The following is a 112,448-nucleotide window of genomic DNA, read 5'->3' on the forward strand; positions in this document are numbered from 1 at the left end:
GATGATCAGGCGGTTCTCGTCCACGGCGTTGGTCAGGCCATTGCCGGAACGGAAGGTGACGTTGCGCCAGCGCAGGCTGACGTCCTTGAACGGCCCGCTCTGGATGACGTAGGTGATGTCGGTGTCGCGCTCGCGCTCGCGGCCGTTGCTGACCGTGGCGGTTTCGGCGTGGCGGCCGTCGGTGTAGCGGGTCATGAAACTCAGGCCGGGGATGCCCATGGCGACGAAGTCGTAGTCGTAGCGCAGCTGCCAGGAGTCGAGCCCGGCGCGGGTGAAGGTGTTGTAGGTGACCAGGTTGACGGTGTACGGATCGCCGCCGTTGAGGAACGGAAAGGCACTGTCGCCGGACATCTGCTGCCAGGTGGCGGTGAACTTGTGGGCCTTCACGCCCAGGGTGAACATGGCGTTGAAGTTGCGGTTGTCGATGCGCCCGGCGCGTTCGGCGCCATCGCCACGGCTGTCGAAGTAGCGCAGGTCGCTGCGCAGGCTGACACCCTCGGCCAAGGGCTGGGTATGCAGAAAACCGACATATTGCTGGCGATAGATGTCCTCGAGCTTGGCGTAGTAGTAGCTGACGCTGGCCTGCGGGGTGATGGCGTAGCTGCCGCCGCCGAAGTCGAAGTGGTCGCTGCTGGCGGCGCCGTAGCCGATATCGTCGCGCCCGGAGGAGTCGCGCAGGTTGGCCTTGGTCAGGCGGCCGCCGTTGAAGGTCAGGCCGTCCAGTTCCTGGCTGGTCAGCAGGCCGCCCTGGAAGGTCGACGCGAGCAGGCGGGTGTCGTTGTACACCACCACCGGCAGGATCGGTTGCAGGGTGCCCAGGCGCAGGGTGCTCTTGGATACGCGCAGCTTGGCGGTCAGGCCCAGCTCGCTGTAGTCGTCCACCGGCTCCAGGCTGCGCGGCCCGTAGGGCAGCAGGCCGGTGTTGCGCCGGTCGCGGCTGGAGTCGAGCTTGATCCCCAGCTGGCCCATGGCGTCCACGCCGACCCCGACCGGGCCGTCGGTGAAGCCCGACTCGAAACGCGCGGTGAAGCCCTGGCCCCATTCCTCGGCCTTGTTCTGTGGCGCGTTGTCCTGGCGGAAGTCGCGGTTGATGTAGTGGTTGCGCAGTTCGATGCGCGCGTGGCTGTCAGCGATGAAATCCGCCATGGCCGGCAGGGGCAGGGCGAGGGTGGCCAGCCAGGCGGCTGAGGTGAGGCGCGTGCGGTTCATTATTGTTCTTCCCGACATTGTTGTTGTTCTTGAAGTCAGTGCTTGCTGGCGCCGGCGGCGCCGATACCGGTCATGGAGCGGATGAACTGGGCGAGGTAAAGTCCGCGTTCATCGCGCGCGCGCTCCGAGCTGTCGGTGACCGAGAAGGCCCAGGCGGCGAGGAAGGCCAGCGACATGGAGAACAGCGCCGGGTTGCTGTAGGGGAACAGCGCCCGCTCGTTGTGCAGCACGTTGACCCATACCGCCGGGCCCAGCACCACCAGCACGATGGCCGAGACCAGCCCGGCCAGGCTGCCGCCCACCGCGCCGCGGGTGGTCAGGCCTTTCCAGAACATCGAAAGCAGCAGCACCGGGAAGTTGACCGAGGCGGCCACCGCCAGCACCAGGCCGGAGAGGAAGGCGATGTTCTGCGACTCGAACAACAGCCCCAGCAGCACCGCGAACAGGCCGATCACCAGGGTGGCGATGCGCGACATGCGCATTTCTTCCTGTTCGCTGGCCTGGCCCTTGCGTACCACGCAGGCGTACAGGTCGTGGGACACCGCCGAGGCCCCGGACAGCGCCAGGCCGGCGACCACGGCGAGGATGGTGGCGAAGGCCACCGCCGAGATGAAACCGAGGAACAGGTTGCCACCCACGGCCTGGGCCAGGTGCACCGCGACCATGTTGCCACCGCCGATGATCGCGCCCGTGGCGTCGCGGTAGGACGGTTCGGTGCCGACCATGACGATGGCGCCGAAACCGATGACGATCAGCAGCAGGTAGAAGTAGCCGATGAAACCGGTGGCGTAGAACACGCTCTTGCGCGCTTCCTTGGCGTCGCTGACGGTGAAGAAGCGCATGAGGATGTGCGGCAGGCCCGCCGTGCCGAACATCATGCCCAGGCCCAGGGAGATGGCGTCGACCGGGTTGGACAGCAACGCCCCGGGGGCCATGATCGCCTGGCCCTTGGCGTGCACCGCCACGGCGCTGGCGAACATCGCCTCGGTGCTGAAACCGAAGTGGCGGAGCACCATGAAGGCCATGAAGGTGGTGCCCGACAGCAGCATCACCGCCTTGATGATCTGCACCCAGGTGGTGGCGAGCATGCCGCCGAAGGTGACATACAGCACCATCAGCACACCCACCAGCATCACCGCGTACAGGTAGCTGATGCCGAACAGCAGCTCGATCAGCTTGCCGGCGCCGACCATCTGCGCCACCAGGTACATCAGCGCCACGGCCAGGGTGCCGAAGGCCGAGGTCAGGCGTACCGGAGCCTGGGCCAGGCGGTAGGAGACCACGTCGGCGAAGGTGTACTTGCCCAGGTTGCGCAGGCGCTCGGCGATCAGGAACAGGATGATCGGCCAGCCGGCCAGCACGCCCAGGGCGTAGAGCAGGCCGTCGTAGCCGTTCATGAACATCATCGCCGAGATGCCGAGGAAGGAGGCGGCGCTGATCATGTCACCGGCGATCGCCAGGCCGTTCTGCATGCCGGTCAGCCCGCCGCCGGCGGTATAGAAGTCGCTGGCCGAGCGGGTGCGCAGGGCGGCCCAGCGGGTCACCAGCAGGGTGAGGCAGACGAACACCAGGAACATCGAGATGGCGGTCCAGTTCATTGCGCGCACTCCTGCCTGACCACCTCGTTGAGCGGATCGATGACGCGGTTGGCGCGGTGCATGTAGATCCCGGTGAGGGCGAAGGACAGCAGCACCATGAGCACCCCGACCAGCATGCCGACGCTGGTCACGCCACCGCTGAGGGACTGGCCGAGCACGCCGGGGGCGAAGGCCACCAGCAGGACGAAGCCATAGTAGGCGACGAGCATGGCCAGGGTCAGCGTGCCGTTGAGGCGGCGCTTGCGCCTGATCAGTTGCACGAAGGCGGGATGATTGCTGATGGAATCGATGTGTTCGGGTGTCATGGGAGCGTTCTCTCTGGCTGTTGTAATTGTTTTTCAGGTCACGCGGTATTGCTGCTTGCACCGTCCCTGTAGGAGCGGCCTTGTGTCGCGAAAGGACCGCAGAGCGGTCCCGGGATCTGCACCAATGCAGAGATTTGCCGGGGCTGCTGCGCAGCCCTTTCGCGACACAAGGCCGCTCCTACAGGGATGCCTTCAAAGCTGATCGAAATCGAGCACCACCTTGTCGCTCAGTGGATAGGTCTGGCACGACAGCACATACCCGGCCGCCACTTCGTAGTCCTCCAGGGCATGGTTGCTGTCCATTTCCACTTCGCCCTCGATCACCTTGCATTTGCACGTCGAGCACACCCCGGCCTTGCACGAGTAGGGCAGCTCGGCGCCGATGGCGTTGCCGGCGTCAAGCACGCTGCGGGTGTTGCGCGGCAGATCGAAGGCCAGGGCGCGACCGTCGCTGATCACGGTGACGTGGCTGACCGCCGAGTCCACCTGGCGCGCTGCCTCGCGGGCCTCGCGACGGGCCTCGCCACCGGTGGCGGCGAACAGCTCGAAGTGGATGCGATCCCTGGCCAGGCCGTTGGCCTGCAGGCTCTCGCGCACGGTCTCGGTCATCGCCTGGGGGCCGCAGATGAAGGCGGCGTCCAACGCCTTCACGTCGAGCCAGCGGGAGAACAGCTGCCGGCACTTGTCGGTGTCGATGCGACCGTTGTACAGGTCGACATCCTGCTGCTCGCGGCTGAACACGAAGATCAGGTTGAGGCGGTCCAGGTACTGGTTTTTCAGGTCTTCCAGGCGATCGCGGAACAGCGCGCTGTTGCTGGCCCGGTTGCCGTACAGCAGGGTGAAGCGGCTGTGCGGCTCGCTGGCCAGCGTCGTGGCGATCAGCGACAGGATCGGCGTGATGCCGCTGCCGGCGGCCACGCCGAGGTAATGGCCCTGGCGTGCCGGGTCCAGCGGCACGAAGAAGTTGCCCGACGGTGGCATTACCTCGAGCTGCTGGCCGGCCTTGAGCACTTCGTTGGCGAAGGCCGAGAAGCGTCCGCCCGGCACACGCTTGACGGCGACCCGCAGCTCGCCGTCCTGCACTGCGCTGCAGATCGAGTAGGAGCGGCGTACCTCTTCATCGTTCAGGTGGGTGCGCATCACCAGGTACTGCCCTTGGGTGAAGCGGAAGTCGTCGCGCAGGTGCGCGGGCACGTCGAAGGCGATGGACACCGCGTCGCGGGTCTCCTGGCGCACCTGCTTGACGGTCAGGTGGTGAAACTGGCTCATGGCGTTCTCCACGGCTCAAAGGCATTTGAAATAGTCGAACGGTTCCAGGCAGGCGCGGCAGCGATACAGGGCCTTGCAGGCGGTGGAGCCGAATTGGCTGAGCAGCTCGGTGCGCGCGCTGCCACATTGCGGGCAGCACACGCTGGGTTGCCCGCGCAGGCTGGCGCTGCCCGCAGGTGGAGCGATGCCGTAGGCGCGCAGGCGCTCGCGGCCCCGCTCGCTGATCCAGTCGGTGCTCCAGGCCGGAGCAAGCCGGCGTTCCAGCGCGGGCCGGGCGAACCCGGCCTGTTCCAGGGCCTGGCGGATGTCGCCCTCGATCACCTCGGTGGCCGGGCAACCGGAGTAGGTCGGCGTGACCACCAGGTGCAGGTGACCGGCGCGCCAGTCGAGGTCGCGGACGATACCCAGATCGACCACGCTGACCACCGGCACTTCCGGGTCCATCACCTCGGCCAGCACCGCCCAGGCGTGGGCCAGGTCGCCTTCGCGCAGGGCGCGGGCGCCACGGTCGCCGACGATCAGCTCACCAGGTCGCATCGGGATAGGCTCGCGGCAGGAACTGCATTTCGGCCAGCAGCAGGCCCAGGTGTTCGGTGTGCAGGCCCTTGCGCCCGTCCAGGTAGAAGTGGCGGGCGGCCTGGGGCAGCGGCAGTTCGACCGAGGCGAAGATCGCGCCGACCGAGGCCTGCCAGCGCTGGGCGACCTGCGCCGGGTCGGCGGCGATGCGGGCCTGGGCCAGTTGCACTTCGCTGTCGCTGGCGATCTTCAGCTCGACGGTGAAACGCCACAGCGCCGGGATGGCGTCGAGCATGCGTCGACGGCTTTCCTCGGTGCCGCCGCCCAGGCGCTGTACCCATTCGCCGGAGCGACGCAGGTGGTACGTCACTTCCTTCAGGGCCTTGGCGGCGATACCGGCGATGCGTTCGTCGCGGGAGGCGCAGAGGCCTTCGAGCACGGCGTGGTGCCAGGCATCGTAGAAGAACTGCTTGAGCATGGTCACGGCATAGTCGCCGTTGGGTTGCTCGACCAGCAGCAGGTTGCGGTAGGCCCGCTCGTCACGGCGAAAGGCGAGGGCGTCGGCGTCGCGACCGTCATCCTGCAGCTCGGCGGCATACTCCAGCCAGTTGCGCGCCTGCCCGACCAAGTCGAGGCCGACGTTCATCAGCGCCAGTTCTTCCTCCAGCGCCGGGGCCTTGCCGCACCACTCGCACAGGCGCTGGCCCTGGACCAGGGCAGTGTCGCCGAGCAGCAGCAGGTATTGGATCAGTGCTTGCTTGTGCATGGCGCGCCTCACATGTGTCCGACTTCGGCCGGCAGCTCGTAGAAGCTGGCGTGGCGGTAGACTTTGTCGTCCGCGGGGGCGAACAGCGGATCCTTTTCGTCGGGGGACGAGGCGGTGATCAGGGCCGAGGGCACCACCCACAGGCTCACGCCCTCGCTGCGGCGGGTGTACAGCTCGCGGGCGTTCTCGATGGCCATGGCGGCGTCGGCGGCGTGCACGCTGCCGACGTGCTTGTGGTTCAGGCCGTGCTTGCTGCGCACGAAGACTTCAAACAGGGTCCAGACAGACATCGGGTTCTCTCCGCATCATTCGCCGCTTCAGGCGGCGTTCTTGTTCTGTTGCTTGCGCGCATAGGCGACGGCGGCCTCGCGGACCCAGGCGCCGCTTTCGATGGCGTTGCGCCGGGTGGCCAGGCGTTCCTGGTTGCACGGACCGTTGCCCTTGATCACTTCGTAGAACTCGTCCCACTGGATTTCGCCGAAGTCGTAGTGACCACGGGCCTCGTTCCACTGGAGCGCGGGGTCCGGCGCGGTGCAGCCGAGCAGTTCGAGCTGGGGCACGGTCTGGTCGATGAAGCGCTGGCGCAGTTCGTCGTTGGTCTGGCGCTTGATCTTCCAGGCCATGGACTGGGCGCTGTTGGGTGAGTGCTCGTCGCTGGGGCCGAACATCATCAGCGCTGGCCACCACAGGCGGTCGATGGCGTCCTGGACCATGTCCTTCTGCGCCTGGGTGCCGTGACGCATCATGGTCAGCAGCAATTCGTAGCCCTGGCGCTGGTGGAAGCTCTCTTCCTTGCAGATGCGGATCATCGCGCGAGAGTAAGGGCCGTAGGAGGTGCGCTGCAGCACCACCTGATTGACGATCGCAGCGCCGTCCACCAGCCAGCCCACCGCGCCCATGTCGGCCCAGCTCAGGGTCGGGTAGTTGAAGATGCTCGAATACTTGGCCTTGCCGCTGTGCAGCCTGGCCACTTCCTCGTCGCGGTCGGCGCCGAGGGTCTCCATGGCGCTGTACAGGTACAGGCCATGGCCGGCCTCGTCCTGGATCTTGGCCATCAGCTGCAGCTTGCGCTTGAGCGATGGAGCGCGGGTGACCCAGTTGCCTTCCGGGAGCATGCCGACGATCTCGGAGTGGGCGTGCTGGGAGATCTGGCGGATGAGGGTCTGGCGGTAGGCGTCGGGCATCCAGTTCTTGGCTTCGATCTTGATTTCGGCGTCGATCTTTTCCTGGAAGGCGCGTTCTTCGGGCGACATCTCTTCCAGTGTCTTGAGGCGTTTGACGCCGGTTTCCACTAGCTGTGCGTACATGTTCGGGCTCCCGGTTGTGGGCTGCTTGGGGCGTGGGTCATTTATAAGCGATACAAAACACAACATCAAACAGTATTTGATGTATCAAATAATATTTGTGTATCGCATTGGGCTTGTCGGGGCTGCTGCGCAGCCCTATCGCGACACAAGGCCGCTCCTACAGGGGGAATGCGATCTCCTCTGTAGGAGCGGCCTTGCGTCGCGAAAGGGGCGCAAAGCGCCCCCAGCTTTCTAAAGGCCAAAAAAAGCCCCGGACCATGCCAGGGCTCCCTTCTAAGCGCTTGCTGTCAGCCAGCCAACCGCTTGTCATACACATGACAAGCCTTGCCCTCGGAACGCTTCAGCGTGCCGCACGGCTGTAGATGGATCTGCGTGCTGATGCCGATATAGGTCTTGATCTGCCGCGCCAGTTCACCCACCACCTGCTTGCGCTGGCCATCGTCGAGGTACTGGCTGTCGTTGCGCAATTCGACATGCACTTCCACGCTGTCCAGGTTGCCATTGCGATACAGATGTATCTCATAAAGTTCTGAAAGCTGTTTTATCTTGAGTACCTGTTCCTCGATCTGCGTCGGGAACACGTTGACCCCGCGAATGATCAGCATGTCGTCGCTTCGCCCGGTGATCTTGCCGATGCGCCGCATCGGTCGCGCCGTGCCGGGCAGCAGGCGGGTGAGGTCGCGGGTGCGGTAGCGCACCATGGGCAATGCTTCCTTGCTCAGCGAGGTGAACACCAGCTCGCCGAGCTGGCCGTCCGGCAGCACCTCGCCGCTCACCGGGTCGATGATCTCGGGGTAGAAGTGGTCTTCCCAGATGGTCGGGCCGTCCTTGCTCTCGATGCATTCCATGGCCACGCCGGGCCCCATGATTTCCGAGAGACCATAGATGTCGAGGGCATCGATGCCCAGGCGCTGTTCGATGGATCGGCGCAGCTCGTCGGTCCAGGGTTCGGCGCCGAAGATGCCCAGGCGCAGCCTCAGGTCGTGCGGGTCGATGCCCTGGCGTTCGATCTCGTCGGCCAGGTTGAGCATGTACGACGGCGTGACCATGATGATGTCCGGCTGGAAGTCGCGGATCAGCTGTACCTGCTTCTCGGTCTGGCCGCCGGACATGGGGATCACCGTGCAGCCCAGGCGCTCGGCGCCGTAGTGCGCGCCAAGCCCGCCGGTGAACAGGCCATAGCCGTAGGAGACATGCACTTTGTCGCCCCTGCGCCCGCCGGCGGCACGGATCGAGCGCGCCACCACGTTGGCCCAGGTATCGATGTCGTTCTGGGTATAGCCGACCACCGTCGGCTTGCCGGTGGTGCCGCTGGAGGCGTGCAGGCGCACCACCTGATCCTGGGGCACGGCGAACATGCCGTAGGGGTAGTTGTCGCGCAGATCGCTCTTGCCGGTGAAGGGGAATTTCGCCAGGTCGTCCAGTGACTTCAGATCGTCGGGGTGGACGCCTGTGGCGTCGAAGCGTTGGCGGTACAGCGGCACGTTGGCGTAGGCATGGCGCAGGCTCCAGCGCAGGCGCTCCAGCTGGTGCTGGCGCAGCGCGTCGACGCTGGCGGTCTCCATCGGGTCGAGCAGGGCACGTTCGGCATCGTGGTAGAGGTTCATGGTTTCACTCGATTTGTTCTTGTCGTGGGCTGGGGCCCTGAGTGTCATGGGGCAGCATACTGCCCGCGTCGCGTGGCGTCTCTTGTGGCTGATCAGAGGCGTTCGATCACCAGGGCGATGCCCTGGCCGACGCCGATGCACATGGTGCACAGGGCGTAGCGGCCTCCCGTCGCTTCCAGCTGGTGCAGGGCGGTGGTCACCAGCCGCGCACCGCTCATGCCCAGCGGGTGCCCCAGGGCGATGGCGCCACCATTGGGGTTGACCCGGGGATCGTCGTCGTCCAGCCCCAGCTGGCGCAGCACGGCCAGGGCCTGGGCGGCGAAGGCTTCGTTGAGCTCGATCACATCCATGTCGGCCAGCGCCAGGCCGGTCAGTTCCAGCACTTTGTGGGTCGCCGGGACCGGGCCAATGCCCATCAGGCGCGGTTCGACGCCCGCCACGGCGAGGCCAAGCACCCGGCCACGGGCTTTCAGGTCGTGGCGCCGCGCCGCTTGCGCACTGGCCAGCAGCAGGGCGCAGGCACCGTCATTGACCCCGGAGGCATTGCCGGCGGTGACGCTGCCGCCGTCGCGGAACGGCGTGCCCAGGCGGGCGAGTTGTTCCAGGGAGGTATCGCCTCGTGGGTGTTCGTCCTGTTCCACGCGCCTGGGCGGCCCTTTGCGCTGGGGAATCTCGACCGCCACGATTTCCTGCGCCAGGCGGCCATCGGCTTGGGCGGCAGCGGCCTTGAGCTGGCTGCGCAAGGCGAAGGCGTCCTGGTCCTCGCGGGAGATGCCGAACTGCGCCGCGACGTTCTCGGCGGTCTCGGGCATCGAGTCGATCCCGTATCGCGCCTGCATCAGCGGATTGACGAAACGCCAGCCGATGGTGCTGTCGAACAGCTCTGCGCCACGGCCGAAGGCCTGCTCCGACTTGCCCATGACGAACGGCGCCCGCGACATCGATTCGACGCCGCCGGCCAGCATCAGCCCGGCTTCGCCACAGCGCAAAGCGCGGGCCGCGATGCCGATGGCGTCCAGGCCCGAGCCGCACAGACGGTTGACCGTGGTGCCGGGCACGCTGATCGGCAACCCGGCCAGCAGGCTGGCCATGCGCGCCACGTTGCGGTTGTCTTCGCCGGCCTGGTTGGCGCAGCCGAGGATCACATCGTCGACGGCCGCCCAGTCCAGTTCGGGGTGACGTGCGATCAGGGCCTTGATCGGCGCCGCGGCCAGGTCGTCGGGACGCACGCTCGACAGCGCGCCGCCGTAGCGGCCGATGGGCGTGCGCACGGCATCGATGATCAGGGCGTGGGGCAGGGGGGCGTCAGTCATGGGAGCTCTCCGGGGTCAGCACGCTGCCGCGCACCTTGTAGGACTTGCCGTGGAACAGGGCGATCAGCTCGCCCTGCTGGTTCTCGATCCGCACGTCGTAGTTGCCGGTGCGGCCCTTGCGGCTCTGTTCGCTGGCCGTGGCCAGCAACTGCTCGCCAAGGCGCGCCGGCGCCACGTAGTCGATGCCGCAGCCCAGGGCCACGGCAGCTTCGTCGTAGCTGTTGCAGGCGAAGGCGAAGGCCGAGTCGGCGAGGGCGAACAGGTAACCGCCATGACAGGTGCCGTGGCCCTGGATCATGTCGGCGCGCACCGTCATGCCCAGGCGGGCGCTGCCGGGGCCGGCGTCGAGCAGCTCGATGCCCAGGCCCTGGCTGGCGGCGTCGCGGGCGAACATGGCCTGGGCGCAGGCGCGGGCCAGGTCGGCGGGGGAATGGTCAGGCATGCAGGCGGCCTCCTTCGGCGTGGGTGCGGCGCAGCAGCAGGGACGGGCGGTAGCGCTCCTCGCCGTAGCTGCGTTGCAGGTTGTCGAGCACGCGCAGGGTGTGACCGATGCCCAGGCTGTCGGCCCAGGCCAGCGGGCCGCGCGGGTAGTTCACCCCGGCGCGCATGGCCAGGTCGATGTCAGTGGGCGAGGCGACGCCTTGCAGTACTGCGTCGGCGGCCTCGTTGGCGAGCATGGCCACGGTGCGCAGCACCACCAGCCCGGGCAGGTCGGCCACCACGCAGACCTTCAGGCCAGCCTGGTCGAGCAAGGCGACAGCCTGGTCGAGCGCGGTGGCGCTGCAGTCGGCGCTGTGGCTGATGGCCAGGCGCGTGGCGTTGGCGTAGTCCAGGGCCAGGTCCAGCAGCACCAGGTTGCGCAAGCCATCCTCACGTGCGCGCTGGCTGGCCATGCGCCCGTCGGACAGCGCCAAGGTCGCCTCGCCGACCTGCAGCAGGCCGCTGCCGGCGCGCTCGGTGACATGGATGCCGCTGCCGCGCAAGCGCTCGATCAGCGGCTGCAAGGCGCCGAGATCACCTTGCGCCGCGCAGCGCTCGACGGTCGCCGAGCTGGCCAGCTCTGCCGGGCGTGGTCGTTCAGTGCCGTCGTCGTACCGATAGAACCCCTGGCCGCTCTTGCGTCCAAGGCGTCCGGCATCGACCAGTTCCTTCTGCAGCAGCGACGGCTGGAAGCGCAAATCGCCATAGAAAGCTTCGAACACCGAGCAGGTCACGGCGTAGTTGACGTCGTGGCCGATCAGGTCGGTGAGCTCGAAGGCGCCCATGCGAAAGCCACCGGCGTCGCGCAGCAGGGCGTCGAGGGTGGCGCAGTCGGCGGCGCCTTCCTGCAGCAGACGCAGGCTTTCGGCATAGAAGGGGCGGGCCACCCGGTTGACGATGAAGCCCGGTGTCGAGCGGGTACGCACCGGTTGCTTGCCCCAGGCCCTGGCAGTGTCGTACAGCGTGGTCGCCATGGCTGCGGGGGTGGCCAGCCCGGAGATGATTTCCACCAGCGCCATCAGCGGCGCCGGATTGAAGAAGTGCATGCCGATGACCCGCTCCGGCCGCTGAAGCCCGGCGGCGAGGCGGGTGATCGACAGCGACGAGGTATTGCTGGCCAGGATGCAGTCTGCATCGCACAGGGTTTCGAGCTGGCGCAGCAGTTCCTGCTTGATCGGCAGGCTTTCGACGATGGCTTCGATCACCAGTCGGGCATCGGCCAGGGCGTCCAGGCTGTCGGCCGGCTGCAGGCGCTCGCGGATGGCTTCACGGGCGCCAGGCGCGAGCTTGCCTTTTTCCACGAGCCGGCCGAGTTGGCGGTCGATGCCCTCGATGGCCTGGGCGGCAGCGCCGGGGCGGTTGTCATACAGGCGCACCGGATGACCCGCCTGAGCCGCCACCTGGGCGATGCCGGCGCCCATGGCGCCCGCGCCGATCACCGCCACCAGGGCATCGTTGTCGAGTGCGGCCATGCTCAGCACCCCTTGAACGCAGGCGCGCGCTTGTTCATGAAGGCGCTGACGCCTTCGCGATAGTCCTCGCTGCGCCCGGCCAGGCGCTGCAGGTCGCGCTCAAGCTCCAGCTGCTCGTCGAAACGGTTGTCGTGGCTCTGGTTGAGGGCGCGCTTGATCAGGGCCAGGCCATAGGTGGGCTGGGTCGCGAGGTGGCGGGCGAGCTCGAGCGCTTCGTCACGCAGCGCGGCGTCATCCACCACCCGGTGGATCAGCCCCCACTGTTCGGCCTGCTCGGCGCTCAGGCGCTCGCCCAGCATGGCCAGCGCCTTGGCCCGGGCCAGGCCGACCAGGCGTGGCAGCAGCCAGGTGCCGCCGGAGTCCGGCACCAGGCCGATCTTGCAGAACGCCTGGATGAAGTTTGCCGAACGCGCGGCCAGCACCAGGTCGCAAGCCAGGGGCAGATTGGCCCCGGCGCCGGCGGCCACGCCGTTGACCGCACAGATCACTGGCAACGGCAGGTCGCGCAGGGTGCGCACCAGTGGGTTGTAGAACTGCTCGATGGACTGACCCAGGTCAGGCATGTCGGTGCCGGGCGCGACATTGCGCTCGGCCAGGTCCTGGCCGGCGCAGAAGCCGCGACCTTCGCCGGTCAGCAGCAGCACGCGGGCGTGCTCGCTGTGGCGCACCTGTTGCAAGGCTTCACGCACCTCCAGGTGCATCGCCGCATTGAAGCTGTTGAGCTGCTCGGGCCGGTTCAGCGAGAGAAGGGCGACGCCGTCGTCCTCGATGGAAAACAGGATGTGTTCGAAAGGCATGACTGGCTCGCTCCGTCAGTCGGTGGGAGGCTTACAGCCCTTGGAATCGGGCTGGGCGTTTTTCCTGGAAGGCGCGGATGCCTTCGTCGCGGTCGGCGGTGCCGGCCAGCAGGGTGAAAGCGTGTCGCTCGAAGCGCAGGCCGCCGGCCAGGTCCATGTCCTGGGCCCTGAGCAGCGCCTCCTTGGCCAGGCGCACCGCCAGCGGCGCCTTGGCGGCGATGCTGCTGGCCACCTGCAGGGCGCGCTCGACGGTCAGTTCCGGCTGGGTGACTTCGCTGACCAATCCGGCCTGCAGGGCATGGCGGGCGTCGATGGCTTCGCCACCGAGCACCATCTGCATGGCCAGCGGCTTGCCCACGGCGCGTAGCAGGCGCTGGGTGCCGCCGGCGCCGGGGATGATGCCGAGGTTGATTTCCGGCTGGCCGAAACGGGCATCGCTGCCGGCGATGACGATGTCGGCGCACATCACCAGTTCACAGCCACCCCCGAGGGCGAAGCCGTTGACCGCGGCGATCAGTGGTTTGGGAAAGGCGGCAATGCGCTGCCAGCAGGCCACGCGCGGATCGTTGAGGATGCCGACCAGGTCGCGCGCGGCCATCTCGTTGATATCGGCGCCAGCGGCGAAGGCCTTGCGGTTGCCGGTGATGACCACGGCGCGGGTCTGCGGGTCGTGCTCGGCCGCCTCCAGCTCGCCGGCCAGCTCGGCCAGCAGCGCGGTGTTCAGGGCGTTGAGGGCTTGCGGGCGTTGCAGGGTGATCAGGCGGACACCGTCCGCCGGAGCCTGCACGACAAGGTTGCTTGGCATGGTGGTACCTCAGGCTGCACGTTCGGCGCCGGCTGCGACCGGCTTTTCTTGGGGTTGTTTGCGGTGCTGGAGGCAAGTATATGTGCAATGCGATACATAAAATCAACATATAAATTAGATTTATGTATCTGTAATTTTGAGGGTGGTGTATCGCTGCTCAAGCCAGCTTCCACGCTGCATCGCCTGCCAAGACTTTTGTTGAAGCAAGAAGGCCTCGCGCTGAGGTGTTCGTTGTGCTCGTGCCTGGTGAGAAAAGCGATACAGTGCCGAGGCATTGACTAAGTGATTTGTTCTGATACAGGATCGACCGACTTTCTGAATCGCATCGAGAACCCAGCCCATGCCCTGCTATCGCCTCGACGGCCTGACCCCCGTGGTCCATCCCAGTGCCTACGTACACCCCAGTGCCGTGCTGATCGGCGACGTCCTTGTAGGCCCGAACTGCTATATCGGCCCCCTGGCCTCGCTGCGCGGCGATTTCGGGCGAATCATCCTGGAAGAAGGGGCCAACCTGCAGGACACCTGTGTCATGCATGGCTTCCCCGGCGGCGATACGGTGGTCGAGCGCAACGGCCACATCGGCCATGGCGCAGTACTGCACGGCTGTCGCGTGGGTGAGGACGCGCTGGTCGGCATGAATGCGGTGGTCATGGATGGCGCCCATGTCGCCCCGCGCTCCATCGTCGCGGCCACCGCTTTCGTCAAGGCGGGTTTCCAATGCCCGCAACGGAGCCTGGTGGTCGGTGCGCCGGCCACGGTGAAACGTTCGCTCAGCGATCAGGAGCTGGCCTGGAAACAGCGCGGCACTGCCGAGTATCACAGCCTGGCCCGGCGTTGCATGAGCGCGCTGGTCGAGTGCCCGCCGCTGAGCGCGCCCGAAGCCGAGCGCCCGCGCATGAGCGATTCAGGCGTCCGGCCCAAGGCCGAGGGTGGCGCATGAGCCTTGCGCGGTCGCGGCAGGCAGGTATAGTCGAGGCTTTAGCCGTGCCTCGTTCACTCATGAGCAGCCTTGCCTCCCTGAATCACCTGATCACCCGCTTCCAGGAGCAGACGCCGATCCGCGCCAGCTCACTGATCATCACCCTGTATGGCGATGCCATCGAACCCCATGGCGGCACGGTCTGGCTGGGCAGCCTGATCAACCTGCTGGAGCCGATGGGCATCAACGAGCGGTTGATCCGCACCTCGATCTTCCGCCTGACCAAGGAAGGCTGGCTGACCGCCGAGAAGGTCGGTCGGCGCAGCTACTACAGCCTCACCGGTACCGGGCGGCGGCGTTTCGAGAAAGCCTTCAAGCGCGTCTACAGCGCCAGCCTGCCGGCCTGGGATGGCGCCTGGACGCTGGTCCTGCTGTCGCAGCTCGACGCCGCCAAGCGCAAGGCCGTGCGCGAAGAACTGGAATGGCAGGGTTTCGGCGCCCTGGGCGTGAACCTGCTGGGCTGCCCGCGCAGCGATCGCGCCGACCTCGCCGCCACCCTGCGCGAGCAGGAAGCCGAGGACGACTGCATCGTCTTCGAGACCCACGCCCAGGAAGTGCTGGCGTCCAAGGCCTTGCGTGCCCAGGTGCGGGAAAGCTGGAACATCGAGGAGCTGGGGCGGCACTACAGCGAGTTCATCCGCCTGTTCCGCCCGTTGTGGCAGGCGATGCAGGATCTGGAGTCGGCCAGCCCGCAGGACTGCTTCCTGGCCCGAACGCTGCTGATCCATGAGTACCGCCGCCTGCTGCTGCGCGATCCGCAGTTGCCGGACGAGTTGTTGCCGGGGGATTGGGAGGGGCGTGCGGCGCGCCAGTTGTGCCGCAACCTGTATCGGCTTGTGCAGGGCAGGGCGGAGGTGTATCTGGCCAGCGCGCTGGAGACCGCCGACGGGCCATTGCCGGATGCCAACGAGAGTTTCCATCGGCGTTTTGGCGGGCTTGGCTGATTCGATTTCGGCGAGGTTGCGAAGTGACGACATCGGGCAATGTCTTGCGCAGGGGGCAGGCCGGCATGGCTGACCCCTGCCCAGAGCACGCTACTGCTTGCGCTGCTCGTATTGCCGTATCAGATCTCTCGCCTTGCGGATCTCTGATCTGGCTTCCTGGCGATGCGATTCAAAGCTCGTCTCTCTCATGAGGTTGTCTTTCAGCAGGCGAAAATCAATGACCAGCGCCCTTCCCTCGTGCGCCGCATGCTTGTTGGTGGGGTCTACAAACACATTTTTCCCGCGTACGACGATGCCGTGCTTATCGAAAGCATCTTCGATCGTGGATATGTAACCTTCGATCAGTTTCTCTGCCGCGTCGACTTCTGCGGAAAACTCCTGTACGAGATCGTCCTTCGACAAGTTCGCTGCTTGCTGGATTTTTTTTCCGGTGTGGTACCACCAGGTGACAGGCACGGAAATTGGCGAGGAGGCGCTTCCTAGCGCTTCTAGCCCTTGACCGATCGCATAATTGCCAGCTTTGTCGATTCCCTTGTCGCGAAGGTGCGAACGCTCAAATTGATGCGCCAATGTTTCTTTCACGATCTGCCAATAGCTCTGCTTGTTTTTGTTCAGACTCTTGGAAATGGAAGTGCCAGGCACAGGTCCATAGGCTGGTGAGATCTGCTTTGCCGCCTCTTTTGCGAGGAAACCAAGTATGAAGGCACCTCCTGGTCCCGCCACGGCGCCTGCCGCGGATCCCAGCGCACCAAAAATCGACCCCGTGACTTCCGTGACAGCCATGGAAACAGTGCTGTAGGCAATTGTCGTGGATTTGGAATCGAGAAAATTCCCCACTTCATTGGTGGCTTTCTGCAGTACGCCGGAGGCCGACTTGAGAGCCTTGTAGGTCTGGGAGTACTCCTCACGAACGCTCTTGAGCTGAGCCCTTTCATCAGGACTGTGCTGGCGACCGCCGTTGACTGGGGAGAGCCCAGTCGCATCGGTCAATGTCAGCGGGTTGTTGCGCACCATGCGATAGAGGTTCAACCCATCGATGGTGCCTGCGGGGTCGGCGCTCAACCAGCGCCCGGCCCACGGCTGATAGTAGCGATAGCCGTAGTAGTACAACCCTGTGGCATCACGCTCCTTACCTGCATAACGGGCCGTCTTGTACCGTGCCTCCAGTTGATTGCGCGCGGCCCAGACCGAGGTTCCACCAAACGGGTAGTACTCTTCCTGGCTGATCACCAGGCCATCGTCGTCCAGCTCCAGCCCGGCACTCGCGATCAGGTCGCCATGGCTGTAGCGCAACGCGTCGTTGCTCAGGCCGTCCGGCATGCCGTGTTCCCAGTGCAACCCGCGCACCTGGGCGCCTCCCGCGTCGTCATGAAGGACGACATGCAGCGCTTCGGCCAGGGTCTCGCCGTTGTATCGGGTCTGTAACTCCAGGAGCGGCAGGTAGAGGGTCCGTTGCTGTTGGACGGTATTGCTCGAATGTCGATGGCCGAGTTTCTCCACCCGCTGGCTGGCGGCGTCGTAGCGGTAGGTTTCATCATCGCCGGCGGACGCTGCGCGGGCCACCTGCACCACCTGCGCAAGCTCGTCGCGATGGGTCCAGCGCAGCGGTTGCCCTGGTTGCAGGTAGCGCTGACCACCCGGGGCGAAGAAGAAATTGTCGACCGTGGCGGGGTCGTCGGTCAGCGTGCTTGGCACGGCGCGATTGCTGCGCTCGGAAACCGTCATGTCCAGCGTGTAGCCGGTGTCGGGGGCGGGCGAACGATGGCTGATGCGGGTGAGGTTGCCACCCCGATCGTATTGATAGCCGCGGGTGTAGTGGGTATAGGCGCCATCGCTGGCGGGCAGGGGGATGGTGGCGCAAGGCAGGTGCTGTCCCTGGCGTGCGATACCGGCCAGTTCGCGGCCGCTGGCGTGGACCAGCTGGTAGAGGCTGTCGTACCGGTAGTGGCTTTCGGGCACCACCTTGCGGTTGTGCCAGAAACGTGTGGCTTGCGCGTCGTTGCGCACACTCAGCACGTTGCCCACCGGATCGTAGTCGTAGCGCAGGTCCTGCAGCACTTTCGCCCCGCTGCGGTGACCGGCGGGGCGCGCGGTCCTGATCCCGACGAGCCGCTGCGTACGGGGCTCGTAGGCATAGGTGACCACCACGCCGTTGCCCTGTTCCTCGCGCAGTTTGCGGCCCTCGGCGCAATACGCCGCCGACCTGAGGACACACCGCTCGGTACCACTGCCAAGCGTCAGCCAGCTCTGGCACAGGCGGCCGGCGACGTCATACCGGCTGCGGCGTTTGTGGCCCTTGGCGTCGGTGCGCTGCAACAGTGTTCCGGTGGCGTCCGCGTGGCTCATGGTGGTGAAGGCGGCGGGCGCCAGCAAGGCCTCCCAGGCCGACTCGTCCTGCCCCTGCCAATTTGCCGCGTGGCCGTCGGCGAGCAGCCTGCGCGTCGACGACAGCGACGCTCCGCTCAAGCCAGTGCTGTCCTGCAGCATGCATCCGGCCGTGTCGTAATGGCGCACCGGCATGCCGGCCTGGTTGCGATCCTTGGCCGCCTGATCGTTTCCTTGCCAGATGAACCGTTCGGTGATGCGCGGCGCCTGGCCGCCGACGAGCTCGTCGATACCCAGCAGGCGTCCGGGCAGCGGCGCCGCCTCGTACCAGCTGCGCTGGCTGACGCCGCTGGCGTTGATCCTGATCAGCGCGCGCCCATCGATATCCGAGAGGCCCAAGGTTCGGCCAGCATCGACGCTGTCGGCCCGCAGCACCTCGCCGCCCAGCGCGGCATGCAAGGTGAGATTGGCCGCGCCAGACCCGTGCAGGCGCGGGTCGATGCTGCTGGCAAGGTGCCCCAGGTCGTCGAAGCGCTGGCGGGTGATGCGCAGATCGACCAGCGCTGGGGTGTCCGGGTGACGATGGAAAGCGATTTCGCGTATGCCCAGGCCCCGCGTGTCGCGGACGATCACAGCCGGGGTTCCCTGATGAAGTGAAAGATCTGTGCTGCTCATGCGGCGTTCTCCTCTGGCGGCTGACGTCGTGCCAGCCGCGACCCGGTCAGGCTACGCAGGCGCAGCATGGCGGGGAGCGGGGGAAAACTGCCCATTCTTGTAGCAGCGCCGCGCACATGGTCCGTTTGAGGGATGCCAACCCCCGATCCCCTTGTTGCAATGCCTCGCGCGCCCCGGTAACCGGGGCGATCAGAGGAGAACAACAAGATGAATCAGGACCTCTTGCGTCAACAGCTGCGCGAGCGCGCCCGCGAACTGGTGCCGGTGCTGCGCGAGCGTGCCGAGCAGGCGGCGCGGCTGGGCCGCCTGCCGGAAGACACCCTGGCCGACTTCCACCAGGCTGGCTTCTTTCGCATCCTGCAGCCGGCCCGCTGGCAGGGGCTGGAGCTGGAGCCCAGGGACTTCTTCGACGTCCAGATGATCCTCGCCGAAGGCTGCATGTCGTCGGCCTGGGTGCTCGGCGTGGTGGCGATCCACAACTGGCAGCTGGCGCTGTTCGACGACCGCGCGGCCGAAGATGTCTGGGGGCGGGACAGCAGCGTGCTGATCTCGTCCTCGTACATGCCGGTGGGCAAGGTCGAGCGTGTGGAGGGCGGATTCCGCCTCAGTGGTCGCTGGGGATTCTCGTCCGGCAGCAGGCATTGCCAGTGGGCCTTCCTCGGCGCCCTGGTGCCGCCAGAGGAACCGGGCGGGGCGCCGGACTACCGCACCTTCCTGGTACCGCGCAGTGACTACCAGGTCCTCGACAACTGGGACGTGATGGGCCTGGAAGCCACTGGCTCCCATGACGTGCTGGTGGAGGGCGCCTTGGTGCCCGAATACCGCACCCACCGTGCCGCCGATGGCTTCATGCAGCAAAGTCCGGGCAATGCGGTGAACACCTCGCCCCTGTATCGCCTGCCATTCGGGCAGATCTTCGTGCGCGCGGTGTCGTCCTCGGCGATCGGCGCGCTGCAGGGCGCGGTGGATCAGTTCATCGCCCACAACCGCGCGCGGGTGGCGGTCAACGACGGGCGCAAGATGCTCCAGGACCCGGCCGCCCAGGGCGCGCTGGCCAACGCCATGGTCTGCGTCGACGAATGCCGCACCGTGCTGCTGCGCAACTTCGAACTGATGCTCGACAGCGCACGTGCCGGCGTCCCGCTGGCCATGCAGGCGCGGGTGAAGATGCGCTATGACTCGGCGCTGGTGGCCGATCGCTGCGCCAAGGCGGTGGCCGAGCTGATGTTCAACAGCGGCGCCGCCACCATCTTTCGCGAGCACCCGATCAACCGCGCCTTCCGCGACATCCACACCGGCCGCGCCCATGTCGCCAACAGCCCGGCCAAGTACGCCTGGAACCTGGGCGGCGTGAGCATGGGCCAGGACAGCAGCGACTTCTTCCTCTGACGCGGCGGGCGAGCACCGAAACCGGCTAGTCCATTTGCGGGATTCGAGCGCCCCGGCGATGCCAGAGGATGTGGCCAAGGCCGGCAGTGCCGGCCACCGCCCCCGGAACAACAAGGAACGCACATGAAATTCTCGCTGATATACGAAGCCCAGACGATCGATGCCAGCCGCGAAGGCGACCGCAGGATCTTCGATGACACCGTCGAGCAGGCCGTGCTGGCCGACCAGCTGGGCTTCGACACTTTCTGGTGCGTGGAGCACACCGCGCTGACCAACTACTCGCACATGTCCGCGCCGGAAACCATGCTGGCCTTCGTCGCCGGCAAGACCGAACGCATCGGCATCGGCCACGGCGTGGTGTGCCTGCCGCCGGCCATGAATCACCCGGTCAAGGTGGCCGAGCGCATCGCCACCCTCGACCTGCTGTCCAAGGGCCGTGTGCACTTCGGCGTGGGCAAGGGCGGTACCCAGCAGGAGGCCGGCACGTTCGGCTACGACCTGGCGACCCTGCAGCCACAGATCGACGAGGCGATGTACCTGATCCCGAAGATGTTCGTGCAGGACGAGATCGAGCACCACGGTGACTTCGTCAAGATCCCGAAACGACCGATCCACCCCAAGCCGTACCAGGATCCGCACCCACCGATGTACCTGGCCTGCACCAACACCGAGTCGCTGAAGAACGCCGGTGGCCGCGGCATGGGCGCGCTGGTGCTGGGCTTTGGCGGCCCCGAGGAGATCGCCAAGAAGGTCGCGGTGTACCACGAGGCCTTCGACAACCGTGACGTCCGCAACCAGGTGGGCTTTCGCCCCAATCGCCATATCGCCGCGCTGTGCCCGGCCATCGTCCTGGATGACAACGAGGCCGCGCGAAGCATCGGCATTCGCGGTCAGCGCTACTTCATGGAGTCGCTGGGCTACTGGTACGGCGGCGGCGAGCGTCCGGACCCGGAAAAGTGGAAGGACGACACCTACGTCGATGGCAATGGCCAGGCGGTGATCAAGTCGCGCTTCGCCTCCGAGGAGGTCCGTGTCGACTTCTCCGACCCGACCATGGCGATGATGAACCCCAACCACGCCTACGGCACCGTGGAGGACTGCATCGGCTACGTGCAGCGCCTGATCGACGCCGGCGCCGACGAGATCCTGTTCATCTGCCAGATGGGCACCGTCCCGCAGTGGGCGCAGCTGGAGACCCTGCGCAACATCGGCGAGAAGGTCATCCCGCACTTTCGCAAGGCCAATTGATGCCGTGCCAGGCATGAGCGGATGAGTCGGCAAGGTCCTGTGGGTGCGGGTAAACCCGCTACCACAGGCGCCGCCTGGCTCAGGTTAGTCCCATCGGACGATGCCGGCCACGCCCCCGCTGGCTCAAATGACGGCACATCCACCACAACGACAATGATAAGGAGACAGCCCATGGATATCCGTGGCCTGGGGTACGTCACCGTGCGTTCCACCGACCTGCGGCAATGGCGTCACTACGCCAGCCAGGTGCTGGGCATGATGGTGGTCGAGGCACAGGGCGGCGACCAGTTGCTGCTGAAGATGGACGAACGCCCCTATCGCCTTTTGGTGCAGCACGACGCCCAGGACGGCTTCGGCGCCTGCGGCTGGGAGGTTCCGGGCCAGGCCGCCTTCGACCAGGCCGTGGCCGAGTTGCGCGCCGCCGGGGTGGCGGTGGAGCAGGGCAGTGGCGAGCTCGCCGTGCAGCGCCAGGTGCAGGCGCTGGCCTCGTTCGCCGACCCGGATGGCAATCGGCATGAGCTGTACTGGGGGCCGCGCCAGGACTTCGCCCGCTTCGTCTCGCCGGTGGGCGTGCGCGGTTTCGTCAGCGACGCCCTGGGCATGGGCCACGTGGTGCTGCCCGCGCCAACCTTCGAGCGCTGCCGCGATTTCTACGAACAGGTCATGGGCTTCGGCCTCTCGGACCTGATGAAAGTGCGTTTCACCCCCGACCCGGCCGAGCCGGAAAAACGCATCCACTTCATGCACTGCAACAACGCTCGCCATCACTCCCTGGCGATCTTCGAATGCCCGGTGCCCAGCGGGTGCGTGCACCTGATGGTCGAGGTCGCCGGCCTGGACGAGGTCGGCCGCGCCCTGGACCGGGTGCACGCCCACGGCGTCAAGCTCACCGCCACCTTGGGCCAGCACACCAACGACCAGATGATCTCCTTCTACATGCGCACTCCGTCCGGCTTCGACCTGGAGTACGGCTGCGACGGCCTGGTGGTCGACTGGAGTCGCCACACGCCGTTCGAAAGCACGGTGGTCAGCCAGTGGGGCCACGATTTCAGCGTCGGCCGTCAATGAGGACAACAGCCATGGACAAACAGATGACCACCGCCCAGATGGTCGCCCGGCTGCGCGACGGCATGACCCTCGGCATAGGCGGCTGGGGCCCTCGGCGCAAGCCCATGGCCCTGGTGCGCGAGATCCTGCGCTCGGACCTCAAGGACCTGACCATCGTCGCCTACGGCGGCGCCGATGTCGGCCTGCTGTGCGCCGCCGGCAAGGTGAAGAAGCTGGTGTTCGCCTTCGTCTCGCTCGATTTCATCCCCCTCGAGCCGCACTTTCGCAAGGCGCGCCAGGCCGGTGCCCTGGAGGTGATGGAGATCGACGAAGGCATGCTGCTGCTGGGCCTGCGCGCCGCAGCCATGAACGTGCCGTTCATCCCGACCGCCGTGGGCCTTGGCACCGATGTGCTGCGCCACAACCCGGGGATCAAGCTGGTCGCCTCGCCTTACGCCGACGACCGTGACTGGGTCGCGATGCCGGCGCTCAAGCTCGATGCGGCGCTGGTCCACGTGGACCGTGCCGACGCCCGCGGCGTGTGCCAGATCACCGGCCCCGACCACTACATGGACGACCTGTTCGTGCGCGCCGCGACGGACACCTACGTCACCTGCGACGAGCTGCTCGACAGCGCCTGGCTGCATGCCGACCCGGCTCGTGCCCACCAGGTGTTCTGGGAACGCAACCTGACCACGGCGGTGGCCCTTGTGCCGGGCGGCGCGCACCCTTCGTCCTGCGCGCCGCTGTACGGCTTCGATGTGCCGCACTTCAAGGCCTACGCCGCCTCGGCGCAGAGCGAGCAGGGCTGGCAGGCCTACGTCGCGCAATACGTGAACTGCACCCACACCCAGTACCTGGAGCGCTGCGGTGGCCTCGAGGCCATCCGCCAGCTGCCCCTGCCGGTTTTCTGAGCGAGGACGCCCATGACCATCGCAACCCCGTACAGCCTCGCCGAGTTGATGATCTGCGCCGCCGCCGAGGCCTGGCGCCACGACGGCGAGGTGCTGGCCACTGGCATCGGCGTGATCCCGCGTCTTGCCGCGTCCTTGAGCATGCTCGACAACAACCCGCGATTGATGATGACCGACTCGCAAGCCTACATGGTCGCCGAGCCGGTGCCGGTCGGCCCGCGCAACGGTCATGAGCCCAAGTGCGACAGCTGGATGGGTTTCTCGCGGATCTTCGACAACGTCTGGAGCGGCAAGCGCCACGCGATGATCGGCCCGATCCAGGTCGACCGATTCGGCCAGGCCAACCTTTCCTGCATCGGCGACTACGCCCGGCCCAAGGCGCAGATGCTCGGCGTGCGCGGGCTGCCAGGCAACTCCATCAGCCATGCCAACTCGTTCTACGTGCCCAGCCACAACCGCCGGGTGTTCGTCGAGGGCGAGTGCGACATGGTCGCCTCGGTGGGCTACAACCCGGCGCGCCTGGCCCGTGGCTGGTCGCTGGACGACATCGACATCCGCCTGATCGTCACCGACCTGTGCGTGCTCGATTTCCTCGGGCCACGGCACCAGGTGCGGGTGCGTTCGCTGCACCCTGGGGTGAGCCTGGACGAAGTGCGGGACAACACGGGCTTCGCGTTGCATGTGCCCGACCAGGTGCCGGTCACCGTGGCCCCCAGCGAGGCGCAGCTGCGCCTGATCCAGCGTCTGGACCCGCACGACCTGCGCGCCAGCCAGCTCAAGGACAACCCGCCGGGCCAGCGTTGAACCTGCTGGGCAACCCGCCAACTGGGTTTTTGGTCTGTGCCTGAGCAGACAAGGCCCGACACCTCTATCCGGAGTCACGATCATGAACACGCAACACACTGAAGAAGCCGAAGAGGTGGTGCTGTACGAGGTCCGCGACGCGGTGGCCCTGGTCACCATGAACCGTCCCGCGTACCACAACGCGCAGAACTCGCGGATGACCTATGCCCTGGACGCCGCCTTCGCCCGCGCCTGCGCCGACGACACGGTGAAGGTCATCGTGCTGCGCGGCGCCGGCAAGCACTTCTGCGCCGGCCACGACATCGGTACGCCCGGGCGCGACGTCGAGCAGAGCTTCGAGCGTGTCAGCCTGTGGTACGACCATGTCGGCAAGCCCGGCGGCGAGTTCCTCTATGCCCGCGAGCAGGAGGTGTACCTGGGCATGTGCCGGCGCTGGCGCGAGATGCCCAAGCCGACCATCGCCATGGTCCAGGGCGCCTGCATCGCCGGCGGCCTGATGCTGGCCTGGGTCTGCGACTTGATCGTCGCCAGCGACGATGCCTGGTTCCGTGATCCGGTGGTGCGCATGGGCATTCCGGGGGTGGAGTACTTCGCCCACGCCCACGAGCTGAACCCGCGCATCGCCAAGGAGTTCCTCTTTCTCGGCGGCCCCATGCCCGCGGCGCGTGCCTATCAGATGGGCATGCTCAACCGCGTGGTGCCGCGCGAGCAGCTGGAGCAGGAAACCTTGGCCATGGCCGCGCAGATCGCGCAGATGCCGCGCCTGGGCCTGCAACTGAGCAAGCAGGCGTTGAACAACGCCGAAGACCTGATGGGCAAGCGCGCCACCATGGACATGGTGTTCGGCCTGCATCATTTCGCCCATGCCCATAACGAGCTGGTGTCCGGCGACCGTCTGGGTGGCTACGACGCCAAGGCCATGGCCAACGCCCAGCGCGAACCGGGGAGGGCCTGAGCATGACCGTGTCGCTGGCGACCCGCCTGACCGAACGTCTCGGTTGCCGCTACCCGATCGTGCAGACCGCCATGGGCTGGGTCGCCGACCCGCGCCTGGTGGCTGCGACCTGCAACGCCGGAGGCTTCGGCTTTCTCGCCGGGGCGACCATCGAACCCCGGCACATGGAGGCGGCGATCCTCGAGACCCGGCGCCTGACCGAGCAGCCATTCGGGGTCAACTTCCACATGTACCAGGCCAACGCCGCCGACATCGTCGAGCTGGTGTTGCGCCACCAGGTACGCGCGGTCAGCTACAGCCGCTCGCCGGGCCGGCAGATGATCGCTCGGCTCAAGGACGCCGGGGTGGTCTGCATGCCCACCGTGGGCGCGCTCAAGCATGCGCGCAAGGCCGTGGAGATGGGCGCCGACGTGGTCACCGTGCAGGGCGGCGAGGGCGGCGGCCACACCGGCGCGATACCCACCGCGCTGCTGCTGGGCCAGGTGCTCGACGCGGTCGATGTGCCCGTGGTGGCCGCGGGAGGCTTCAAGGACGGCCGCGGCCTGGCGGGTGCCCTGGCCCAGGGCGCCGACGGCATCGCCATGGGCACGCGCTTTCTGATGAGCGCCGACAGCCCGGTGCCGCCGGCCACCCTGGCGCGCTACCTGGCGGTCGACGACCCGGCGGCGGTGATCGTCAGCCGCGCCCTCGACGGTCTGCCGCAGCGGATGATCCGCAACGAACTGCTCGATGCCCTGGAGTCCGGCGGCGCGCTACGCCGCTGGTTGCTGGCGGTACGCAGCGGCCTGGCCTACCGCCGGTACACGGGGCTCAGCCTGGGCCAGTTGCTGGGCGGCGCACTGAAGATGCGTCGGGCTGGCGAGCTGAGCGCCGCCCAGAGCCTGATGGCCGCCAACGCGCCGATGGTGATCCAGAAGGCCATGGTCGATGGCCTGCCCGCCGAGGGCGTGCTGCCGGCTGGCCAGGTGGCCGCCGGTATCGACAGCCTGCCGGGCTGCGCCGAACTGATAGAGCAGATCGTCCGGGACGCCGAGCGGCACCTGGGCGCGCTGTGTCGCCGACTTTCGTAAGGGGGAATCGCAATGCAAGCGTTCAGTGTCAGCATCGACAACGGTATCGCCGAGATGGTCCTCGACCATCCCCCGGTCAATGCCTTCAACCGCCAGGGCTGGGCCGCCATCGCCAGCAGCCTGCAGGCCCTCGGCCAGGATCCGCGGGTCCGGGTCATCGTCATCCGCGCCGAAGGCCGTGGCTTCTGCGCCGGCGTCGACATCAAGGAACTGGCCGCCGACGACAACCTGATCGTCGCGGTGAACAAGGGCAACTACGACACCTTCAAGGCCGTGCACCGCAACTCGGTGCCGGTGATCGTCGCCGTGCATGGCTTCGTGCTGGGTGGCGGCATCGGCATCTGCGGCGCCGCAGACATCGTCGTCGCCGCCGACTGCGCGCGCTTCGGCGTGCCCGAGGTGGACCGTGGCGCCATGGGCGGCGGCGCCCACCTGCAACGCCTGTTCCCGGTGCAGAAGGTGCGCCACATGTATTTCACCGGCGCGATGATCGATGCCGCCGAGGCCTACCGCCTGGGCGCCGTCGAGCGCGTGGTGCCCCGCGAGCAGCTGCGCGGGGCGGCCATGGGCATCGCCGCGGCCATCGCCGCCAAGAGCACGGCGATGATCCGCCTGGCCAAGGAGGCGCTCAACGGCATCGAGGACGGCGATCTGGAAGGCAAGTACCGCTGGGAGCAGGGCTTCACCCTCGAGGCCTACCGCAGCCAGGATTCCCAGGAAGCCCGCGACTCGTTCGTCGAGAAGCGCGACGCGAACTTCAACGGCTGAGGAGGGCGGACATGGACCTGACCTACACCACCGGCCAGCAGGCCTTTCGCGCCGAGGCACGGGCCTGGCTCTTGGCCAACGTGCCGGCGCAAGCGCTGCCGTCGTTCGACACCGAAGAGGGGTTCGCCGCCCACCGTGCCTGGGAGGCGCGCCTGAACGACGGGCGCTGGGGCATGGTCACCTGGCCCACGCGCCTGGGCGGACGTGGCTGCGACCTGATCGAGTGGCTGATCTTCGAGGAGGAGTACTACCGTGCCGGCGCGCCGGCACGGGTCAACCAGAATGGCATCTTCCTGCTCGGGCCGACCCTGATGGAGTACGGCACGGAGCAACAGAAGGCGCGTTTCCTGCCGCGCATGGCCACCGGCCAGGACATCTGGGCCCAGGGCTGGTCCGAGCCCGGCGCCGGCTCCGACATGGCGGCGATCCGTTCGCGCGCCGAGCGCGACGGCGACCACTACGTGATCAATGGCCAGAAGACCTGGTCGACCCGCGCGGTGTGGGCCGACTGGGTGTTCGGCATCTTCCGCACCGACCCCGGCTCCCAGCGCCACCACGGTCTCACCTTCATCCTCGTGCCATTGGACACGCCCGGCATCACCGTGCGGCCGATCCCGCAGCTCAACGGCCTGCCGGGTTTCGCCGAGATCTTCTTCGACGATGTGCGTGTGCCGGTGGAGAACGCCCTGGGCGGCGAAGGCATGGGTTGGCATGTGGCGATGTCCACCGCCGGTTTCGAGCGCGGGTTGATGTTGCGCTCCCCGGCGCGTTTTCAGGAAACCGCGCGGCGCCTGCTGCAGCTGTACCGGGACAACCGCGAGGCGGCCGATCGCGATCCGGCCATCGGCGAGGCGGTGATGCGCGCCTGGCTGGATGCCGAGGCGTACACCCAGTCCACCTACATGACCGCCTCGAAGCTGGTCAAGGGCGGGCGTATCGGTCCGGAATCGTCGACCAACAAGATCTTCTGGTCCGAGCTGGACCTGCGCATGCACGAGACGGCCATGAGCATCCTCGGCCAGTGCGCCGAACTGCTGCCCGAAGCGCCTCTGGCGCGTGACGTCGGCCAGTGGCTGGATGGCTTCCTGTTCGCCCAGGCCGGGCCGATCTACGCCGGCACCAACGAGATCCAGCGCAACATCATCGCCGAACGCATGCTCGGCATGCCGCGTGCCTGAGGAGAGACCATGGACTTCAGTTTCAACAGCGACCAGTTGCTCTTTCAGGACAACGTGCGCGGCTTTTTGCTCAACGAAGTGACCCCCGAGCGCATCCGCGCACTGTGGCAGACCGACAGTGGACGATGCGACCGCTTGTGGGCGCAGCTGGTGGAACTGGGCCTGACCGCGCTGACCGTGCCGGAGGCTCATGGGGGCCTGGGCATGGGCCCGCTGGATTTCGTCCTGCTGGCCCAGGAGTGCGGCTATGCCGGGCTGCCCGAGCCGTTGGTCGAGACGATGCTGGTGGCCGTGCCGCTGCTGGCCGAGCTGGACACGGCGCATGACGCGCTCAAGCACGACTGGCTGGGGCGAGTGGCCGCGGGGCGGGCACGCCTGGCGGTGGTCGAGCCGGGCAACCCGCTGGTCGCCGACGCGCATGTCGCCGACCTGCTGCTGCTCGGCCATGACGATGCACTGCACGCAGTGCCGCGTGAGGCCGTCGAGCTGGTGCGCAATCCGTCGGTCGACCCCAGTCGGCAATTGTTCCAGGTGCTGTGGACGCCCAGCGCAGCCACCTGCGTGGCACGGGGCGAACGGGCCAGGCAGTTGCTGGCCGGTGCTTTCGAACGTGGCGCCCTGGGTTGTGCCGCTCAGTTGCTGGGCCTGGCCAAGCGTATGGTGGACCTGGCCGTGGACTACAGCTTCGAGCGCAAGCAGTTCGGCAAGCCGATCGGTTCGTTCCAGGCGGTCAAGCACCTGATGGCGGATGTCGCCGTACGCATCGAGTTCGCCAAGGGGCCGCTGTACCGCGCCGCCCATGCCGTGGCCAACGGCGCGGCGGACCAGGCGCTGGCGGTGTCCCATGCGCGCCTGGCCACCTCGGAGGCGGCCCTGCTGGCCGCGCGCAACGCGATCCAGACACACGGCGCCATGGGCTACACCTGGGAGGTCGACCTGCAACTGTTCATGAAGCGCGCCTGGGCCCTGGACAAGGCCTGGGGCGATGCGGCCCTGCACAAGGCACGACTGCGCGAGGCGTTGTTCGACCATGGCCGGGTGATCGGCGCCGGCACCACGTTCTGAACCCATCCCCTGTGGGCGCGGGCTTGCCCGCGAACACGGGCGTGGCCCGGGCCATGCACCGCGCTGTCAATTTCGTGGGTAAACCCGCTGCCACAGGTCCGCTACATCCCAGCATTTTTGTTTCAGGAGCTAGAACATGCCCGAAGCCTATATCGTCGACGCCCTGCGCACGCCCACCGGGCGGCGCAAGGGCGGCCTGGCCCATATCCACGCCGCCGATCTGGGCGCCCATGTGCTGCGCGCCCTGGTCGAGCGCAACCCGATCGCCGACGACGACTACGACGACGTGATCTTCGGCTGCGTCGACACCATCGGCCCGCTGGCCGGCGACATCGCCCGCACCGCCTGGCTGGCCGCCGGGCTCAGCCAGGCGGTGCCCGGCACCACCATCGACCGCCAGTGCGGTTCGTCCCAGCAAGCGGTGCATTTCGCCGCCCAGGCGGTAATGAGCGGCGCCCAGGACGTGGTGATCGCCGGTGGTGTGCAGACCATGACCCAGATCCCCATCTCGTCGGCCATGACGGCCGCCGAGCCGCTGGGCTTCACGGACCCGTTCACCGGCTCCGAGGGCTGGGTGCGCCGCTACGGCGCGACCGCACCGACGCAGTTCCGCGCGGCGCAGATGATCGCCGAGCGCTGGCAGCTCAGTCGTCAGGCTCTGGAAGCCTATGCGCTCGAATCCCACCGACGCGCCCTGCGCGCCATCGAGCGGGGCCACTTCGATCGCGAGATCGTGCCGCTGGCCGGGGTCGTGCACGACGAGACGCCGCGTCATACCAGCCTGGACAAGATGGCCGAACTGGAGCCGCTGTTCGGTTGCGACCGGGTCACCGCCGGGGTGTCGAGCCAGACCTGCGATGCCGCCAGCGCGCTGCTGATCGTCTCCGAGGCGGCGCTCAGACGCTATGGCCTGACGCCCCGGGCACGCATCCACCACATGAGCGTGCGCGGCGACGATCCGCTGTGGATGCTCACCGCGCCGATCCCGGCCACGGCCCATGCCCTCGAACGCGCCGGCATGCGCCTGGAGGACATCGACCGGGTCGAGATCAACGAGGCATTCGCCTCGGTGGCCATGGCCTGGCTCGAGGAGACCGGCTACCCACACGCCCGGACCAACGTCAACGGCGGCGCCATCGCCCTCGGCCACCCCTTGGGCGCCACCGGCACCCGGCTGATGTGCAGCCTGCTCCACGAGCTGGAGCGCACGGGCGGGCGCTATGGCCTGCAGACCATGTGCGAAGGCGGTGGCCAGGCCAACGTGACCATTATCGAGCGCCTGTAGGCGCGGGAGAGCAGCATGCGCAGTTGTGACAACCGAAGCGTGATCATCACCGGTGCCGGGGGCGGCCTGGGCAGGGCCTATGCACTGGCATTCGCCGCCGAAGGCGCCAGGGTGCTGGTCAACGACATCAATCGCGAGGCCGCCGAGGCGGTGGCCGCGCAGATCCGCGCGCAGGGCGGCCAGGCCCTGGCCAACAGCGGCGACATCACCGACTACGCCGACGCCGGGCTGATCCTGCGGGCGGCCCTGGACGCCTTCGGCGGGGTCGACGTGCTGGTGAACAACGCCGGCATCTGCCGCGACCGGATGTTCGCCAGCCTGACCGAAGCGGACTGGGACGCCGTGATGGCGGTGCACCTGAAGGGGCATTTCTGCCTCGCCAGCCATGCCGTGCGCCACTGGCGCGAGCAGGCCAAGCAGGGCATGGCGGTGGACGCGCGGATCATCAACACCAGCTCCGGCGCCGGTCTGCAGGGGTCGATCGGCCAGTCCAACTACGCCGCGGCCAAGGGCGGTATCGCTGCCCTGACCCTGGTGCAGGCGGCGGAGCTGGCGCGTTACGGCATCACCGTCAACGCCCTGGCCCCGGCGGCGCGCACCGGCATGACCGAACAGGTGTTCGCCGAGGTGATGAAGCAGCCGGAGCAGGGCTTCGACCACTTCGCCCCGGAGAACGTCGCGCCGCTGGTGGTGTGGCTGGGGTCGGTGGACTCGGCCGGGGTCACCGGGCAGCTGTTCGAGGTCGAGGGCGGCAAGCTGTCCATCGCCGATGGCTGGCGGCGCGGCCCGCAGGTCGACAACCAGGGCCGCTGGGCGGTGGCCGAGGTGGGCGCGGCGGTGGCCGGCCTGTTGCAGAGCGCGGTGCCGGCGCAGAAGGTCTACGGCACCTGAGTCGAGGTTTTCCCGCCTGATTGGCGAACCGCGCCACATGCCAGGGTGGCGCGGTTTTTTTAGCAACGCGCCGCCCGCGCGGCTATGGGCGCCGGCTTGCCGGCCAGAGGCCGGTGCCGGCATCACAAGGCTGTTGCTCATGCAGCCAGTGGCCGTCCTGCGCACGCCCCTAGTCCGATCGGCCGATTCTACCGCCCCTCCATCCGGCCACACTCAGCGCCACCTGAGGCAGACGAGTAGAAGACGCCGCGATGGACTTTGCATTCACCGACGAACAGGAAATGATCCGTGAATCGGCCGAGGGTTTCCTCGCCGATGTCAGCGGCTGCGCCGCCGTGCGCGCGGCCATGGTCAGCGAAAGCGGGTACGACGCCGGCCTCTGGCGGCGTGTCTGCGGCGAACTGGCCTGGCCGGCCATCCATATCCCCGAGGCCTACGGCGGCCTGGGCCTGGGGTTCGTCGAGCTGGCGATCCTCCTCGAACAGATGGGCCGGCGCCTGTACTGCTCGCCGTTCTTCGCCACGGCGTGCCTGGCGACCCCGGCACTGCTGCTGGCCGGCAGCGAGGCGCAGAAGCAGCGCTGGCTGCCGGCCATTGCCGCAGGCGAGCTGGGCGCCACCTTGGCCTGGGGTGATGGCGGCGGCTGGACGCCCCAGGGCGTCGGCGTGACGGCCACTGCGCAAGGCGATGGCTACGTGCTTGAGGGCGAGCATGCCCAGGTGATCGACGGCCACAGCGCGCAGTTGCTGGTGGTCGCCGCGCGCCTGGCCGACAGCCAAGGCGACGAGGGGGTCTGCCTGTTCCTGGTCGAAGCTGGGCAGCCGGGGCTGGCGCGCCAGTGGCAACCGACGATGGATCAGACCCGCCGGCTGGGCAAGGTCGGCCTGCGCAACCTGTACGTGGGCGCGGACGCCCTGCTTGGCGAGGCCGGCAAGGCCTGGCCCGTGCTGCAGGATGTGCTGCGCCTGGCCTGCGTGGGCCTGGCCGCCGAGCAGGTCGGCGGTGCTCAGCAGGCACTGGACCTGAGCGTGGCCTACCTGCAGGAGCGCCAGCAGTTCGGCCGCCCGCTGGCCAGTTTCCAGGCCCTCAAGCACCGTGCGGCGGACATGATGCTGCAGGTCGAGTGCGCCCGCTCGGCCAGCTACTACGCCGCCTGCGTGGCCCAGGAAACGCTCGATGGCGCGGGCGACCGGCAAGTGGCCGCCGAGCTGCCGCTGGCCGCGGCACTGGCCAAGGCCCAGTGCTCCCAGGCGTATTTCCACTGCGCGGCGGAGTCGATCCAGCTGCATGGCGGTGTCGGCTTCACCTGGGAGTACGACCCGCACCTGTATTTCAAACGCGCCCGGGCCAGCGAGAGCTTGCTCGGCGCACCGGCCTGGCATTTGCGCCAGATCGCCGACCTGATCATCGGGGAGCACGCATGAAGATCCGTTTCACTGACCAGGACGAGGCCTTTCGCCTGGAAGTCGCCGCCTGGCTGGCCGAGCACCTGCAGGGCGAATTCGAGCCTTTGCGCTTTCGCGGCGGGCCCGGCGACGAACACATGTTCCCCGAGGCGCGCAAGGCCTGGGAACGCAAGCTGGCCGAAGGCGGCTGGACCTGCGTGGGCTGGGCAACGGAACACGGCGGCCGTGGGCTGTCGATCAGCCAGCAGGTGATCTTTCACGAGGAATACGCCCGCGCCGGCGGCCCCGGACGCATGGGCCACATCGGTGAGGGCCTGGCCGGGCCGACCATCGCGGCGTTCGGCAGCCAGGCGCAGAAGCGCCGCTTCCTGCCGGGCATCCGCCAGGGCACCGAATTCTGGTGCCAGGGCTACTCGGAACCGGGCGCCGGCTCGGACCTGGCGGCGGTGAAGACCCGCGCCGCCCAGGCCGCCAACGGCGACTGGCTGATCAATGGCCAGAAGGTCTGGACCTCGCTGGCCCACGCCTCGGACTGGTGCTTCGTGCTGGCCCGCACCGAGCCCGGCAGCGTCGGTCACCATGGTTTGTCGTTCCTGCTGGTGCCGATGGACCAGCCGGGCATCAGCGTAAGGCCGATCGAGCAGATGACCGGCACCTCGGAGTTCAACGAGGTGTTCTTCGACGATGCCCGCACCGACGCGGCCAACATCGTCGGCCAGCCCGGCGATGGCTGGAAGATCGCCATGGCCTTGCTGGGTTTCGAACGCGGCGTGTCCACCCTGGGCCAGCAGATGCAGTTCCATAACGAGCTCGATGAGGTGATCGCCATTGCCCGGGGCAACGGCGCCGACCGCGATCCGCACCTGCGCCAGCGCCTGGCCGAGGCGTGGTGCGGCCTGCGCATCCTGCGCTACAACTCGCTGCGCATGCTGTCCGGGCCGCAGGACGGCTCGCTGCGCCGCGAGGCGAGCATCTACAAGCTGTGCTGGTCCACCTGGCACGCCAACCTCGGCAAGCTGGCGATGGACGTGCTCGGCGCCCAGGCCGAGCTGCTCGAGGGCGCGCCGTACCAGCTCAGCCGCCTGCAGTCGCTGTACCTGTTCAGCCGCGCCGACACCCTGTACGGCGGCAGCAACGAGATCCAGCGCAACATCATCGCCGAGCGCGCCCTGGGCATGCCCAGGGAGCCGCGTGCGCGTTCCTGACCGAGGAGTCCTTGCATGTCCGTTCCCCACTATGTTCCAGGCCACGGCCTGCTGCGCGGCAAGTCGGTGCTGATCACCGCCGCCGCCGGTTCCGGCATTGGTTTTTCCGCCGCCCAGCGCGCCGCCGAGGAAGGCTGCCGCGCCCTGATGCTCAGTGATATACACGCCGCTCGCCTGGAGGAGGCGGTGGCGCGGATCCGCGAATCGACGGGACTGGCGGCGGTGCACGGGCAACTGTGCAATGTCACCGACGAGGGCCAGGTGCGCGAGCTGGTGCGGGTTGCCGAGCAGGCGCTGGGCGGGGTCGATGTACTGATCAACAACGCCGGCCTGGGCGGTTCGCGCACGCTGGTGGAGATGCCCGACGAGGAATGGCAGCGGGTGCTCGACGTGACCCTCACCGGCACCATGCGCATGACCCGCGCCATGCTTGCGCACATGATCAACCGGCGCGCCGGGGTGATCGTCAACAACGCCTCGGTGCTGGGCTGGCGGGCACAGAAGCAGCAGGCGCACTATGCCGCGGCCAAGGCCGGGGTCATGGCCCTGACCCGGTGCGCCGCGCTGGAGGCGGCCGAGCACGGCATCCGCATCAACGCGGTGAGCCCGAGCATCGCCCTGCACGACTTCCTCTCGCGCTCGGCGCCCCAGGCCGTGCTCGAGCGGCTGGCGGCCGGCGAGGCGTTCGGCCGCGCCGCCGAAGTCTGGGAGGTGGCCAATGTGATGATGTTCCTGGCCAGTGACTACAGCTCCTACATGACCGGCGAAGTGCTGTCGGTCTCCAGCCAGAGGGCCTGAGCATGGCGCGGATCTTCGACACCCCCGAGGCCTTGCATGAGGCGGTGGGGCAGGCGCTGGGTGCGAGCGACTGGCTGCGCGTGGACCAGTCGCGCATCGATCTGTTCGCCGAGGCCAGCGGCGACCACCAGTGGATTCATGTCGACCCCGGGCGCGCCGCCCAGGGCCCGTTCGGTGCCTGCATCGCCCACGGCTATCTGAGCCTGGCCCTGGTCAACCTGTTCCTGCCGCAGATCATCGAGGTGCGCGGCATCGCCATGGGCGTCAACTATGGCTGCGAGCGAGTGCGGTTCCCGTCGGTGGTGCATGTTGGCGCCCGCGTGCGCGGCAACGCCAGCTTGCTGTCGACCGAAAGGGTGGGCAGCGGTGTGCAGGCGGTGATCCGCGTGACCGTCGAGATCGAAGGCCAGGACCGTCCCGGCTGCGTGGTCGACACCATCAGTCGCTATTACCCGGCGTGATACGCCAAGCAAGGAGTCCCGCATGAACGAAGCAGTCATCGTGTCCACGGCACGCACACCGATCGGCAAGGCCTTCCGTGGCGCCTACAACGACACCGAGGCACCGGCCCTCGGTGGCCATGTGGTGGCCGAGGCCCTGCGCCGCGCCGGTGTCGCGCCGGGCGAGGTCGACGATGTGATCATCGGCGCCGCCGCCCAGCAGGGTACCCAGGCCTACAACCTCGGGCGCCTGTGCGCCACGGCTGCCGGCCTGCCGGCCCAGGTCGCGGGGATGGCGGTGGAGCGCCAGTGCGCCTCGGGGTTGATGAGCATCGCCATCGCCGCCAGGGGTATCGTCTGCAACGAGCTGGACATCGCCGTGGCCGGCGGCCTGGAATCGATCTCCCTGGTGCAGAACAAGCACAAGAACACCTACCGCAACCAGTCCGCGCGGGTGCTGGAACAGGATCCGCGAGCCTATATCCCGATGATCGAGACCGCCGAGATCGTCGCCCAACGCTACGGCATCGGCCGCCAGGAGCAGGACGCTTACGCCCTGCAGAGCCAGTTGCGCACCGCCCATGCCCAGCAGGCCGGGCTGTTCGACCTGGAACTGGCGCCGCTGACCACGCACAAGCTGTTGCTGGACAAGGCCAGCGGCGAAACCCGCCACGAGGCCGTGACCCTGCTCAAGGACGAGTGCAACCGCGCCGATACCAGCGCCATCAGCCTGGCGGCCCTGGAGCCGGTGTGGGGTGGCGGTCAGTGGACCGAGGCCGGGCGCTTCGTCACCGCCGGCAACGCCTCGCAGCTGTCGGACGGCGCCTCGGCCTCGGTGCTGATGAGCGCGCGCCTGGCCGAGCAGCGCGGGCTGCAGCCGCTGGGTATCTACCGGGGACTGGCGGTGGCCGGTTGCGATGCCGACGAGATGGGTATCGGGCCGGTGTACGCGATTCCCAAACTGCTCAAGCGCCACGGCCTGAAGCTCGATGACATCGGCCTGTGGGAACTCAACGAAGCCTTTGCCTGCCAGGTGCTGTACTGCCGCGACACCCTGGGCATCGACAACGACCGGCTCAATGTCAACGGAGGCGCCATCGCCATCGGCCACCCGTTCGGCATGTCCGGGGCGCGGATGGTGGGCCATGCCTTGATCGAGGGTCGGCGCCGGGGCGTGCGCTACGTGGTGGTGAGCCTGTGCATCGGCGGCGGCATGGGCGCCGCGGCCCTGTTCGAGGTGGCCTGAGATGGCCCTGCCAGCGCCGGAGCAGGTGCGATCGGTGATGCAGCGCTATGTCCAGCTGGTGGATGGCGGGGATATCGACGGCATCCTGCGGCTCTACGCCGAGGACGCCACCGTCGAGGACCCGGTGGGGCAGCCACCGCTGCGCGGTATCGAGCAGATCGCCGCGTTCTATCGGCAGGGGCTGGGCCGGGCCAAGGTGTCCGCGACGCTGACCGGGCCGGTTTGCGTGACCCATGCCGGTTGCGGCGCCATGCCGTTGCGGGTCGATATGCAGTGGCAAGGGCGAGACTGCTCGCTGCAGGTGATCGATGTGATGACCTTCGACGAACAGGGGCTGATCGTTGGCATGAAGGCTTACTGGAGCGAGGTGAACGTGGCGCCGCGCTGACCTGGCGCGCGCCATCCTGTGGCAGGGGCCACCCGCGTCGCGGGTGAGCCCGCTCACCCAGGGCTCAATGAATGCCTTCGAAGGCTGGATTCTGCGTCTGCCCGCTCTCGTAGTACGCCTTCAGGTTCTCGGCGATCTCCCGCACCGCCTTGGCGAACGCCCGGCGCATCAGCCATTCGGCCAGGCGCCCGCCGCGCAACCGGTAGTGCAGGCTCATGGTGATGCGACTGCTGGCGTCGTCACCCTCCAGCGCGTAGCGGAACGTGGCATGGCGGAAAGGAAAGGGCGCGCCGTTATCGCCCTTGTGCAGGGCGAGCACGAAGCCGCCGCCCTCGGTCCAGGCCACCACGCTTTCATCCAGCCACTGGCCGCCCTTGCGCCGTACGCGCCGACTGGCACCGATGCCTTCCTCAGGCCCCGGGTGCAGCGTGCAGCCGGTCAGGCCCGGCACGTAGCGAGGCGCCTGGGTCAGGTCGCGCAGTTTGTTCCAGGCGTCGCCGTGGGGCAGGGCGAGCGTCACGCTGTGGCGGGCAACAGGTGTCATGCGAGGGCTCCTTCAGCGGTCGTGTGATTTTGCGGCATCGAGAAAGGCGGGGCGTTCGCCGCCGCCATGAACCGCCAGGTCGGCACCACTGACATAGCGGGCCAGGGGCGAGGCCAGGTACAGGCAGGTATCGCCGATATCCTCGGGATCGGCCAGGCGGCCCAGGGGAATGGTCGCGGCCACCTGGGCCAGTTGCAGCTCGTCACCATAATGCAGGTCGGCCTGTTCGGTCAGGATCAGCCCGGCGGTGACGGCGTTCACGCGCACCTTTGGCGCCCATTCCACCGCCAGCGAGCGGGTGAGGTTGAGCAGGCCGGCCTTGGCCGCGCCGTAGGCGGCGGTGCCGGGCGAGGGGCGGGTGGCGCTGACGCTGCAGATATTGATGATGCTGCCGCCCTCGGCCTGCCCCTGCATGATCCGGTAGGCCAGCTGGCACAGGTTGAGCGGCGCGAGCAGATTGAGGCGCACGATCGACTCGCTCAAGCGCGGCGAGGCGCTGGCGGCTTCGGCGAACGGCGCGCCACCGGCGTTGTTGACCAGCACGTCGAGGCGGCCGAAGTACTTGAGGATGTCGTCCAGCAGGCGCTGCAGCTGCGCCAGGTCGCGCACGTCGCACGGCATGAACAGGGCCTGGCGTCCATCGCTGCTGGGCAGGCGTTCCGGCACCTGGCGGCCGCAGATCACCACCTGCGCGCCACGGGCCAGGAAGCGCCGGGTGATTCCGCGTCCGACGCCCTTGCCGCCGCCGGTGACCAGAACCACTTTGCCGTGAAAATCCAGGGGGTCGTGCATGGGGATACCTTGGCTCTCGGGGAATTGCGCGAGCCTAGGCGGCAATGGCGCGCGGGCCTACGTCCGAAAGGACTAGCCGGGCCCCCTGGGCAAGGGGGACGCGCCCTAGTCTTGACGGACGATGCCGCTGACCGCTGGCGCTGCGGATACTCCCGGCACAACAACGAGCCGGGAGGTTTCCCATGGGCGCAGCAGCGCAAGGGCACAAGGTCAGGTTGGCGAGCGGCCTGCAACTGCATTACCACGACATCGGCAGCGGCGAGCCGGTGGTCTTCATTCATGGCAGCGGCCCGGGAGCCAGCGGGCACAGCAACTTCAAGCGCAACTATCCGGCCTTCGTCAGCGCCGGTCACCGGGTGATCGTGCCCGACCTGCCGGGCTACGGTGCCTCGGACAAGCCCGACAGCGCCTACACCCTGGACTTCTTCGTCGATGCCTTGCTCGGCCTGCTCGATGCCTTGGGCATCCAGCGCTGCGCCCTGGTCGGCAACTCGCTGGGCGGCGCGATCGCCATTGCCATCGCCCTGCGCCAGCCGACGCGGGTCACGCGCCTGGTACTGATGGCCCCTGGCGGGTTGATGGACAAGGCGCAGTACTACCAGCAGATGGAGGGCATCCAGCGCATGGCCGCGGCCTTCGCCAGCGGCGAGCTGCGCGAGGCGGCGGGGATGAAGCGGCTGCTGGCCCTGCAACTGTTCGACCCGGCGCTGATCGATGACGAAACGGTCGCCGAACGCGTCGCGGTGGTGGTCGATCAGCCGGCCTGCGTGCTCTCGACCATGGATGTACCGAACATGGCCGGGCGCCTGGGCGAGCTGGGCTGCCCGATCCTGGTGTTCTGGGGCATGAACGACAAGTTCTGCCCGGTGTCCGGCGCGCACACCCTGATGCAGGCCTGTCGAGGCATCCGTTGCGTGCTGCTCAGCGAATGCGGCCATTGGGTGATGGTCGAGCACCAGGCGCTGTTCGACCGCGAATGCCTGGCGTTCCTTGCGCAGGCACGGTCATGAGCGCGCAATTGCGTCGCCAGCACGGCGATGAACTCTACCAGGCCCTGTGCGAGGGGCGGACCCTGGCGCCGCTCACCGAGCGCTGGCCGCAGATCAGCATCGAGGACGCCTACCATGTCTCGCTGCACAGCATCGAGCGCCGGGTCGCCGCAGGTGACCGCATCGTCGGCAAGAAGATCGGTGTCACCTCGGCGGCGGTGCAGCGCATGCTCGATGTGCACCAGCCGGATTTCGGCTTCATCACCCAGGCCATGGCGTTCGACGACGGCGCCTGCATCTCGCTCGCCGAACAGCGCCTGATCCAGCCCCGCGCCGAGGGCGAGATCGCCTTCGTGCTCAAGCACGATCTGGCGGGCCCCGGGGTGACCGAGGCCGACGTGCTGGCAGCCACCGACTACGTCACGCCGTGCTTCGAGATCGTCGACTCGCGGATCCACGACTGGCGCATCCGCATCCAGGACACCGTGGCCGACAACGCTTCCTGCGGGGTCTTCGTGCTCGGCAAGGACAAGGTCGATCCGCGTCAGCTCGATCTGCCGGCCCTGCGCATGCGTGTGTGGAAGAACGCCCAGCCCCTGAGCGAGGGCCTGGGCGCGGCGGTGCAGGGCAACCCGTTGACCGCGGTCGCCTGGCTGGCCAACACCCTGGGCGCCTTCGGCATTCCGTTCAAGGCTGGCGAGGTGATCCTCTCGGGCTCGCTGGTGCCACTGGAGCCGGTTCGGGCCGGCGACCGTTTTTCCCTGACCATCGACGGACTGGGCAGCGCCCAGGTGTCGTTCCGTGCCTGAACGAGGAGCAAGGCCATGAGCCAGAAATTGAAAGCGGCCATTATCGGCCCGGGAAACATCGGTACCGACCTGCTGATGAAGATGCGGCGCTCGGCGTGGATCGAGCCGGTGTGGATGGTCGGGGTCGACCCCGAGTCCGAAGGCCTCAAGCGCGCCCGGGCGATGGGCGTGAAGACTACCGCCGAGGGCCTGGACGGCCTGTTGCCCCATGTGCTGGACGACGATATCCGTATCGCCTTCGACGCGACGTCGGCCTATGCGCATGCGCACAACAGCCGCCAGCTCAATGCGCTGGGGGTGATCATGATCGACCTGACTCCGGCGGCCATCGGGCCGTTCTGTGTGCCACCGGTCAACCTCGAGGAACACGCCGCCACGCTTGCGCTGAATGTCAACATGGTCACGTGCGGTGGCCAGGCGACCATCCCCATGGTCGCGGCGGTGTCGCGCGTGCAGTCGGTGGCCTATGGCGAGATCGTCGCCACCGTTTCATCCAGCTCGGTGGGCCCTGGCACCCGGCAGAACATCGACGAGTTCACCCGCACCACGGCGGGTGCGGTGCAAAGCGTCGGCCGCGCCCGGCGCGGCAAGGCGATCATCGTCATCAACCCGGCCGAGCCGCCTTTGATGATGCGCGACACCATCCACTGCCTGACCGACGACGCCCCCGACCAGGAGGCCATCCGCGCCTCGGTGCTGGAGATGGTCAGGGAGGTGCAGCGCTATGTGCCGGGCTACACCCTGGTCAACGGCCCGGTGTTCGACGGCAACAAAGTGTCGATCTTCATCGAGGTCCAGGGGCTGGGCGACTTCCTGCCCAGATCCGCCGGCAACCTCGACATCATGACCGCCGCCGGCCTGCGCACTGCCGAGATGTTCGCCGAACAAGCCCACCAGGGCACCCTGCAACTGCCTGCCCGCTGAGGAGCGTGACCATGAACCTGCAAGGTAAGACCGTGCTGCTGCACGACATGAGCCTGCGCGACGGCATGCATGCCAAGCGCCACCAGATCAGCCTCGAGCAGATGGTGGCGGTGGCCACCGGATTGGACGCCGCCGGCGTGCCGCTGATCGAGATCACCCATGGCGACGGTCTCGGTGGCGCGTCGCTCAACTACGGCATGCCCGCCCACAGCGACGAGGCGTATTTCAGTGCGGTGATCCCCCAGCTGCGCCAGGCCAGGGTCTCGGCGCTGCTGCTGCCGGGCATCGGCACCCTCGATCACCTGAAGATGGCCCACGAGCACGGGGTCTCGACCCTTCGCGTGGCGACTCACTGCACCGAGGCCGACGTGTCCGGTCAGCACATCGGCATGGCCCGCAAGATGGGCCTGGACACCGTGGGTTTCCTGATGATGGCGCACATGGTCAGCGCCGAGAAGCTGCTGGAGCAGGCACGGCTGATGCAGAGCTACGGCGCCAACTGCATCTACTGCACCGACTCGGCCGGCTACATGCTGCCTGATGAAGTCCGCGAGAAGATCGGCGCGCTGCGTGACGGCCTGGAGGCGGACACCGAAGTGGGCTTCCATGGCCACCACAACCTCGGCATGGCGATCGCCAACTCCCTGGCCGCCATCGAGGCCGGCGCGGCGCGTATCGACGGCTCGGTGGCCGGGCTCGGCGCCGGTGCCGGCAATACCCCACTGGAGGTGTTCGTCGCGGTGCTCGAACGCATGGGCGTGCACAGTGGGGTGGACCTGTACCGGATCATGGATGTCGCCGAAGACCGGGTGGTGCCGATGATGGATCAACCGATCCGCCTGGATCGCGATGCCCTGACCCTGGGCTATGCCGGGGTGTACAGCTCGTTCCTGCTGTTCGCCAAGCGGGCCGAGCTCAAGTACGGGATTGCGGCGCGCGAGTTGCTGGTGGAACTGGGGCGGCGCGGCACGGTGGGTGGGCAGGAAGACATGATCGAAGACCTGGCGCTGACCCTGTCGCGGGCGCGGGGGGTGTTGCCGACCTGAACGAGTCGAGCCAGAGAGCCGCTGTCTTGCTCACAGCGCTCAAACGGGTGTGATCCCTGTGGGCGCGGCGCCGACCTCGATATCGGCGCTGTTCCTGCAGATCTCACCCCCTGCGCGCCAACACTCCCATGGCCATGAACAGCGCGGCGATCGCGCGCGCCTCGTGCAGCTCGCCGCCGGCCACCAGGGCGGGAATATCTGCCAGGGCCACCGGCAGGCATTCGAGGGGCTCAGGCTCATCCCCCGGCGGTGGCTTGCAGGGCGCGAGCTCTTCGGCCAGCACCACCCGGCAGCGATGACACAGGTGGCCAGGCGCCAGGGTCAGCTCGCCCAGTTCGGTCAGCCGCGCGGCGTGCAGGCCGACCTCTTCGCCCAGCTCGCGCTGCGCGGCCTGCAGGTAGCTTTCGCCCTCGTCGGCGCCGCCCTTGGGCAGGCCGAGGATGGTGCTTTCCACGCCCACCGCATACTCGCGCACCATCAGCACATGCCGTGGATCGGGCATGGCCACCACCAGCACCGAGCGGTAGCCGGTGCCGCGAAGGCGTTCGTAGATTCGTTGCTGGCCGTTGCTGAAGCGCAGGTGCAGGGCTTCGATCTGGAAATGGCTGCTTTCGGCCAGCAGTTCGGTCTTGAGGATGGTGGGGCACTGGCGCATGGCGGGCCTCTGGCAACGGTAAGCGACGGCATCACTGTGCGCCGCCGCCCCCGGCCTGCCATCGTCCGAGCGGACGATGGCGGCGCTACCCGTCAGCCAAGGGTGGCGACGCTGCGCAGGATCAAGCGCACCAGCATGGTCTGGCGGGTGACGCCGGTCTTGGAGAAGGTCGAGCGCAGGTGCGCGCGGGAGGTATTGCGGCTGATGCCCAGTTCCTCGGAGGCCTCGTCGAGGGTCAGGCCGTTGGCCAGGAGCATGGCCAGCTGGGTTTCGGCGGGGGTGAAGTCGAACAGGGCGCGGACGATTTCCTGGGGCGCCGAGGATTGCTGCTCGGGGTCGCTGATGAAGATCACCACCGTGGGGCACTGCTTGCCTTCGCTCCAGGTTGCCAGCGGCACCGAACGCACGATCACGCCCAGGTCGGCGCGTCCAGACGGGCGCTTGACGCGCATGGCCTCGACCACCGAGGCCAGGTTGCCTTTCTGCGACGCCAGCGCCTGGCGCACCAGGCGACGGAACTCCTGGGTATCGCGGGCGCTGCCGACTTGCAGGCCATCGTTGACCTGCTTGATGCCGTCCTTTTCCTGCAGCAGCCGTTCGGCTACCTGGTTGGTCTGCAGCACCTTGCCGGTTTCATCGAGGATGATGGTGCCGACGGCCATCTGGTCGACGGCGCCGGCGTACAGGTTGCGCTCGGTCTCGATGCGGTTGAGCTGCATGTGCAACTTGATCGAGCGCTCCAGGTGCGGGACGAAACCGGCCAGCAGCTGTTTTTCCGTGTAGCCGAACGCCGCGTCGTCACGCCCGCGGCTGATGCGCAGACGGCACTGGGCACCGTCGCAGGTGTTGATGTCCACGCCGAGGATATGGAACACGTCCACCGGCTCGAGGAAGTTGCGGAAGAACTCCGACTGCTCCAGCTCGCTCTCCGGCAGGTAGTCGGCCAGCGCGACCACCTCGCGGTTGGGCAGGTCGACGAAAGGGTCCATGGCGTAGAAGTGCTTGTTGTAGGAGGCAGTGGCTTCGAGGGAGGTGCCGGTGGTATTGACCATCAGGCCATCCACCTGGGTGCTGGGCGGGCGCAGGATGAAGGTCACGTATTTGCTGTGCAGCAGGCCGTTGAGCTGGTTGAGGAAGGTGCCCCAGGGGATGTTTTCGAGCGGGCCCTGGTAGAGCTGGCCGACCAGCTCGCTGAAGTCGTCGAGGCTGAGACTCTGCATGGTTGGGTACCGGAATATTCTTATTAGTATGGGCGTCGGCGAGCATAAACGGCGTCCATGCTGGCGCGCAATCTCGGGGTGCAAACCCCGGCGACGGTCGCTGTCGACCGCGCCGGGGTGCCAGGCACAGGGTGGTCAGGCGCGCTCGCCGCTGCGCACGACGAAGCGCTTGCTGGCGTGGGTATCGGCATCGAGCAGGGCGATATCGGTGTAGAACTGCTCGTACCAGCGACGCAGTTGGTACACCGGGCCATCGCCGTCGCACAGCAGTGGGTTGTCGACGCGGGTCTTGCTGTGCCAGATCGCCACGTCCTCGTAGAACGCCGCCTGGGCCTGGGCCACATAGGCCTTGGCGATGGCCTGGTTCTGCTCCTCGCTGAGTCCGGGGATTTTCTTCACCAGTACGCCGTAGCGCAGGGTGAAGCTGTTCAGGTCGATCGGCACGTGGCTGTTGAGCAGGATCGAGTGGATCGGCTGGCCGTTCATGGCACCGTTCATTTCGGTGATCTGGTAGGCCGGCCCGAAGTAGGTGGCCACCGTGGTCAACTCGCTGTCGCCGGACAGGCGCTCGCTGCGGGCGCGCATGACCTGGGTGGCCATGTGGCCTTCGAAGACGTTGCTGAACTCATCCACCGGCGCTCCGTGCACGCTGCCGAAGTGCGCCATGTCGGCGACGTTGTCGATCAGTTCGCGGCAATTGGTTTCGATCTTCAGCTCGGCGATTTCCCAGCTCGCCCAGCTGTCGTCGTGGCAGGCGTCGATGCGCGGGATGGCCTGTGCGTCGAGCGGCGGGTTGCCTTCCGGGTCGTTCCAGACGAACAGCAGGTGGTTCTGCTCCATGAGCGGCCAGCGTTTGATCTTCGCCCGCGGCGGGATGCGCTTGGCATAGGGGATGTCGTCGCATACACCATCGACGTTCCAGCGCCAGCCATGGAAAGGGCAGCGAATGGCGTTGCCTTCGATGCAGCCGGTGCTCAGGTCGGCGCCCATGTGCGGGCAGTAGCCGTCGAGGATGTTCAGCTCGCCGTCCTCACCCTGGAACGCCACCAGGCGGGTACCGAACACCTCCAGGCGATGGGCCTGGCCGTCGCGGTACTGGTCGGCCAGGCCCAGGCAGTGCCAGCCCCGTGCATAACGGTCCTCCAGCAGCTTGGCTTCGATACGGTGCAGTGTGCTCATCTTGTTGTTCTCCGGTCTTCGATGGGGCCGCTGGCCGTTCTTCGCCACCCCGGTCACAGGCGGCCCGGCAAGCGGAACTGAGGCACTGGGTCGATTCTGCCGGCCGTGACGCTGCGGTCATCGTCTGAACGGACGATGGCCGCGCTTACCGGGCCCGTTCTACTGGACGCCCATCAGCCACGGTCTGGAGAACAAGATGGCGGGTCGAGTAGCAGTGATCACCGGCGCGGCCAGCGGTATCGGTCGCGGGCTGGCCGAGCAGGGCGCGAGCCTGGGCCTGCGCCTGGTGCTGGCGGATGTCGACGAGAACGCCCTCGAGGCGTTGACGCAGCAGTTGCGGGGACAGGGGGCCGACGTGCTGGCCTGCCTGACCGACGTCAGCGATGCCGAACAGGTTGCGCGCCTGCGCGACGCCGCCGTGGCGCGTTTCGGTGGCGTCGACTTGCTGTTCAACAACGCCGGGGTGATGCAGACCGGCTACAGCTGGGAGATCGACGCCGGGCAGTGGCGGCGCATGCTCGACATCAACCTCAACGGCGTGATCAACGGCATCCGTTGCTTCATGCCACTGTTGCTGGCGCAGGGGCGTCCGGCCCAGGTGATCAATACCGCGTCGCTGGCGGGCCTGGTCAGCAGCCCGATGATGGCGCCGTACAACGTGACCAAGCAGGCCGTGGTGGCCTTGTCGGAAACCTTGCACTACGAGCTGGCCCAGCTGGGCGCGCCGGTCTCGGTCTCGGTGCTCTGCCCTGGGCCTGTGGCCAGCGCGATCATGGCTTCCGACGCGGTGGCCGAAGGGCCGGCGGCCGCCTTCAGCGCCGCGCTCGACGGCAGCATCCGCGCTGGCATGGCCCCGCGTGCGCTGGCCGAGCAGGTATTCGAGGCGCTGGCCGAGAAGCGCTTCTGGATCCTGCCGCACAAGTCCTTCAAGCCTGCGCTGGAGCAGCGCCTGCGCAGCATCCTCGATGAATGCAATCCACGTTTCGTCATGGCTGACGTCCAGGGAGAATCCCATGCCGCTCGATAACCAGCTTGCCGCCGTGCTGCAGAACTTCAGCGCGCTGGCCGAGCCCGACTACACCACCCTCGATGCCGGTCAGTTTCGCCTGCAGGCGGATAACCAGATGCCGCCCTTGCCCGGGGCGGACATGGCCCAAGTGCTCGACCTGCAGGTCGGCGGCGCGGCGGGCTCGCTGGCGGCACGGCTCTACCGGCCGACCGACCGCCGCGACTTGCCACTGCTGGTGTTCTTCCATGGCGGCGGATTCGTCCTCGGCAACCTGGACACGCACGATAATCTTTGTCGCACCCTGGCCCAGGAAACCCAGGCGGTGGTGGTGGCGGTGGCCTATCGCCTGGCGCCGGAAGCACGCTTTCCCGCAGCGCCCGAAGACTGTCATGCCGCCACCTGCTGGCTGGTCGCACAGGCCGCCGAGCTCGGCTTCGACGGCAGCCGCCTGGCGGTGGCCGGGGACAGCGCCGGCGGCAACCTGGCCATCGCGGTCAGCCGTCTGGCGCGTGACCGCCAGGGGCCGGCCATCCGTCATCAATGCCTGTTCTACCCGGTCACCGATGCCGCCTGCGATACCGCGTCCTATGCCGAGTTCGCCGAAGGTTACCTGCTGTCACGCTCGATGATGGGCTGGTTCTGGCGGCAATACCTGGCGACGCCCGAGCAGAGGGGCGATCCGTTGGCGTCGCCGTTGCGCGACGACTGCCTGGGCGACCTGCCGCCGACCACCTTGCTGACGGCCGAATTCGACCCGCTGCGCGACGAAGGCGAGGCGTTTGCCGAACGCCTGCGCGTGGCTGGGGTGACGGTGCGACTGGAGCGTTGCCAGGGCCTGGTACACGGCTTTGCCAACCTGGCACCGTTCGTCGAGGCGGCGTCCCGCGCCTTGCTGGGTGCTGCGGCGGACGTGCGTCGGGCGCTGGCCTGAAGGCAGTCGCCTCGTCCATTCGGACGAGGCGGGCAGGGCGCGACGATTCTAGTCTGGCAGCACGCAGCCCTTGCCCACGCAGAGGAATGGCCATGAAAACAACAAGAACATGCCTTGCCCTGATCGTCTGTGTCTTCGCCGCCGCCTATGTGGCGGCGCTGACACGGCCACTGCCTGTTCCGCTGGCGTATTACTGCCAGGTCAATCACGCCCCTTGCTGGGCTCCCGTGTCGTACGGCCTGCGCCTGATGCCGTGAGCGCTGTGGCGCAGTGACACCGGCAACGTCTCAGCGTTGCTTGTCGCTGTGCGGATGCGGCCTGTTCTTGACCATCAGGAACAGCTTGATCCGGTCGCTCAGTTGCTGCAGCAGGTGACGGAAACCTTCATCGCCCTCTGTCCCGACCGGGTTGGCGAAACTCCAGGCAATGGTTTCGCTGGAATGCGGCAGCTGCGCCAGCTCGTCGGATTGCTTGTCGCAGAGATCGATCAGGTAGTCGAACGACTTCCCGGTGAAGTCCTCCAGCGGCTTGCTGTGCAGACCCGCCGTGGAAATGCCGGCATGTTCCAGCACCGCCAGGGTGCGGGGATCCACCGGGGCAGGGGTCACACCACCACTGAAGGCTTCGAAATGCTCAGGGTCTGCGTGACGCAGCACCGCTTCAGCGATCAATGAGCGGGCATCGTTGCCGATGCAGACGAACAGGACGCGCAGGCGTTGGGACATGAGCTCATACCCTTGGCGAATGACCAGGCCAGCTTAATCCCTGTGCCCCGGCTTCGTTTGACTGTAAGGAAAAATTCATCAAGCGGAAAATCGCCAAGCGTCGATGCGCACGCAACGTCCGGAGGATTTAAACTTCCCATATTGCGTGAGTGTCTTGGGGATGGGTGCGAGCGCGAAAGTTAAGTATGCGGCGCTGCTGCGAAAAACAAAATAGCGTTGATGGTTAATAAAGATTTTATTTGTTGCGCCTGCTGTTTTGGCCTGCATATTATTGCCGCCGTCTCTCACTTGAAACACGGGTGTTTAATGATGCAGCACACTTTGGTTACGCCTTTCATGTACGCAGGTTTTCGCATCGAGTTTGATAACCTCCTTGAGCATATTCGTTATGAACGGCGCGCGCTCGAACAAGAGCGGAAGTCCTTTCAGGCATTGCTTGACGAGCAGCTCGCCGGACTGGACGACGATGAGAAGGACGAGCTGCTTGGCAGCTATGAGGATGAAGGCTGGCGACTGAGCGAGGTATTTCCCGCATTGCAAGCATCATCTTCGTTCTTGCTGATTTACAGCCTGTTTGAGACGACCCTCGACAGAATCGTCGCTTGCTTTGCGACGCATGCGGATGATCTGGCGGCGGAGGGAGTAGAGCTGCGGTCGCAAAACCGTGGTATCGAGCGCGTCAAAAACATCCTGTCGAAACAGTATGGCCTGCCTCACTTGTTCACCGGCGCCGATTGGCAGGCGGTGAAAATGTTTGCGGGTCTGCGCAACGTGATCACTCATGCCGGCGGAGTGCTGGATCTGGATGATCGAAAGCATGATGCGATCTACCAGCATTTCAAAGGCAATAGCAAAATCTCCCTGCAGCACTGGAAAGAATCCGATCGGGCGAAAGTCACCTTGACCTTGGATTTTGTGGAAGAGGCCGTAACGTTGTTTCGTCGATTTGCACTCGGGTTGTGCAGCATCACCAAAGCAGACTTGCGAGCACAGGTTGGCGAGCACTGAACAATGCAATGGTGTTGACGGCCTCGTCTCTGTGCAGGCGAGGTGTGCCGGGTAGACAGTTGCGACTGAAACGGGCTGATCAACCATGCCGCTGCTGATTGTAAGCGCTCATTCGTTCTGTTTCAGCCACATTTTCCGGTAACTCTTCGACCGCGACACGAGCGACGGAATAATAGTTGGTCATGGCGCGGTCAATAAGGTCCCTGGCCGCCTCGCGGGGGTCAAACTCAACGTGGCTAGGGGCGTTGGGATCCATGTGTTTGGTGGCGTTCCTGGCATGGTTCATAAGTTGCCGGATTGAAGAAAGGGTGGTCTTTTCACTGGCCTCAAAGGAGCGGGCTATTCGTAGCGCGGCTTGGCTGAGGCTGTCCGCAGCGTGCGTCTGACCCGCTCGTTCAGCGAACTTTCCCAATAGCTCCTCCGCCGCGCCGGCCAAAGAGATTGCAGAAAAGTAGCGAGGCGTGGGATCCAGGTAATGAGCAATCGCCGAGTCGAGCAGTTCAACGGCAATTTCCAGCTTGGATACAGGTTGTCCTGGCATGTCCGATTCTCCTTGCACCTCAGAGGCGATGGGCCCGGTTCCTGGCTCATATCTGAGCTTCAGGAGATGGTGATGTTGTAGCAGGCTTTCGCCTCGTGTCGAGGTGATGACGGTGTTCTTGCATGTCACCCGGCTCACGCTTCAAGCAGCCTGCTTAAGGCCATCCTGGCCTCGGCTGTCCCCAGACGCTCGATGAATAGCCGACATTCGCGCCGCAATGTGGTCTGCAGCTGCACGCGCAAATCCTCCCTGAGCAGGCGCCTGCTGGCCCGCAGGGCGCCCTGGGGCATGGCCTGCAGTTCACGGGCCCGTCGCCTGGCCGCCGTCAGGCACTGTTCGCCCTCTTCATGCAGCGCATTGGCCAGCCCCCAGGCGACGGCCTGCTGGCCATCGAGCACGGCATTGCCCAGCAGCAGCTCAGCGGCGCGGGCATGGCCGAGCAGGCGCGGCAACAACAGGCTGGCGCCGAACTCCGGGCTCAGGCCAAGGGGTACGAACGGCATGCGCAGCCTGGCCGAGCGGCTGACCAGCACCTGGTCGCAATGCAGCAACAGGGTCGTGCCGATACCGATGGCGGGACCACACACCGCGGCGATCAGCGGCTTGTCCAGGGCGATGACCACCTGCATCAGGCGAAACACCGGGCTGTCCATACCTTGTGGCGGGTGGTCGAGGAAATCGCGCAGGTCGTTGCCGGCGGTGAAGCACGACGGCCCGCCGGTGACGAGTATGACCTGCACCCGAGGGTCGTCATCGGCAGCCAGCAGGCATTCGGCGAGCTGCTGGTACATCGCGAGGTTCAGGGCATTGAGCTTGTCGGGGCGGTTGAAGGTCAGGGTCAGCAGCCCCTGATCCAGGTCCTGTACGATCAATTCGGTCATGGCGGGTGGGATGTCTGGGAAAGGGAATGCCCCGGTCGCGACGACCGGGGCCCTTGGCTCAGCGGGTGCCGAGCTTGCGCAGGTTGCCCGGGGTGAACTCGTCCGCGCCGAAGTTGCTGGCGTTGAGCAGGGCCGGTTTCTGCCCGTCGAGCAGACGGTCGACCATGTACGAGCCGGCGATCAGGTCGTGGTAGATGCCCAGGCGCGCATGGAAGCGCTGGATGTCGAAGGCGTACACCGAGGTCTGCATGTTGGTGCGCCAGAGCTGGCCACGGCCATCGTAGTTGTCGGCCAGGGTCGCGGCCCAGCTGTCCTCGTCGATGTAGAACATGCGCTTGGCGTAGATGTGCCGGGCATTGGGCTTGAGCGTGGCCTGCAGCACCCAGACGCGATGCTTCTCGTAGCGCATCAGGTCGGGGTTGACGTGGCCGGCGGCGTTGATGATCTCGGCCTGGCTGACCTGCGGGCTGTCGATCTTGTAGTTGTTGTAGGGAATGTAGATCTCGCGCTTGCCGACGATGCTCCAGTCGTAGCGGTCGGTGGCGCCGTTGAACAGGCGATCCTCGTCATAGACCCGGAAGCCTCCCGCGCCGGTCGGCGAGTCGTAGCCCACCGTCGGCGCCCGGCGCACCCGACGCTGGCCCGGGGTGTACTGCCAGGCCTGACGCGGCTGCGCGGCGGCGTCGACGAACTCGTGGCCGACGATGATCTCGCCCTTCTTGCGCACCGGCTCCAGCGTCGTCAGCAGGAAGTCGGTGAACACGCCCTTGGCGCTCTGCGCGCTCTGCTTGGGGTCGGACCACAGCGAGTAGATCTTGTAGTTGACCTTCTCCAGCACCCGGTTGTTGTCGGCGTAGACCACCACCTGGTTGTAGTTGGCTTCCTCGGTGACCGCGCGGGCCTGCATGTTGTGGTTGAGGATCAGCTCGTTGCCGTTCTTCGGCACCGGGAAAGGCGAGGCGCCGAAGGCGTCGATCGCATCGTTGCCGTCGCTGCTGAGCTTGGCGTGCTGGGCGTTGCGGCTGATGGCCGCCTCGGTGTCCGGGTCGACGCGAAAGTCTCGGTGGCTGGGGTAGACCGGGATGCGGAACGTGCTCGGGTAGCGCTTGAGCAAGGCCTTTTGCCCGTCGGTGAGGTTGGCGGCGTACTGCTCCATGTTCTTCGCGTCGATGACGAACAGCGGTTTCTCGTCGGCGTAGGGGTCGGGGTAGGGCGTGCCGGGGCCGGCGAACTTGACCTGGGGCGGGGCGCCGCGCCATTTGCCGGTCCAGGCGGGGATGCTGCCGTCGGCGTTGCCGGCGCGCTCGGCGCCCATCGGCGTCAGGCCCGCGCCGAGGCTGGCGCCGGCGTCGACGTTGGCCTGCAGGGTCAGGCTGCTGCCGAGCAGGGTGACGGCGAGGGTGGTGCGCAACCAGGAATTCTTGAAGTCAGACATGTCGGTGATCCTCCATCGGTAGCTTCAGAACCGGTACTTGAAGTTGAGCGCGAGGTTGTCGCGATCGGCCAGGGGGGAGTTGTTGGCGTTGCCCAGGTACAGGTTGTAGAGGGCCTCGACGGTGAAGTTGCCGAGGTAGCGCCAGGTGGTGCCGACGCTGGCGCGGTCGTCGCCCTGGCCATAGTTGATCGAGCCGGAGAGGGCACTGTCGTGCTGGGCGGCGGTGCTGTAGGTGATCGGCACGGACATGTCCCAGCCGCTGAACACGTCGTTGTAGTCGAGGTTGACCTGCACCGTGTAGCCCCAGGCGTCGCGGTCGCTCACCAGGCTGTCGGTGCCGGGCAGGGTCATGCCGGGAAACAGGCTGAGCGGGTCGGAACGGTCGTTGTGCAGCACGGTGTTGTAGATCAGCTCGCCGGTCAGGGTGGTGTTGTCGGCGAAGGCGCTCGGGCCCAGCACATGGATGGCCGAGACCTGCGCCTGCAGCGTCCGGGCCCTTACCGCGCTGGAGAAACCGTTGTCGACCAGCACCGGCTGGCCGTCGCGGTAGCTCACCTCACCGGCCAGGCTGGTGTCGCCGAGCACGGTGGCGAAGCTGGCGCCATACAGGTCGATGTTGTCGAAGTAGCGGGCGCGGTAGAAGCCCAGGTCGCTCTGGAAGTCCAGGGTCGGGGCCTTGTCGTGGTAGCGCACGTAGTACAGGCCGAACTCGGTGTTGTTCAGCGAGGCGGCGCTGTAGCGCAGGGCCAGGCCGTACTGGCCGCTGTCGGCGGGCTCGTCGTCCTCCAGGCGGCTGACGAAACCGCTGGCGTCGCTGTAACCGCCACGGTCGATGTAGTCGGTGATGGAGAAGTAGCTGCCGACGCCGAACAGCTGGGTCTTCTCCCACTTGTACTGGTAGTAGGCCTCCAGATCCAGGTCGTCGGTCAGGCTGAACTGGGCGAACACCTGGCCGACCGGCAACAGCACTTCCTTGACCTCCACGCCGGGGGTCGTGGCCTTGGTCGCGTCCACCGGGCTCTGCGCGCCGGAAACGCCGGGGTAGAACAGGCTTTCGCCCCAGCTCACCACCTGGTCACCGACCCGCAGGTTGAGGTTGTGCCCGGCCATGTCGCAGGTGCCATAGGCGTAGGCATCGAGCAGGCGCAGGTCGTCCCGGTGCTGGTCGATGGTGTCCTGGGCGAAACGGTCCGGGCGGCTGCACACGCCGCTGGCGAAACAGTTGGAGGTGCCGGTGTCGTTGTCGTTGCCGCGGTCGTAGACCCGGTCGTAGAAGCCCGAGGCGCGCATGAACAGGCCGTAGTCGTCGCGCCAGCGCAGGTTGGCCTCGGTGAGAAAGCCGACGCGGTCGGTAATCAGGCTGCCTCGATCGAAGGCGTTGTCGCCGTCGTTGCCGTCGGCGTTGTTCACCAGTTTGTGATCACGCTTTTCGGTACGCCAGGCCAGGCTGTAGCTCAGGGTGGTGTCCCAGTCCACGCTCAACGCATCGCTGGGCTGGAAAGTCAGGGCACTGGCGCTCTGGCCGATGCCCCCGGCCAGCAGCAGGAGAGGGAGGCATACATGGGGCTTGAGCGGGTGGGGGGCGATTGTTGTTCTTATCATTTCGTCCTCGTGCGCGGGCAGTTCTGCCCGACCGGCATGCGGTTTGGGAGATGCAGCAGGGCCGACTATGGGACGCGCGCACCGCCACCAACATCGTCCGAGTGGACTACGCGTCGCGGCACTGGCGCGCTAGTCCCATCGGACGATGTTCACCCTCGTGGCGCGGCGGACCATGGCTTTTGGTCTGTCCCGAAGGAGGTACTTGCATGATCAGGTGGGATGAATGTTGCGATGTGCTGGTGGTGGGTTCGGGCGCTGGTGGCCTGACCGCCGCCTTGCGTGCCCATGACCTGGGTCTGGACACGCTGGTGGTCGAGAAGAGCGCGCAGTATGGCGGCACCTCGGCGGTGTCCGGCGGCGGGATCTGGATTCCTGACAATCACCGCATCGCTGCCCTGGGCGGCGCGGACTCGGCGGCCGAGGCCGTGGCGTACCTGCGGGCGGTGACCCAGGGCGAGGTCGACGACGAGCGTATCCAGGCCTATGTCGAACAGGGCCGGGCGATGGTCGAGTACCTCGAGCGCGACACCCGCGTGCGTTTCGAAGCCCAGGCGCAGTACACCGACTATTACCCGCACGTGCCTGGTGGCAAGGCCGGTTATCGCTCGATGGACCCGCTGCCGTTCGCTGCCGCGGCGCTGGGCGATGAGTTCCTGCGCATGCGCGAGCCGTCGCCCGGCACCCTGATGATGGGGCGCATGGCCATGACCATGAAGGAAGCGCGGGTGCTGCTGTGCCGTGGCAAGGGCTGGCTGGGCCTGACGGCGCGGGTGCTGTGGCGCTACTGGCGCGACCTTGAAGGGCGCCGCCTGTCGCGGCGCGATCGTCGCCTGACCCTGGGCAATGCCCTGGTCGGCGCCTTGCGCTGCTCGTTGCTCGACCGTGGCGTGCCGTTGTGGCTGAACTGCAGCCTGGATCAGCTGCTGATCGTCGAGGGCCGCATCGGCGGCGCCCGGGTCCTGCGCGACGGGCAGTGGCTGAACGTCAAGGCACGTCATGGGGTGATCATCGCCGCAGGTGGTTTCGAACGTAACCAGGCCATGCGTTCGCAGCATCACCCGCAGCCCTCCGAGGCGCGCTGGAGCGCGACGCCACCGTGCAACACCGGGGACGGCATCCGCGCGGCCCAGGCCGTCGGCGCACGCACCGCACTGATGGAACACAGCTGGTGGGCGCCCACCGTGCAGGTGGCGGGCGAGGAAAAACAGCGTGCGCTGTTCATCGAGCGCAATCTGCCCGGCTGCATCCTGGTCGACTCGGCGGGCGAGCGTTTCGTCAACGAGGGCGCGCCCTACAGCGACATCGTCTACGCCATGTACGGGCACAACCGCGACGGCGCCAGGAGCGTGCCGTGCTGGTTGGTGTTCGACGCCGACTACCGGCGCAAGTATCCCTGCGGCCCTTTGCTGCCGGGCTATGTCCAGCCCGACCGGCGCCTGCCCGCGCACTTGCGTGCGATGCTGTACAAGGCCGACGACCTGGCCACGCTGGCGGCGCGCATCGGTGTCGATGGCGCCGGCCTGGAACGCACCGTGCAGCGTTTCAATACCATGGCCATACAGGGGCGCGATGATGACTTCGGCAAGGGCGAGTCGTTGTTCGACCGCTATTACGGCGACCCTGGCGTGCAACCGAACCCTTGCCTGGCGCCGCTGCGCAAGGCGCCGTTCTACGCGGTGCGGGTGGATGCCGGTGATATCGGCACCAAGGGTGGCCTGCTGACCAACGGCGACGCCCAGGTGCTGCATGAGGACGGCTCGCCGATCCTCGGCCTGTACGCCATCGGCAACAGCGCCGCTTCGATGATGGGGCGCACCTATCCCGGCGCCGGCGCCACCCTGGGCCCGGCCATGACCTTCGGCTACCTGGCCGCCAACCATCTTCATGTGCATAGCCAACAGCGCCAGGGGCAGGTAGCCCCGGCCTCGAACGGGAGGTAACCATGCAAGCATCACAAGTGGCCCTGGTGACCGGTGCCAGCCGAGGTGTCGGGCGCGGCATCGCCCTGGCGCTGGGCGCGGCGGGCATGACGGTCTACATCACCGGGCGCATGCCGGGGCAGGGCGGCGCGATGCTCTACGGCCAGGCGCTGGCCAGTGACCTGCAGGGCACCGCCGCGGCGATCGACGCCGCCGGCGGGTGTGGGGTCGCCGTGGCCTGCGATCATGGCGACGACGAGCAGGTGCGGGCGCTGTTCCAGCGCATCGAGGTCGAAAGCGGGCGGCTGGATCTGCTGGTCAACAATGTGGCCCATGTGCATGAGCAACTGATCGAGCCGGGGCCGTTCTGGGAAAAGCCGCTGTCGCTGGTGCGCATCCTCGATGTCGGCCTGCGTTCGGCCTATGTTGCCAGCTATCACGCCGCGCCACTGTTGTTGCGCAGTGGCAGGGCGCTGGTGTGCTTCACCTCGTCGTTCGGTGCCGGGTGCTACATGCATGGGCCAGCGTATGGGGCACAGAAGGCCGGCTGCGACAAGCTGGCGGCGGACATGGCCGTCGATTTCGAGGGGCGCGGGGTGGCGGCGCTGTCCCTGTGGCTCGGCCCGCAACTGACCGAACGCACGCGCATCGCCGCCCAACAGCATGAAGAGCAGTACCGGGCATTCCTGGAACATGCCGAGACCCCGGGCTTCAACGGGCGCCTGATCCATGCGCTGCTCAACGATCCGCAACTGGCCGAGCTCAGCGGCCAGACGCTGATCAGTGCGCAGATCGCTGCGCGTTATGGCATCACCGAGGCGGACGGGCGTCAGCCGCCTTCCCACCATGCGCTGTTGGGCGAGCCGCGCAAGCAGCATCCGGCGCGGGTCATATGAACGCACATACGGGTCTGCCCGCGCAGGCGCGGGTAAACCCGTATGTGCAGCGGTGGTGCAAATCTCGTCCTATCCGGCCACACGGTCGCGCAACACCTGCTTGGCCACCTTGCCAGTGGCGTTGAGCGGCATGCTGTCGAGCACCTGCACCCGCCGTGGCACCTTGTAGTTGGCCATGTGCTCACGGCACCACGCCAGGAACGGCGCCTCGTCGATGCACTGTCCTGGGATCGGCAGCAGGAACGCCATCGCCACCTCGCCCAGGCGCTCGTCGGCCAGGCCGATCACCGCGGCCTGGGCGACCCCGGGGTAGCGCAGCAAGGTCTGTTCGATCTCTGCCGGGTACACATTGAAGCCACCCGTGATGAACATGTCCTTGAGCCTGTCGGTGATGCGCAGGTAACCCGCCTCGTCGAGCACGCCGACATCGCCGGTGTGCAGCCAGCCGTCGGCATCGATCGCCTCGGCGCTGGCGACAGGATCGTTCAGGTAACCCTGCATCAGGTTGTAGCCGCGCACCAGCACTTCGCCCGGCTGGTTGGCTGCGACCGTGCGCCCCTGCGGGCCGACGCAACGCACCTCGACACCCGGCATCGCCCGGCCACAGGTGGTGGCCACGCGCTCGGCGCTGTCACCGGCGCGGCAGAGGGTGACGAAGCCGCAGGTCTCGGTCAGCCCGTAGGCGGTGACGATGGTGCTGAAGCCCAGTTCACTGCCCATGCGCTGGATCATCTGCACCGGGATCGACGCGGCGCCGGTCACGGCAACGCGCAACGAGCCCAGGTCGTGGCGCGTGCGATGCGGGTGCGCCAGCAGCGACTGGTACAAGGTCGGCGGCCCAGGCAACACGGTGATGCGCTCGCGCTCGATGCATTCGAGTACGGCCTGGGCGTCGAACACCTGCTGCGGCAGCAGGGTGCAGCCACGCATCAGCGCAGCCAGCCAGCCGGCCTTGTAGCCGAAGGAGTGGAAGAACGGGTTGACGATCAGGTAGCGGTCGCCCCGACGCAGGCCGACGATCTCGCTCCAGTCGCGTACCACCCGCAGGTTCTGGCCATGACTGGTCATCACGCCCTTGGGCTTGCCCGAGGTGCCGGAAGTGAACAGCAGGTCCGACAGGGTTTCGCCGCTCACCTGCCGCTCACGCTCGAGCAGATGCGCTTCTGGTACCCGTTCGGCCAGGGCGAGGAAGTCGTCCCAGTCCAGGCCATCCCCTCGGACGCCTGCCGGGCGCAGGTGAATGACCTGGCGCAGCGCGGGCAGTGCCTGGCCGGCCAGCAGGGCCGGGTAGTCGGTGTCGAGGAAACGGCTGATGCAGAACAGCACGCAGGCACCGCTGTCGCGCAGTACCTGCGCGGCCTCGGACCCTTTCATGCGGGTGTTCAGCGGCACCAGGGTGGCGCCGACGCTGTGCAGCGCGCCGGCGGCGACGATCCACTCCCACAGGTTCGGCGCCCACACGGCCACCCGCGCCGCCACCGGCACGTCCAGGGCGAGCAGGGCGCGGGCGGCCTGGCGGCGCAGCTGGTCCAGGCGGCGATAGCTGAGTGTATGCCCAGGCTCTTCGATGGCCGGGCGCTCGCCGTGGGCCTCGGCGGCCAGGGCGAACAGTTGCGGGACGGTCTGGGCATTTTCCACGGGCGGCATGCGGCCTCCTCAGGCAGAGGATCGTTGAGCGGAGGGGAGGCCGGGCACCAGGCCCGGCCGGCTGGATCAGGCGCTGGGCGGCGCGAAGCGGCGGCCGGCGGAGAATCCGCCGTCCACGGCGATCATCTGGCCACTGACGAACGAGGCTTCGTCCGAGGCCAGGAACAGCGCGACGCTGGCCACTTCCTCCGGCTGCCCGGAGCGGTTGAGCATGTGCTGCGAGGCGAAGAAGGCATGGAATGCCTGTTGCTCGCGAACCATGCTGGTCATCGGCGTCTCGATCAGGCCCGGGCACAATCCGTTGACGCGGATGTTGGCATGGCCGTAGTCGATGGCCATGCTGCGGGTCAGCTGGTTGATGCCGCCCTTGGCGACGTTGTAGGCGACATTGCCGTCGCAGCCTTGCAGGCCGAAGATCGAGCCGATGTTGATGATCGAGCCGCCGCGCTGGGCCTGCATCTGCCCCAGCACGTGCTTGCTGGTGAGCATGCTGCCGGTCAGGTTGATGTCCAGGACGCGCTGCCAGTCGGCGCTGCTGGTACTGGTGACGCTGCCCTGGCTGGCGATGCCGGCGGCGTTGACCAGCACATCGAGGCGGCCGAAGCGCTGGATCACCTCGTGCATCACCTGGCGCACCTGTTCCTCGTCGCGCACGTCCAGGGTCATGAACAGACCAGGGCAATCCGCCGGTGCCTGGCCGACGTCCAGGCTGACCACCTGGGCGCCCTCGGCGCTGAAACGGCGCACACAGGCCAGGCCGATACCTGACGCCCCTCCGGTGACCACTGCGACCTTGTCTTGCAAACGAGCCATAGTCGAACCTCTGTCTTTTATTGTTGTGGAGCTGTTGCGCTGGCGAGTCTACCTGTTGCGTGGGCCGGCGGGATCGTCCGTAAGGACTACGGGCGATCAGCCGGGAAACTTCAGCCGCACCCGCGCGCCCTGAGGGCGGCCCTGACAGGCCAGGGTCCAGCCAGCCGCGAGCTCCGCGGTACTGAGCACGTCGTTGCGCGCCAGCCGCGCCTGGCCTTCCTCTACGGTGCACATGCAGGCGCCGCAGAAACCTTCCTCGCAGGAGAACGGCACCTCAAGCCCGGCCGAGCGGCAGCTCTGCAACAGCGTCGCACCGGGCGCCGGGGCGATTTCGTGGAGCACGCCATCGAGCTCCACCAGCAGTTGCTCGCAATCACTGTCGCCAGGCGGTTCATGGTTTTCGGTGGCTGCATCCAGCGGCGAGACGAAACGCTCGACGCGGATCCTGGCGCGTTCCTCGCCCAGTGCCAGCAAGGTGCTTTCCACGGTGTCCATGAAGGGGCCGGGCCCACAGATGAAGTAGTCCGCGCCTCGCCAGTGGCGTATCAGCTGGCGGACCTGGGCGGCGTCGAGAAAGCCCTGCAGGGTGTCCAGCACATGCATCACCTGCAGCTGCTCGGGGTGCATCCTGGCGAGCTGGCGCAGCTCGTCGCGGAAGATCACCGACGCTTCATCGCGGTTGGCGTACACCAGCAGCACGGGACGATCGCCGGCGTGCAGCACGGACTTGAGCAGGGAGAACACCGGCGTGATGCCCGAGCCGCCGCCGAACAGCACCAGCGCTCGACTGGCGTCGGCGGCCTGTTGCCGGTCAAGGCAGAAATGCCCGGCCGGGGGCAGCACGTCCAGCCAGTCGCCGACCTGCACGTGCTGGTTCATCCAGTTGGACACCAGGCCCCCGGCGACCCGCTTGATGGTCACCTTGAGCCGGTCCTCGGTCCAGGGCGAACTGGACATGGAGTAGCAGCGGGTCAGGCGCTTGCCATCCAGGGTTACCCGAAAGCCGAGAAACTGCCCGGGCTTGTAGGCCAATCGCTGTCGATGGGCTTCGGGCACCTCGAACAGCAGCGAACGGGCATCGGCAGTCTCATCGATCACGGCGCATACCTGCAGGCGCAGGGTATCCGCCGCGAGGGCAGCCTGAACGTGGTCCACGGTAGCCTGAAGGTCCATCTCAGATGCCACTGATCAGTTGCGCGTTGTCCACCCGCAGTTCGGCGCCATTGACGAAGCGCGACTCGTCGCTGGCCAGGAACAGCACCACGTTGGCGATATCGCGCGGCGCGCACATGCGGTTCATCGGGTCCTGGTCGAGCCGTTCCTGGGGGATTGGCTGGCCGCCGGCCAGGGCCTGGGTCATGGGGGTGTTGACGCCGTCTGGGTGCACGCTGTTGCAGCGGATGCGATAACCCTGTTCCTTGCAGTGACGGGCGATGGAGCGGGTCATGGCCGCCACCGCGCCCTTGGACGCTGAGTAGGCGCAGAACATCGGCATGGCCCCCAGGGCCGCCACCGACGACATGTTGATGATCGAGCCGCCCGCGTTTTTCTTCATGGCCTCGATGGCGTACTTGCAGCCGAGGAAGTAGCCATCGCCGTTGATCCGCTGCACCCGCTGCCAGAGTTCCAGGCTGGTGTCCTCGATGCTGCCTGTGGCAAGGATCGCGGCGTTGTTGACCAGCACGTCGAGGCGGCCGAAGTGGTCCAGGGTCGTGGCGATGACCTGCCGCCAGTCGCTTTCGCTGGCGATGTCATGGCGCAGGAACAGGGCGTGTTCGCCAATCTCGGCGGCCACCGCACGGCCGGCCTCCTCGTTGAGGTCGGTGAGCACCACCCGGGCACCTTCGCGGGCCAGCAGCAGGGCGTCTTCGCGGCCGATGCCGCTGGCGGCGCCGGTGACCAGGCAGACCTTGCCTTCTACACGTTGCATGGTTGTTCTCCTGTGGGGACGTGGGGATTGGCGGCGCGCCCAGCCACATGGGCCGCGGCGCGTCGACCGGAAAAGACGCAATCGGCCAGGGACAGGCCCGAGACATACAGGTTGGAGGCGACGCCTACCGCGCAGCGGCCGGCGGCGTAGAGGCCAGCGATCGGCTGGCCGTGCTCATCGAGTACCGCGCCACTCTGTTCGTCGACCCGCAGGCCGCCCAGGGTCAGGGTCGGGCAGGGGAACAGGCGGCTGGCGTAGGACAGGTCCAGGCAATACCAGGGGCCTTGGGACAGGTCGTGGCGCATCGCTGGTGACTTGCCGTGCAGGTCGGCGATTTCGCCACGGGCGGCGCGGTTGTAGCTGTCGACGCTGTGGCGCAAGGCCGCGGGCGGTAGTTTGCAGCGTGTGGCCAACTGCGCCAGGCTGTCGCCGCGGCGGCAGTTCAGCAACAGGTTGAGCAGCACTGGCAGGCGCTGGAACGACCACACCTTGCCTGGTCCGACCTGTCGCAACGCCTCGTTGCGCAAAGTGCGGTCGAGGATCAGCAGGGCGCGGCCGTCCTGTTCCTCGACCATGGCATGGCCCAAGGTGGCGCCGTACAGCTCTTCATTGCCATAGCGTTGCCCACGGGCGTTGACGATCAGCCCGCGGGCCCAGGCCAGCGGCGGGTTGATGAAGCGCCAGGCGCTGACCTTGTCCATGCGCCCGAGGTTGCCGCCGACACTGCAACCCAGGGCGATACCGCTGCCGTCGCAGCCGTTGCCGCCCAGCGGCAGGCCATCGAGGTAGCGCGGGGCGTGCTGACGCAGCATGTCGCGATTGAGCACGAAACCGCCGCTGGCCAGCAACACGGCTCGCCGAGCGCGCACGCGCAACGGCTGGGCGTGGCGCTGTTCGAGTTGGCGCATGCGTGCACGCAGACGCTCGGACAGCGCCGGCGCGTACAGCTGCACGGCATTGGCCCAGCGCGCCAGGCGGGCATGCTGGCGCGCCGCGCGACTGTCCGGGGCAAGCTGCCAGGCCTCGACCCCGACCACCTGGGCGTGGCGATCGACGATCAAGCGCCGAACCGCGCACTGGCTACGCACCTCGACGCCGAGGCGCCGCACGCTGTCGGCCAGGGCCTTGAACAGACTGGCCCCGGAGAGCCCCTTGCCTTTGCAGCGATGCCCACGCGGCGCGGGGGATGCCGCGGCGGCGTAGGCCGGTACGGCCTCGTTGCCGGAGTAGTAGAGGTAGTAGCGGTCGCTGGGGTAGGAGGTCTTGTGCGGTGCAAGGCTGCCTTTGAATACCGCGCCCTGGCGCTGCAGCCACTCCAGTTGCTCGAGGCTGGCGTCGCAGAACGCGCGCAGGGTCGCTTCGCTGACCGCTTCACCCACCTCCTGACGCAGATAGGCGAACATCGCCTGGCGATTGTCCTGGCAGCCGGCCTGCGCCTGCTGAGGCGTTCCGCCCCCCGCATAGACCACGCCACCGCTTAGGGCCGTGGCGCCGCCACCAGCGAAGCGCTCCAGGACCAACACCTCCAGCCCGTGGCTGGCAGCCTCGATGGCTGCGCAGGCACCGGCACCACCAAAGCCGACCACCACCAGGTCGGCCTGCTGCTGCCAGCGCACCTGCTCGGCACTGTCGACGCGCAGCGGCGCCATGTTCGCCTGCCCGCTCATGGCCGCGCCTCAGCCGGCACTGGCCACGGCGGGCGCGGGCAGGGCAGTGGTGGTGTAGTGCCCGTCCAGGTATACCAGCGGGGTGATGGCCGGGGTGTTGCGAATGCGCAGGATACGGCCGATGAAGATGGTGTGGGTGCCGTAGGCGAACTGACCGTCCTGACGGCAGAGGATGGATGACTGGGCATCGTCCAGGTAAGGGATGCCCTCGTCGCTGGTCAGCCACCGCCCCTGGCCGAACCGCGCCTCGCCCTTGATGCTACCGCTGCACAGGTGCGCGAGGTGCTGCTGTTCCACCCCCAGGATGTTGACGCAGAAACTTGCGCCCGCGGCCAGCGCCGCGTGCGGCGAGGCGCTCTGGTTGACGCAGATCAGCAGCGAGGGCGGCTCGGTGCTCAGCGAGTCGACCGCCGTGGCGGCCATGGCGAAACGCTGACTGCCGTCGCTGGTACTGATGATGGTCACGGACTTGGCCAGACGGCGCATGGCCTGGAGCATGTCGGCTTTCAGAGTGTTGTCGTTCATCGCACGGCCTCGGGTTGCGGGTTCGGTGCGATGGATTCTTGCAGTCGAGGGGAGGGCGGGCATCGTCCGACGGGACTAGGCATGGCGCGCCGGATGCCTGGTTGACGGTGCGTGCCGCCCGGCCTGAACCGGTGTCTGGTTCAGGCCGGGGAAGGAGCAAGGTCAGGCGGTGAAATCAGTGGAAAGCGACAATTCCCGCCATTGCGCCAGTTCCTTCGCGACCGCGGCGTTCTTGGCCTCGATGCGCGCGACGGCATCGCTGCCCAGGGCCAGCCGCAGTGGCGGATTCGGGGTGTTGGCCAATACCAGCAGCGCTTTGGCCAGCTTCGCCGGATCGCCGGGCTGGGCATGGTTGGCGGCCGCGGCGTGGCTACGCATGACGCCGACGGTCTCGGCATAGTCCGCCAGCTCCAGGCCTGTTTTGACCAGCGATTGCTCATCGAGAAAATCGGTCCGGAAGAAACCGGGCTCGACCACGGTCACCTTGATCCCCAGGGGGGCGAGCTCCTGGTGCAACGCTTCGCTGATACCTTCGACGGCGAACTTGGTCGATCCGTAGACCCCCCAGCCCATATAGGCCTGATAGCCGCCGAGCGAGGAGATGTTGAGCACATGGCCAGCGCGCTGGCGACGCATGTGAGGCAGGACGGCGCGGGTGACGTTGAGCAGGCCGAAGACGTTGGTGGTGAACAGCCGCTCGGTTTCCTCGGCGCTGGTTTCCTCGACCGCACCCAGCACGCCGAAGCCGGCATTGTTGACCAATACGTCGATACGCCCGAAGCGCTCGATACCGGCGGCCACCGCCGTGTGGGCAGCCTGTTCATCGGTCACGTCCAGGCGCACCGCCAACAGGTTCGAGTGCTGGCCCAGCCGGGCCACGATGTCTGCCGGGTTGCGTGCCGTCGCGATGACCGCATCGCCAGCCGCCAGGGCCTGCTGGGCGATCAAGGTACCGAAACCACGGGAAGCGCCAGTGATGAGCCAAGTACGCATGTGCAACTCCTCCTGTATCCGACCGCGCACCTTGCGGGGCCTTCTTGATGAGTTGTACGCACTTTAAAATGCCGAGACTCGTGTGATAATCCCATCAATCCTATATAGGCTTTTGAGAAAATCTCATAGATGAAGCTCTCCAGCACCGCTGACCTGTCGATGTTTCTGTGTATCGCCCGGCATCTCAATCTGAGCCGTGCCGCAGTGGAACTGGGGCTGACGCCGTCAGCTCTGAGCCACGCATTGCGTCTTCTTGAAACGCGCCTCGACGTACGCCTGTTCAATCGCACGACGCGAAGCATGGCGCTGACCGAGGCAGGGGAACGCCTTTACCTGCGACTGCAGCCTGCGTTTCGCGACATCGCCGATGCACTGGAAGACCTGAACCATTTCCGCGACAAGCCTTCGGGCAATCTGCGGATCACGGCGGGCAGGGCAGCAGCGGAACTCGCGCTGCTGCCGCTGGCCAGCCGCTTCCTGAGTGCCTATGCGGATATACGCCTGGAAATCGTCAGCGACGATGCGTTGGTGGATATGGTCAAGGAGGGTTTCGATGCCGGCGTGCGGTTGGGTGAGCGACTGCAGGCAGACATGATCTCATTGCCGATCGGCCCGAATCTGCGGTCGGTGGTGGTCGGTTCGCCCACGTTCTTCGAGCGTCATCCAGCCCCCCAACACCCCGAAGACCTGAAGGGGCTGCCGTGCATCGGGCACCGCTTCCCGAGTGGGGCGCTTTATCGGTGGGAGTTCGAACGGGGTGGCCTGCCGCTGGAGGTCGAAGTGCAGGGACCCTTGATACTTGGTGATGTCAGCCTGATGCTGGCGCCGGCCATGCAGGGGCTTGGCCTGGCCTATGTGTTCGAAGACATGGCGAAGGCACACCTGGAGCGCGGCGAGTTGCAGCAGGTGCTAGGCGACTGGTGTGCCTATTATCCGGGATTGCACCTGTACTATCCGAGCCGAAGGCAGGTGCCCGCAGCATTGAGGGCATTCATAGACTTTGCGCGTGAATCTCATCGAGCGGTGGTGTGATTGGGTTTTATATAACTCAACTAAACAGTTATTTAGTTTAGTTATAATCAAGGGCAATTAAAAGAAGGGGAAGACAAGGCTATCGACTGCTTCGCCCAACTGCAAGAAGCGCCTGAAATGCAGCTTTAGCAGCTTCTTCAGCCTCTTTGATCTGGTTGAGAGCCGTCATTAAATGTAGGTCAATCACTTCCTGCGTTTCTTTATCCGCTAGATCTCCAAGCAAACCGACGAATTGCTTCAAACGATTTACTTGGGAAAAGGCGTTTGCCAGGCTGCTGCTTGTGGCTTCGCTGAAGAAGTCAGCTTTGTCCAAGAACTGTGAAGGAAGGTCGATCGTAATCGCCGGTGCCTTTTCGGCCAGTCGACGCCGAGCTTCTTTATCCTCACGCAAAGCACCAATCAGCGGATCGCTGCCGGTTGGGAAAAGATCGCTCCTGAATTTGGAAATTTGGACGTGTGCAGCTCCGACTGGTGTCGTCATAATCTGAGCAAGAAGCCTAGCACTGGCCTTACGTTCAAGACCCCGTTGATGCTTGTCGAAGAGCCAAACGCACAGAGCAATGACTGCGGCAGCGGCAGTCGCCACAGCGCTGATTGCATCCCAGTCAATTTCCCAGTCTGTACAAAGCCACATTCCATTTCTCCGGCGTAGAGTGAAAGCAACAGCGTTGCTGAAGGCCGGCATTCAAGCATGCGCAGAAAGCATCGCCAAGCGATGCCTGTGCGAGCTGCAGCAAGGTGATCGAGGCCAGGGCCTGGCTTCAAATCTGGCCAACCCACGCCCCGGCAGCTCCATACGAAGGTGCGCATAATGTATATTATGTTAAATTAGATACGCTTGGAGACAATCACCCACGTGCCCGTTTCCACCAACCCCGATCGCTTTTCCACAGAAATCCTTACCCACCCTTAAGTCGCCGTGTCACGCCCTCTGTTACTGGGAAACCAACCGCGAAATCAGTTTCCCCAAACCTCCAAGTCTCCGCTCGCTAGCGGGTCGCGTGAGTGGCAATGAATCCATACCCTGTCAGTCTTCTACCCAATCCACGACTTTCACCTCGTCGCCGATGTAAAACCGCATCAGATCCTGCCCGACCAAGAGCTGGCCTTTGGGCCATTCTTTCTGCGCGCGCGCCTTCAACGCTGCGTCGGTATTGGTTTCATCCTGTGGGCCTGGACGTGAGATATGGGAGAATACCGCTACTTTGGGGTTAGCCTTGGCAAAGACCATTCCCGCTTCTTCAGGACTGGTATGGTGAGCCCTGTTCGGCTTGGTCCAGGCCTCGTCGAGGTGGTGAGACGAAATGATACCGACCTCATGTACCAACAGGTCGACGCCTTTGGCGTTATCGATCACCCTTTGGTCATATTTGGTGTCGCAGGACAGCGTCACCGCACGACCGTTGTACTCAATACGAAACCCATAACTCGGCTTGATCGCTTCGCCATGGTTGACCTCGAAGGCGATGACCTTCACGCCGTTCTTGTTGAATATCACGCCCGGGCCTGAAAAGGTGTGTGTGTTTATCTGTTCAGCCGTTGCGCCAACTTCGTTATCAGCCCGGCGGATTTTCAGGTCTGGCGCCATCATCTCTTTCATTCCGGCGGCCACCGTTTCAATACCGACTGGGCCGTATAACTCAAATGGGGTGATGCGTCGGTTCTGCGGGCTCGGCAATAAGCTTGTGGCCCATAAGTCAGGCAGGCCGTTGAGATGATCAGAGTGGAAATGGGAAATGAATGTCGCACTCACCTGCCCTAACGGGATGTCTAACTGGGACAGCCGAATGGCATTGCCGCGTCCTGCATCGAAGACTAGATTCAGCCCGTTGGCCTGCACCAAGGTTGAATAGCCAAAGCGCTTGGCGCTCAATGTCGGCGTGCCGGTACCGAGCAATGTGACGACGATGTCAGCCGCTTCTGGCTCCAGGCCTGCAGGTGTCTGCGCAAATGCTGCAACGCTGGTCGCCATAGGCATAGCGCACGCTACAAGCAAAGAAAAAATCTTGTTTTTCATTTTATATTCCGCGAGGCGATATATTGATTTTTTAGTTCCAGGCTTTACTGCGTATTATAGGCAGGTGCCAATCCCCATCATGTCCTGTCCGCGCACGGCTCAACAACTTGCGTGTTGTCAAATAGGACATGTGGCACTTAGCTAATCTTAGAGCTGGAGAATTAAAAAGTGCAAATATCTTAACCAGCCAGCGATTTTGGTTATCGCCTGGCAGGCTGGGCTTTCAGTTGTTCTCGCGCATAGGATAAATAAAAAGCATGCCCGATTAAGCATTATGCATACGGACTGGAAACTACCGTTCTACCCTTACGTCAATGAGCCGACTCGCCGCAGCATCAGGGCTGCCTCAGGGGGCTTGCCGTCAAGTTTCTTGATGCAGTGAGGCATATTCAGCCTGCTGCTGCGGTGTAGCGCTTGAGCCGCGCGCCCATTGAGCGCGCGGACAAGACAAGCAGTTACTCACGTACCTTGTCAGTGAGCGCGACCGAATTCAGTCCGGAGTCTGTTCCGCGGCCGTATCGGCGACGGGAGCAGAGACGCGCTCTTTTGACTTCGCACGCTTTCGGCGGTCTTGGCTGCGTTGCCGCGATGCCTGCTGCTTAGCATGTAACGCCTGAGCGGCAGTCACAGTGCCGGCTACTTGACCGCTCAAGTCCAAGCGCGGCGCATTCTCCACCATGCTTGCCCAGTATCGTGCTCCCCGGCACCAGGTCGAGATGCCCAGTTTGAGCTGTTCACGGGTTATGCCGAGCAGCTCCAGATGCTGTTCGGCATCCTTGAAAATGCCCTCCTTGAGCGGAACCTTGGGGGCCGGATTGACAGGAAAGGCCAATGGAAAATGCTTCTGCAATGGCCAGATCGCTTCCAGCGCCGGGTCTTGCTCACGAGGCTTCGCCTGTGGGGAAGGCTTTCGCTTGGGGTGGGTCGAGCCACCGGTCTTTGCCTGCTCTTTCTCAGCCCGCAGGCGGTCACGTAACTCAGCTAGTTGTTCAAAACCCATCATTCAATTCACTGCTAGAAGTTGATTGCGTGGGGCAAGGATATTCCATGCAGCCCGTGGAAGCAGCTGAAACAGGACAAATCGCCGCTGTTTTCGTGGCCGCGCGCCCGACGCCACCGCGCTACCGCGCCGCGCTGGCCCAATGCGATAAGCAAAACCGATAACCGCTTAACGATTTCCCGGAGGCGGCCCGCATCGCCCCGGCCTTACAGTCGCCACACGCCGAGACCCGGCAAGGTGTGTCCCCGCAGGTCCTGCAATCCAGGGATTTCACCATTACAAGAACAAGAGGTGACACGCATGCTCAAGCCTACTGTCGACACAAGTGTCGATGTCAAAGACTGGATCGATAATCGCCCTCTCGCAGCCTACCAGTGGTCGATCCTGGCCCTGTGCTTTCTGATTGTCCTGTTCGATGGATTCGACGTGGCCGTCATGGGCTTCATCGCACCGTCGCTGATGCAGGACTGGGGGTTGTCACGTACAGCCTTCGGCCCGGTCATGAGCGCGGGCATGATCGGTCTTGCGGTCGGCGCACTGACCGCAGGCCCCTATGCCGACCGCCTGGGTCGCAAGAAGGTGCTGCTGCTCGCCGTCACCGGGTTCAGCGTGCTCAGCCTGGCCTGTGCGTTTGCCCGCAACCCCTACGAACTTGCCGTGCTGCGCCTGTTGACCGGCATCGCACTGGGCGCCGCGATGCCGAACTGTACGACGCTCCTGGCCGAGTTCCTGCCCGAGCGTAGTCGCTCGCTGCTGATCACCATCATGTTCACCGGCTTCAACATGGGCTCTGGGCTGGGCGGATTCCTGGCAGCCTGGCTGATCCCGCAATACGGCTGGCAATCGGTACTGCTGGCAGGCGGCATCCTGCCGCTGGCTCTGGTGCCGGTGCTGTGGTGGTGGTTGCCCGAGTCGCCGCGTTTTCTCGCCGCTCGCAAGGCGCCTGCAGAGCAGATTGCGGCGGTGCTGCGCAAGCTGGGCGGGCATTTCACCGAAGGTACCCGCTTCATCAACAGCGAACCGGCCGTGCAACACAAGGCGCCAGCCCGGCAATTGTTCAGCCAGCCCTATCGTCTCGGCACACTGGCACTGTGGCTCACTTACTTCATGGGCCTGCTGGTGATCTATCTGACCATGGGCTGGCTGCCGACGCTGCTGCGTGATGGCGGCCTGTCCATCGAGCGTGCCGCGACCATCACCGGCATGTTCCAGATCGGCGGTACCGTAGGTGCCATTCTGGTCGGCTGGATCATGGATCGGCGCAACCCCAATCGCGTCATCGCCGTCGCCTACGCCTTGGGCGGGATGTGCATCGTCGGCCTTGGCGCCCTGAGCCTGGAGTCGAGCCTGCTGATCGTCGGCGTCACCCTGGCCGGGTTCTGCATGAGCGGTGCGCAGACCGGCCTGAACGCCTTCGCCCCGGGCTACTACCCCACTGAGTTTCGTGCCACCGGCGTAAGCTGGATGCTCGGCATCGGCCGCTTCGGCGCCATCTTCGGCTCGCTCATCGGTGGTGCCGTGCTCAGCCTGGGCCTGGGCCTGCCACTGCTGTTCACCTTCCTTGGCCTGCCGGCGTTCGTCGCCGCCTTGGCGATCCTGGCCAACGGCCACGCCCGGCGTCGCGCCAACCCGGCGGTTGCCGCGCAATAAGCAGAATCAGAGGACCTTTACATGGCTCGCATCATTGGCGGCCTGGCCGTCTCCCACACCCCGACCATCGGCTTTGCCGTCGATCACGACAAGCAGAAAGAAGCCGCTTGGGCGCCGATCTTCCAGAGCTTCGAACCGATCCGTGCATGGCTGCAGGCGAACCAGCCGGATGTGCTGTTCTACATCTTCAACGACCACGTCACTTCGTTCTTCTTCGATCACTACAGCGCCTTCACCCTGGGTGTCGACGACCAGTACGGCGTGGCCGACGAAGGCGGTAATCCCCGCGACCTGCCACCGGTCGGCGGGCATGCGGCGCTGTCCCGGCACATCGGCCAGAGCCTGATGGCCGACGAGTTCGACATGAGTTTCTTCCGCGACAAACCGCTGGACCACGGTTTCTTCTCGCCGATGTCGGCGCTGCTGCCTTGCAACGAGGGTTGGCCAGTACAGATCGTGCCGTTGCAGGTGGGTGTGCTGCAGTTGCCGATCCCCACGGCACGTCGCTGCTACAACCTGGGCCAGGCCCTGCGCCGGGCCATCGAGAGCTATCCCGAGGACCTCAAGGTAGCCGTCGTCGCCACCGGCGGGGTCTCGCACCAGGTGCACGGCGAGCGCTGCGGCTTCAACAATCCGCAGTGGGACGCCCAGTTCATCGAACTGCTGGTCAATGACCCGCAGCGGCTGACCGAGATGACCCTGGCGGAGTACGCCACCATCGGTGGCATGGAGGGCGCGGAGGTGATCACCTGGCTGATCATGCGCGGTGCGCTGTCGGCCAGCGTCAAGCGCAAGCACCAGAGTTACTACCTGCCATCGATGACCGGCATCGCGACTCTGCTCCTGGAGAACCTCGACCAAGGGCTGCCGGCACCGGTCAATGAACGCCATCGCCAGCACATGCAGCATCAACTGGCCGGGGTCGAGCAGCTCGAAGGCACCTATCCCTACACCCTCGAGCGCAGCGCCCGGGGCTACCGCCTGAACAAGTTCCTGCACCGTTTGATCGAACCGCAGTGGCGTCAGCGCTTTCTGGCCGAGCCCGAGGCGTTGTACCAGGAAGCCGGGCTCAGCGAGCAAGAGTGCGACCTGCTGCGGCGCTGCGACTGGCGCGGGCTGATCCATCACGGCGTGATCTTCTTCGTGCTGGAAAAGCTCGGCGCGGTACTGGGCGTCTCCAACCTGGATATCTATGCCGCGATGCGTGGCCAGAGCATCGAAGACTTCATGAAAACCCGCAACCAGCAAGTGCGTTACTCAGTGGCAGGCAAAGCTAGCCGCTGACCGTTTCGGGGCCGCACTGGCCCCGTAATTCAACACGATCCCCCTACCCCACCAGCGCTCCCTGGCCGCTGGCAGGCAGCGCTTTGCCCAACAAAAAAGAGAAACAACAACAATGACATCTCGCAAACTCTACCCCTTCCTCCCAGGGGTCGCTCTGGCTGCCAGCCTGCCCTTGTCGGCAGGTGCAGAAGGCTTTGTCGAAGACACCAAGGCCAACCTGACCCTGCGCAACTTCTACATGAACCGTAACTACACGGGCAATGCCAACCAGGGTAAGGCCGCGGAATGGACACAGAGCTTCATCCTCGACCTGAAGTCTGGTTTCACCCCCGGCGTCGTCGGCTTCGGCGTGGACGTGCTGGGGCTGTACAGCGTCAAGCTCGACGGCGGCAAAGGCACCGCCGGCACGCAGCTGTTGCCGGTTCACGATGACGGCCGCCCGGCGGATGACTTCGGGCGCACCGCGGTCGCAGCCAAGGTGCGTGTCTCCAGCACCGAACTGAAGGTCGGTGAATGGTCACCTACCCTGCCCATCCTGCGTTCCCACGATGGGCGCTCGCTGCCACAGACTTTCCAGGGCGCCCAGTTCACGTCCAACGAAGTGGCCGGCCTCACCCTGTATGGCGGCCAATTCCGCCAGAACAGCCCGCGCAACGACGCCAGCATGCAGGACATGAGCCTGTTCAACCGCCCGGCGTTCACTTCCGACCGTTTCGACTTCGCCGGTGGCGAGTACCGTTTCAACCAGCAGCACACCCTGCTCGGCCTGTGGCACGCGCGGCTGGAAGACATCTATCAGCAAAGCTATTTGCAGCTCCAGCACCAACTACCCCTCGGCGATTGGGTGCTGAGCGCCAACCTGGGTTACTTCTGGGGCAAGGAAGACGGCAGTGCCAATGCCGGCGAGCTGGACAACCGCACCGCGTCCGGGTTGTTTTCCGCACGACTCGGCGGCCATACCGTCTACTTGGGGTTGCAGAAGGTCATGGGCGAGGATGAGTGGTTCCGGGTCAATGGCGCCAACGGTAGCACGCTGGCCAACGACGCGTTCGGCTCCAGCTACGATAGCGCCAGGGAACGTTCCTGGCAGCTGCGTCATGACTTCAATTTCGTGGTCCTCGGCATTCCCGGCCTGACCCTGATGAACCGCTATATCCACGGCGACAACGTGCATAACGCCAGTACCCAGGATGGTACCGAATGGGGCCGCGAGACCGAGTTGGCGTACGTGGTCCAGTCCGGCCCGCTAAAGTCGCTGAACATCAAATGGCACAACTCCAGCCAGCGCCGCAACTGGGGCAGCACCAATAGCTTCGACGAGAACCGGCTGATCGTGAGCTACCCGATCAACCTGTTGTAAGGCAGCCTATTCGGCGATCACCTGGCGGATGCACGCCATCAGGGCGGCGGCGGCTGGTGAGTGCAGGCAGCCGTTACGGCAGGTCAGGCCAATGGCCCGATCCGTGCCGGGCAATGTCAGTGGCAAGCGTTGCAGCTCGCCGCTGGCGAGCTCGTGGGCCAGTTGATGCTCGGACACCGCTGCCAGCATGTCCGAATGCAGCAACAGGCCACGAATGATCGCCAGGTCCGCGCTTTCGACTACCGGTCGCGGGGCTGACAGGCCGGCTGCGGCGAAACAGGCATCCAGCTGGCGACGTGCCGGAGAGCCAGAGCGTGGCAATACCCAGCGCGCCTGGCGCACACCGGCGAGGGTCCCCTGCCCCTGCCCCTGCCCCTGCCCCTGCAACAACGGATGGCCACGCCGCGCCAGCAGCACGATCTGCTCGGTGATCAACGCCTCCCCGCTCAGGTCGCTGGCGTAATCAGCCGAGCGCAGGGCGCCCAGTACGAAATCCACATCACCGACCCGCAACTCGGTCGCCAGCAAGTCGAACGGGCTTTCGTTGGTGATCACCTGCACCAGGGGATGCGCTGCGGTAAAACGCAGGATCGCTTCGGGCAGGATACGCGAGCGCCCCAGCGGCAGCGCCCCCACATGCACCACGCCCTGCAGGCTGCCATGCATGGCGCTGAGGTCACTGTCGATGTGGCGCAACTCGTTCAGGGCGCGGCGGATCGGGAACAGGATTTCCTGGCTGGCCGGCGTTGGCTGCAGGCCGCGCGGGGTGCGCTCGAACAATGGCTGGCCGCAACCGCCCTCGAGCACCTTGAGGGCCGAACTCACCGCCGGCTGGCTGAGGCCAAAATGGCTGGCCACGGTCTGCATATGGCGGGTTTCGCAGAGTTTGACGAACACTTCCAGCCGGCGCGCCTGAAACAGGTACAGCGGCTCGACGGCCGGGGCGCCCAGTACCCCCGGCACGCTGTCCAGCTCGGCCAGCACCCGCCGCGCCCTGGGTAGCACGCAGTCGCCGTAATCAGTCAGGCGCATACCGTTGGCGTGGCGCTCGAATAATGGGGCAGCCAGGCGCGACTCAAAGTCGGCGATCGCCCGGGTGATCACCGACTGTGCCCGAAACAACAGCTCCGAAGCCCGCGAGACGCTGCCTACCTCGGCTACACGCACGAAGGCACGGACTTGCATCAGGTTGGGCAATTCCTGCTCGCTCATTGGGCACTCCCGACAGTTGGCGCACTATTGTGGCGACTTTGCCCTGTCCGCTGCCACCCAGCAATAAATAAAACGCATACCCGAACCAGGCGAACGCATTAGTCCGTGCAGCTCGCCGATGACATCCTGCGGTTCACCCCTCGCAGGAGCCGAACCCCATGAACGCAGCACAAAAATCCGCCCTGGTGGTCAGCGCCCATTCCGCCGACTTCGTCTGGCGCGCCGGTGGTGCCATCGCGCTCCACGCTGCGCAGGGCTACGCCGTGCACGTGGTCTGCCTGTCCTTTGGTGAGCGGGGCGAGTCTGCCAAGCTGTGGCGCAAAGGCGATATGACCGAGGCCAAGGTCAAGGCCGCACGCCGCGACGAAGCCCTGGCTGCCGCCGAGATCCTCGGGGCCAGCGTCGAGTTCTTCGATATCGGCGACTACCCGATGCGAGCCGATCGCGAAACCCTGTTGCGCCTGGCTGACGTGTACCGCCGGGTGCAGCCTGAGTTCGTCCTCAGCCACTCGCTCAAGGACCCTTACAACTACGACCACCCGCTGGCCATGAACCTGGCCCAGGAAGCGCGCATCATCGCCCAGGCCGAAGGCTACAGGCCGGGTGAGCAGATCGTCGGTGCGCCGCCGGTGTACGCGTTCGAGCCGCACCAGCCGGAGCAGTGCGAATGGCGGCCGGATACCTTCCTCGACATCACCCCGGTGTGGGACAAGAAGTACGCGGCCATCCAGTGCATGGCCGGCCAGGAGCATCTGTGGGAGTACTACACCCGCGTCGCCCTGCAGCGCGGCGTGCAGGCCAAGCGCAACGTCGGTATCACCAGTGCCCGCAGCATCGTCTACGCCGAAGGCCTGCAGAGCGTCTTCCCACGGGTCACGGAGAACCTGGCATGAGCGCGTTGATCGGCAAGACCGGTGTCGTGGTGCGCAACATTTCCCGAGCGCCGCAGGAGGTGGTCCAAGCTCTGGGCCGGCTGGGCGTGGCGACGGTACATGAGGCTCAGGGTCGCAAAGGCTTGCTCGACCATGGCCTGCGCGCGCTCCAGCAAGGCGTCGCCCAGGCCGGCAATGCAGTGACGGTGCTGGTGGCGCCGGGCGACAACTGGATGTTCCATGTCGCCGTCGAGCAGTGCCGTCCGGGGGACCTGTTGGTCGTCGCGCCCAGCTCGCCGTGCTGCGACGGCTACTTCGGCGACCTCTTGGCCACCTCGCTGCAGGCCCGCGGTGTGCGCGCCCTGGTGATCGACGCCGGCGTGCGCGACAGCCAGACCCTGCGCGAGATGGGCTTTGCCGTCTGGTCGCGGGCCATCAATGCGCAAGGCACGGTCAAGGAAGTGCTGGGCTCGGTCAATCTGCCGCTGCTGTGCGCCGGGCAACTGATCAATGCCGGTGACATCATCGTCGCCGACGATGATGGCGTGGTGGTCGTGCGTCATGCCGAAGCGGCAAGCGTCCTGCAAGCGGCTACCCAGCGCGCCGACCTGGAAGAACGCAAACGCCTGCGCCTGGCTGCCGGTGAACTGGGCCTGGACATCTACGAGATGCGCCCGCGCCTGGCCGCCAAGGGACTGCTTTATGTCGACCATCTCACCGACCTGGAGCAGTGAACATGAGCCAGACCCGCATCCCCTGCCTGCTCATGCGTGGCGGCACCTCGAAAGGCGCCTACTTCCTGCGCGACGACCTGCCCGATGACACCGCACAGCGCGATCGCGTGCTGCTGGCGGTGATGGGCTCGCCGGACAAACGCCAGATCGACGGCATCGGCGGTGGCGACTCGCTGACCAGCAAGGTGGCTATCGTACGCCCGTCGCGACGTGCGGATGCCGATGTCGATTACCTGTTCGCCCAGGTCGTGGTGGATGAAGCGCGCGTCGACTACGGGCAGAACTGCGGCAACATCCTGGCCGGCGTCGGGCCGTTCGCCCTCGAACGAGGATTGCTGGCCGCGACGGGCGCGGTCACGCCGGTACGCATCTTCATGGAAAACACCGGTCAGCTCGCCGTTGCCCAGGTGCCCACGCCCAACGGTCAGGTAGAGTATGCCGGCGACACGCGCATCGACGGCGTGCCAGGAACTGGCGCGCCACTGGTGGTGAGCTTCGCCGACATTGCCGGCTCCAGTTGCGGGGCATTGCTGCCAACCGGCAACAGCCGAGACCGGGTCGACGGGCTAGAGGTCACCTGCATCGACAATGGCATGCCAGTGATCCTGCTGCGCGCCGAAGATCTTGGCCTGACAGGCCAGGAAAGCCCCGAGACGCTGGATGCCGATGATGCGCTCAAGGCACGGCTGGAGTCGATTCGGCTGCAGATGGGGCCGCGCATGAACCTGGGCTACGTCAACCAGCGCAACGTGCCGAAGATGTGCCTGGTGTCGGCGCCGTGCCAGGGCGGCACGATCAGCACGCGCTCGTTCATACCGCACCGCTGCCATGCCTCGATTGGCGTGTTCGCTGCGGTAAGCGCAGCCACTGCCTGCCTCATCGAAGGCTCGGTGACACAAGGCCTGGCCATGACCGGGTCGGGTGATCAGCAACGGTTGTCGGTGGAACATCCCAGCGGCGAGTTTTCGGTCGAAGTGCGCATGCGCGCCGGGCAGATCGTGGGGTGTGGCCTGGTTCGCACTGCGCGCCTGCTGTTCGACGGGCATGTGTGCATTGCCGCGATGTCATGAGCGGCCAACTTCTTCGCTTGCTTGCTCATGCCCGATGGGGGTTGCAAGCACCTTGTCAATTCGCTTGCCGTCCATGTCGACGATCTCCAGGCGCCACCCGCACCAGTCCACGCTGTCACCTGTTGACGGCACACGCACCAGCAACAGCATCATCATCCCGCTTATCGTGTGATACCGGCCCTTGTCTTCCTCCGGCACGCTCTTGAGCGCAAGGCGATCTTTCATCTCGGGAATTGGAATGGCGCCATCCAGCAGCCATGAACCATCGGCACGCTGCACTGCCCAGGCGTCGTCCGCGTTATGAGGCATGAACTCACCTGTCACCGCCTCCAGGACGTCTTGCAGCGTCACGAGGCCTTCAATCTCTCCGTACTCATCGATGACAAATGCCATTTGCATATTGCTGGCGCGAAACTGCTCCAGCAACTCCATGCCCGTCAGTGTTTCCGGAACATACACACACGGTTGCAGGTTCGCCGAGTAGTCTGGAAGCTGACCTTTCGCAACGCATGCCAGCGCTTGCTTGGCATGAATGACACCGAGCAGATTATCGAGTTTTCCGTCGCAGACCGGGAAACGCGAATGCTCGGACTCGATCAGGGTCTGCAGGTTCTCTTCGGCCAGACGCTGGACATCGATATAGACGACGTCAGATCGTGGAATCATCAGCGAGCCCAGTTGCCGATCATCCAGCCGAAAAACATTGCGCACCATTTCATGTTGATGCTGTTCAATGACGCCAGACTCTGAACCTTCTTCGAGCATGGCGTGGATTTCCTCTTCCGTTACGCCACTCTGACTGTTCTGTTTGACACCCAGCAGCCGAAGCAATGCATGCGTTGAGACGGTCAGCAGCAGAACGAATGGCCGCGCAGCGAGCGCCAGTATCTGCATCGGTCGCGCAACAAGACGCGCAATGGGCTCCGGATTTATCTGGCCGATACGCTTGGGCACCAGTTCGCCGACCACGATCGAAACGTAGGTGACAACAATCACCACAACGCCCGTCGCGCCGATGCTCGCGGCACCTTCCGGCATATTGAAGGACTGCAACCACTGTGCAAGAGGTTCAGCCAGTACCGCCTCGCCGACAATGCCGCTCAGAATGCCAATGGAGGTGATACCGATCTGAATGGTCGAGAGGAAATGGGTCGGATCTTCACTCAACTTCAGGGCAACGGACGCCGCGCCATCCCCATCGGCGGCAAGTTTCATGAGGCGTGCTTTACGTGCCGTGACCAGTGCGATTTCCGTCATGGCGAAGATACCGTTCAGCACGATAAGACTGATGAGGATCATGATTTCCATTGACCACCTCGAGGATTCGCGGCGTGGCAGGCAAGTACAAGCCTCAATGCCGGCGATGGCCCGGCATTGAGGGGGAAGATGGAGGGATTGGGTGCGGCAGAGATGACACGCTGGCGGGCGTGAGCGATTGAAGACTCAAGACATCGACAATTACCATGCTTGTCCATAAAGAGCCGGTCCAGCCGGATGCTCCTCCAGTATGGGGACAGCTACCGTATAGCAGACTGAAAGCGTCTAAGACTCAGGTCAACCTCCGACAGATTTCATATTGTTGCTGAGCTCCACCCTGCAACTTCTGGTACTTGACCAACGTCAGTTTCATACCTCCCAACCTGAATCAAGCCAGGTGCTGAACAAGTGCTGCCAGAGGCAGGCGCCTTGAAAAGAACACGCTAAGGATGCGCAGTGGCTGCTGCCGATACTGGCTCGAGGAAGATCAGTTCCAGCGGTTGTGCAAGCAGCTCATCCGCCTGCTCGGCAAAATGCTTGAAGTACGGGGTGGCCAGGTGCGTATCCAGCGCCTCCCGGTTGATAAATGCCTCACGCATGTAGAACGTGCCGGGTTCATCGCTACGTTCGAACAGCATGTAATCCAGATTGCCCCGCTCCGTCCGGGTCGGCTCGATCAAGGCCAGCAAAGCCGCCTTCAGCGCTGGCGCTTTACCAGTCTTGGCCTTGAGGATGGCAAGCGAAACTAGGGGTTGGTCAGGTAGGGTCATGGCAGGCTCCTGGTTCACGTGAGTTCATGGCAGACACCGTCTGGCCTGCCATCGGACTGCAATCAGTGTCCCTGAACGTTGCCACGGGAGTAAGCGAGCGCGAGCGTCAACACTTTCACCCCTGCGATGAAAATGCGCGTCACCAAGACTAACGACTCGGTACGCCATTGAGCTCGCCCCGCCGCAGGCTTTGCACGGTGTTGCCCAGCGCATCCCGCATCTGCAGATCGGCGCCTTGGGCCGACAGGGTCTGCAGCAGCGTCTCGCGCTGGAACAGTGCGGCATACATCGCTGCCGTCTGGCCGTTGGCATTGCGCTGATCCAGGTTGCATTGCGCGCCGATCAGGCGCTGGGCGATGCGCAACTCGCCTTTGAAGATCGCCCCCATCAACGCCGTGTTGCCGCGCAGATCCTGGGCGCAGGGATCGGCACCGGCCTCGAGCAACTGGTCCACCGCGCCGCGCTGGCCGTGGTAGGCCGCGAGGATCAGTCCGGTGTAACCCTTGGCATCCTGCACATTCAGGTCGTAGCCGGCCTGGATGAATGTGGCCAGCATGGCTTGGTCACCCCGTCGCGCCGCATCGAAAAAGTAAGCCTGCAGGCGCTGCTCGACAGCGGCGCCCTGCCCTTCGGGCGATTGCAACGCATCGGCTTGGGCAGCCGTCGTCATCAGCCCGACCAGGGCCGCAAGAAGCCATCCACGCATGGTGCCCTCCTCCCGATCAACCGGTTGAAGACGGGCCCGAAGGCCCGTCCCGTGACGCCATCAGTCCTGCAGCTTGGTCGCCAGTTGCTGGACCCGTGCGAGATCGGCCTTGGCCACTTTCGCCAAGCCGGTGCCGTAGTCCTTGTCGGCCTTGTAGAAGAACGACAGCATGATGTAGCGGCTTTGCTCATCCGCGGTCGCCAGCGCCTGGCCCAGGCTGTCGATCAGGTCGGCCTGGTCCTTCTTGCCATACGAGCGGAACAGCTCGCCGGCCTGCTTGAAGTTCTGCTCGCGCTGGATCTTCGCCTGCTGGGTGCTGCCGCTGAGCGGGGTCTGCGCGTAGCGTGCGCTGGCCTGCTCCTCCCGTGGTTGCAGGCGGCTTGGCTGGTAGTTCACGCCACTGCTGGTATGGCCGCCGTTCGCCGCGCCATCCTGATTGATGGTGTTCACTTCGGCACGCGGCCGGTTGACCGGCAGGTTCAGGCCATTGGCGCCAATGCGGTACATCTGGGTGTCGGCATAGGCGAACAGCCGGCCCTGCAACAATCTGTCCTCGGACGGTTCGATGCCTGGGACCAGGTTCGACGGCGCCATGGCCACCTGCTCGGTCTCCTGGAAGAAATTGTCGACGTTGCGATCGAGTACCATCTGGCCGATCTTGCGCTCCGGCACATCGGGCCAGATCTTGGTGGCGTCCAGCGGGTCGAAGTCGAACTTCGCCAGTTCCTCAGGTTTGAGTACCTGGATGTACAGATCCCATTTCGGGAAGTTGCCTTTGTTGATCGCACTCACCAGGTCGTGAGTCATGTGGCTGTAGTCGCGTCCCTGGATCTGCTCGACCTGTTTCGGGTCGAGGTTCTTCTGGCCTTGCAGGCTCTTCCAGTGGAATTTCACGTAGTGCGCTTCGCCCTTGGCGTTGACCAGCTTGTAGGCGTGCACGCCGTTGCCATCCATCTCGCGGTAGCTGGCCGGCGTGCCCTCGTTGGAGTACAGCAGGGTCAGGGTGCGGGTGGCCTCGGGCAGGTGGGAGAAGAAGTCGAAACGGCGCGCGTCATCATCGAGGTTGCTGCGCGGATCGGGCTTGAAGGCATGGACCATGTCCGGGAACTTGATCGCGTCGCGGATGAAGAAGGTCGGGAAGTTGTTGCCGACCAGGTCCCAGTTGCCGTCGGCGGTGTAGAACTTGGTGGCGAAACCACGCGGGTCGCGCAGGGTTTCCGGCGAATGGTTGCCGTGCACCACCGAGGAGAAGCGTACGAACACCGGCGTCTTCTCTGCGGCACGGAACACCTTGGCCATGCTCAGGTCGCTGATATCGGCGCTGGCGGTGAACTGGCCGTGGACACCGGTGCCGCGGGCGTGCACCACGCGCTCGGGGATGCGCTCACGGTCGAAGCGTTGCAGCTTCTGCAGCAACTGTACGTCCTGCAGCAGTACCGAGCCGTTGGGGCCGGCCGTCTGCGAGTTCTGGTTGTCGCCCACTGGCGCGCCGTTGTCGCGGGTCAGGCTGGCGGCCTGCACGGACATCGACAGCAGGCTGGCGGCGAGGCTCGCCGCCACCAGCAGGCGGCCGGGCTGGAACAGGTTCAGGGAAGGGATCATGAAGTACTCCTAATGGCTCTATCAGGCGTCTTAGTGCGCCTTGAAAGGGTAAGGAGCCTGCGGTTGATCGCTAAATTGATCCTACCGATGAGTGCAATTGGTAATTTCAATGCGTTTGTTTATGCATTGATGCTATTACGCGACCTCCGCCGGCCAGCTAGCGCATCGCCATGCGCCGACGGTAGCGGCGTGCACGCACGGCCTCCGTCACCTGCTGCACGACCAGCGCCCACCAAGGGGCGACCTGTGGATTGGGGGCCTTGTCCCGGCTCAGCTTGCGCAGCTGGAACTTGACCACCGCCATGTTCGCCAGCGAGGCCAGCGCCTTGCTCTTCCAACTGATCGGCGGCAGCTCAGGCGCTGTGTGACGGCCGGCTTGCCAGGCACGCGGCAAGGCCGGGTCGATGGCCAGCGCCGTGCCGATCCCGACCATTTCCACCCCGCTCTGGACCACCTGCTCGGCCACCGACTGCCGGCGAATGCCACCGGTGACCATCACCGGCATCTTCGCGACGCTGCGAATGTCGCGGGCGAAGTCGAGGAAATAAGCTTCCCGCGCCAGGGTTCGTCCGTCCCGCGCCTCGCCCTGCATCGCTGGCGCCTCGTAGCTGCCACCCGACAGCTCCACCAGGTCCACGCCAAGCCCGTCGAGCAGACGCACCACCTGTTTGGCGTCGTCGGCACTGAAGCCACCGCGCTGGAAGTCGGCGGAATTGAGCTTGACCGCCACGGCAAAAGCGGGCGAAACCACTGCGCGCACGGCCTTGACGATCTCCAGCAGCAGACGGGCGCGGTTCTCCAGCGAGCCGCCCCACTGGTCGGTACGCTGGTTGCTCAGCGGTGAGAGAAACTGGCTCAGCAGGTAACCATGGGCGGCGTGGATTTCGACTCCGGTAAAGCCGGCCTGTTCGGCCAGCCGCGCGGTATTGGCGAAACGCTGGATCACGTCGGCGATCACCGGCGTGGTCATGGCCTGCGGCGTGGCGAAGTGGCGGGACATCTTGCCAAGGTCCAGCGCCACCGCTGACGGCGCCCAGGTCACCTGGCCAAGGTTGGCGCGCATCTGCCGGCCGGGATGGTTGATCTGCAGCCAGAATTGCGCACCGTTCGAGCGGCCGATGCTCGCCCACTGGCGGAAACGCTCGAGGTGGCGTTCGTCCTCCAGCACAACGCCGCCAGGGCCGGTCATGGCGCGGTTGTCGACCATGACGTTGCCGCTGATGATCAGCCCGGCGCCGCCCTGGGCCCAGGCACGGTAAAGGCGCATGAGGCGATCGGACGGCGCATGCTCGTCATCGGCCATGTTTTCCTCCATGGCGGCCTTGGCGATACGGTTGGCCAGCGTCGAACCATTGGGAAGTGTCAGTGGGGAAAACACGTTCATCAGGGCTGCCTCGGTGGTGATCGTGATCGCACGTTAGCCTTAAAGTTAACTTTAATGTCAAGCCCGCCTAACCGCGCTCGATGCCTTGGTTGATAGCCCTGTCCTTGAACCTGTTGACATTAAAGTTAAGTTGAAAGTTAAGGTGGCTATCAACGCCCTGCCAGGCATGCGCCGGGCGTGATGCCACCTTCTGGAGAACCTCGAACGTGAAACTCGGAACTGCGGCCGCCATGGCCGGTGCATTGCTGACGCCCCTTGCCCCTACCGCCCTGGCCGATGCCAACGGCCTCCCCGACCACGCCGACACCACCGTGATCGACATCGCCGGCCACCCCGTGCCGGTGCTCAAGGGCGGGCTGTACGACCGCTATCGTTCCAACCCTCCGCTGGCGGTGATCCAGGCACAAGCGCCGGATCTGGACCTGAGCTGGTTCAAGGGCCTGGAAAAGACCAAGGTCGACATGGGGTTCGAGTCCTACTCGCCGAACTTCTACTACCGGAACAGCCGCGTGACCGCCGTCTACACGGCCGACATCGACCGCCTGCGCGCGCTCATGCCCGCCCAGGTGCTGGAACAGGTGCAACCCCTGCAGATCTGGCCGGGGCGTGGTCTGGTGGCATTCACCGCCTACACCTATGACTACTGCGACAACGACAGCTACAACGAGATCGCCTTGTCGATCATCACCAACAAGCCCGGCAGCTCGAACCTGGGTCCTGTCACGCTGATCGGGCAGTCGATGTCGAAGGACTTCTGGGGCTACGTGCTCAAGCTACCGGTCAACACCGAGCTTGCCCGGGTCCGTGGCGTGGTGGGCTACAACCTGCCCAAGTGGCTGACGCCGATCGAGCGCCGCGAAGACGCCTCGGCGGTGACCTACGACATCGCCGACGCGCAGAGCGGCCAGGTGGATGTGAGTTTCCGGTCCAAGAAGCTCGCGCAGCTGTCCCATGAAGCCGGGCTGGTGACGAACAGCTTCACCAACCTCGATCACCAAGGGCACCTGGCCTACGGCTATGCCGTTTCACGGCAGACCAGCCACGCCTCAAGCATGAACGGGGATTCGGTACAGCTGGTGCTCGGCAACGGCAGCCTGTCGAGCTACATCCGCTCGCTGCAGTTGGGCAGGCTGGTGAAGTACGAGTACGTGCCGCAGTTCCAGAGCGCGCTGTACGCGCCCAAGCCGTTGGCGGCGCTGACGCCCTGAGGCGATATCCGCAGAGCCCAGGTTGCCTTACTGTCCCGCTGTGCGCTTGATCTTGCCCTGGGCGATCTCTTCGCGCAGGCGTTCCAGCACCCGCTGCGAGTTGTCCGCGCAGGGCATGCCTTCGGGCTTGCTCTCGATACCGTCGATCACCAGCAACAACTGCTCCTTGTTGCGCGCCAGGCGCTCCTGGAGCCGCTCGATCTCCTCGACCTTGCGCTTGAGCCCGTCGAGCAGTTCGTCATGCTGCCAGCCCTTGGCGTTGCTCGGCAGCAACTGGCGGATCTCTTCGAGCGAAAATCCGGCGGCCTGGGCGCTGGTGATCATCTCCAGTACCCACACGGCATCGGTATCGTAGTCGCGGTAGCCATTGGCCTTGCGCTCGACCGAACGAATCAGCCCGCTGGTCTCGTAGAAGCGGATTCGTGACGGCGCCAGGCCGGTGATCCTGGCCAACTCACCTATTCTCATGCGGCACCTTTGAAATCCGATTGACCTTGAAGCGCACTTTAATCCTAGAGTCGTCCGCTGGCCAGGTGCATGCGCATCTGCCCTCTTACGCTGCACACCTCGAACAGGAGAAGCGAAATGGGATACGTCAAAACCCAAGACGGTGTCGAGATCTTCTACAAGGACTGGGGCCCACGCGAAGCACAGGTGATCTTTTTCCACCATGGCTGGCCGCTGAGCGCCGACGACTGGGACGCGCAGATGCTGTTCTTCGTGGCCGAGGGCTATCGCGTGGTCGCCCATGACCGGCGTGGTCATGGCCGCTCCAGCCAGGTCTGGGATGGCCACGACATGGACCACTACGCCGATGACGTGGCCGCCGTGGTCAAGCACCTGGGTGTGCAGGGCGCCATCCATGTGGGGCATTCGACCGGAGGTGGCGAAGTGATCCACTACCTCGCCCGCTACCCCGACGACAAGGCACCCAAGGCCGCCATCATCGCCGCAGTACCGCCATTGATGGTCAAGACCGAAAGCAACCCCGGTGGGCTGGACAAGACGGTGTTCGACAGAATGCAGGCCCAGCTCAAGGCCAATCGCGCGCAATTCTATTACGACGTGCCGGACGGTCCGTTCTACGGCTACAACCGGGAAGGCGCGAAGAAAGATAAGGCGGTAGTCCTCAACTGGTGGCGCCAGGGCATGATGGGATGCGCCCAGGCGCACTACGACGGCATCGTCGCATTCTCCCAGACCGACTTCACCGAAGCGCTGAAGAAGGTCACGATTCCCGTGCTGGTGATGCATGGCGACGATGACCAGATCGTGCCCTACGAGAACTCGGGGCCGCTGTCGGCCAAGCTGCTGCCCAACGGCGTGTTGAAAACCTACAAGGGCTATCCTCACGGCATGCCCACCACCCACGCGGACGTCATCAACAAGGACCTGCTGGACTTCTTCCGCCATTGACCCGTCAACCCGCCCGGGCACTCGGCGACCGTCGCCGGTGCCCGGTGCGTACGCGGCAAGGCTACCTTCATCTGGAATGAACCTGCGTCCCGCCACAGCGCTCATAGCTGTTAGGCAATCGGCCGAGGTAAGTCCATGGAGTTGATCGTCGCCCGCCCCGAGGGCTTGTATTGCCCGTCCGGGGATTTCTACATCGACCCCTGGCGCCCGGTGGACAGGGCGGTCATTACCCATGCCCATGGCGATCATGCCCGCCGGGGCAATCGTCATTACCTGGCGGCGGCGCCTGGCGAGGGCATCCTGCGCTCGCGCCTTGGCCAGGACATTGCCCTGCAGACCCTGCCCTACGGCGCACGGCTCGATCACCACGGGGTAACCCTGAGTTTCCACCCGGCGGGCCATGTGCTGGGCTCGGCGCAGGTGCGCCTGGAACACCGTGGCCAGGTATGGGTCGCCTCCGGCGACTACAAGGTCGAACCCGATGGCACTTGCGAGCCCTTCGAGCCGGTGCGCTGCCATACCTTCATCAGCGAGTCGACCTTCGGCCTGCCGATCTACCGCTGGCAGCCCCAGGCACAGGTCTTCGCCGATATCGATGCCTGGTGGCGCGCCAATGCCGCGACCGGGCGCGCCAGCGTGCTGTTCGCCTATGCCTTCGGCAAGGCCCAGCGGATTCTGCATGGCATCGACGCCAGCATCGGCCCGATTCTCGTGCACGGCGCGGTCGAGCCATTGAACCGGGTCTATCGGGCCGCCGGGGTGCGCCTGCCCGAGACGTACATGGCCACCGCGACCGCCAAGGGCGATCCGCTGCTGCGCCAGGCGCTGATCCTGGCGCCGCCGTCGGCGGGCGGCAGCACCTGGATGCGCCGCTTCGGCGATTACAGCGACGCCTTCGCCAGCGGCTGGATGCTCCTGCGCGGGGCGCGCCGCCGGCACGGTGTCGACCGCGGCTTCGTGCTCTCGGATCATGCCGACTGGCCAGGGCTGCTCTGGGCCATCGAACAGAGCGGCGCCGAGCGGGTGATGGTCACCCATGGCCAGGTCAATGTGCTGGTCCGCTACCTCGCTGAAAAGGGCCTGGATGCCCGTGCGTTCCAGACCGAGTACGGCGACGAGGACGACAGCCTGGAGCCCCCTGCCCCATGAAAGCCTTCGCCGAACTCTACGCCAGGCTCGACGCCACGACCTCGAACAATGCCAAGCTCGCGGCGCTGCAGGATTACTTCGCCGCAGCCCCGCCGAGTGATGCCGCCTGGGCCGTGTACTTCCTGGCGGGTGGCCGGCCTCGCCAGCTGGTCCCTACCCGTGTGCTGCGCGAGCTGGCGACGCGGCTCTCGGGGCTGCCCGACTGGTTGTTCGAGGAAAGCTACCAGGCCGTTGGCGACCTGGCCGAAACCGTTTCGCTGCTGCTGCCGCCGTCCACCCAGGTTTCCACCGAGGGCCTGGACGAATGGATGGCACAGCTGCTGGAACTTCGCGCACTGGCGCCGGAGGCGCTGGCCGAACGGCTGCAGGCCCTATGGGGTCAGCTCGATCGGCAAAGCCTGATGGTCAGCCTCAAACTGCTCACCGGCGCTTTTCGCGTCGGCGTCTCGAAGCTGCTGGTGACGCGTGCGCTGGCCGCGTTGGCCGGGGTGGACGCCAAGCGCGTGGCGCAGCGCATGGTGGGTTACACCGACCTCTCGCATCGCCCTACCGCGCAGCGCTACCTGGCCCTGATCGCACCCGAGTCCAGCGAAGAACATGCCCAGCGTGGCGGCCAGCCCTACCCATTCTTTCTCGCGCACCCGTTGCAGGAGCCGGTCGATCGATTCGAAACGCTGCTCGGCCCGGTGCGGCAGTGGCTGGTGGAATGGAAATGGGATGGCATTCGCGCACAGCTGGTAAAGCGCGATGGTCACTGCTGGCTCTGGTCTCGCGGCGAAGAGCTGATCAGCGAACGTTTTCCCGAGCTCGTGCTGCTGGGCGGCGCGCTGCCCGATGGCACGGTGCTCGATGGCGAGCTGGTGATCCGTAAACCGCCCCAGAGCGACGATGGGTTCGACATTCAGCCCTTTGCCCTGCTGCAGCAACGCATCGGTCGCAAGACCGTGAGCCGGAAGCTGCTCGACGAGCTGCCGGCGGCACTGCTGGCCTACGATCTGCTGGAGTGGCAGGGCGAGGACTGGCGCAACCACGACCAGGATACGCGCCGGGCACGGCTCGAGCAGCTGGTGGCGGCGGTGGCCAGCCCGCACCTGCGCCTGTCGCCCCGGCTGACCGGCGACGACTGGCAGGCACTTGCGCGTCAGCGCGCGGCATCCCGGCAACTGGGTGTCGAGGGCATGATGCTCAAGCGCCGCGACTCGCTGTATGGCGTCGGCCGCACGCGGGACCTGGGCTTGTGGTGGAAATGGAAGGTCGACCCCTTCAGCGTCGATGCCGTGCTGATCTATGCCCAGCGTGGCCATGGCCGCCGCGCCAGCCTGTACAGCGACTATACCTTCGCCGTCTGGGACGACAGCGCCCCTGGCGAGCGTGTCCTGGTCCCCTTCGCCAAGGCCTATTCCGGCCTTACCGACGAGGAAATGCTCAAGGTCGACGCCATCATCCGCAAGACCACGGTGGAAAAGTTCGGCCCGGTGCGCAGTGTCACCCCGACGCTGGTGTTCGAACTGGGTTTCGAGGGGATTGCCCTGTCCAGGCGCCACAAGAGCGGTATCGCCGTGCGCTTCCCGCGCATGCTGCGCTGGCGTACCGACAAGACGGTGGAGCAGGCCGATACCCTGGCCACTTTGCAGGGGCTGCTCTGATGGCCGCATCGCAGCGTTCGGCGCGACCCTCGTCATTGTGGTTCACCGAGCGTGGCTGGAAACCCTTTGCCTTCCAGAAGCAGGTCTGGCAAGCCGTCGCGCGGGGCGAGTCGGGCCTGCTGCACGCGGCCACCGGCACGGGCAAGACCTATGCGGTATGGTTCGCCGCGCTGGATCGCTTCGCCGGCGCGGCGACCGGGGCTGCGAAACGCCGAGGCAAGCCGAGCATGGCCGCGCTGACGCTGTTGTGGATCACCCCGATGCGGGCCCTGGCTGCGGATACGGCAAGGGCGCTGCAAGGCCCGCTCGATGCCCTGGGCATCGAGTGGAGCGTGGGCCTGCGCACCGGTGATACCGGCAGCGCCGAACGCGCCCGGCAAAGTCGGCGACTGCCCACTGCTTTGATCACCACGCCGGAAAGCCTGACCTTGCTGCTGACCCAGGCCAATGCCCGGGAGACCTTCGCCAGCCTGCGCATGCTGGTGGTGGATGAATGGCACGAACTGCTTGGCAATAAACGCGGCGTGCAGCTGCAGCTCGCCCTCGCGCGCCTGCGGCGCTGGCAGCCAGAGCTGCTGGTCTGGGGCCTCTGCGCGACCCTTGGCAATCTGCCATATGCGCGTGACGTGCTGATGCCCGCGGGCCGGTTGATACAGGGACGCGCCGCCAAGGATCTGCGGGTCGACACCTTGCTGCCCAGCGCCATCGAGCGCTTTCCCTGGGCCGGGCATCTGGGCCTGCGCATGCTGCCCCAGGTGATCGCCGAGCTGGAAACCAGCCCGACCACGCTGGTGTTCACCAACACCCGATCGCAAGCGGAAAGCTGGTACCAGGCGCTGCTCCAGGCGCGCCCGGACTGGGCCGGGGCACTGGCCCTGCACCACGGCTCGCTGGCGCGGGAAGTGCGCGACTGGGTGGAGCTGGCACTCAAGCGCGGCCAGCTCAAGGCCGTGGTCTGCACCTCCAGCCTGGACCTGGGCGTGGATTTCCTGCCGGTGGAGCGCGTGCTTCAGATCGGTTCGGCCAAGGGTGTGGCACGGCTGATTCAGCGTGCGGGGCGTTCCGGGCATGCCCCGGGTCGCTCGTCGCGGGCGACCCTGGTGCCCACCCACAGCCTGGAACTGCTGGAAGCCGCCGCGGCGGTGACGGCGGTGGCCGAGGGCAAGGTCGAGGCGCGCCTGGCACCCGAGCAGCCCCTCGACGTTCTGGTGCAGCACCTGGTGAGCATGGCGCTTGGTGGCGGCTTCCACGCCGACGACATGCGCGCCGAAGTCCGCCGCGCCTGGTCGTATCGCGCATTGACCGACGCGCAATGGCAGTGGGCACTGGCCTTCATCCGCCAGGGTGGCCACTCGCTCACGGCCTACCCTGACTTCCGTCGTGCCGAGCCGGATGCCAGCGGCCTGTGGCATGTCCCCGACGCACGCCTGGCACGCCGTCACCGCATGAGCATCGGCACCATCGTCGGCGATGCCAGCCTGACCGTTAAGTTCTGGGGGCGAGGTGGCACAGGCTCGCTCGGCACGGTCGAGGAAGGTTTCATTGCCCGTTTGCGACCGGGGGATTGTTTCCTGTTCGCCGGCCGCACCCTGGAACTGGTGGAGGTCCGGGACATGACGGTGCTTGTGCGCCGTGCCAGCGGACGCAAGGCTGCCATTCCCCGTTGGAACGGCGGGCGCATGCCGCTCTCCGGCGAATTGGCCGAGGCGATGCTGGACAAGCTGGACGCGGCCACGCAGGGGCACTATCAGCGTGCGCAAATGCACCTGTTGCGCCCACTGCTCGAGGTACAGAAGGCCTGGTCGGCGCTGCCGGGCAGGACCACGCTGCTGGCCGAGACGCTGAAGTCGCGGGAGGGCTGGCACCTGTTCCTCTACCCCTTCGCCGGCCGTGCGGTCCACCTGGGGCTCGCCAGCCTGCTGGCCTGGCGGCTGGCACGGCAGACGCCGCTGAGCTTTTCCATCGCGGTCAACGACTATGGCCTTGAGCTGCTGTGGCCAGCCCTGTCGACTTCGCCCATGTGCTGACGCCTGGGTTGTTCGACAGCGACGATCTGCTGCCTGAGGTGCTTGCCAGCCTGAATGCCGGTGAACTGGCCCGGCGACGCTTTCGCGAGATCGCCAGGATTGCCGGGCTGGTGTTCACCGGCTACCCCGGCGCGCCGAAGAGCACCCGTCAGTTGCAAGCCTCCAGTGGCCTGTACTTCGACGTCTTCAGGCAGCATGACCCGGACAACTTGCTGCTGGCGCAGGCCCGGCAAGAGGTGCTGAGCCAGGAGCTCGATGTGCGGCGCCTGCGCCAGACACTGCAGCGCCTGCAGTCGCTGCACCTGGAGGTATGCGCGATTGCGCGCCCCACCCCATTCGCCTTCCCCTTGCTGGTGGAGCGCTTCCGGGAAAGCCTCAGCTCGGAAAAGCTCGCGGACCGGATCCGGCGCATGGTCGCCGAGCTCGAGCAGGCCGCAGGGCCAGGAGGCGGCGAAAGCCCGCCGGTGGATCCACGGATGCTGCGCATCGATGGCCCCGAGCCCGCGCGCTCACGCCGGCCGGGACGCGCCAAGGATGGCCGTCCGCGTCCGGCCAGGCAGCGGTCCTGAGCGCAAGCGCCATGACCGACATCCTGCCCTCGCATCAGATCGTGCACGTGGCCGGCACCGAGCTCTGGTTGCTGGCGGCAAAGGCGGTATGGTGGCCCGCACGCCAGACATTGCTGGTCGCCGATATCCACCTGGGCAAGGCCGCCAGCTACCGGGCGCTGGGCCAACCGGTTCCCAGCGGCACGACCGCCAGCAACCTGCAACGTCTGGACGCGCTGCTGCAGGTGTTCACCTGTCAGCGGCTCATCTTCCTGGGCGATTTCCTGCACAGCGCCAAAGGCAGGACGCAGCGGACCCTCGCCACCCTCGCCGAGTGGCGCAGCCGCCATCCAGGGCTTGCGATCACGCTGGTGCGAGGCAACCACGACAGGCATGCCGGCGATCCACCCGCCGCGCTGGGCATCGAGGTGGTCAGCGAGCCACTGCTGCTCGGCCCCTTCGCCTTGCAGCACGAGCCCAACCCTCACGCCCGATGTCATGTGCTGGCAGGCCATGTCCACCCAGCGTTTCTCCTGCGTGGTCGTGGTCGCCAGCAGGTGCGACTGCCCTGTTTCGCGGTCGGCGAACAGCTGACCCTGTTGCCCTCGTTCGGCGCGTTCACCGGCGCCTTCACGCTCCAGCCAGCGATCGGGCAGCGCGTGTTCGTAACCGCGGACGCAGGCATATGGGAAGTTCCCGCGACCACCCTGTAATCAACGCAGCTGTATCTTTCACGAATATTTTCAAATCGTTTTACATATGTTCTACATTCGCTCACATCTTGCGACACGCCATTAAAATTCTTTCACCAAAAACATCCATAACTCGCAAAACTGTTAATTGAAATAACAGTTCGAGCGCCAGACAATTAGCTCGCCGCCCGGCTCCTGCCAATGTGCCTTCAGGCCCTAGGCAAAGCGGGCGTGCCGGACTCGTCGCCTGCACCAATACGTTCGCACCTCTTTTAAAGTTGCGTGTAATGCCCTGCGAGTTTGAAAAGCCTTATCCGCCAAGTATTCACGAATACTTCGACATCCCGCCCATGCAATAAAACCGGGCTGAAACTTCCCGAGGAAACCTATGAACACCCCCATTACCGGTGTGCCCACCGTCCTTCATTCGACGCAGGAGCGAATTCTGCTGACCGGCGCCACGGGTTTTCTCGCAGGCGCAGTCGCCGCCCAGCTGATGGCCCAGGGGCACGCCGCGGCCCTGTGCTTCCTCGTCCGCGCCCAATCGCCCGCTCAAGGCTTGCAGCGCCTGCGCGACAACCTGCGCCAGCATGGTGTCAGCGAAGCCGACGCCCTGGCGCTGAGCGAAACGCAGATCATCTGCGGCGACTTCCTCGATACCGGCTGGCTGGCCCGTGAAACTCCACGGCTCTGGCAGATGGACCGGGTGATCAACTGCGCCGCGGTGGCATCGTTCTCGAATAATCCGTCGATCTGGCCGGTCAACGTCGAAGGCACGTTCGCCTTTGCCGAAGTGCTGAGCCGCTCCCCCCGGCTGAAACGCTTCCTGCACGTCGGCACCGCCATGTGCTGTGGTCCGCAGCGCCAGTCGCCAGTCAGCGAATCGTGGGAGTTTCCGGACGCCGAGCAGCAGCTGGTGGACTACACCGCCTCCAAGGCGGAAATCGAGCGGCGCATGCGCGAAGCGCTGCCAGGCCTGCCTCTGGTGGTGGCGCGCCCGTCGATCGTGGTGGGCCATCGCAGCCTGGGTTGCCAGGCTTCCGGCAGCATCTTCTGGGTGTTCCGCATGGGCTTCGCCCTGGAAAGCTTCACCTGCGGCCTTGAAGAGCAGATCGACGTGATCCCGGTGGACTACTGCGCCGAAGCGCTGATCGGCCTGACGCTCAAGCCGCGGCTTGGGCACGACCTCTACCACATCTCCGCCGGGCACCAAGCCGCCTGCACCTTCGCCGAGATCGACGCAGCCTTCGCCCTGGCCAACGGGGCCGAGCCGGTGGGCGAGCGCTACCGCAAGGTCGACGTCGATGACCTGAAGACCCTCGCCAGCCACTTCGAAACCCGTATCGGCCCGGCCAATCCGCGCCTGGTGCTGCGGGCCCTGCGGCTGTACAGCGGGTTTGCCGACCTGAACTACCTGTTCGACAACAGCCGCCTGCTCGATGAAGGCATCGCCCGGCCGCCACGCTTCACCGATTACCTGGATGTGTGCGTCAGGTCGTCCAGCGGGGTGAGCATCGCGACGCAGATGCAATGGGACTTCAAATGACCTGTCGGCGGTGAAGCCTCAGTAGTCGCCCCGCTTGCGGAATGCCCAGCGCCCGGCGATGACGGTGAAGGTGACCACCAGCGCCACCAGCACCCAGAACCCGTGGGGGTCGTCCGCCAGCGGCACGCCGCCGACGTTCATGCCGAAGAAGCCGGCGATGATGTTGATCGGCAACGCCAGCACCGTCACCACGGTGAGGGTGAACAGCGTGCGGTTGTTCTCTTCGGTGAGCTTGGCGGCAATCTCTTCCTGCAGCAGCTTGATCCGTTCGACCAGGCTGGTGAGGTCGTTGATGATCACCGAGAACTCTTCGGTGGACGCGCGCAGCTGGCGGATGTCCTGCTCACGCAGCCACTCCGGCGGGCGATTGAGCAGGCGCAGCAGCGAACCTGGCTCGAGCGCCAGCAGCCGTTGCAGGCGCACCAGCACGCGGCGCTGACTGCTGAGCTCGGCGCGATTGTCGCTCAGGCGCAGCGACAGCAACTGGTCCTCGATGCGGTCGACCTTCAAGGTGGTCTCCCGCACCACCTGGGTCAGCAGGTCACTCTGGTCGCGCACCAGGTGCACCAGCAGTTCCACGGTCGAGCCGAAACGCTCACCGCGCTTGACCGAGGAACGCAGTTCGTCCACCGAATGCAAGGGCTGCAGGCGCGCGCTGACCAGCAGCCGGCTGCGGGCGCAGGCCCAGAGTGTGGAGACGTCGGAAGATACCAGGCCAAAGCTGAACACCACATCGTTGACCACCGCCAGCAACGCCGAGTCGGTGTGCTCGATGCGCGTGGAGCGCGAGCCTTCGCGCAGGGTCTCGAAAAAGGTTTCCGGCAGGTCCAGGTTGGCCTTCATCCAACGCTCGCAGGCCGCATGGGCGAGGTTCAGGTGCAGCCAGATGAATTCGTCGTCAGGCGGCGCCTGCAGCTGTGCCACGGCCTGGGCCGAGTCGATCTCGCGGCCCGGCTCGCCGGGGCGGAAGGCAAAGCCGTACAGCAGGCCATGCAGGTCGGCTTCGTGATGGGGATTGGCATTACCGGACAGCATCGAGATGAGCTCACGCATACGAAATCCGATGATAGTGTCGAGCGGATGACAGCTGGATGACAGCGCTCAAGGGCGTACATCGACCTCGATGACGTCCGCCATGCAGTAACGGTCCCGGCCCTGGCGCTTGGCTTCGTACAGCGCCCTGTCCGCCGCCGCCATCAGGTTGTCCGGCGTGATCGGCTCCAGCGTGGGCGTGCCCACGGCGATGCCCGCGCTGGTCGAGACGCGCCCCAGCGGGCTGCCGACGTGCTCCATGGCCTGGCGGCGCAACAGCTGGAGGATCTCCTGGACGATCACGCTGGCGCCCTGCGCGTCGGTATTGGGCAGCAACAAGGTGAACTCTTCGCCGCCATAGCGCACCGCCAGGTCACCGGGGCGCTTGAGCGCCTGGCGCAGCAGCGCACCGAAACGGCGCAGGCACTCGTCTCCCGCCGGGTGGCCGTAATGATCGTTGTAGGCCTTGAAGTGGTCGAGGTCGAGCATGACCAGGGCCAGCGGATAGCCCTGGCGCCGGGCCCGGCGAATCTCCGGCTCGAGCACGGCGTCCAGGCGCCGGCGGTTGCCCAGCCCGGTCAGGCTGTCGGTCAACGCCATGGCCTTGAGGGTCTGGTGCGCCTGGTGCAGCGCACGTTCGATGACGATGCGCTCGCGCAGCTGGCGCAGGACGATCCAGCCAAAACCCGCAAGACCGATCAACACCAGTACCAGCACCAGCACCGACTTGATCATGTCGTGGCGCCAGGGCGCGATGATCGATTCGGTCGACAGCCCCGCCTCCACCACCAGCGGGTAACTCGACAGCGCGCGAAAGGCGTACAGCCGCGGCGTGCCGTCGACCACCGCCACCGCCTCGGCCACACCCTCGCTGGCATAGGGCAGGTAGTTGCGGAAGATCTCGCTGTTGGCCAGGCTGCGGCCGATCACCTGCTCGACGAAGGGCCGACGCACGAGGATCGTGCCGTCGCGCTTGGCCAGCACCAGCGCGCCGCGCTGGTCGATCTTGAAGTCGCCGTAGTAGCGCACGAACCAGTCGACCTTGATGGTGCCCAGCAGCACCCCGGCGAAACTGCCGTCGGGATGATCCAGGCGCCGGGAGATGGGAATGATCAGGTCGCCGGTCGAACGGCTGCGCACCACGGTGCCGATACGCACCTCGCGATCGCGGTGGCTGCGGTGGTAGATGAAATAGGCACGGTCGGCGTTGTTGGCCGAGGGCGGCACGGCGTCCTTGTCGGTGACGATCCAGCCACCGTCGGGGCCATAGACGAACAGGCCATGCAACTGCGGCATGATCGCCATCTGCTGCTTGAGCAGGGCGTGCAGCCGGGGCCTGTCGATGACGCCGAAGCCGTCACCCTCGAGGCGCTCGGCCAGTGCCGAGGTGATGGCATCGACCTGGCGGATGGTGTCCTCGGCGTGCTGGGCGGTAGCCCGGGCCAGGTTGGTCACGGCGTCCTCGGCATTGATGAACACCTGGCGGTAGTCGCGCCAGATGCGCCAGCCCTCGATCAGCACGAAGGCCAGCATCACCACGGCCATGAAGCCCAGCACCAGGCGGAACAACGACGTGGCGCGGCCCTCGCCGGTCACCGCGAATACGCCGTCTTCGCTCTGCTTCCTGGTTGCACGCATCGAAATCCCTGCCGTCAATCATCTGCCGCCAATGAATATAGTTCAGCGGCGACAGTGTTCAGGCCCTGCCCGCCAACCGAGCCTCGCAAGACGTCAATTGTCGACGCATCTCTTCGCTGGCGCCCTGGGCCTGGGCCAGGATGGCGCGCAGCCCTTGTACCTGGGCATCGCGCTGTTCCAGTTGCTGGCACAGTTCGGTGCGCTGCGCGACAGCCTGGCGCTGCTCGGCCAGCAAGCGCTCGTTGTCGCGGTGCAGGCGGGTCGACGTCTCCTGGTGAGCCATGGCGCCCTGCTGCAGCGTCTGCAGCTGACCCTGCAGTTGCCGCACCTGGGTATCAATGCGGCGCTGCTCCTGCTCGCGCTGTTCGCGGTAATGGGCCAGCGCCTCACGGGCGGCGTGATGCTTTTCCTCGAGCGAGCGGATCTGCTCGTCCTTGTCGGCCAGGCGCAGCTGTAGCTCGCCAAGCGATTGCTTGAGGCTGACGCTGCGCAGTTGCTCGGCCTGCAGCATGGCCTGGGTGGTCGAGTGTGCCTGCGATTCGGACTGCAGCGCGTCGGCCTGCTCCCGGATCTGCTGGTGCGCCGCGGCCAGAGCACGCTGCGCCAATTGCAGTTGCGCCTGCAGCTGGTCGCGCTGCTGATTGAACGCCGCTTCGGCGGCGTCGACGCGAGCCTTGGCCTCCTCCAGCAACTGCGCCGCCAGCTGCTCCACCAGTCGCGCCAAGGGCTCGCTCACGCATGCGGTGCCTTCTAACGCCACCGGCTGGCGATCGCCCAGCTCTTTCAGGTAACGGTGGATGGTGGTCTTCGAGCCCGTGTTTCCCAGCTCGATACGTACCGCATCGATACTGGGATGCTCGCCGCGGGCAAGCAGCGCATCGCGTGCCTGCTGTACCACCACTTTGTTGATTCCGCCCCTGGCCATTGCTCACTCCGCTGTTTCGTACTGTGCTACGTAGCATGTAATACGTAGCGAATAGTGAACTTGCTCACATGCAAATTCAAGCGAGCGGCTGCTGCAGGTTCACTGGCCGGGTCGCTGAAGCCTAGGGCGACGGGACGCGTTGCCAGTGCATTCAGTGCGCGAATAACATCGCAGGCCCCGCATAGCGCAGCCCACTTGACTCTAGCTTCCTCATAGATGAGATCTATCACCTCATCCAGTCTATCGATTTGACTGCGTCAAATTGCCTCGGATAACGTGCGGCCCACTTCGAAGCCGCCCATCTCCATGGGTTGCGCCGCTGTATCCGCCTTGTTCCCGTCAAATCCTGACCCACGGCCCGCTTCCGGCGGCGCTGTCGTCCTTGCGTTCGAGTTGTTGAAATGTCTGTGAATACCCCCTCCCGGATCACTGAACTGGCCATGCAAGCCGGCACCAGGAAAGCGCACCTGGCTACTCGTGCCACCTTGATCCTGGGCTTTCTGGCCGGCGCGTTCATTTCGCTGGGCTTCCTGCTGGCAATCCATGTAAGCACGATGATCCCGGCGCCTTGGGCGTCATTCGGCAACTTGCTGGGCGCCGCGGTCTTCCCCATCGGCCTCATCCTGGTGATCCTGGCCGGTGGCGAGCTGCTCACCGGCAACATGATGAGCCTGCCACTGGCGCTGTTCGCCGGGCGTATCCGTCCCTGGGCCGTACTGCGCAACTGGACGCTGGTGACCGTGGCCAACCTGCTGGGCGCATTGTTCGTCGCCTACTGCTTCGGCCACCTGCTCGGGCTGACCGAAGGGCCGTACCTGAACAAGACCCTGGCCGGGGCCACCAGCAAGGTCAGCGCCGACTTCCTGCATGCATTCGTCTCCGGCATCGGTTGCAACTGGCTGGTGTGCCTGGCGGTGTGGTTGTCCTACGCCAGCCGCGAGGTGAGCGGCAAGATCCTCGGCATCTGGTTCCCGATCATGGCCTTCGTCGCCATCGGCTTCCAGCACGTGGTGGCCAACATGTTTCTGATTCCGGCGGCGATCTTCGCCGGCTACCTGAGCTGGGGCCAGTTGCTGGAAAACCTGGCGGCGGTGTTCCTGGGCAATGCCGTGGGTGGCGCGATCTTCGTCGGCCTGGCGTACTACGTATCGTACGGTGTTCCGCCAGAGGAACAGGGCGCGACGCAATAACCCACCAGCAAGATGAAGGGGCCGTCATGCGGCCCCTTCCCTTCAGTGATAGGCATCCCCGGCCTGGACCTTGCCACGGAACACGTGGTAGCTCCAGAAGGTGTACGCCAGGATGATCGGGATGATGAACAGCGCCCCGATCAAGGCGAACAACTGGCTGCTAAGCGGTGCCGCCGCCTGCCACAGGGTGATCCCCGGGGGCACGATGTTCGGCCAGATACTGATCGCCAACCCCAGGTAGCCGAGGAACACCAGCCCCACCACGGCAATGAACGGCAGGTGCGAATGGCGCTTGCGCAGGGTTTTCTGGATCACCACCACGGCCACCACCGCGAACACGGCAATCAGCAGCGAGCGCAACCCGTGACTGGCGCCGAACCAGCGCTGGGCGATGTCGTCATGCAGCCACGCGGTCCAGGCGCAGATCACCACGATCACCAGTGCCAACAGGTAGGTCAGCGGCCGGCTGTAGTGGCGCATGCGCGATTCGAGCATGCCGTCGGTCTTGATCAGCAGCCAGGTGCTGCCCAGCAGTGCGTAGGTCAGCAGCAGACCGACGCCGCAGAACAGCGGGAATGGCGACAACCAGTCCCAGCCGGAACCGGCGAACTGGCGATCCACCACCGGGATACCGTTGATGTAGGTGCCGATGGCCACGCCCTGGAAGAAGGCGGCGAGCACCGAACCGCCGATGAACGCCTTGTCCCACAGGTGACGCTTGCGTGGATGGGCCTTGAAGCGGAACTCGAAGGCCACGCCACGGAAGATCAGCCCGGCCAGCACCAGCACCAGCGGCAGGTACAGCGCCTCGAGGATCACCGAGTACGCCAGCGGGAAGGCGCCATACAGCGCCGCCGCGCCGAGCACCGCCCAGGTCTCGTTGCCGTCCCACACTGGCGCCACGGTGTTCATCATCACATCACGGTCGCTGGAGTCGCCGATCAGCGGGAAGAGAATCCCCAAGCCCAGGTCGAAGCCATCCATGATCACGTACATCATCAGGCCGAAGGCGATGATCACGCCCCAGATGACCGAAAGGTCGATACCTTGAATCGTCATTGTTCAGCTCCTTCTCAGTCGGCGACGGACAGCGGGCGACGCGCGGTGGCCAGCGATTCCGGTTGGTCGGGGCTCGGCAGTTCCTCGTGCGCGACCGGCCCCTTGCGCACCAGGCGCATCATGTAGCCGATTCCCACGGTGAATACCGAGAAGTAGATGAGCACGAACAGCGCCAGGGTCAGGCTCATTTGCGCGGCGCTGTGGTTGGAGGCGGCGTCGGTGGTGCGCAGCATGCCGTAGACCACCCAGGGCTGACGGCCCACTTCCGTGGTGAACCAGCCGGCCAGCAGCGCGATCAGCCCCGAAGGCCCCATCAGCAACGTGAACCAGAGGAAAGCGCGGTTGCGGTACAGCGCGCCGTTGCGGCGCAGCACCAGTGCCAGCAAGGCGCAGGCCAGCATCAGCATGCCCAGGCCGGCCATGACCCGGAAACTCCAGAAAATGATCGTCGAGTTGGGACGGTCTTGCTTGGCGAAGCTCTTGAGCGCCGGGATCTGCTTGTCCAGGCTGTGGGTCAGGATCAGGCTGCCCAGGTATGGCACTTCGAGGCTGTAGCGGGTCGTCTCGCCGGCCATGTCCGGCAGGCCGAACAGTACCAGCGGCGATGGCTCGCCCGGGGTGTTCTCCCAGTGGCCCTCGATGGCGGCGATCTTCGCCGGCTGGTGCTCCAGGGTGTTCAAGCCGTGGGCGTCACCGACCACCACCTGCACCGGCGTGGCGACCAGGATCATCCACATGCCCATCGACAGCATCTTGCGGATCTGCGGAGTGTTGCGCCCGCGCAGCAGATGCCAGGCCGCGGACGCGGCGACGAAGAACGCCGTGGAGAGGAACGCGGCCAGCGCCATGTGTGCCAGGCGGTACGGGAACGACGGGTTGAAGACGATCTTGAACCAGTCCAGCGGCACCACTCGGCCATCGACGATCTCGATGCCCTGCGGCGTCTGCATCCAGCTGTTGGACGAGAGAATCCAGAACATCGAGATCAGCGTGCCGATCGCCACCATGATCGTGGCGAAGAAGTGCAGACGGCGCCCTACCCGGCCCCAGCCGAACAGCATGACGCCGAGAAAGCCCGCTTCGAGGAAGAACGCGGTCAGCACCTCGTAGGTGAGCAGCGGTCCGGTCACGCTGCCAGCGAAGTCGGAGAAACGCGCCCAGTTGGTACCGAACTCGTAGGCCATCACCAGGCCCGAGACCACGCCCATGCCGAAATTGACGGCGAAGATCTTCGACCAGAACTTGTACAGGTCCTTGTAGACCGGGTTGTCGGTTTTCAGCCAGCAGCCTTCGAGCACGGCCAGGAAGCTGGCCAGGCCGATGGTGATGGCCGGGAAAATGATGTGGAACGAGACCGTGAAGGCGAATTGAAGCCGCGCCAGGTCCAGGGCACCCAGATTCGACATGACAATATCCTTGTTGACCGGCAGCCAGCGGGCGGCAGCCACCAGGGCGCCGCACGCCCGCAGGCCCGCAGTCGATGAATGAAGAAGAGGGATCAGCCGGCGACGGCGTGGATCAATGCGTCCGGCTGCGACTTCTCGAGCTTGATCGCGACGAACTTGGAGGTCGGCGTGTAGGTCCGGTCGCCGTAGCTTTCCAGCGGTACCAGCGGGTTGGTTTCCGGGTAGTACGCCGCAGCCTGTCCTTCAGGAATGTCGTACGCCACCAGGGTGAAACCATCGACCCGGCGTTCGCGCCCGTCCGCCCACAGCGACACCATGTCCACCTTGTCGCCGGGCGCGAAGCCCAGGCGGCGGATGTCCGCCTCGTTGGCGAAGACCACGTCGCGCAGGCCGAACACGCCGCGGTAGCGATCGTCCAGGCCGTACAGGGTGGTGTTGTACTGGTCGTGGGAGCGCAGCGTCTGCAGGATCAGGTCAGGCTTGTCGCCACGGGCCAGCACCGCTTCGTTGACCAGTTGCGCCGGCAGCTCGGTCGCGCTGAACTGGGCTTTGCCGCTGGCCGTGTTCCACTCGCGCTCGGCGGCGGCGTTGCCCAGGTGGAAGCCCCCCGGATGCTGCAGGCGCGCGTTGAAGTCGGTGAAGCCGGGGATGGTGTCGGCGATCAGGTCACGGATCCGGGCATAGTCGCCCACCACCCACTCCCAGTCGATCGGCCGGTCACCCAGGGTCGCCTTGGCCATGCCGGCGACGATGGCCGGCTCCGAGCGCAGCAGTGGCGAGCGTGGCTTCAGCTGGCCGTGGGAGATGTGCACCATGCTGAAGGTGTCTTCCACGGTGACGCCCTGCGGCCCTTCGGCCTGGAGGTCGATTTCGGTGCGGCCCAGGCACGGCAGGATCAGGGCGTCGCGGCCGGTGACCAGGTGCGAGCGGTTGAGCTTGGTGGCGATATGCACGGTGAGGTCGCAATTGCGCAGCGCGGCGTGGGTCCGTGGGGTGTCCGGAGTGGCCTGGGCGAAGTTGCCGCCCAGGGCGATGAACACCTTGGTGCGTCGTTGCTCCATGGCCTGGATCGCCAGCACCGCGTTGTGGCCGTGGCCACGGGGTACTTCGATGCCGAAGCGCCGCTGGAGGTTGTCCAGCAACCAGGTCGGCGGTTTCTCGTCGATACCCATGGTGCGGTCGCCCTGCACGTTGCTGTGACCGCGTACCGGCGACAGGCCCGCGCCCGGCTTGCCGACGTTGCCGCGCAGCAGCTGCAGGTTGACGATCTCCTGCACGGTCGGCACCGAGTGGCGGTGCTGGGTGACGCCCATGGCCCAGCACATGATCACCCGCTCGGCCTTGCGGTACATGCGCGCGGCCAGTTCGATCTCGGCCAGGCTCAGGCCGGATTGCTCGACGATGTGTTCCCACGACGTGGCGTCGACCTGGGCCAGGTACTCCTCCATGCCATGGGTGTGAGCCTTGATGAAGGCGTGGTCGAACACCGCCGGCATACCGTTGGCCTGGGCTTCGCGCTCCCACTGCAGGAGGAACTTGGCCATGCCGCGCAGCACCGCCATGTCGCCGCCCAGTGCCGGGCGGAAGTAGGCCGTGTTGGTGGGCTCAGAGCCGTTGCTGAGCATCTCGAACGGGTGCTGTGGATGCTGGAAGCGTTCCAGGCCGCGCTCTTTGAGCGGGTTGAAGCACACCACCTGGGCGCCCCGCTCCACCGCCTCGCGCAGCGGTTCGAGCATGCGCGGATGGTTGGTGCCGGGGTTCTGGCCGATGACGAAGATCGCGTCGGCTTGTTCCAGGTCATGGAACACCACGGTGCCCTTGCCGACGCCGAGGGTGTCGCCCATGCCCAGACCGCTGGCCTCGTGGCACATGTTCGAGCAGTCGGGGAAGTTGTTGGTGCCGAAGCTGCGCACGAACAGTTGATAGAGGTAGGCAGCCTCGTTGCTGGCCCGGCCCGAGGTATAGAAATCGGCCTGGTCGGGCGAATCGAGGTTGTTCAGGTGCCTGGCGATCAGGGCGAACGCTTCGTCCCAGCTGATCTCGACATAGTGGTCGGTGGACGCGTCATAGCGCATCGGATGGGTCAGGCGCCCCTGGTACTCGAGCCAGTAGTCGCTTTGTTCGAGCAAGGCGCTGACGCTGTAGCGGGCGAAGAAGTCAGGGTCCACCGAGCGACCGGTGGCCTCCCAGTTGACCGCCTTGGCGCCGTTCTCGCAGAACTTGACCATGCCGTTTTCCGGCGACTCGCCCCAGGCGCAGCCGGGGCAGTCGAAACCGCTGTTCTGGTTGGTCTTGAGCATCGCCCGGATGTTCTTGACCGCGTTCTCGCTGCCCAGCCAGGCTTTGGTCACGCTTTTGAGCGCACCCCAGCCAGCCGCCGGGCCATTGTAACTTTTAATATGTTCTTCTTCGTTCATCAGGGTCACCCTTGATCGCGACAGGCGGAATAACAAGTTCGAAGTTTCCAGGTGTCAAGACAACCCACTTCGACACTGTTGACCGCTGCAGGCTATTTTTGCCACGCACTATCGTCAAATCAAAAGTAATGACAGGTTGATTGGTCTGCTCTATCACTGCGTAGTGATAGAAAACACCGATCAACTGTTCACTGATAACAATTGGACGCCTTCTTTTCATGGCGCTAGGCTTGTGGCGCCCTGAACTTTCAGTGAGCCGATATTATGCCTGTCGTGGAATCGCCATGATCGTTCATCCCAAACCCAATCTGCTCAATGTGCTGATCACCCTCAAGGGGTCGATCGCCCGGCGTATCGTTCGTCGCACCTTGATGGTCAGTGCGCTGGCTTCGCTGATCGTGCTGGTCGAGACCCTGCATCCGGCCTTCTATTCGCGGGTCAGCGCGACGCCGTTCACCCTGCTCGGCCTGTCGCTGTCGATCTTCATGAGCTTTCGCAACAACGCCTGCTATGACCGCTGGTGGGAAGGCCGCAAGGCCTGGGGCCAGGTGGTCATCGAGATCCGCTCGTTCATCCGCGCCAGCTGCGTGATCACCGACCCGCACCAGCGCCGGCAACTGCTGCAGGGACTGTGCGGATACGCCCACGCGCTCAATGCGCGGCTGCGTGGCGAGGACGAGTACCAGGCCGCCGCGGCGTGGGTCAGCGACGCTGCCAGCTTGCCGCAGCACAACCTCAGCGACGGCATACTGCAGGCATTGGGCGCGCGTATCTCACGGCTGGCACAGCATCAGCAGATCAGCGAGTGGCGCTATGTGAACCTGGAGCAGCGGCTCACGGGCCTGTCGCAGGCCCAGGCGGCCTGCAAACGGATCAAGGCCACGCCGCTGCCCTTCCCCTACACCCTGCTGCTGCACCGCACCATCTACCTGTTCTGCGTGCTCCTGCCGTTTGCCATGGCCGAACCGCTGGGGTGGCTGGCACCGCTGTTCACCGCCATCGTCAGCTATACGTTCTTCGGGCTGGATGCCATCAGTGACGAGTTGGAGGATCCGTTCGGGCGGGATGAGAACGACCTGCCGCTGGATGCCATCGTGCGGGGTGTGGAGCGGGATGTGCTGGGGGCATTGGGGTGTACCGAGTTGCCGCCGGTGTTGCTGCCGGTCGAGCATGTTCTCAGCTGAGGTTCTGGTATGGTTTCAAGAGTGCTGGTTTTGAATTTTTTATGCGCATTCGTGGGCGATGGCGACACTTAGGCACCTTTTCGCCTTTACGGCGACCTACTTTTGCACGCGGGCAAAAGTAGGCAAAAACCGCCGGCTCCATTCATCCGGCCCCTGCGCTGCGCTCCGGGGTTCCCTCGCTCCGTTCTTGCTCCCGTGGGTACCGCGCTGAACGGCCCATCCTGGGCCGCAGCGTATGGCCGTCGCCCCACTACGCAAGAACTCCGCTCGGCCTCCTGAAGTCGCAATTGGTGTTGCCTGGACTTTCGCGCACTTAGAGGCAAGATCAAGATCAAGATCAAGATCAAGATCAAGATCAAGATCAAGATCAAGATCAAGATCAAGATCAAGATCAAGAAATTTGAATGTATTGTTTGGCAGGCTAGTTTATCTGCCCTATCGTCGGATAAACCGACAATAGGGCAGTTGGGGGACTTATGGCGAGATTGGATCGCTTGCGGGAAAAGTCTCCTTCAATGCTTGTCTACATTGTTCTCCTTTGCCTTTGTCGCTTCGCCACACTTGCAGTCGGTCATGCGACAGGGCTCATCGCTACGGTGACCTGTCGCGCAGGCTTCGCAGCAGTACGCCTTGCCATCCTGAACCACGGCATTGGCGTCCACCGTGCAGGAGCAGTGATTGCAGGCACAACGTTGCGCGTTCATCAGCCTCGCCTCCGGTCGTCTTCTGGCGACACCTCGTCACTCCACGGCTCTCCATCGAGCGGCGCCGAGCGGGCCAGTTCGGCCTCGTCCAAACCAAAGCCACCGCCAATCTCGCGAGCGTCCACCCGCCGCAAGGACTGGTCCGCCGGACCATCATCCATGCCAGGCTCTTGCGGGTCGCGGGCGCCCGTTTCATCGAACAAGGTATCGGGGCTCAGGTCATCGAGGGTGACATTGTCCTCGTGCAGGCTATCACTCAACGCCTCGCCCCCCGTCATGCCGCTTTCGGCAACGCGTCGGGGCGGATAGTCCTGCGCCACTTCCCGTGCCGGACGCTCGTCGCCGATGCGACCACGGCGCGCGTCGCGACGCTCGCTGAAATCCAGTTCGTGGACACTGCCCATGCGGTCTTCGGTGTCGTCGATATCGACCTGGGGTCTTGGCTCATCGGGTGTGGCCATGGCGGTTCTCCGTTTGTGGGCTTCATTCGGTCGACTGCGCCCACGCAGAAATGATTCAGAGTTTCTTCAGCGGTCGCCGGAGATGCCGGGCCCTATGCATTTTTTGAACTCCGCGCCCTGCCCCACCTCCCAACCTAGAGACCCGCGAACCGTTCCGGAGCCCAGCCATGGCCAAGCCCCTGCAGGAGTACCAGCGCAAGCGCGACTTCAATGCCACCCCCGAACCCGCCGGCAAGCGGAGCCGTTCGGCCAAGGATCACGCGCTGCAGTACTGCATCCAGAAGCATGACGCCAGCCACCTGCACTACGACTTTCGCCTGGAACTGGACGGCACCCTGAAAAGCTGGGCGATTCCCAAGGGGCCCTCGCTCGATCCCAAGGTCCGCCGGCTGGCCGTGCACGTGGAGGACCACCCACTGGACTACGCCGATTTCGAAGGCCATATCCCCGAAGGCCACTACGGCGCCGGCGACGTGATCGTCTGGGATCGAGGCATCTGGGAGCCCGAAGGCGACCCACGCGAAGCCTACGCCAAGGGCAAGCTGCGGTTTCGCCTGCAAGGCGAGAAGCTGGCAGGTGTCTGGAACCTGTTCCGCACCCACCTGGCCGGCAAGAAGGAGCAGTGGATGCTGGTCAAGTCCCGTGATAGCCAGGCGCGCAGCGAAACGGACTACCGCATCGTCGACGCGCAACCGGACAGTGTGCTGAGCGACCGCACTCTGCCGCCGCGCCGCGCGGCCAAGGCGACCGCCCCCGCGCGCAAGCACCAGGCCAGCCGCGCGGCCCTGCCGGATCGGCTTCAGCCGCAACTGGCCACCTTGGTCGATTCGCCCCCGGACGGCGACTGGCGCTACGAAGTCAAGTACAAATAGGTACCAGCCCAGCTGTTGCGTTTGAGAAGCCTTATTTTTCTATCTGAGCTGTTTACGGTGTTGCGATTGAAAAAATGCACCCGTTGCGTTTCGCGTCGAGATCTATCACCCAGCCTCACAGCTGTAAATTTCAAAATGCTGAGTTCAGGTGAGGCGAAGGTCGATGTTGTAAGCACTCTGCGGAGGGCATCATGGAAAAGAAGCTCGAAAAATACAACAAAATGCGTGATTTCAAGGAGAGTCCAGAGCCTGCTGGCCTCACAAAATCTAGCAGGCGCAAGGGCAAAGCGCATGCATTGCAGTTTTGCATTCAGAAGCATGATGCCTCGCGCTTGCATTACGACTTTCGCTTAGAGTTGGACGGTACGCTCAAGAGTTGGGCGGTACCAAAGGGGCCGTCACTGGATCCCAAGGTCAAGCGCCTGGCGGTGCATGTCGAAGACCATCCGCTGGATTACGCTACCTTCGAAGGCAGCATACCCGAAGGCCACTATGGTGCTGGCGACGTCATCGTCTGGGACCGCGGCATGTGGATTCCTCTGGGCGACCCGGTCGAGGCCTACGCAAAGGGCCGCCTCAAGTTTGAACTGCAGGGCGAGAAGCTGAGCGGTCTATGGAACCTGGTTCGCACGCACATGCCGGGCAAGCAGGAGCAATGGTTTCTTATCAAGCATCAAGACAGTTCCGCTCGGCCTGAAGATATTTACGACGTGGTTGTCGCCGAACCCGACAGCGTGATCAGCGAACGGGCAATCGTTGCCAAATCACCCAACACATCAATTACAGCCAAGGCCAAGCCCACCAAGAAAGCTGCAGAGCCTGTACGGCAAACAAAGCTCTCGCCACTCACCGGTGCGCGCAAGGCGAAACTGCCGGGCTACATCAAGCCGCAGCTGGCGACTCTGGTGGAAAAGCCTCCTAGCGGTCGATGGATCTATGAGTGCAAATTCGATGGTTTTAGGATGCTTGCCAGGATAGAAGATCAAAAGGTTCGACTCTTTACACGAAACGGGCACGACTGGACCCACAAATTGCCAAGGCAGGCCAAGGCATTGCTTTCCTTAGGATTGAATTCAGCTTGGCTAGACGGTGAAATTGTGGTCATCGACGACCAAGGCATACCGGATTTTCAGGCCTTGCAAAACGCTTTCGAGGCAGGCCAGAGTGGCAATATCTTCTATTACTTGTTCGATCTGCCCTATTTCAATGGCGTGGACCTGCGCGAGGTGCCGGTCGAGGAACGCCGGGCTGCGCTCTTGGCGATCCTAAAGTCCGGCAAAGAGCCCCTACTGCGTTTTTCCGAGGCCTTCATCGAAGACCCTAATGACTTGCTCACCAGCGCCTGTCATATGCAGTTGGAGGGTCTGATCGGCAAGCGCCTCGGCTCGTCCTACGCTTCTGGGCGCAGCAGTGACTGGATTAAACTCAAGTGTAAGCGTCGCCAGGAATTCATCATCGTTGGCTTCACCGATCCCACAGGCTCACGCAATGCATTCGGCGCCCTGCTCCTGGGGCTGCATGATCGAGACAGCGGTGAGTTGCGCTACGTCGGCAAAGTCGGCACCGGGTTTACGGAGGCGACTCTCAAGAGCATCCATGATCGAATCAAGCCTCTCCGAACCAAGAAACCTGCAGTGGCTAACCCGCCCAGAAGTGCAGAGCTCACTCGTGTGCATTGGCTTAAACCGCAGTTGCTGGCAGAAGTGGCCTATGCCGAAATGACCAAGGACGGCTCGGTGCGTCATGCGGTGTTCCATGGCCTTCGTGATGACAAGCCTGCCAGCGACATCACGGTGGAGCAGCCGACTATCATTAAAAATATCCATGGGAAAAATATCGATGCCAAAGCTTCCTCAGCCAAGAAGAAGGCCCCGACTGCGCCGTCTCAGATCAATTCTGAACATAGCAAGATACACATCACCCACCCGGATCGCGTCATTGACGCTACCAGCGGCACAACCAAAGTCCAACTCGCGGAATATTACGCAAGCGTGGCCGAGTGGATTCTCCCGCAGCTCAAGGACCGCCCTGTAGCTTTAGTGCGAGCGCCTGATGGAATTACCGGAGAACTGTTTTTCCAGAAGAACGCCGAGCGCCTTAAGGTTCCCGGCATCATCTCCCTCGATCATAAACTCACGGGCCAGCCAATGATGGTCATTAACAACGTCGAGACCTTAATAGGGGCGGTGCAGATCAACACAGTCGAGCTACATACCTGGAACGCCACCTCGGACCATCTCGACAAACCTGACCGCTTCGTCCTTGACCTCGACCCGGACCCGGCGCTGCCATGGAAAAGTATGGTCGAAGCCACCCAGCTGACACTCACAGTGCTCGATGAGTTGGGGCTCAAGGCGTTCCTCAAGACTAGCGGCGGTAAGGGAATTCACTTGGTGGTACCGCTGACCCGCAAGCATGGCTGGGATGAGGTCAAGAACTTCAGCCACGCTATCGTCAGCCACATGGCTAAAATGCTGCCTGAGCGATTTTCCGCAGTATCAGGGCCGAAAAACCGTGTCGGGCGGATCTTCATCGATTACCTGCGCAACGGATTGGGCGCGACCACGATCTGCGCCTACGCAGCGCGGACCCGCGAGGGGCTGCCTGTGTCGGTTCCGATATTTCGAGAAGAAGTGAAGGAGCTTAAGGGCGGTAACCTGTGGAACATACAAAATGTGCTTGGGCGATTGGCTGAAGTAGGCAATGAACCTTGGGCGGACATAAAGAAAACCCGGCAGACGATTACTGCCGAGATGCGCCGGCGGGTGGGCATGAAGAAGCTCTGACCCTGAGCCTATAAACCTACGATTGGGAATTTGGGCTTGAGTTGACCATGATGTTACCTGCCCGTGACCAGGGGTTTCGTCCGACTTGAACAGTCATGACCTCTATCTGGGAATGGAGTTTTCAATTCGCCCCCCACAAGCGCTGATGCGTCAATGCATGCCGCTAACCAGGCACATGAGCGTGTACGCGAGGGTGGACAGCTTTTCCAACCCCGCTCCAGATTGCCGAGAGGAATGCGGCTTTGAGGTGTTAGTGGCCTGTCGCAAAGGCTGCTAACTACCTTTTCTGTATGTGCATATTTCACCAGCTGCAGTCTGCATCAGCAGGCTAAGCCTACAATGTTGAGTCTTCAGTGCTCATCACCAATTTCGGTTCGGACGCGGGCTAGCAGCTCGTCAAGACTGCCCCCAGATTGCAGCAAAAAACCCTCAGCTAAAATGCTAAGCGGGTGCACACCCATCATGTCGGCAATTGAGGTCAGTTTGTTGACTGTTACCCCTTTCATCCCCCGCTCCAAGGAGCTGATGTAGGTTCGACTGCTGATGCTGCCAAAGTCCTCCTGTGTCAAGCCCTTACGAACACGAGCATTTCGTAGCGCTTGGCCCATGGCGTCATTCAGTTCCATTTGCGACTCCTGCAAAAGGAACGATGAGGCGTCATTGAACACTAAAGAACTACAATCTATAGTGTTCATTTTCGGTACGAGGTGGCCTGCATGTTCGTGACTCATCCAGGCGCTGAGCTTCGCGGCAGCCTTCACTTCCCTGACGGCAGTAGGCAATGGGCGATCGTTGAGCAGGAGCTGGCCTTACCTTGGCTGTATGTGTGCATTAGGCAGCTGGATAACACCTTTGATTTTCAGCGGATGATGCTCGTTTCTTGCGTGGATCACTTTCGCCAGCTACTGGAAAGCCTTCCCGCCAACGCGACCGTGACTTGCGTCATGAGCGTAATGCCTAGCGATGATGGCTCAGGCACGTGGACAATGGTGCCTGTTCAAGCCATTGAGTTGCATGAGATCAATGAGCGGTTAATGTTCTTGATCGATCTCGCCAACGGTACTCGATATGAGGAACCAGTCAGGGTTATGAGGCTCCCTTGCAGTCAGCGAATTGTCTATCGCGCAGGCTGATGAGTGAACCAGAGAACTGTGGCCGAGCCGGCATACTCCGCTCCCCCTGCCGCACTCACAGACAACCGCATCGCCATTTCAAGCAGCTGTCGACCACTGCAGTCTCGTGTTAGCATCAATACCGAGATTAGCCCCCACGCCTCGGACAGGTTCCTTTGATCTGTACTGCGCACCAGGGGGTTAGTTTTTTCTGAGCCACGACCTTGCGCAGTCTTTGTACCCGCCTTTTCCCCTACAGCCACTGCGTTCGGGCTGAGGGTGTAAACCACTTTTTTTCACTGTAAACCACTGTGGTTTACAGTGAAAAAAAGTGGTTTACAAGGCTGGGTAGAATCGGGGGGGGTCCGCCCTTCCGACTACGTTGCCAGTCAAAGTCAACAAGGTTATTGACCTGCCACAATTCTCGGCACACAGGCCGTATTTACCTATGGCTTAGTGCAGCCCTCTTTGCACGCGGGGTCCTCCGCACCCTCCGACTGATGCATGCTGTTCGTCAACGCCGGCCCGCGTTCAAGGCTGACGGTAGCGACTGACTCAGTGACTTGCAGCACAAGATGACGTCAGCAACGCGGTCCAAATTCAGGTCATTCATCAGCTTCCGGTGAGTAAGGCTTGGTGAATGACGGCGTTTCGCCATATCCTTCGCGAGTGGCGTATTGCCACCACAAAACTACACATGGAGTGAGCAAAATGAAGATCGTTTCCCTCGTGATCGCCGCTGTCCTTTCGTTTTCTTCAGTAGCCGCGGTTGCACACAGCGGCGGGACGGATTCCAAGGGGTGTCATACAAATCACAAGACAGGTGATCGTCACTGCCACTGAGCAGATTGATAGAAGTTAATTGCGCTGGTGTGCGAACAGCGTACATCAGCGCTACGTGTAGAATATTGACATTCGGACCCTTTACCCTAGGCCTCCGCAGAATTTTCGTCTTGAAACTCTCCGCTATCCCTTTTCACCACCTGCCAGCGAACTGGGGCTCGCTCAGCCCTAGGATGCATTTTTCACTGTAAAATCAGAAAAATTTGTAAACCTGGGATGACTAAGCTCAAACTTTTGACAACCATTTTTGGCGAGCAACCACCAAACCAGCTACATTTTTATTTATTGTTATAGCAATTACCCTTAACAATATATCTCACCATATGCAACTCACCCTTCGAATCTTCAAAGCTCATGATGCTTCGGACGTTTCCGCAATACATGACATTCTGCGAGACATGCACCAGTTTAGCAATATCCATGTCCATGCCATAACGATAATCCTTCAGCTCTGGCATAGGTTTATTAAGGCTCTGAGCATATCGAGCGGTGGCGTCTTTGCCGACTTGTTCCAGTCGGGCATTGATGTCTTTAACGTTGTTCTGCGCACTGACGGAAGCGGCGAAAAAAAATAGTGCGGCAGCGACGAAACCTTTCAAAATATTCATATTTTCCTCCATGCAAAAAAAAGCGCCCATTAAGGGCGCCAAAATTCACCTTTTCCAAAGGAGCACTTGTGCTTCAAAGGTGAATGCGTAGATGTGCCGACGATCGCCACCACATCAGACCACCGTGAAAAACGAGAGCAAGATTTCACAGTGAGATGCTCTTGATGCCTGGTGCTAAATTAGCAAAGTCAGACTAACAGCAGCATGATTGATCAATTACAATTTTGAAAGACCGCGCAATTCTTACAAGATACTGAGTGGGTACTCCACGATCAGGCGGAACTCATCGAGATCAGACTCGAACTGAGTGGATCGGGTGTTTGCTTGACGAATACGGAAGGACATATCCTTCATCGAACCGGTTTGGACGACATACTTGACTTCGATATCACGCTCCCAGCGCTTTTGGTCGGTGAGTGGATTGCCGCCCGCATCTCGACGCATATACACATTGTTTGCGTTCGAGTAGTCAGCGTCCGTACCCTTGCCGTAGCGTGCCATGAAGCTGAGCCCTGGAATCCCGTATTTCGCCATGTTCAGATCGTAGCGAACCATCCAAGAGCGCTCTTTCGGTGAGTTGAAATCGCTGTATTGGATAGAGTTATCCAGGTAGATCGAGTCCGACTGACGGAGATAGTCGAAGTCGTCGTCACCATTATTGCGTTGATGAGTGAGCGACACCGTATGAGCGCCGAAGCGCACACCGACTTTGCCGCTCCAAATGTTATTATCGAACTCACCCAGCAGCTTCTTGCCTTCATCCACGGCACGATAGTAGTTGAAGCCTGCCAGCAGAGCCAGCTCATCAGATATCGGGTAGGTGAACGATGTTCCAAAGTAACTTTGGTCCCACGCATCTTTCAGGCGGCTGGTGTACAAGCTGACAGTCGTGTACTTGTTGAGCTCATAGTCACCGCCGAAGTAGCCAACCCACGGAGAGTTGACTGGTCCTGCGTAGAAGGTAGCAAACGTGTCTCTCATATCGCTTGAGACAGGCTGGCTCATGGAGTGCAGACGACCACCCTGCAGGGTAAGTCCCTTCAAGCTGGTATTAGAGAAGGTAACGCCTCGGAACGATTCTGGCAGTAGGCGAGAATCACCAAACGAGACGACAGGCGTGGCCGGGAACACGTCGCCCGCCTTGATAACTGTATCAAAGGCGCGGGCTTTTACTGCGCCGCCAACCTTGGTGTACTCGTCACGCGCCTTACCTTCACTGTCAACAGGCAGCACATCGAACGAACTACGAGCACCGTTACGGCCACCGCCCGTATCGAGTTTCAACCCGATCATGGCGAAAGCATCAACACCCACACCCACAGTACCTTGAGTGAAGCCGGACTCGAATTTAGCAATAACCGCATGCGCCCACGCTTCGGAATATCCAGCGCCCCCTGCGCCTCGTTCTCCGTTGCGATTGTCCCGGTTGAAATAGAAATTTCGGTTCAGGACGGACAGACTGCTACCTTCAATGAAGCCTTCTTTTTCAGTGGTTTCAGCTGCGTTTGTAAGCGTGCTGGCACCTGCTAACGCGGATAAAACAGCAAGTGAAAGCGTGGCACTTTTCTTCATGATTGCTCCGTACCATGGCAGTTTCTTGTAGGAATAGGCCGGCCATTTATTATTCAACTGCTGAGTGGCGACCGCTTCCTATCATTACTGCCCAAAACTAACTGGAGCATGATAAGTTCATTACGATTTTGACAGATGGCCCGGCACTCCCTGCCGGGCACTTCAGGCTAAACGAGCGTGCTCAGCTTTCGTCCAACCCCCATATCCAATGGGCATCGATCAGCAGTGACAAGTGAGTCCGCAAAGTATCGACATGCGCCTGCAGTGCATTCGATGCCGATGTCACTGCTTGACGTCGAGATAGCAGCAGGGACTGCAGGTCAGCCTCACCCAATTCGTAGGCGCGTTGCATTTGTGCCTCGTTCTGAGCCATGGCCTCAGCCCCCTCTGTAGCAATGCGGAAGTTTTCATAGGCGCCTGAGGCCATCTCCACATCACTGGCAATCGCAGCTTCCAGTTCTCGCTTGATGAGGTCTACGTCCTGGCGGGCAGCACTCTCTTGGGCCATTGCCTGGCTGTAACGAGCACTGCGAGTACCGCTTGGAATCGGCATGCTGAAGGTCACGCCGTAGATTCTTTCCCTAGCGCCCTGCTCCGAAGCAGTGAACACACCCAGCGTCGGGTCTGGGATCTTGTCTGCCTTGGCACGTGCCGACTGGCCTTCACTTTTCAGCAAGCTGGCCTCTACCCTGCGCAGTACATCACTTTCGGCGAGGATCCGCTCACGCCAGGTTTCATACTGACCAAGCTCTGACGATGGCACCGGTAAAGCCACGACCTTTCGGTCGATACCCGGGAATCGCCGTGACAACGTCGCCCAACTGGCTGCAGCTTTGACCTTCGCCTCGTTACCCTGGCGAAGTTGATCAGCAATTTCGGCTTTCACGAGACTGACATCAAGCTTCGATGCGTCCCCCGCACGGTTACGCTTTTCAACCGCAGCAAGACTTTCCTTGGCCGAGGCCAACCCTTTGTTGGCGATTTCGAGAGCGTGTTCAGAGGCCAGCCAATCGAGCCACATCGTCATGAGCTCACGCGCAGTCTCGTGACGTACCTCACCATAAGTCGCATCCGCCAATTTGACCGTGGCACCACTGATATCCTGGTCTGCCTGGCCTTTGCCAGGCAGCCGAATGGTGCGCTGAATGCCAACGTTCCACTCGTTGTAGTTGGGACCAGCATCGACACGCCGCTGCTGGCCGGTTGCTGTCGCATTCCACTCGTAGGGCGACTTACGAATAATCCCCGCCTCAAGCATGGCTGCATCCATGGTCGATCTGGCCGACGCGACGCGCGGATCCGCATTGAGCAAC

Annotated in this window: 100 protein-coding genes and 4 pseudogenes (2 of these 104 running past the window's edge); 50 read left to right on the top strand and 54 right to left on the bottom strand. The window is 64.7% G+C overall.

Annotated features, from left to right (window positions below):
- The 14 genes and pseudogenes from N7422_RS07600 to paaF form a co-directional block, all read right to left on the bottom strand.
- Window positions 1-1,209: the 5' portion of an OprD family porin gene (locus tag N7422_RS07600; protein ID WP_279805957.1), read on the bottom strand. The gene continues 24 nt to the left of window position 1, outside the view; 1,209 of the gene's 1,233 nt are visible here — the first part of the coding sequence; it begins with the start codon at window positions 1,207-1,209; its stop codon lies off the left edge, out of view.
- 35 nt (window positions 1,210-1,244) lie between these two features.
- Window positions 1,245-2,813: pseudogene (locus N7422_RS07605) on the bottom strand (cation acetate symporter); the annotation flags it as partial.
- On the bottom strand, window positions 2,804-3,112 hold the full coding sequence (locus tag N7422_RS07610; protein ID WP_279805958.1) for a DUF485 domain-containing protein: 309 nt from the start codon (window positions 3,110-3,112) through the stop codon (window positions 2,804-2,806). The gene N7422_RS07610 and the pseudogene N7422_RS07605, both read right to left, overlap by 10 nt.
- A 192-nt stretch (window positions 3,113-3,304) precedes the next feature.
- Window positions 3,305-4,381, bottom strand: coding sequence for a 1,2-phenylacetyl-CoA epoxidase subunit PaaE (paaE, locus tag N7422_RS07615; protein WP_279805959.1), 1,077 nt, complete (start codon window positions 4,379-4,381; stop codon window positions 3,305-3,307).
- Window positions 4,382-4,396: 15 nt separating this feature from the next.
- Window positions 4,397-4,918: a 1,2-phenylacetyl-CoA epoxidase subunit PaaD gene (gene paaD, locus N7422_RS07620; protein ID WP_279805960.1), complete on the bottom strand. Its 522-nt coding sequence runs from the start codon at window positions 4,916-4,918 to the stop codon at window positions 4,397-4,399.
- Complete coding sequence (gene paaC / locus N7422_RS07625) at window positions 4,905-5,663, bottom strand: 1,2-phenylacetyl-CoA epoxidase subunit PaaC (protein WP_279805961.1); 759 nt, start codon at window positions 5,661-5,663, stop codon at window positions 4,905-4,907. Before paaC ends, paaD begins: the two co-directional genes overlap by 14 nt.
- Before the next feature lie 8 nt (window positions 5,664-5,671).
- The gene (paaB, locus tag N7422_RS07630; RefSeq protein ID WP_011533969.1) at window positions 5,672-5,953 is read right to left on the bottom strand and encodes a 1,2-phenylacetyl-CoA epoxidase subunit PaaB; all 282 of its coding nucleotides are present in this window, start codon (window positions 5,951-5,953) and stop codon (window positions 5,672-5,674) included.
- 27 nt (window positions 5,954-5,980) lie between these two features.
- Window positions 5,981-6,970 (bottom strand): 1,2-phenylacetyl-CoA epoxidase subunit PaaA, encoded by a 990-nt coding sequence (paaA, locus tag N7422_RS07635; RefSeq protein ID WP_279805963.1) that lies wholly within the window; start codon window positions 6,968-6,970, stop codon window positions 5,981-5,983.
- 287 nt (window positions 6,971-7,257) lie between these two features.
- Window positions 7,258-8,577: a phenylacetate--CoA ligase PaaK gene (gene paaK, locus N7422_RS07640; protein WP_279805964.1), complete on the bottom strand. Its 1,320-nt coding sequence runs from the start codon at window positions 8,575-8,577 to the stop codon at window positions 7,258-7,260.
- 92 nt (window positions 8,578-8,669) lie between these two features.
- Window positions 8,670-9,890, bottom strand: coding sequence for a 3-oxoadipyl-CoA thiolase (gene pcaF / locus N7422_RS07645; protein WP_279805965.1), 1,221 nt, complete (start codon window positions 9,888-9,890; stop codon window positions 8,670-8,672).
- Window positions 9,883-10,332 (bottom strand): hydroxyphenylacetyl-CoA thioesterase PaaI, encoded by a 450-nt coding sequence (paaI, locus tag N7422_RS07650; protein WP_279805966.1) that lies wholly within the window; start codon window positions 10,330-10,332, stop codon window positions 9,883-9,885. Before paaI ends, pcaF begins: the two co-directional genes overlap by 8 nt.
- On the bottom strand, window positions 10,325-11,842 hold the full coding sequence (gene paaH, locus N7422_RS07655; RefSeq protein WP_279805967.1) for a 3-hydroxyacyl-CoA dehydrogenase PaaH: 1,518 nt from the start codon (window positions 11,840-11,842) through the stop codon (window positions 10,325-10,327). Before paaH ends, paaI begins: the two co-directional genes overlap by 8 nt.
- Before the next feature lie 2 nt (window positions 11,843-11,844).
- Window positions 11,845-12,639, bottom strand: coding sequence for a 2-(1,2-epoxy-1,2-dihydrophenyl)acetyl-CoA isomerase PaaG (paaG, locus tag N7422_RS07660; protein ID WP_279805968.1), 795 nt, complete (start codon window positions 12,637-12,639; stop codon window positions 11,845-11,847).
- 31 nt (window positions 12,640-12,670) lie between these two features.
- Window positions 12,671-13,444, bottom strand: coding sequence for a 2,3-dehydroadipyl-CoA hydratase PaaF (paaF, locus tag N7422_RS07665; RefSeq protein WP_279805969.1), 774 nt, complete (start codon window positions 13,442-13,444; stop codon window positions 12,671-12,673).
- A 340-nt stretch (window positions 13,445-13,784) separates the two neighbouring features.
- On the opposite strand from paaF, the gene paaY reads away from it, so the two are divergent.
- On the top strand, window positions 13,785-14,384 hold the full coding sequence (gene paaY, locus N7422_RS07670) for a phenylacetic acid degradation protein PaaY (RefSeq protein ID WP_279805970.1): 600 nt from the start codon (window positions 13,785-13,787) through the stop codon (window positions 14,382-14,384).
- 59 nt (window positions 14,385-14,443) lie between these two features.
- Complete coding sequence (gene paaX, locus N7422_RS07675; protein ID WP_279805971.1) at window positions 14,444-15,367, top strand: phenylacetic acid degradation operon negative regulatory protein PaaX; 924 nt, start codon at window positions 14,444-14,446, stop codon at window positions 15,365-15,367.
- Window positions 15,368-15,457: 90 nt separating this feature from the next.
- On the opposite strand, the gene N7422_RS07680 is transcribed toward paaX, so the two are convergent.
- Window positions 15,458-18,367 (bottom strand): RHS repeat-associated core domain-containing protein, encoded by a 2,910-nt coding sequence (locus N7422_RS07680; RefSeq protein ID WP_279805972.1) that lies wholly within the window; start codon window positions 18,365-18,367, stop codon window positions 15,458-15,460.
- A gap of 207 nt (window positions 18,368-18,574) precedes the next feature.
- Between N7422_RS07680 and N7422_RS07685 the strand changes: the two genes are divergently transcribed.
- The 18 genes from N7422_RS07685 to N7422_RS07770 all read left to right on the top strand — a co-directional run bounded on the left by N7422_RS07685 (window position 18,575) and on the right by N7422_RS07770 (window position 36,464).
- Window positions 18,575-19,756, top strand: a complete 1,182-nt coding sequence (locus N7422_RS07685) for a flavin-dependent monooxygenase (protein ID WP_279805973.1) — start codon at window positions 18,575-18,577, stop codon at window positions 19,754-19,756.
- A gap of 123 nt (window positions 19,757-19,879) precedes the next feature.
- The gene (locus N7422_RS07690) at window positions 19,880-21,004 is read left to right on the top strand and encodes an LLM class flavin-dependent oxidoreductase (RefSeq protein ID WP_279805974.1); all 1,125 of its coding nucleotides are present in this window, start codon (window positions 19,880-19,882) and stop codon (window positions 21,002-21,004) included.
- A 171-nt stretch (window positions 21,005-21,175) separates the two neighbouring features.
- Entirely contained in the window at window positions 21,176-22,072 is an 897-nt protein-coding gene (locus N7422_RS07695; protein WP_279805975.1) for a VOC family protein, read from the top strand.
- Between the two features lie 11 nt (window positions 22,073-22,083).
- Entirely contained in the window at window positions 22,084-22,965 is an 882-nt protein-coding gene (locus tag N7422_RS07700; protein ID WP_279805976.1) for a CoA-transferase, read from the top strand.
- A 12-nt stretch (window positions 22,966-22,977) separates the two neighbouring features.
- Window positions 22,978-23,769 (top strand): ketoacid CoA transferase, encoded by a 792-nt coding sequence (locus N7422_RS07705; protein WP_279805977.1) that lies wholly within the window; start codon window positions 22,978-22,980, stop codon window positions 23,767-23,769.
- 82 nt (window positions 23,770-23,851) lie between these two features.
- Window positions 23,852-24,724, top strand: a complete 873-nt coding sequence (locus N7422_RS07710; protein ID WP_279805978.1) for an enoyl-CoA hydratase — start codon at window positions 23,852-23,854, stop codon at window positions 24,722-24,724.
- Window positions 24,725-24,726: 2 nt separating this feature from the next.
- Window positions 24,727-25,794, top strand: a complete 1,068-nt coding sequence (locus N7422_RS07715) for a nitronate monooxygenase (protein ID WP_279805979.1) — start codon at window positions 24,727-24,729, stop codon at window positions 25,792-25,794.
- Window positions 25,795-25,806: 12 nt separating this feature from the next.
- The gene (locus N7422_RS07720) at window positions 25,807-26,562 is read left to right on the top strand and encodes an enoyl-CoA hydratase family protein (protein WP_279805980.1); all 756 of its coding nucleotides are present in this window, start codon (window positions 25,807-25,809) and stop codon (window positions 26,560-26,562) included.
- An 11-nt stretch (window positions 26,563-26,573) separates the two neighbouring features.
- On the top strand, window positions 26,574-27,740 hold the full coding sequence (locus tag N7422_RS07725; RefSeq protein ID WP_279805982.1) for an acyl-CoA dehydrogenase family protein: 1,167 nt from the start codon (window positions 26,574-26,576) through the stop codon (window positions 27,738-27,740).
- Window positions 27,741-27,749: 9 nt separating this feature from the next.
- Window positions 27,750-28,805 carry an acyl-CoA/acyl-ACP dehydrogenase gene (locus N7422_RS07730; protein ID WP_279805984.1) on the top strand — a complete coding sequence of 352 codons (1,056 nt, stop codon included), beginning with the start codon at window positions 27,750-27,752 and terminating at the stop codon, window positions 28,803-28,805.
- Between the two features lie 136 nt (window positions 28,806-28,941).
- The gene (locus N7422_RS07735; RefSeq protein WP_279805986.1) at window positions 28,942-30,090 is read left to right on the top strand and encodes an acetyl-CoA C-acetyltransferase; all 1,149 of its coding nucleotides are present in this window, start codon (window positions 28,942-28,944) and stop codon (window positions 30,088-30,090) included.
- Between the two features lie 15 nt (window positions 30,091-30,105).
- Window positions 30,106-30,981 carry an SDR family oxidoreductase gene (locus tag N7422_RS07740; RefSeq protein ID WP_279805987.1) on the top strand — a complete coding sequence of 292 codons (876 nt, stop codon included), beginning with the start codon at window positions 30,106-30,108 and terminating at the stop codon, window positions 30,979-30,981.
- A 251-nt stretch (window positions 30,982-31,232) separates the two neighbouring features.
- Window positions 31,233-32,405 carry an acyl-CoA/acyl-ACP dehydrogenase gene (locus N7422_RS07745; protein WP_279805988.1) on the top strand — a complete coding sequence of 391 codons (1,173 nt, stop codon included), beginning with the start codon at window positions 31,233-31,235 and terminating at the stop codon, window positions 32,403-32,405.
- On the top strand, window positions 32,402-33,592 hold the full coding sequence (locus N7422_RS07750; protein WP_279805989.1) for an acyl-CoA dehydrogenase family protein: 1,191 nt from the start codon (window positions 32,402-32,404) through the stop codon (window positions 33,590-33,592). The genes N7422_RS07745 and N7422_RS07750 overlap by 4 nt, the downstream gene beginning before the upstream one ends.
- Window positions 33,593-33,607: 15 nt before the next feature.
- The gene (locus tag N7422_RS07755; RefSeq protein WP_279805990.1) at window positions 33,608-34,390 is read left to right on the top strand and encodes an SDR family oxidoreductase; all 783 of its coding nucleotides are present in this window, start codon (window positions 33,608-33,610) and stop codon (window positions 34,388-34,390) included.
- Between the two features lie 2 nt (window positions 34,391-34,392).
- Complete coding sequence (locus N7422_RS07760; protein ID WP_279805991.1) at window positions 34,393-34,851, top strand: MaoC family dehydratase; 459 nt, start codon at window positions 34,393-34,395, stop codon at window positions 34,849-34,851.
- Window positions 34,852-34,873: 22 nt separating this feature from the next.
- Window positions 34,874-36,076 (top strand): acetyl-CoA C-acyltransferase, encoded by a 1,203-nt coding sequence (locus tag N7422_RS07765; RefSeq protein WP_279805992.1) that lies wholly within the window; start codon window positions 34,874-34,876, stop codon window positions 36,074-36,076.
- Between the two features lies 1 nt (window position 36,077).
- Window positions 36,078-36,464, top strand: a complete 387-nt coding sequence (locus tag N7422_RS07770; protein WP_279805994.1) for a steroid Delta-isomerase — start codon at window positions 36,078-36,080, stop codon at window positions 36,462-36,464.
- A 64-nt stretch (window positions 36,465-36,528) separates the two neighbouring features.
- Here N7422_RS07770 and N7422_RS07775 read toward each other — a convergent pair whose 3' ends face one another.
- The gene (locus N7422_RS07775; RefSeq protein WP_279805995.1) at window positions 36,529-37,008 is read right to left on the bottom strand and encodes an SRPBCC family protein; all 480 of its coding nucleotides are present in this window, start codon (window positions 37,006-37,008) and stop codon (window positions 36,529-36,531) included.
- Window positions 37,009-37,020: 12 nt separating this feature from the next.
- Complete coding sequence (locus N7422_RS07780; RefSeq protein WP_279805997.1) at window positions 37,021-37,800, bottom strand: SDR family oxidoreductase; 780 nt, start codon at window positions 37,798-37,800, stop codon at window positions 37,021-37,023.
- 182 nt (window positions 37,801-37,982) lie between these two features.
- Here N7422_RS07780 and N7422_RS07785 point away from each other — a divergent pair, with 182 nt between their 5' ends.
- The 4 genes from N7422_RS07785 to dmpG are packed head-to-tail and all read left to right on the top strand — an operon-like array spanning window position 37,983 to window position 41,568.
- Window positions 37,983-38,810, top strand: a complete 828-nt coding sequence (locus N7422_RS07785) for an alpha/beta fold hydrolase (protein WP_279805998.1) — start codon at window positions 37,983-37,985, stop codon at window positions 38,808-38,810.
- Entirely contained in the window at window positions 38,807-39,598 is a 792-nt protein-coding gene (locus tag N7422_RS07790) for a fumarylacetoacetate hydrolase family protein (RefSeq protein ID WP_279805999.1), read from the top strand. Before N7422_RS07785 ends, N7422_RS07790 begins: the two co-directional genes overlap by 4 nt.
- Window positions 39,599-39,613: 15 nt before the next feature.
- Window positions 39,614-40,522 carry an acetaldehyde dehydrogenase (acetylating) gene (locus N7422_RS07795; protein ID WP_279806000.1) on the top strand — a complete coding sequence of 303 codons (909 nt, stop codon included), beginning with the start codon at window positions 39,614-39,616 and terminating at the stop codon, window positions 40,520-40,522.
- An 11-nt stretch (window positions 40,523-40,533) separates the two neighbouring features.
- Window positions 40,534-41,568 (top strand): 4-hydroxy-2-oxovalerate aldolase, encoded by a 1,035-nt coding sequence (gene dmpG, locus N7422_RS07800; protein ID WP_279806001.1) that lies wholly within the window; start codon window positions 40,534-40,536, stop codon window positions 41,566-41,568.
- Window positions 41,569-41,671: 103 nt separating this feature from the next.
- Here the strand turns inward: dmpG and nudE are convergent, their stop codons facing one another.
- The 3 genes from nudE to N7422_RS07815 all read right to left on the bottom strand — a co-directional run bounded on the left by nudE (window position 41,672) and on the right by N7422_RS07815 (window position 44,622).
- The gene (nudE, locus tag N7422_RS07805) at window positions 41,672-42,223 is read right to left on the bottom strand and encodes an ADP compounds hydrolase NudE (RefSeq protein ID WP_279806002.1); all 552 of its coding nucleotides are present in this window, start codon (window positions 42,221-42,223) and stop codon (window positions 41,672-41,674) included.
- A gap of 92 nt (window positions 42,224-42,315) precedes the next feature.
- Entirely contained in the window at window positions 42,316-43,443 is a 1,128-nt protein-coding gene (locus tag N7422_RS07810) for a helix-turn-helix transcriptional regulator (RefSeq protein WP_279806004.1), read from the bottom strand.
- 135 nt (window positions 43,444-43,578) lie between these two features.
- On the bottom strand, window positions 43,579-44,622 hold the full coding sequence (locus N7422_RS07815) for a Rieske 2Fe-2S domain-containing protein (protein ID WP_279806005.1): 1,044 nt from the start codon (window positions 44,620-44,622) through the stop codon (window positions 43,579-43,581).
- Between the two features lie 184 nt (window positions 44,623-44,806).
- Between N7422_RS07815 and N7422_RS07820 the strand changes: the two genes are divergently transcribed.
- The 3 genes from N7422_RS07820 (at window position 44,807) to N7422_RS07830 (ending at window position 46,819) form a co-directional block, all read left to right on the top strand.
- On the top strand, window positions 44,807-45,649 hold the full coding sequence (locus tag N7422_RS07820) for an SDR family NAD(P)-dependent oxidoreductase (protein ID WP_347815261.1): 843 nt from the start codon (window positions 44,807-44,809) through the stop codon (window positions 45,647-45,649).
- Window positions 45,636-46,562: an alpha/beta hydrolase gene (locus N7422_RS07825; protein WP_279806007.1), complete on the top strand. Its 927-nt coding sequence runs from the start codon at window positions 45,636-45,638 to the stop codon at window positions 46,560-46,562. The genes N7422_RS07820 and N7422_RS07825 overlap by 14 nt, the downstream gene beginning before the upstream one ends.
- A 92-nt stretch (window positions 46,563-46,654) precedes the next feature.
- Complete coding sequence (locus tag N7422_RS07830) at window positions 46,655-46,819, top strand: hypothetical protein (RefSeq protein ID WP_279806008.1); 165 nt, start codon at window positions 46,655-46,657, stop codon at window positions 46,817-46,819.
- A 30-nt stretch (window positions 46,820-46,849) separates the two neighbouring features.
- On the opposite strand, the gene N7422_RS07835 is transcribed toward N7422_RS07830, so the two are convergent.
- Complete coding sequence (locus N7422_RS07835) at window positions 46,850-47,287, bottom strand: arsenate reductase ArsC (RefSeq protein ID WP_279806009.1); 438 nt, start codon at window positions 47,285-47,287, stop codon at window positions 46,850-46,852.
- A 219-nt stretch (window positions 47,288-47,506) separates the two neighbouring features.
- Here N7422_RS07835 and N7422_RS07840 point away from each other — a divergent pair, with 219 nt between their 5' ends.
- A complete protein-coding gene (locus N7422_RS07840) occupies window positions 47,507-48,295 on the top strand; it encodes a hypothetical protein (protein WP_279806011.1) in 789 nt (262 codons plus the stop codon).
- 79 nt (window positions 48,296-48,374) lie between these two features.
- Here the strand turns inward: N7422_RS07840 and N7422_RS07845 are convergent, their stop codons facing one another.
- The 4 genes from N7422_RS07845 to N7422_RS07860 all read right to left on the bottom strand — a co-directional run bounded on the left by N7422_RS07845 (window position 48,375) and on the right by N7422_RS07860 (window position 52,754).
- Window positions 48,375-48,836 (bottom strand): hypothetical protein, encoded by a 462-nt coding sequence (locus tag N7422_RS07845; protein WP_279806012.1) that lies wholly within the window; start codon window positions 48,834-48,836, stop codon window positions 48,375-48,377.
- Window positions 48,837-48,970: 134 nt separating this feature from the next.
- Window positions 48,971-49,717, bottom strand: coding sequence for an enoyl-CoA hydratase-related protein (locus N7422_RS07850; protein ID WP_279806013.1), 747 nt, complete (start codon window positions 49,715-49,717; stop codon window positions 48,971-48,973).
- Window positions 49,718-49,775: 58 nt separating this feature from the next.
- On the bottom strand, window positions 49,776-51,152 hold the full coding sequence (locus tag N7422_RS07855) for a DUF1329 domain-containing protein (RefSeq protein WP_279806014.1): 1,377 nt from the start codon (window positions 51,150-51,152) through the stop codon (window positions 49,776-49,778).
- Window positions 51,153-51,176: 24 nt separating this feature from the next.
- Window positions 51,177-52,754: a DUF1302 family protein gene (locus N7422_RS07860; RefSeq protein ID WP_279806015.1), complete on the bottom strand. Its 1,578-nt coding sequence runs from the start codon at window positions 52,752-52,754 to the stop codon at window positions 51,177-51,179.
- A 206-nt stretch (window positions 52,755-52,960) separates the two neighbouring features.
- Between N7422_RS07860 and N7422_RS07865 the strand changes: the two genes are divergently transcribed.
- Window positions 52,961-54,694, top strand: a complete 1,734-nt coding sequence (locus tag N7422_RS07865; protein WP_279806016.1) for an FAD-binding protein — start codon at window positions 52,961-52,963, stop codon at window positions 54,692-54,694.
- Window positions 54,695-54,696: 2 nt separating this feature from the next.
- Window positions 54,697-55,569, top strand: coding sequence for an SDR family NAD(P)-dependent oxidoreductase (locus N7422_RS07870; protein WP_279806017.1), 873 nt, complete (start codon window positions 54,697-54,699; stop codon window positions 55,567-55,569).
- Between the two features lie 69 nt (window positions 55,570-55,638).
- On the opposite strand, the gene N7422_RS07875 is transcribed toward N7422_RS07870, so the two are convergent.
- From N7422_RS07875 to N7422_RS07905, 7 genes are all read right to left on the bottom strand, one after another.
- Complete coding sequence (locus N7422_RS07875) at window positions 55,639-57,216, bottom strand: FadD3 family acyl-CoA ligase (protein ID WP_279806019.1); 1,578 nt, start codon at window positions 57,214-57,216, stop codon at window positions 55,639-55,641.
- A gap of 66 nt (window positions 57,217-57,282) precedes the next feature.
- Window positions 57,283-58,029 (bottom strand): SDR family oxidoreductase, encoded by a 747-nt coding sequence (locus N7422_RS07880; RefSeq protein ID WP_279806020.1) that lies wholly within the window; start codon window positions 58,027-58,029, stop codon window positions 57,283-57,285.
- Window positions 58,030-58,125: 96 nt separating this feature from the next.
- Window positions 58,126-59,202 carry a ferredoxin--NADP reductase gene (locus N7422_RS07885; protein ID WP_279806021.1) on the bottom strand — a complete coding sequence of 359 codons (1,077 nt, stop codon included), beginning with the start codon at window positions 59,200-59,202 and terminating at the stop codon, window positions 58,126-58,128.
- A gap of 1 nt (window position 59,203) precedes the next feature.
- Window positions 59,204-59,959, bottom strand: a complete 756-nt coding sequence (locus tag N7422_RS07890) for a glucose 1-dehydrogenase (RefSeq protein ID WP_279806023.1) — start codon at window positions 59,957-59,959, stop codon at window positions 59,204-59,206.
- Window positions 59,947-61,626, bottom strand: a complete 1,680-nt coding sequence (locus N7422_RS07895; RefSeq protein WP_279806025.1) for an FAD-binding protein — start codon at window positions 61,624-61,626, stop codon at window positions 59,947-59,949. The genes N7422_RS07890 and N7422_RS07895 overlap by 13 nt, the downstream gene beginning before the upstream one ends.
- 9 nt (window positions 61,627-61,635) lie before the next feature.
- Window positions 61,636-62,151 (bottom strand): flavin reductase family protein, encoded by a 516-nt coding sequence (locus N7422_RS07900; protein WP_279806026.1) that lies wholly within the window; start codon window positions 62,149-62,151, stop codon window positions 61,636-61,638.
- A gap of 162 nt (window positions 62,152-62,313) precedes the next feature.
- The gene (locus tag N7422_RS07905; RefSeq protein WP_279806028.1) at window positions 62,314-63,144 is read right to left on the bottom strand and encodes an oxidoreductase; all 831 of its coding nucleotides are present in this window, start codon (window positions 63,142-63,144) and stop codon (window positions 62,314-62,316) included.
- 129 nt (window positions 63,145-63,273) lie between these two features.
- Here N7422_RS07905 and N7422_RS07910 point away from each other — a divergent pair, with 129 nt between their 5' ends.
- Window positions 63,274-64,176, top strand: coding sequence for a LysR family transcriptional regulator (locus tag N7422_RS07910; RefSeq protein WP_279806030.1), 903 nt, complete (start codon window positions 63,274-63,276; stop codon window positions 64,174-64,176).
- 79 nt (window positions 64,177-64,255) lie between these two features.
- Here the strand turns inward: N7422_RS07910 and N7422_RS07915 are convergent, their stop codons facing one another.
- From N7422_RS07915 to N7422_RS07925, 3 genes are all read right to left on the bottom strand, one after another.
- The gene (locus tag N7422_RS07915; RefSeq protein WP_279806031.1) at window positions 64,256-64,810 is read right to left on the bottom strand and encodes a hypothetical protein; all 555 of its coding nucleotides are present in this window, start codon (window positions 64,808-64,810) and stop codon (window positions 64,256-64,258) included.
- A gap of 393 nt (window positions 64,811-65,203) precedes the next feature.
- On the bottom strand, window positions 65,204-66,193 hold the full coding sequence (locus tag N7422_RS07920; RefSeq protein ID WP_279806032.1) for an MBL fold metallo-hydrolase: 990 nt from the start codon (window positions 66,191-66,193) through the stop codon (window positions 65,204-65,206).
- 490 nt (window positions 66,194-66,683) lie between these two features.
- A complete protein-coding gene (locus tag N7422_RS07925; protein ID WP_279806070.1) occupies window positions 66,684-67,193 on the bottom strand; it encodes a ProQ/FinO family protein in 510 nt (169 codons plus the stop codon).
- 300 nt (window positions 67,194-67,493) lie between these two features.
- On the opposite strand from N7422_RS07925, the gene N7422_RS07930 reads away from it, so the two are divergent.
- From N7422_RS07930 to N7422_RS07940, 3 genes are all read left to right on the top strand, one after another.
- A complete protein-coding gene (locus N7422_RS07930; RefSeq protein ID WP_279806033.1) occupies window positions 67,494-68,843 on the top strand; it encodes an aromatic acid/H+ symport family MFS transporter in 1,350 nt (449 codons plus the stop codon).
- A gap of 21 nt (window positions 68,844-68,864) precedes the next feature.
- Window positions 68,865-70,127, top strand: a complete 1,263-nt coding sequence (locus N7422_RS07935; RefSeq protein ID WP_279806035.1) for a gallate dioxygenase — start codon at window positions 68,865-68,867, stop codon at window positions 70,125-70,127.
- Between the two features lie 112 nt (window positions 70,128-70,239).
- Window positions 70,240-71,487, top strand: coding sequence for an OprD family porin (locus N7422_RS07940; protein ID WP_279806036.1), 1,248 nt, complete (start codon window positions 70,240-70,242; stop codon window positions 71,485-71,487).
- Between the two features lie 6 nt (window positions 71,488-71,493).
- On the opposite strand, the gene N7422_RS07945 is transcribed toward N7422_RS07940, so the two are convergent.
- On the bottom strand, window positions 71,494-72,699 hold the full coding sequence (locus tag N7422_RS07945; protein WP_279806038.1) for a LysR family transcriptional regulator: 1,206 nt from the start codon (window positions 72,697-72,699) through the stop codon (window positions 71,494-71,496).
- A 158-nt stretch (window positions 72,700-72,857) separates the two neighbouring features.
- On the opposite strand from N7422_RS07945, the gene galB reads away from it, so the two are divergent.
- From galB to N7422_RS07960, 3 genes are read left to right on the top strand one after another with little or no spacing between them, the layout of a single operon-like run.
- Complete coding sequence (gene galB / locus N7422_RS07950; RefSeq protein ID WP_279806039.1) at window positions 72,858-73,592, top strand: 4-oxalmesaconate hydratase; 735 nt, start codon at window positions 72,858-72,860, stop codon at window positions 73,590-73,592.
- Complete coding sequence (locus tag N7422_RS07955; RefSeq protein WP_279806041.1) at window positions 73,589-74,305, top strand: 4-carboxy-4-hydroxy-2-oxoadipate aldolase/oxaloacetate decarboxylase; 717 nt, start codon at window positions 73,589-73,591, stop codon at window positions 74,303-74,305. Before galB ends, N7422_RS07955 begins: the two co-directional genes overlap by 4 nt.
- Before the next feature lie 2 nt (window positions 74,306-74,307).
- Window positions 74,308-75,375: a 4-oxalomesaconate tautomerase gene (locus N7422_RS07960; protein WP_279806042.1), complete on the top strand. Its 1,068-nt coding sequence runs from the start codon at window positions 74,308-74,310 to the stop codon at window positions 75,373-75,375.
- Here N7422_RS07960 and N7422_RS07965 read toward each other — a convergent pair.
- The 5 genes from N7422_RS07965 to N7422_RS07985 form a co-directional block, all read right to left on the bottom strand.
- On the bottom strand, window positions 75,370-76,683 hold the full coding sequence (locus N7422_RS07965) for a hemolysin family protein (protein WP_279806043.1): 1,314 nt from the start codon (window positions 76,681-76,683) through the stop codon (window positions 75,370-75,372). The genes N7422_RS07960 and N7422_RS07965 overlap by 6 nt on opposite strands.
- A gap of 392 nt (window positions 76,684-77,075) precedes the next feature.
- A complete protein-coding gene (locus N7422_RS07970) occupies window positions 77,076-77,402 on the bottom strand; it encodes a putative quinol monooxygenase (protein ID WP_279806044.1) in 327 nt (108 codons plus the stop codon).
- 148 nt (window positions 77,403-77,550) lie between these two features.
- Window positions 77,551-78,108, bottom strand: coding sequence for an ankyrin repeat domain-containing protein (locus tag N7422_RS07975; protein WP_279806046.1), 558 nt, complete (start codon window positions 78,106-78,108; stop codon window positions 77,551-77,553).
- Between the two features lie 60 nt (window positions 78,109-78,168).
- A complete protein-coding gene (gene katB, locus N7422_RS07980; RefSeq protein WP_279806048.1) occupies window positions 78,169-79,710 on the bottom strand; it encodes a catalase KatB in 1,542 nt (513 codons plus the stop codon).
- Between the two features lie 157 nt (window positions 79,711-79,867).
- A complete protein-coding gene (locus N7422_RS07985) occupies window positions 79,868-81,094 on the bottom strand; it encodes an NADH:flavin oxidoreductase/NADH oxidase family protein (RefSeq protein ID WP_279806049.1) in 1,227 nt (408 codons plus the stop codon).
- Window positions 81,095-81,324: 230 nt separating this feature from the next.
- Between N7422_RS07985 and N7422_RS07990 the strand changes: the two genes are divergently transcribed.
- Window positions 81,325-82,302: an acetoacetate decarboxylase (ADC) gene (locus N7422_RS07990; RefSeq protein WP_279806071.1), complete on the top strand. Its 978-nt coding sequence runs from the start codon at window positions 81,325-81,327 to the stop codon at window positions 82,300-82,302.
- Between the two features lie 27 nt (window positions 82,303-82,329).
- On the opposite strand, the gene N7422_RS07995 is transcribed toward N7422_RS07990, so the two are convergent.
- On the bottom strand, window positions 82,330-82,770 hold the full coding sequence (locus N7422_RS07995) for a MerR family transcriptional regulator (protein WP_279806050.1): 441 nt from the start codon (window positions 82,768-82,770) through the stop codon (window positions 82,330-82,332).
- Between the two features lie 117 nt (window positions 82,771-82,887).
- Here N7422_RS07995 and N7422_RS08000 point away from each other — a divergent pair, with 117 nt between their 5' ends.
- The 6 genes and pseudogenes from N7422_RS08000 to cprA all read left to right on the top strand — a co-directional run bounded on the left by N7422_RS08000 (window position 82,888) and on the right by cprA (window position 91,326).
- Window positions 82,888-83,718 carry an alpha/beta hydrolase gene (locus N7422_RS08000; RefSeq protein ID WP_279806051.1) on the top strand — a complete coding sequence of 277 codons (831 nt, stop codon included), beginning with the start codon at window positions 82,888-82,890 and terminating at the stop codon, window positions 83,716-83,718.
- Window positions 83,719-83,853: 135 nt separating this feature from the next.
- On the top strand, window positions 83,854-84,867 hold the full coding sequence (locus tag N7422_RS08005; protein ID WP_279806052.1) for a ligase-associated DNA damage response exonuclease: 1,014 nt from the start codon (window positions 83,854-83,856) through the stop codon (window positions 84,865-84,867).
- Complete coding sequence (locus N7422_RS08010; RefSeq protein WP_279806054.1) at window positions 84,864-86,513, top strand: ATP-dependent DNA ligase; 1,650 nt, start codon at window positions 84,864-84,866, stop codon at window positions 86,511-86,513. Before N7422_RS08005 ends, N7422_RS08010 begins: the two co-directional genes overlap by 4 nt.
- Window positions 86,513-89,109 (top strand): annotated as a pseudogene (locus N7422_RS08015) (ligase-associated DNA damage response DEXH box helicase). The gene N7422_RS08010 and the pseudogene N7422_RS08015 overlap by 1 nt, the downstream one beginning before the upstream one ends.
- Window positions 89,110-89,120: 11 nt before the next feature.
- Window positions 89,121-89,801: a ligase-associated DNA damage response endonuclease PdeM gene (gene pdeM / locus N7422_RS08020; protein ID WP_279806055.1), complete on the top strand. Its 681-nt coding sequence runs from the start codon at window positions 89,121-89,123 to the stop codon at window positions 89,799-89,801.
- 367 nt (window positions 89,802-90,168) lie between these two features.
- The gene (gene cprA, locus N7422_RS08025) at window positions 90,169-91,326 is read left to right on the top strand and encodes a cationic peptide resistance protein CprA (protein WP_279806056.1); all 1,158 of its coding nucleotides are present in this window, start codon (window positions 90,169-90,171) and stop codon (window positions 91,324-91,326) included.
- An 18-nt stretch (window positions 91,327-91,344) separates the two neighbouring features.
- Here cprA and N7422_RS08030 read toward each other — a convergent pair whose 3' ends face one another.
- The 3 genes from N7422_RS08030 to N7422_RS08040 form a co-directional block, all read right to left on the bottom strand.
- Window positions 91,345-92,361: a transporter gene (locus N7422_RS08030; protein WP_279806072.1), complete on the bottom strand. Its 1,017-nt coding sequence runs from the start codon at window positions 92,359-92,361 to the stop codon at window positions 91,345-91,347.
- A gap of 66 nt (window positions 92,362-92,427) precedes the next feature.
- Window positions 92,428-93,996 carry a sensor domain-containing diguanylate cyclase gene (locus N7422_RS08035; RefSeq protein WP_279806057.1) on the bottom strand — a complete coding sequence of 523 codons (1,569 nt, stop codon included), beginning with the start codon at window positions 93,994-93,996 and terminating at the stop codon, window positions 92,428-92,430.
- Between the two features lie 58 nt (window positions 93,997-94,054).
- Window positions 94,055-94,921 (bottom strand): DNA-binding protein, encoded by an 867-nt coding sequence (locus tag N7422_RS08040; RefSeq protein ID WP_279806058.1) that lies wholly within the window; start codon window positions 94,919-94,921, stop codon window positions 94,055-94,057.
- Window positions 94,922-95,322: 401 nt separating this feature from the next.
- Here N7422_RS08040 and N7422_RS08045 point away from each other — a divergent pair, with 401 nt between their 5' ends.
- On the top strand, window positions 95,323-96,111 hold the full coding sequence (locus tag N7422_RS08045; RefSeq protein ID WP_279806060.1) for a formate/nitrite transporter family protein: 789 nt from the start codon (window positions 95,323-95,325) through the stop codon (window positions 96,109-96,111).
- A gap of 42 nt (window positions 96,112-96,153) precedes the next feature.
- Here the strand turns inward: N7422_RS08045 and cydB are convergent, their stop codons facing one another.
- The 3 genes from cydB to N7422_RS08060 all read right to left on the bottom strand — a co-directional run bounded on the left by cydB (window position 96,154) and on the right by N7422_RS08060 (window position 100,993).
- Window positions 96,154-97,170: a cytochrome d ubiquinol oxidase subunit II gene (cydB, locus tag N7422_RS08050; RefSeq protein WP_279806062.1), complete on the bottom strand. Its 1,017-nt coding sequence runs from the start codon at window positions 97,168-97,170 to the stop codon at window positions 96,154-96,156.
- Between the two features lie 14 nt (window positions 97,171-97,184).
- Complete coding sequence (locus N7422_RS08055) at window positions 97,185-98,576, bottom strand: cytochrome ubiquinol oxidase subunit I (protein WP_279806063.1); 1,392 nt, start codon at window positions 98,574-98,576, stop codon at window positions 97,185-97,187.
- 92 nt (window positions 98,577-98,668) lie between these two features.
- Window positions 98,669-100,993: an FdhF/YdeP family oxidoreductase gene (locus tag N7422_RS08060; RefSeq protein WP_279806064.1), complete on the bottom strand. Its 2,325-nt coding sequence runs from the start codon at window positions 100,991-100,993 to the stop codon at window positions 98,669-98,671.
- A 284-nt stretch (window positions 100,994-101,277) separates the two neighbouring features.
- Here N7422_RS08060 and N7422_RS08065 point away from each other — a divergent pair, with 284 nt between their 5' ends.
- A complete protein-coding gene (locus N7422_RS08065; protein ID WP_279806065.1) occupies window positions 101,278-102,177 on the top strand; it encodes a bestrophin family protein in 900 nt (299 codons plus the stop codon).
- A 474-nt stretch (window positions 102,178-102,651) separates the two neighbouring features.
- Here N7422_RS08065 and N7422_RS08070 read toward each other — a convergent pair.
- Window positions 102,652-102,881, bottom strand: a pseudogene (locus tag N7422_RS08070) (metallothionein).
- Window positions 102,881-103,342, bottom strand: a complete 462-nt coding sequence (locus N7422_RS08075; protein WP_279806066.1) for a phosphotransferase system, HPr-related protein — start codon at window positions 103,340-103,342, stop codon at window positions 102,881-102,883. The pseudogene N7422_RS08070 and the gene N7422_RS08075 overlap by 1 nt, the downstream one beginning before the upstream one ends.
- Window positions 103,343-103,509: 167 nt before the next feature.
- Between N7422_RS08075 and N7422_RS08080 the strand changes: the two are divergent.
- Window positions 103,510-104,208: pseudogene (locus N7422_RS08080) on the top strand (DNA polymerase ligase N-terminal domain-containing protein); the annotation flags it as partial.
- 197 nt (window positions 104,209-104,405) lie between these two features.
- A complete protein-coding gene (gene ligD / locus N7422_RS08085; RefSeq protein ID WP_019751555.1) occupies window positions 104,406-107,000 on the top strand; it encodes a DNA ligase D in 2,595 nt (864 codons plus the stop codon).
- Between the two features lie 350 nt (window positions 107,001-107,350).
- Here the strand turns inward: ligD and N7422_RS08090 are convergent, their stop codons facing one another.
- The gene (locus N7422_RS08090) at window positions 107,351-107,626 is read right to left on the bottom strand and encodes a helix-turn-helix transcriptional regulator (protein ID WP_019751556.1); all 276 of its coding nucleotides are present in this window, start codon (window positions 107,624-107,626) and stop codon (window positions 107,351-107,353) included.
- Between the two features lie 90 nt (window positions 107,627-107,716).
- On the opposite strand from N7422_RS08090, the gene N7422_RS08095 reads away from it, so the two are divergent.
- Entirely contained in the window at window positions 107,717-108,133 is a 417-nt protein-coding gene (locus tag N7422_RS08095) for a hypothetical protein (RefSeq protein WP_019751557.1), read from the top strand.
- 690 nt (window positions 108,134-108,823) lie between these two features.
- Window positions 108,824-108,955: a YHYH domain-containing protein gene (locus N7422_RS08100; RefSeq protein ID WP_110096711.1), complete on the top strand. Its 132-nt coding sequence runs from the start codon at window positions 108,824-108,826 to the stop codon at window positions 108,953-108,955.
- Between the two features lie 278 nt (window positions 108,956-109,233).
- Here the strand turns inward: N7422_RS08100 and N7422_RS08105 are convergent, their stop codons facing one another.
- The 3 genes from N7422_RS08105 to N7422_RS08115 all read right to left on the bottom strand — a co-directional run.
- Window positions 109,234-109,563, bottom strand: a complete 330-nt coding sequence (locus N7422_RS08105; protein ID WP_019751558.1) for a DUF2790 domain-containing protein — start codon at window positions 109,561-109,563, stop codon at window positions 109,234-109,236.
- Between the two features lie 243 nt (window positions 109,564-109,806).
- Window positions 109,807-111,135, bottom strand: coding sequence for an OprD family porin (locus N7422_RS08110; protein WP_019751559.1), 1,329 nt, complete (start codon window positions 111,133-111,135; stop codon window positions 109,807-109,809).
- A gap of 181 nt (window positions 111,136-111,316) precedes the next feature.
- On the bottom strand, window positions 111,317-112,448 hold the 3' portion of the coding sequence (locus N7422_RS08115) for a TolC family protein (RefSeq protein WP_019751560.1). It continues 104 nt past the right edge of the window; 1,132 of the gene's 1,236 nt are visible here — the last part of the coding sequence; its start codon lies off the right edge, out of view; it ends in the stop codon at window positions 111,317-111,319.

Source organism: Pseudomonas sp. GD04091 (genome assembly GCF_029836165.1).
Taxonomy (GTDB): domain Bacteria; phylum Pseudomonadota; class Gammaproteobacteria; order Pseudomonadales; family Pseudomonadaceae; genus Aquipseudomonas.

What these genes read in the sequence shown, in the direction of transcription:
- N7422_RS08035 (WP_279806057.1), bottom strand. Translation starts at nt 93,996, where the DNA reads ATGCGTGCAACCAGGAAGCAGAGCGAAGACGGCGTATTCGCGGTGACC.
- N7422_RS07785 (WP_279805998.1), top strand. Translation starts at nt 37,983, where the DNA reads ATGGGCGCAGCAGCGCAAGGGCACAAGGTCAGGTTGGCGAGCGGCCTG.
- N7422_RS07930 (WP_279806033.1), top strand. Translation starts at nt 67,494, where the DNA reads ATGCTCAAGCCTACTGTCGACACAAGTGTCGATGTCAAAGACTGGATC.
- N7422_RS07830 (WP_279806008.1), top strand. Translation starts at nt 46,655, where the DNA reads ATGAAAACAACAAGAACATGCCTTGCCCTGATCGTCTGTGTCTTCGCC.
- N7422_RS08065 (WP_279806065.1), top strand. Translation starts at nt 101,278, where the DNA reads ATGATCGTTCATCCCAAACCCAATCTGCTCAATGTGCTGATCACCCTC.
- N7422_RS07745 (WP_279805988.1), top strand. Translation starts at nt 31,233, where the DNA reads ATGGACTTTGCATTCACCGACGAACAGGAAATGATCCGTGAATCGGCC.
- N7422_RS08010 (WP_279806054.1), top strand. Translation starts at nt 84,864, where the DNA reads ATGAAAGCCTTCGCCGAACTCTACGCCAGGCTCGACGCCACGACCTCG.
- N7422_RS07960 (WP_279806042.1), top strand. Translation starts at nt 74,308, where the DNA reads ATGAGCCAGACCCGCATCCCCTGCCTGCTCATGCGTGGCGGCACCTCG.
- nudE (WP_279806002.1), bottom strand. Translation starts at nt 42,223, where the DNA reads ATGCGCCAGTGCCCCACCATCCTCAAGACCGAACTGCTGGCCGAAAGC.
- N7422_RS07725 (WP_279805982.1), top strand. Translation starts at nt 26,574, where the DNA reads ATGGACCTGACCTACACCACCGGCCAGCAGGCCTTTCGCGCCGAGGCA.
- N7422_RS07955 (WP_279806041.1), top strand. Translation starts at nt 73,589, where the DNA reads ATGAGCGCGTTGATCGGCAAGACCGGTGTCGTGGTGCGCAACATTTCC.
- N7422_RS08030 (WP_279806072.1), bottom strand. Translation starts at nt 92,361, where the DNA reads ATGCTGTCCGGTAATGCCAATCCCCATCACGAAGCCGACCTGCATGGC.
- N7422_RS07840 (WP_279806011.1), top strand. Translation starts at nt 47,507, where the DNA reads ATGGTTAATAAAGATTTTATTTGTTGCGCCTGCTGTTTTGGCCTGCAT.
- paaI (WP_279805966.1), bottom strand. Translation starts at nt 10,332, where the DNA reads ATGCCTGACCATTCCCCCGCCGACCTGGCCCGCGCCTGCGCCCAGGCC.
- N7422_RS07880 (WP_279806020.1), bottom strand. Translation starts at nt 58,029, where the DNA reads ATGGCTCGTTTGCAAGACAAGGTCGCAGTGGTCACCGGAGGGGCGTCA.
- N7422_RS07975 (WP_279806046.1), bottom strand. Translation starts at nt 78,108, where the DNA reads ATGCGTGGATGGCTTCTTGCGGCCCTGGTCGGGCTGATGACGACGGCT.
- N7422_RS07890 (WP_279806023.1), bottom strand. Translation starts at nt 59,959, where the DNA reads ATGCAACGTGTAGAAGGCAAGGTCTGCCTGGTCACCGGCGCCGCCAGC.
- N7422_RS07810 (WP_279806004.1), bottom strand. Translation starts at nt 43,443, where the DNA reads ATGCAGAGTCTCAGCCTCGACGACTTCAGCGAGCTGGTCGGCCAGCTC.
- N7422_RS08040 (WP_279806058.1), bottom strand. Translation starts at nt 94,921, where the DNA reads ATGGCCAGGGGCGGAATCAACAAAGTGGTGGTACAGCAGGCACGCGAT.
- cydB (WP_279806062.1), bottom strand. Translation starts at nt 97,170, where the DNA reads ATGACGATTCAAGGTATCGACCTTTCGGTCATCTGGGGCGTGATCATC.
- N7422_RS08045 (WP_279806060.1), top strand. Translation starts at nt 95,323, where the DNA reads ATGTCTGTGAATACCCCCTCCCGGATCACTGAACTGGCCATGCAAGCC.
- N7422_RS07755 (WP_279805990.1), top strand. Translation starts at nt 33,608, where the DNA reads ATGTCCGTTCCCCACTATGTTCCAGGCCACGGCCTGCTGCGCGGCAAG.
- N7422_RS07895 (WP_279806025.1), bottom strand. Translation starts at nt 61,626, where the DNA reads ATGAGCGGGCAGGCGAACATGGCGCCGCTGCGCGTCGACAGTGCCGAG.
- N7422_RS07765 (WP_279805992.1), top strand. Translation starts at nt 34,874, where the DNA reads ATGAACGAAGCAGTCATCGTGTCCACGGCACGCACACCGATCGGCAAG.
- dmpG (WP_279806001.1), top strand. Translation starts at nt 40,534, where the DNA reads ATGAACCTGCAAGGTAAGACCGTGCTGCTGCACGACATGAGCCTGCGC.
- paaG (WP_279805968.1), bottom strand. Translation starts at nt 12,639, where the DNA reads ATGCCTTTCGAACACATCCTGTTTTCCATCGAGGACGACGGCGTCGCC.
- paaA (WP_279805963.1), bottom strand. Translation starts at nt 6,970, where the DNA reads ATGTACGCACAGCTAGTGGAAACCGGCGTCAAACGCCTCAAGACACTG.
- N7422_RS07700 (WP_279805976.1), top strand. Translation starts at nt 22,084, where the DNA reads ATGGACAAACAGATGACCACCGCCCAGATGGTCGCCCGGCTGCGCGAC.
- paaK (WP_279805964.1), bottom strand. Translation starts at nt 8,577, where the DNA reads ATGAACCTCTACCACGATGCCGAACGTGCCCTGCTCGACCCGATGGAG.
- N7422_RS07710 (WP_279805978.1), top strand. Translation starts at nt 23,852, where the DNA reads ATGAACACGCAACACACTGAAGAAGCCGAAGAGGTGGTGCTGTACGAG.
- N7422_RS07720 (WP_279805980.1), top strand. Translation starts at nt 25,807, where the DNA reads ATGCAAGCGTTCAGTGTCAGCATCGACAACGGTATCGCCGAGATGGTC.
- N7422_RS07865 (WP_279806016.1), top strand. Translation starts at nt 52,961, where the DNA reads ATGATCAGGTGGGATGAATGTTGCGATGTGCTGGTGGTGGGTTCGGGC.
- N7422_RS07900 (WP_279806026.1), bottom strand. Translation starts at nt 62,151, where the DNA reads ATGAACGACAACACTCTGAAAGCCGACATGCTCCAGGCCATGCGCCGT.
- N7422_RS07970 (WP_279806044.1), bottom strand. Translation starts at nt 77,402, where the DNA reads ATGACCCTACCTGACCAACCCCTAGTTTCGCTTGCCATCCTCAAGGCC.
- N7422_RS07920 (WP_279806032.1), bottom strand. Translation starts at nt 66,193, where the DNA reads ATGAAAAACAAGATTTTTTCTTTGCTTGTAGCGTGCGCTATGCCTATG.
- N7422_RS07740 (WP_279805987.1), top strand. Translation starts at nt 30,106, where the DNA reads ATGCGCAGTTGTGACAACCGAAGCGTGATCATCACCGGTGCCGGGGGC.
- N7422_RS08105 (WP_019751558.1), bottom strand. Translation starts at nt 109,563, where the DNA reads ATGAATATTTTGAAAGGTTTCGTCGCTGCCGCACTATTTTTTTTCGCC.
- N7422_RS08095 (WP_019751557.1), top strand. Translation starts at nt 107,717, where the DNA reads ATGTTCGTGACTCATCCAGGCGCTGAGCTTCGCGGCAGCCTTCACTTC.
- N7422_RS07985 (WP_279806049.1), bottom strand. Translation starts at nt 81,094, where the DNA reads ATGAACGTGTTTTCCCCACTGACACTTCCCAATGGTTCGACGCTGGCC.
- N7422_RS07915 (WP_279806031.1), bottom strand. Translation starts at nt 64,810, where the DNA reads ATGTGGCTTTGTACAGACTGGGAAATTGACTGGGATGCAATCAGCGCT.
- N7422_RS07780 (WP_279805997.1), bottom strand. Translation starts at nt 37,800, where the DNA reads ATGCACGACCCCCTGGATTTTCACGGCAAAGTGGTTCTGGTCACCGGC.
- N7422_RS08110 (WP_019751559.1), bottom strand. Translation starts at nt 111,135, where the DNA reads ATGAAGAAAAGTGCCACGCTTTCACTTGCTGTTTTATCCGCGTTAGCA.
- paaE (WP_279805959.1), bottom strand. Translation starts at nt 4,381, where the DNA reads ATGAGCCAGTTTCACCACCTGACCGTCAAGCAGGTGCGCCAGGAGACC.
- N7422_RS07690 (WP_279805974.1), top strand. Translation starts at nt 19,880, where the DNA reads ATGAAATTCTCGCTGATATACGAAGCCCAGACGATCGATGCCAGCCGC.
- N7422_RS07760 (WP_279805991.1), top strand. Translation starts at nt 34,393, where the DNA reads ATGGCGCGGATCTTCGACACCCCCGAGGCCTTGCATGAGGCGGTGGGG.
- N7422_RS07685 (WP_279805973.1), top strand. Translation starts at nt 18,575, where the DNA reads ATGAATCAGGACCTCTTGCGTCAACAGCTGCGCGAGCGCGCCCGCGAA.
- paaB (WP_011533969.1), bottom strand. Translation starts at nt 5,953, where the DNA reads ATGTCTGTCTGGACCCTGTTTGAAGTCTTCGTGCGCAGCAAGCACGGC.
- N7422_RS07775 (WP_279805995.1), bottom strand. Translation starts at nt 37,008, where the DNA reads ATGACACCTGTTGCCCGCCACAGCGTGACGCTCGCCCTGCCCCACGGC.
- paaH (WP_279805967.1), bottom strand. Translation starts at nt 11,842, where the DNA reads ATGGCCGCACTCGACAACGATGCCCTGGTGGCGGTGATCGGCGCGGGC.
- N7422_RS07910 (WP_279806030.1), top strand. Translation starts at nt 63,274, where the DNA reads ATGAAGCTCTCCAGCACCGCTGACCTGTCGATGTTTCTGTGTATCGCC.
- N7422_RS07995 (WP_279806050.1), bottom strand. Translation starts at nt 82,770, where the DNA reads ATGAGAATAGGTGAGTTGGCCAGGATCACCGGCCTGGCGCCGTCACGA.
- N7422_RS07850 (WP_279806013.1), bottom strand. Translation starts at nt 49,717, where the DNA reads ATGACCGAATTGATCGTACAGGACCTGGATCAGGGGCTGCTGACCCTG.
- N7422_RS07715 (WP_279805979.1), top strand. Translation starts at nt 24,727, where the DNA reads ATGACCGTGTCGCTGGCGACCCGCCTGACCGAACGTCTCGGTTGCCGC.
- N7422_RS07855 (WP_279806014.1), bottom strand. Translation starts at nt 51,152, where the DNA reads ATGTCTGACTTCAAGAATTCCTGGTTGCGCACCACCCTCGCCGTCACC.
- N7422_RS07705 (WP_279805977.1), top strand. Translation starts at nt 22,978, where the DNA reads ATGACCATCGCAACCCCGTACAGCCTCGCCGAGTTGATGATCTGCGCC.
- N7422_RS07680 (WP_279805972.1), bottom strand. Translation starts at nt 18,367, where the DNA reads ATGAGCAGCACAGATCTTTCACTTCATCAGGGAACCCCGGCTGTGATC.
- N7422_RS07940 (WP_279806036.1), top strand. Translation starts at nt 70,240, where the DNA reads ATGACATCTCGCAAACTCTACCCCTTCCTCCCAGGGGTCGCTCTGGCT.
- N7422_RS07860 (WP_279806015.1), bottom strand. Translation starts at nt 52,754, where the DNA reads ATGATAAGAACAACAATCGCCCCCCACCCGCTCAAGCCCCATGTATGC.
- N7422_RS07790 (WP_279805999.1), top strand. Translation starts at nt 38,807, where the DNA reads ATGAGCGCGCAATTGCGTCGCCAGCACGGCGATGAACTCTACCAGGCC.
- N7422_RS08100 (WP_110096711.1), top strand. Translation starts at nt 108,824, where the DNA reads ATGAAGATCGTTTCCCTCGTGATCGCCGCTGTCCTTTCGTTTTCTTCA.
- N7422_RS07835 (WP_279806009.1), bottom strand. Translation starts at nt 47,287, where the DNA reads ATGTCCCAACGCCTGCGCGTCCTGTTCGTCTGCATCGGCAACGATGCC.
- N7422_RS07885 (WP_279806021.1), bottom strand. Translation starts at nt 59,202, where the DNA reads ATGGACCTTCAGGCTACCGTGGACCACGTTCAGGCTGCCCTCGCGGCG.
- paaY (WP_279805970.1), top strand. Translation starts at nt 13,785, where the DNA reads ATGCCCTGCTATCGCCTCGACGGCCTGACCCCCGTGGTCCATCCCAGT.
- N7422_RS07905 (WP_279806028.1), bottom strand. Translation starts at nt 63,144, where the DNA reads ATGCGTACTTGGCTCATCACTGGCGCTTCCCGTGGTTTCGGTACCTTG.
- N7422_RS07965 (WP_279806043.1), bottom strand. Translation starts at nt 76,683, where the DNA reads ATGGAAATCATGATCCTCATCAGTCTTATCGTGCTGAACGGTATCTTC.
- N7422_RS07770 (WP_279805994.1), top strand. Translation starts at nt 36,078, where the DNA reads ATGGCCCTGCCAGCGCCGGAGCAGGTGCGATCGGTGATGCAGCGCTAT.
- pdeM (WP_279806055.1), top strand. Translation starts at nt 89,121, where the DNA reads ATGACCGACATCCTGCCCTCGCATCAGATCGTGCACGTGGCCGGCACC.
- katB (WP_279806048.1), bottom strand. Translation starts at nt 79,710, where the DNA reads ATGATCCCTTCCCTGAACCTGTTCCAGCCCGGCCGCCTGCTGGTGGCG.
- cprA (WP_279806056.1), top strand. Translation starts at nt 90,169, where the DNA reads ATGAACACCCCCATTACCGGTGTGCCCACCGTCCTTCATTCGACGCAG.
- N7422_RS07795 (WP_279806000.1), top strand. Translation starts at nt 39,614, where the DNA reads ATGAGCCAGAAATTGAAAGCGGCCATTATCGGCCCGGGAAACATCGGT.
- paaX (WP_279805971.1), top strand. Translation starts at nt 14,444, where the DNA reads ATGAGCAGCCTTGCCTCCCTGAATCACCTGATCACCCGCTTCCAGGAG.
- N7422_RS07610 (WP_279805958.1), bottom strand. Translation starts at nt 3,112, where the DNA reads ATGACACCCGAACACATCGATTCCATCAGCAATCATCCCGCCTTCGTG.
- paaC (WP_279805961.1), bottom strand. Translation starts at nt 5,663, where the DNA reads ATGCACAAGCAAGCACTGATCCAATACCTGCTGCTGCTCGGCGACACT.
- N7422_RS07825 (WP_279806007.1), top strand. Translation starts at nt 45,636, where the DNA reads ATGCCGCTCGATAACCAGCTTGCCGCCGTGCTGCAGAACTTCAGCGCG.
- N7422_RS08005 (WP_279806052.1), top strand. Translation starts at nt 83,854, where the DNA reads ATGGAGTTGATCGTCGCCCGCCCCGAGGGCTTGTATTGCCCGTCCGGG.
- N7422_RS07935 (WP_279806035.1), top strand. Translation starts at nt 68,865, where the DNA reads ATGGCTCGCATCATTGGCGGCCTGGCCGTCTCCCACACCCCGACCATC.
- N7422_RS07870 (WP_279806017.1), top strand. Translation starts at nt 54,697, where the DNA reads ATGCAAGCATCACAAGTGGCCCTGGTGACCGGTGCCAGCCGAGGTGTC.
- N7422_RS07945 (WP_279806038.1), bottom strand. Translation starts at nt 72,699, where the DNA reads ATGAGCGAGCAGGAATTGCCCAACCTGATGCAAGTCCGTGCCTTCGTG.
- N7422_RS07735 (WP_279805986.1), top strand. Translation starts at nt 28,942, where the DNA reads ATGCCCGAAGCCTATATCGTCGACGCCCTGCGCACGCCCACCGGGCGG.
- N7422_RS07730 (WP_279805984.1), top strand. Translation starts at nt 27,750, where the DNA reads ATGGACTTCAGTTTCAACAGCGACCAGTTGCTCTTTCAGGACAACGTG.
- N7422_RS07815 (WP_279806005.1), bottom strand. Translation starts at nt 44,622, where the DNA reads ATGAGCACACTGCACCGTATCGAAGCCAAGCTGCTGGAGGACCGTTAT.
- galB (WP_279806039.1), top strand. Translation starts at nt 72,858, where the DNA reads ATGAACGCAGCACAAAAATCCGCCCTGGTGGTCAGCGCCCATTCCGCC.
- N7422_RS07875 (WP_279806019.1), bottom strand. Translation starts at nt 57,216, where the DNA reads ATGCCGCCCGTGGAAAATGCCCAGACCGTCCCGCAACTGTTCGCCCTG.
- paaD (WP_279805960.1), bottom strand. Translation starts at nt 4,918, where the DNA reads ATGCGACCTGGTGAGCTGATCGTCGGCGACCGTGGCGCCCGCGCCCTG.
- N7422_RS08000 (WP_279806051.1), top strand. Translation starts at nt 82,888, where the DNA reads ATGGGATACGTCAAAACCCAAGACGGTGTCGAGATCTTCTACAAGGAC.
- paaF (WP_279805969.1), bottom strand. Translation starts at nt 13,444, where the DNA reads ATGCCAAGCAACCTTGTCGTGCAGGCTCCGGCGGACGGTGTCCGCCTG.
- N7422_RS07925 (WP_279806070.1), bottom strand. Translation starts at nt 67,193, where the DNA reads ATGGGTTTTGAACAACTAGCTGAGTTACGTGACCGCCTGCGGGCTGAG.
- N7422_RS08055 (WP_279806063.1), bottom strand. Translation starts at nt 98,576, where the DNA reads ATGTCGAATCTGGGTGCCCTGGACCTGGCGCGGCTTCAATTCGCCTTC.
- pcaF (WP_279805965.1), bottom strand. Translation starts at nt 9,890, where the DNA reads ATGACTGACGCCCCCCTGCCCCACGCCCTGATCATCGATGCCGTGCGC.
- N7422_RS07695 (WP_279805975.1), top strand. Translation starts at nt 21,176, where the DNA reads ATGGATATCCGTGGCCTGGGGTACGTCACCGTGCGTTCCACCGACCTG.
- N7422_RS08090 (WP_019751556.1), bottom strand. Translation starts at nt 107,626, where the DNA reads ATGGAACTGAATGACGCCATGGGCCAAGCGCTACGAAATGCTCGTGTT.
- ligD (WP_019751555.1), top strand. Translation starts at nt 104,406, where the DNA reads ATGGAAAAGAAGCTCGAAAAATACAACAAAATGCGTGATTTCAAGGAG.
- N7422_RS08075 (WP_279806066.1), bottom strand. Translation starts at nt 103,342, where the DNA reads ATGGCCACACCCGATGAGCCAAGACCCCAGGTCGATATCGACGACACC.
- N7422_RS07750 (WP_279805989.1), top strand. Translation starts at nt 32,402, where the DNA reads ATGAAGATCCGTTTCACTGACCAGGACGAGGCCTTTCGCCTGGAAGTC.
- N7422_RS08060 (WP_279806064.1), bottom strand. Translation starts at nt 100,993, where the DNA reads ATGAACGAAGAAGAACATATTAAAAGTTACAATGGCCCGGCGGCTGGC.
- N7422_RS07990 (WP_279806071.1), top strand. Translation starts at nt 81,325, where the DNA reads ATGGCCGGTGCATTGCTGACGCCCCTTGCCCCTACCGCCCTGGCCGAT.
- N7422_RS07845 (WP_279806012.1), bottom strand. Translation starts at nt 48,836, where the DNA reads ATGCCAGGACAACCTGTATCCAAGCTGGAAATTGCCGTTGAACTGCTC.